At 62.3% G+C, this 112,837-nt stretch carries 103 protein-coding genes and 3 tRNA genes (2 of these 106 running past the window's edge); 64 read left to right on the top strand and 42 right to left on the bottom strand.

The annotated features are described in order from the left end of the window. The 3 genes from GOW72_RS05235 to GOW72_RS05245 all read left to right on the top strand — a co-directional run. Positions 1-904 carry the 3' portion of a DUF6492 family protein gene (locus GOW72_RS05235; protein ID WP_170365681.1) on the top strand. It extends 101 nt beyond the left edge of the window, so only the last 904 of its 1,005 coding nucleotides appear in the window; the start codon falls outside the window, past its left edge; the stop codon is at positions 902-904. Between the two features lie 81 nt (positions 905-985). Beyond that, a complete protein-coding gene (locus GOW72_RS05240) occupies positions 986-2,272 on the top strand; it encodes a lipoprotein-releasing ABC transporter permease subunit (RefSeq protein WP_170365683.1) in 1,287 nt (428 codons plus the stop codon). Beyond that, complete coding sequence (locus GOW72_RS05245) at positions 2,265-2,951, top strand: ABC transporter ATP-binding protein (protein WP_170365685.1); 687 nt, start codon at positions 2,265-2,267, stop codon at positions 2,949-2,951. The genes GOW72_RS05240 and GOW72_RS05245 overlap by 8 nt, the downstream gene beginning before the upstream one ends. Here the strand turns inward: GOW72_RS05245 and GOW72_RS05250 are convergent. Then, entirely contained in the window at positions 2,935-3,372 is a 438-nt protein-coding gene (locus GOW72_RS05250) for a DMT family transporter (protein ID WP_170340233.1), read from the bottom strand. The genes GOW72_RS05245 and GOW72_RS05250 overlap by 17 nt on opposite strands. Before the next feature lie 95 nt (positions 3,373-3,467). On the opposite strand from GOW72_RS05250, the gene GOW72_RS05255 reads away from it, so the two are divergent. Then, entirely contained in the window at positions 3,468-3,872 is a 405-nt protein-coding gene (locus GOW72_RS05255) for a c-type cytochrome (protein WP_170365687.1), read from the top strand. Positions 3,873-3,875: 3 nt separating this feature from the next. Here the strand turns inward: GOW72_RS05255 and GOW72_RS05260 are convergent, their stop codons facing one another. Together GOW72_RS05260 and GOW72_RS05265 are read right to left on the bottom strand one after the other, a co-directional pair. Then, positions 3,876-4,562 (bottom strand): hypothetical protein, encoded by a 687-nt coding sequence (locus GOW72_RS05260; protein ID WP_170365690.1) that lies wholly within the window; start codon positions 4,560-4,562, stop codon positions 3,876-3,878. Positions 4,563-4,602: 40 nt separating this feature from the next. Then, positions 4,603-5,265, bottom strand: a complete 663-nt coding sequence (locus GOW72_RS05265) for a DNA-3-methyladenine glycosylase I (RefSeq protein WP_170365692.1) — start codon at positions 5,263-5,265, stop codon at positions 4,603-4,605. 397 nt (positions 5,266-5,662) lie between these two features. Here GOW72_RS05265 and GOW72_RS05270 point away from each other — a divergent pair, with 397 nt between their 5' ends. From GOW72_RS05270 to GOW72_RS05300, 7 genes are all read left to right on the top strand, one after another. Then, positions 5,663-6,613: an ABC transporter substrate-binding protein gene (locus GOW72_RS05270; protein WP_170340840.1), complete on the top strand. Its 951-nt coding sequence runs from the start codon at positions 5,663-5,665 to the stop codon at positions 6,611-6,613. A 9-nt stretch (positions 6,614-6,622) separates the two neighbouring features. Then, entirely contained in the window at positions 6,623-7,675 is a 1,053-nt protein-coding gene (locus GOW72_RS05275) for a betaine/proline/choline family ABC transporter ATP-binding protein (protein WP_170365694.1), read from the top strand. After that, a complete protein-coding gene (locus GOW72_RS05280; RefSeq protein WP_170365697.1) occupies positions 7,672-9,738 on the top strand; it encodes an ABC transporter permease in 2,067 nt (688 codons plus the stop codon). Before GOW72_RS05275 ends, GOW72_RS05280 begins: the two co-directional genes overlap by 4 nt. Positions 9,739-9,843: 105 nt before the next feature. Beyond that, positions 9,844-10,509, top strand: a complete 666-nt coding sequence (locus GOW72_RS05285; RefSeq protein WP_170357258.1) for an NnrU family protein — start codon at positions 9,844-9,846, stop codon at positions 10,507-10,509. Between the two features lie 71 nt (positions 10,510-10,580). Then, complete coding sequence (locus tag GOW72_RS05290) at positions 10,581-11,102, top strand: DUF2478 domain-containing protein (RefSeq protein ID WP_170366032.1); 522 nt, start codon at positions 10,581-10,583, stop codon at positions 11,100-11,102. A gap of 90 nt (positions 11,103-11,192) precedes the next feature. Then, positions 11,193-12,440, top strand: a complete 1,248-nt coding sequence (locus GOW72_RS05295) for a D-arabinono-1,4-lactone oxidase (RefSeq protein WP_170365699.1) — start codon at positions 11,193-11,195, stop codon at positions 12,438-12,440. After that, positions 12,437-13,558, top strand: a complete 1,122-nt coding sequence (locus GOW72_RS05300; protein WP_170365701.1) for an alanine racemase — start codon at positions 12,437-12,439, stop codon at positions 13,556-13,558. The genes GOW72_RS05295 and GOW72_RS05300 overlap by 4 nt, the downstream gene beginning before the upstream one ends. 6 nt (positions 13,559-13,564) lie before the next feature. Here the strand turns inward: GOW72_RS05300 and GOW72_RS05305 are convergent, their stop codons facing one another. The 6 genes from GOW72_RS05305 to GOW72_RS05330 all read right to left on the bottom strand — a co-directional run bounded on the left by GOW72_RS05305 (position 13,565) and on the right by GOW72_RS05330 (position 19,303). Continuing rightward, positions 13,565-14,320, bottom strand: a complete 756-nt coding sequence (locus tag GOW72_RS05305; protein WP_093964811.1) for an ABC transporter ATP-binding protein — start codon at positions 14,318-14,320, stop codon at positions 13,565-13,567. A 9-nt stretch (positions 14,321-14,329) separates the two neighbouring features. Continuing rightward, on the bottom strand, positions 14,330-15,085 hold the full coding sequence (locus GOW72_RS05310) for an ABC transporter ATP-binding protein (RefSeq protein ID WP_093964812.1): 756 nt from the start codon (positions 15,083-15,085) through the stop codon (positions 14,330-14,332). A gap of 12 nt (positions 15,086-15,097) precedes the next feature. After that, positions 15,098-16,303 (bottom strand): branched-chain amino acid ABC transporter permease, encoded by a 1,206-nt coding sequence (locus GOW72_RS05315; protein ID WP_170365704.1) that lies wholly within the window; start codon positions 16,301-16,303, stop codon positions 15,098-15,100. A gap of 3 nt (positions 16,304-16,306) precedes the next feature. After that, on the bottom strand, positions 16,307-17,338 hold the full coding sequence (locus GOW72_RS05320) for a branched-chain amino acid ABC transporter permease (protein WP_170340251.1): 1,032 nt from the start codon (positions 17,336-17,338) through the stop codon (positions 16,307-16,309). Between the two features lie 104 nt (positions 17,339-17,442). Then, a complete protein-coding gene (locus tag GOW72_RS05325; RefSeq protein WP_093964815.1) occupies positions 17,443-18,789 on the bottom strand; it encodes a substrate-binding protein in 1,347 nt (448 codons plus the stop codon). A 430-nt stretch (positions 18,790-19,219) separates the two neighbouring features. Then, a tRNA-Tyr gene (locus GOW72_RS05330) sits at positions 19,220-19,303 on the bottom strand. A 116-nt stretch (positions 19,304-19,419) separates the two neighbouring features. Here GOW72_RS05330 and rlmB point away from each other — a divergent pair. The 3 genes from rlmB (at position 19,420) to GOW72_RS05350 (ending at position 21,710) form a co-directional block, all read left to right on the top strand. After that, entirely contained in the window at positions 19,420-20,193 is a 774-nt protein-coding gene (rlmB, locus tag GOW72_RS05335; protein WP_170365706.1) for a 23S rRNA (guanosine(2251)-2'-O)-methyltransferase RlmB, read from the top strand. A gap of 452 nt (positions 20,194-20,645) precedes the next feature. Continuing rightward, positions 20,646-21,038, top strand: coding sequence for a YHS domain-containing (seleno)protein (locus GOW72_RS05345; protein ID WP_244952320.1), 393 nt, complete (start codon positions 20,646-20,648; stop codon positions 21,036-21,038). A gap of 201 nt (positions 21,039-21,239) precedes the next feature. Continuing rightward, on the top strand, positions 21,240-21,710 hold the full coding sequence (locus GOW72_RS05350; protein ID WP_170365710.1) for a CoA-binding protein: 471 nt from the start codon (positions 21,240-21,242) through the stop codon (positions 21,708-21,710). Positions 21,711-21,714: 4 nt separating this feature from the next. Here the strand turns inward: GOW72_RS05350 and GOW72_RS05355 are convergent, their stop codons facing one another. The 3 genes from GOW72_RS05355 to hisF form a co-directional block, all read right to left on the bottom strand. Beyond that, positions 21,715-22,290 carry a hypothetical protein gene (locus GOW72_RS05355; RefSeq protein WP_244952321.1) on the bottom strand — a complete coding sequence of 192 codons (576 nt, stop codon included), beginning with the start codon at positions 22,288-22,290 and terminating at the stop codon, positions 21,715-21,717. Positions 22,291-22,375: 85 nt separating this feature from the next. After that, positions 22,376-22,693: a phosphoribosyl-ATP diphosphatase gene (locus GOW72_RS05360; protein WP_170357264.1), complete on the bottom strand. Its 318-nt coding sequence runs from the start codon at positions 22,691-22,693 to the stop codon at positions 22,376-22,378. Then, positions 22,690-23,451, bottom strand: coding sequence for an imidazole glycerol phosphate synthase subunit HisF (hisF, locus tag GOW72_RS05365; protein WP_170365712.1), 762 nt, complete (start codon positions 23,449-23,451; stop codon positions 22,690-22,692). Before hisF ends, GOW72_RS05360 begins: the two co-directional genes overlap by 4 nt. Positions 23,452-23,568: 117 nt before the next feature. Here hisF and GOW72_RS05370 point away from each other — a divergent pair, with 117 nt between their 5' ends. After that, the gene (locus GOW72_RS05370) at positions 23,569-24,015 is read left to right on the top strand and encodes a DUF302 domain-containing protein (protein ID WP_390895973.1); all 447 of its coding nucleotides are present in this window, start codon (positions 23,569-23,571) and stop codon (positions 24,013-24,015) included. A gap of 6 nt (positions 24,016-24,021) precedes the next feature. On the opposite strand, the gene GOW72_RS05375 is transcribed toward GOW72_RS05370, so the two are convergent. Together GOW72_RS05375 and hisA are read right to left on the bottom strand one after the other, a co-directional pair. After that, entirely contained in the window at positions 24,022-24,504 is a 483-nt protein-coding gene (locus tag GOW72_RS05375; RefSeq protein ID WP_170365714.1) for a DUF2867 domain-containing protein, read from the bottom strand. 4 nt (positions 24,505-24,508) lie between these two features. Beyond that, entirely contained in the window at positions 24,509-25,231 is a 723-nt protein-coding gene (hisA, locus tag GOW72_RS05380; protein WP_170365717.1) for a 1-(5-phosphoribosyl)-5-[(5-phosphoribosylamino)methylideneamino]imidazole-4-carboxamide isomerase, read from the bottom strand. A 135-nt stretch (positions 25,232-25,366) separates the two neighbouring features. Here hisA and GOW72_RS05385 point away from each other — a divergent pair, with 135 nt between their 5' ends. After that, positions 25,367-25,774, top strand: a complete 408-nt coding sequence (locus GOW72_RS05385) for a DUF2147 domain-containing protein (protein WP_170365720.1) — start codon at positions 25,367-25,369, stop codon at positions 25,772-25,774. A gap of 4 nt (positions 25,775-25,778) precedes the next feature. Here GOW72_RS05385 and hisH read toward each other — a convergent pair whose 3' ends face one another. Both hisH and hisB read right to left on the bottom strand, forming a co-directional pair. Continuing rightward, complete coding sequence (hisH, locus tag GOW72_RS05390; protein ID WP_170365724.1) at positions 25,779-26,417, bottom strand: imidazole glycerol phosphate synthase subunit HisH; 639 nt, start codon at positions 26,415-26,417, stop codon at positions 25,779-25,781. Beyond that, positions 26,418-27,005 (bottom strand): imidazoleglycerol-phosphate dehydratase HisB, encoded by a 588-nt coding sequence (hisB, locus tag GOW72_RS05395; protein WP_170357270.1) that lies wholly within the window; start codon positions 27,003-27,005, stop codon positions 26,418-26,420. Positions 27,006-27,158: 153 nt separating this feature from the next. Between hisB and GOW72_RS05400 the strand changes: the two genes are divergently transcribed. After that, positions 27,159-27,398, top strand: coding sequence for an Lrp/AsnC family transcriptional regulator (locus tag GOW72_RS05400; protein WP_050602861.1), 240 nt, complete (start codon positions 27,159-27,161; stop codon positions 27,396-27,398). A gap of 3 nt (positions 27,399-27,401) precedes the next feature. Here the strand turns inward: GOW72_RS05400 and GOW72_RS05405 are convergent, their stop codons facing one another. The 3 genes from GOW72_RS05405 to GOW72_RS05415 all read right to left on the bottom strand — a co-directional run bounded on the left by GOW72_RS05405 (position 27,402) and on the right by GOW72_RS05415 (position 28,537). Next, positions 27,402-28,265, bottom strand: a complete 864-nt coding sequence (locus GOW72_RS05405; protein WP_170365727.1) for a GNAT family N-acetyltransferase — start codon at positions 28,263-28,265, stop codon at positions 27,402-27,404. An 88-nt stretch (positions 28,266-28,353) separates the two neighbouring features. Continuing rightward, positions 28,354-28,428, bottom strand: a tRNA-Gly gene (locus GOW72_RS05410). Between the two features lie 34 nt (positions 28,429-28,462). Next, positions 28,463-28,537: transfer RNA gene (locus tag GOW72_RS05415), tRNA-Gly, on the bottom strand. Positions 28,538-28,685: 148 nt separating this feature from the next. Between GOW72_RS05415 and GOW72_RS05420 the strand changes: the two genes are divergently transcribed. Further along, positions 28,686-28,838 carry a hypothetical protein gene (locus GOW72_RS05420; RefSeq protein ID WP_170340270.1) on the top strand — a complete coding sequence of 51 codons (153 nt, stop codon included), beginning with the start codon at positions 28,686-28,688 and terminating at the stop codon, positions 28,836-28,838. 123 nt (positions 28,839-28,961) lie between these two features. Next, complete coding sequence (locus GOW72_RS05425; protein WP_170364238.1) at positions 28,962-29,930, top strand: hypothetical protein; 969 nt, start codon at positions 28,962-28,964, stop codon at positions 29,928-29,930. 62 nt (positions 29,931-29,992) lie between these two features. On the opposite strand, the gene GOW72_RS05430 is transcribed toward GOW72_RS05425, so the two are convergent. Both GOW72_RS05430 and GOW72_RS05435 read right to left on the bottom strand, forming a co-directional pair. After that, the gene (locus tag GOW72_RS05430) at positions 29,993-33,430 is read right to left on the bottom strand and encodes a pyruvate carboxylase (protein ID WP_170365731.1); all 3,438 of its coding nucleotides are present in this window, start codon (positions 33,428-33,430) and stop codon (positions 29,993-29,995) included. 120 nt (positions 33,431-33,550) lie between these two features. Further along, the gene (locus GOW72_RS05435; RefSeq protein ID WP_170365734.1) at positions 33,551-34,711 is read right to left on the bottom strand and encodes an alpha-hydroxy acid oxidase; all 1,161 of its coding nucleotides are present in this window, start codon (positions 34,709-34,711) and stop codon (positions 33,551-33,553) included. Between the two features lie 161 nt (positions 34,712-34,872). On the opposite strand from GOW72_RS05435, the gene GOW72_RS05440 reads away from it, so the two are divergent. Next, on the top strand, positions 34,873-37,275 hold the full coding sequence (locus GOW72_RS05440) for an ATP-dependent helicase (protein WP_170365738.1): 2,403 nt from the start codon (positions 34,873-34,875) through the stop codon (positions 37,273-37,275). A gap of 31 nt (positions 37,276-37,306) precedes the next feature. Here GOW72_RS05440 and GOW72_RS05445 read toward each other — a convergent pair whose 3' ends face one another. Beyond that, positions 37,307-37,900 (bottom strand): OmpA family protein, encoded by a 594-nt coding sequence (locus GOW72_RS05445; RefSeq protein ID WP_244952322.1) that lies wholly within the window; start codon positions 37,898-37,900, stop codon positions 37,307-37,309. A gap of 351 nt (positions 37,901-38,251) precedes the next feature. Here GOW72_RS05445 and GOW72_RS05450 point away from each other — a divergent pair, with 351 nt between their 5' ends. Continuing rightward, positions 38,252-39,460, top strand: a complete 1,209-nt coding sequence (locus GOW72_RS05450) for an FAD-binding domain-containing protein (RefSeq protein ID WP_170365745.1) — start codon at positions 38,252-38,254, stop codon at positions 39,458-39,460. A gap of 477 nt (positions 39,461-39,937) precedes the next feature. Here GOW72_RS05450 and GOW72_RS05455 read toward each other — a convergent pair whose 3' ends face one another. Further along, entirely contained in the window at positions 39,938-40,162 is a 225-nt protein-coding gene (locus GOW72_RS05455; protein WP_093964832.1) for a DUF1127 domain-containing protein, read from the bottom strand. Between the two features lie 953 nt (positions 40,163-41,115). Between GOW72_RS05455 and mraZ the strand changes: the two genes are divergently transcribed. From mraZ to GOW72_RS05500, 9 genes are all read left to right on the top strand, one after another. Next, positions 41,116-41,583: a division/cell wall cluster transcriptional repressor MraZ gene (mraZ, locus tag GOW72_RS05460; protein WP_254920219.1), complete on the top strand. Its 468-nt coding sequence runs from the start codon at positions 41,116-41,118 to the stop codon at positions 41,581-41,583. Between the two features lie 4 nt (positions 41,584-41,587). Next, a complete protein-coding gene (gene rsmH / locus GOW72_RS05465) occupies positions 41,588-42,583 on the top strand; it encodes a 16S rRNA (cytosine(1402)-N(4))-methyltransferase RsmH (RefSeq protein ID WP_170366037.1) in 996 nt (331 codons plus the stop codon). Then, on the top strand, positions 42,580-42,948 hold the full coding sequence (ftsL, locus tag GOW72_RS05470) for a cell division protein FtsL (RefSeq protein WP_093964833.1): 369 nt from the start codon (positions 42,580-42,582) through the stop codon (positions 42,946-42,948). The genes rsmH and ftsL overlap by 4 nt, the downstream gene beginning before the upstream one ends. Then, positions 42,945-44,732 carry a peptidoglycan D,D-transpeptidase FtsI family protein gene (locus GOW72_RS05475; RefSeq protein ID WP_170365749.1) on the top strand — a complete coding sequence of 596 codons (1,788 nt, stop codon included), beginning with the start codon at positions 42,945-42,947 and terminating at the stop codon, positions 44,730-44,732. Before ftsL ends, GOW72_RS05475 begins: the two co-directional genes overlap by 4 nt. 21 nt (positions 44,733-44,753) lie before the next feature. Then, on the top strand, positions 44,754-46,235 hold the full coding sequence (locus GOW72_RS05480; RefSeq protein WP_170365753.1) for a UDP-N-acetylmuramoyl-L-alanyl-D-glutamate--2,6-diaminopimelate ligase: 1,482 nt from the start codon (positions 44,754-44,756) through the stop codon (positions 46,233-46,235). Beyond that, positions 46,232-47,626, top strand: a complete 1,395-nt coding sequence (locus tag GOW72_RS05485; protein ID WP_170365756.1) for a UDP-N-acetylmuramoyl-tripeptide--D-alanyl-D-alanine ligase — start codon at positions 46,232-46,234, stop codon at positions 47,624-47,626. The genes GOW72_RS05480 and GOW72_RS05485 overlap by 4 nt, the downstream gene beginning before the upstream one ends. Before the next feature lie 34 nt (positions 47,627-47,660). Then, positions 47,661-48,743: a phospho-N-acetylmuramoyl-pentapeptide-transferase gene (gene mraY, locus GOW72_RS05490; protein WP_170357281.1), complete on the top strand. Its 1,083-nt coding sequence runs from the start codon at positions 47,661-47,663 to the stop codon at positions 48,741-48,743. A 150-nt stretch (positions 48,744-48,893) separates the two neighbouring features. Next, complete coding sequence (murD, locus tag GOW72_RS05495; RefSeq protein WP_170365759.1) at positions 48,894-50,288, top strand: UDP-N-acetylmuramoyl-L-alanine--D-glutamate ligase; 1,395 nt, start codon at positions 48,894-48,896, stop codon at positions 50,286-50,288. Positions 50,289-50,398: 110 nt separating this feature from the next. Further along, entirely contained in the window at positions 50,399-50,773 is a 375-nt protein-coding gene (locus tag GOW72_RS05500) for a glycine zipper family protein (RefSeq protein WP_093964839.1), read from the top strand. Here GOW72_RS05500 and GOW72_RS05505 read toward each other — a convergent pair. Next, the gene (locus GOW72_RS05505; RefSeq protein WP_170365762.1) at positions 50,770-51,951 is read right to left on the bottom strand and encodes a BaiN/RdsA family NAD(P)/FAD-dependent oxidoreductase; all 1,182 of its coding nucleotides are present in this window, start codon (positions 51,949-51,951) and stop codon (positions 50,770-50,772) included. The genes GOW72_RS05500 and GOW72_RS05505 overlap by 4 nt on opposite strands. A 129-nt stretch (positions 51,952-52,080) precedes the next feature. Here GOW72_RS05505 and ftsW point away from each other — a divergent pair, with 129 nt between their 5' ends. The 16 genes from ftsW to GOW72_RS05585 all read left to right on the top strand — a co-directional run bounded on the left by ftsW (position 52,081) and on the right by GOW72_RS05585 (position 69,418). Then, entirely contained in the window at positions 52,081-53,244 is a 1,164-nt protein-coding gene (gene ftsW, locus GOW72_RS05510) for a putative lipid II flippase FtsW (protein WP_170357284.1), read from the top strand. Further along, positions 53,244-54,341, top strand: coding sequence for a UDP-N-acetylglucosamine--N-acetylmuramyl-(pentapeptide) pyrophosphoryl-undecaprenol N-acetylglucosamine transferase (locus GOW72_RS05515; RefSeq protein ID WP_170365766.1), 1,098 nt, complete (start codon positions 53,244-53,246; stop codon positions 54,339-54,341). The genes ftsW and GOW72_RS05515 overlap by 1 nt, the downstream gene beginning before the upstream one ends. After that, entirely contained in the window at positions 54,338-55,747 is a 1,410-nt protein-coding gene (murC, locus tag GOW72_RS05520) for a UDP-N-acetylmuramate--L-alanine ligase (RefSeq protein ID WP_170357286.1), read from the top strand. The genes GOW72_RS05515 and murC overlap by 4 nt, the downstream gene beginning before the upstream one ends. A gap of 75 nt (positions 55,748-55,822) precedes the next feature. Next, entirely contained in the window at positions 55,823-56,071 is a 249-nt protein-coding gene (locus GOW72_RS05525; RefSeq protein ID WP_170357287.1) for a DUF2484 family protein, read from the top strand. Continuing rightward, positions 56,068-56,310 carry a DUF2484 family protein gene (locus GOW72_RS05530; protein WP_170357288.1) on the top strand — a complete coding sequence of 81 codons (243 nt, stop codon included), beginning with the start codon at positions 56,068-56,070 and terminating at the stop codon, positions 56,308-56,310. The genes GOW72_RS05525 and GOW72_RS05530 overlap by 4 nt, the downstream gene beginning before the upstream one ends. 55 nt (positions 56,311-56,365) lie before the next feature. After that, positions 56,366-57,292 (top strand): UDP-N-acetylmuramate dehydrogenase, encoded by a 927-nt coding sequence (gene murB / locus GOW72_RS05535; protein ID WP_170365769.1) that lies wholly within the window; start codon positions 56,366-56,368, stop codon positions 57,290-57,292. 104 nt (positions 57,293-57,396) lie between these two features. Beyond that, positions 57,397-58,317, top strand: a complete 921-nt coding sequence (locus tag GOW72_RS05540; protein WP_170365773.1) for a D-alanine--D-alanine ligase — start codon at positions 57,397-57,399, stop codon at positions 58,315-58,317. Beyond that, entirely contained in the window at positions 58,305-59,312 is a 1,008-nt protein-coding gene (locus GOW72_RS05545; RefSeq protein ID WP_170365776.1) for a cell division protein FtsQ/DivIB, read from the top strand. The genes GOW72_RS05540 and GOW72_RS05545 overlap by 13 nt, the downstream gene beginning before the upstream one ends. 7 nt (positions 59,313-59,319) lie before the next feature. Then, positions 59,320-60,654, top strand: coding sequence for a cell division protein FtsA (gene ftsA, locus GOW72_RS05550; RefSeq protein WP_093964849.1), 1,335 nt, complete (start codon positions 59,320-59,322; stop codon positions 60,652-60,654). Positions 60,655-60,673: 19 nt separating this feature from the next. After that, the gene (locus GOW72_RS05555; protein ID WP_342355349.1) at positions 60,674-61,057 is read left to right on the top strand and encodes a hypothetical protein; all 384 of its coding nucleotides are present in this window, start codon (positions 60,674-60,676) and stop codon (positions 61,055-61,057) included. Between the two features lie 344 nt (positions 61,058-61,401). Beyond that, on the top strand, positions 61,402-63,033 hold the full coding sequence (ftsZ, locus tag GOW72_RS05560) for a cell division protein FtsZ (RefSeq protein ID WP_170365783.1): 1,632 nt from the start codon (positions 61,402-61,404) through the stop codon (positions 63,031-63,033). 213 nt (positions 63,034-63,246) lie between these two features. Continuing rightward, a complete protein-coding gene (gene lpxC, locus GOW72_RS05565; protein WP_170365787.1) occupies positions 63,247-64,167 on the top strand; it encodes a UDP-3-O-acyl-N-acetylglucosamine deacetylase in 921 nt (306 codons plus the stop codon). A gap of 125 nt (positions 64,168-64,292) precedes the next feature. Then, the gene (locus tag GOW72_RS05570; protein ID WP_170340921.1) at positions 64,293-65,156 is read left to right on the top strand and encodes an outer membrane protein assembly factor BamD; all 864 of its coding nucleotides are present in this window, start codon (positions 64,293-64,295) and stop codon (positions 65,154-65,156) included. A 36-nt stretch (positions 65,157-65,192) separates the two neighbouring features. Then, the gene (gene recN / locus GOW72_RS05575) at positions 65,193-66,842 is read left to right on the top strand and encodes a DNA repair protein RecN (protein WP_170365789.1); all 1,650 of its coding nucleotides are present in this window, start codon (positions 65,193-65,195) and stop codon (positions 66,840-66,842) included. Between the two features lie 101 nt (positions 66,843-66,943). Continuing rightward, entirely contained in the window at positions 66,944-68,629 is a 1,686-nt protein-coding gene (locus GOW72_RS05580) for a chloride channel protein (protein WP_093964854.1), read from the top strand. Between the two features lie 123 nt (positions 68,630-68,752). Next, positions 68,753-69,418 carry an outer membrane protein gene (locus tag GOW72_RS05585; protein ID WP_170365791.1) on the top strand — a complete coding sequence of 222 codons (666 nt, stop codon included), beginning with the start codon at positions 68,753-68,755 and terminating at the stop codon, positions 69,416-69,418. Positions 69,419-69,451: 33 nt separating this feature from the next. Here the strand turns inward: GOW72_RS05585 and GOW72_RS05590 are convergent, their stop codons facing one another. From GOW72_RS05590 to cobS, 4 genes are all read right to left on the bottom strand, one after another. Next, positions 69,452-69,796 carry a DUF427 domain-containing protein gene (locus GOW72_RS05590; protein ID WP_170340927.1) on the bottom strand — a complete coding sequence of 115 codons (345 nt, stop codon included), beginning with the start codon at positions 69,794-69,796 and terminating at the stop codon, positions 69,452-69,454. A gap of 78 nt (positions 69,797-69,874) precedes the next feature. Continuing rightward, positions 69,875-71,665 (bottom strand): aminopeptidase P family protein, encoded by a 1,791-nt coding sequence (locus GOW72_RS05595; protein WP_170365793.1) that lies wholly within the window; start codon positions 71,663-71,665, stop codon positions 69,875-69,877. Positions 71,666-71,749: 84 nt separating this feature from the next. Then, positions 71,750-73,627, bottom strand: coding sequence for a cobaltochelatase subunit CobT (gene cobT, locus GOW72_RS05600; RefSeq protein ID WP_093964858.1), 1,878 nt, complete (start codon positions 73,625-73,627; stop codon positions 71,750-71,752). Positions 73,628-73,752: 125 nt separating this feature from the next. Further along, complete coding sequence (gene cobS / locus GOW72_RS05605; protein ID WP_093964859.1) at positions 73,753-74,739, bottom strand: cobaltochelatase subunit CobS; 987 nt, start codon at positions 74,737-74,739, stop codon at positions 73,753-73,755. Positions 74,740-75,407: 668 nt separating this feature from the next. Between cobS and GOW72_RS05610 the strand changes: the two genes are divergently transcribed. Further along, complete coding sequence (locus GOW72_RS05610; RefSeq protein WP_170365795.1) at positions 75,408-76,247, top strand: Hint domain-containing protein; 840 nt, start codon at positions 75,408-75,410, stop codon at positions 76,245-76,247. A 5-nt stretch (positions 76,248-76,252) separates the two neighbouring features. Here GOW72_RS05610 and GOW72_RS05615 read toward each other — a convergent pair whose 3' ends face one another. Beyond that, the gene (locus GOW72_RS05615) at positions 76,253-76,873 is read right to left on the bottom strand and encodes a J domain-containing protein (RefSeq protein WP_093964862.1); all 621 of its coding nucleotides are present in this window, start codon (positions 76,871-76,873) and stop codon (positions 76,253-76,255) included. A gap of 107 nt (positions 76,874-76,980) precedes the next feature. Here GOW72_RS05615 and GOW72_RS05620 point away from each other — a divergent pair, with 107 nt between their 5' ends. Further along, complete coding sequence (locus tag GOW72_RS05620; protein ID WP_093964863.1) at positions 76,981-77,235, top strand: BolA family protein; 255 nt, start codon at positions 76,981-76,983, stop codon at positions 77,233-77,235. Between the two features lie 82 nt (positions 77,236-77,317). Next, positions 77,318-77,707: a DUF805 domain-containing protein gene (locus GOW72_RS05625; protein WP_093964864.1), complete on the top strand. Its 390-nt coding sequence runs from the start codon at positions 77,318-77,320 to the stop codon at positions 77,705-77,707. 12 nt (positions 77,708-77,719) lie between these two features. Here GOW72_RS05625 and GOW72_RS05630 read toward each other — a convergent pair whose 3' ends face one another. From GOW72_RS05630 to pepN, 6 genes are all read right to left on the bottom strand, one after another. Next, entirely contained in the window at positions 77,720-78,187 is a 468-nt protein-coding gene (locus GOW72_RS05630) for a DUF4177 domain-containing protein (protein ID WP_170365797.1), read from the bottom strand. Between the two features lie 101 nt (positions 78,188-78,288). Beyond that, positions 78,289-79,527 carry a peptidase T gene (gene pepT, locus GOW72_RS05635; RefSeq protein WP_170365801.1) on the bottom strand — a complete coding sequence of 413 codons (1,239 nt, stop codon included), beginning with the start codon at positions 79,525-79,527 and terminating at the stop codon, positions 78,289-78,291. 149 nt (positions 79,528-79,676) lie between these two features. Further along, positions 79,677-81,188, bottom strand: a complete 1,512-nt coding sequence (gene gatB / locus GOW72_RS05640) for an Asp-tRNA(Asn)/Glu-tRNA(Gln) amidotransferase subunit GatB (RefSeq protein WP_170365804.1) — start codon at positions 81,186-81,188, stop codon at positions 79,677-79,679. Positions 81,189-81,278: 90 nt separating this feature from the next. Continuing rightward, entirely contained in the window at positions 81,279-82,472 is a 1,194-nt protein-coding gene (locus tag GOW72_RS05645) for a hypothetical protein (protein WP_342355350.1), read from the bottom strand. A 196-nt stretch (positions 82,473-82,668) separates the two neighbouring features. Further along, positions 82,669-83,112, bottom strand: coding sequence for a hypothetical protein (locus GOW72_RS05650; RefSeq protein ID WP_170340328.1), 444 nt, complete (start codon positions 83,110-83,112; stop codon positions 82,669-82,671). Next, positions 83,109-85,661 carry an aminopeptidase N gene (gene pepN / locus GOW72_RS05655; protein WP_170365812.1) on the bottom strand — a complete coding sequence of 851 codons (2,553 nt, stop codon included), beginning with the start codon at positions 85,659-85,661 and terminating at the stop codon, positions 83,109-83,111. The genes GOW72_RS05650 and pepN overlap by 4 nt, the downstream gene beginning before the upstream one ends. 215 nt (positions 85,662-85,876) lie before the next feature. Between pepN and GOW72_RS05660 the strand changes: the two genes are divergently transcribed. The 3 genes from GOW72_RS05660 to GOW72_RS05670 all read left to right on the top strand — a co-directional run bounded on the left by GOW72_RS05660 (position 85,877) and on the right by GOW72_RS05670 (position 89,442). After that, positions 85,877-88,012, top strand: a complete 2,136-nt coding sequence (locus GOW72_RS05660; RefSeq protein ID WP_170365816.1) for a malate synthase G — start codon at positions 85,877-85,879, stop codon at positions 88,010-88,012. A 36-nt stretch (positions 88,013-88,048) separates the two neighbouring features. Continuing rightward, the gene (locus tag GOW72_RS05665; RefSeq protein ID WP_093964871.1) at positions 88,049-88,474 is read left to right on the top strand and encodes a GlcG/HbpS family heme-binding protein; all 426 of its coding nucleotides are present in this window, start codon (positions 88,049-88,051) and stop codon (positions 88,472-88,474) included. Between the two features lie 188 nt (positions 88,475-88,662). After that, positions 88,663-89,442 carry a gamma-glutamyl-gamma-aminobutyrate hydrolase family protein gene (locus GOW72_RS05670; RefSeq protein ID WP_170340336.1) on the top strand — a complete coding sequence of 260 codons (780 nt, stop codon included), beginning with the start codon at positions 88,663-88,665 and terminating at the stop codon, positions 89,440-89,442. A gap of 64 nt (positions 89,443-89,506) precedes the next feature. On the opposite strand, the gene GOW72_RS05675 is transcribed toward GOW72_RS05670, so the two are convergent. Next, positions 89,507-91,747: a xanthine dehydrogenase family protein molybdopterin-binding subunit gene (locus GOW72_RS05675; RefSeq protein ID WP_170365820.1), complete on the bottom strand. Its 2,241-nt coding sequence runs from the start codon at positions 91,745-91,747 to the stop codon at positions 89,507-89,509. A gap of 3 nt (positions 91,748-91,750) precedes the next feature. Beyond that, complete coding sequence (locus tag GOW72_RS05680; RefSeq protein WP_170365822.1) at positions 91,751-92,215, bottom strand: (2Fe-2S)-binding protein; 465 nt, start codon at positions 92,213-92,215, stop codon at positions 91,751-91,753. Positions 92,216-92,314: 99 nt separating this feature from the next. Here GOW72_RS05680 and GOW72_RS05685 point away from each other — a divergent pair, with 99 nt between their 5' ends. After that, positions 92,315-92,893, top strand: a complete 579-nt coding sequence (locus GOW72_RS05685; RefSeq protein ID WP_170365824.1) for a TetR/AcrR family transcriptional regulator — start codon at positions 92,315-92,317, stop codon at positions 92,891-92,893. Here the strand turns inward: GOW72_RS05685 and kynU are convergent. After that, on the bottom strand, positions 92,886-94,079 hold the full coding sequence (kynU, locus tag GOW72_RS05690; protein ID WP_170365826.1) for a kynureninase: 1,194 nt from the start codon (positions 94,077-94,079) through the stop codon (positions 92,886-92,888). The two genes, GOW72_RS05685 and kynU, sit on opposite strands and share 8 nt — an antisense overlap. Before the next feature lie 198 nt (positions 94,080-94,277). Here kynU and GOW72_RS05695 point away from each other — a divergent pair, with 198 nt between their 5' ends. The 6 genes from GOW72_RS05695 to GOW72_RS05720 all read left to right on the top strand — a co-directional run bounded on the left by GOW72_RS05695 (position 94,278) and on the right by GOW72_RS05720 (position 100,942). Continuing rightward, positions 94,278-94,727, top strand: a complete 450-nt coding sequence (locus tag GOW72_RS05695; protein ID WP_093964875.1) for a methyltransferase family protein — start codon at positions 94,278-94,280, stop codon at positions 94,725-94,727. 130 nt (positions 94,728-94,857) lie between these two features. Next, positions 94,858-96,429 (top strand): Re/Si-specific NAD(P)(+) transhydrogenase subunit alpha, encoded by a 1,572-nt coding sequence (locus GOW72_RS05700; RefSeq protein WP_170365829.1) that lies wholly within the window; start codon positions 94,858-94,860, stop codon positions 96,427-96,429. 13 nt (positions 96,430-96,442) lie between these two features. Further along, positions 96,443-97,897 carry an NAD(P)(+) transhydrogenase (Re/Si-specific) subunit beta gene (locus GOW72_RS05705; RefSeq protein WP_170365831.1) on the top strand — a complete coding sequence of 485 codons (1,455 nt, stop codon included), beginning with the start codon at positions 96,443-96,445 and terminating at the stop codon, positions 97,895-97,897. A gap of 98 nt (positions 97,898-97,995) precedes the next feature. Continuing rightward, positions 97,996-98,352, top strand: coding sequence for a VOC family protein (locus GOW72_RS05710; RefSeq protein ID WP_149776878.1), 357 nt, complete (start codon positions 97,996-97,998; stop codon positions 98,350-98,352). A 106-nt stretch (positions 98,353-98,458) separates the two neighbouring features. Continuing rightward, complete coding sequence (locus GOW72_RS05715) at positions 98,459-99,736, top strand: DUF3422 family protein (protein ID WP_170365833.1); 1,278 nt, start codon at positions 98,459-98,461, stop codon at positions 99,734-99,736. Between the two features lie 69 nt (positions 99,737-99,805). Continuing rightward, positions 99,806-100,942 (top strand): MFS transporter, encoded by a 1,137-nt coding sequence (locus GOW72_RS05720; protein WP_170365835.1) that lies wholly within the window; start codon positions 99,806-99,808, stop codon positions 100,940-100,942. 7 nt (positions 100,943-100,949) lie between these two features. Here the strand turns inward: GOW72_RS05720 and GOW72_RS05725 are convergent, their stop codons facing one another. The 3 genes from GOW72_RS05725 to GOW72_RS05735 all read right to left on the bottom strand — a co-directional run bounded on the left by GOW72_RS05725 (position 100,950) and on the right by GOW72_RS05735 (position 104,731). Further along, on the bottom strand, positions 100,950-101,930 hold the full coding sequence (locus GOW72_RS05725) for an ABC transporter permease (RefSeq protein WP_093964881.1): 981 nt from the start codon (positions 101,928-101,930) through the stop codon (positions 100,950-100,952). Continuing rightward, complete coding sequence (locus tag GOW72_RS05730) at positions 101,923-102,930, bottom strand: ABC transporter permease (RefSeq protein ID WP_170340961.1); 1,008 nt, start codon at positions 102,928-102,930, stop codon at positions 101,923-101,925. Before GOW72_RS05730 ends, GOW72_RS05725 begins: the two co-directional genes overlap by 8 nt. Positions 102,931-103,024: 94 nt before the next feature. After that, positions 103,025-104,731, bottom strand: a complete 1,707-nt coding sequence (locus GOW72_RS05735) for a peptide ABC transporter substrate-binding protein (protein ID WP_170365837.1) — start codon at positions 104,729-104,731, stop codon at positions 103,025-103,027. A 282-nt stretch (positions 104,732-105,013) separates the two neighbouring features. Here GOW72_RS05735 and GOW72_RS05740 point away from each other — a divergent pair, with 282 nt between their 5' ends. From GOW72_RS05740 to GOW72_RS05760, 5 genes are read left to right on the top strand one after another with little or no spacing between them, the layout of a single operon-like run. After that, entirely contained in the window at positions 105,014-106,834 is a 1,821-nt protein-coding gene (locus tag GOW72_RS05740; RefSeq protein ID WP_170365839.1) for a dipeptide ABC transporter ATP-binding protein, read from the top strand. Between the two features lie 5 nt (positions 106,835-106,839). After that, positions 106,840-108,006 carry an acetylornithine deacetylase gene (gene argE, locus GOW72_RS05745; protein WP_170365841.1) on the top strand — a complete coding sequence of 389 codons (1,167 nt, stop codon included), beginning with the start codon at positions 106,840-106,842 and terminating at the stop codon, positions 108,004-108,006. A 55-nt stretch (positions 108,007-108,061) separates the two neighbouring features. Then, a complete protein-coding gene (locus tag GOW72_RS05750) occupies positions 108,062-109,228 on the top strand; it encodes a M20 aminoacylase family protein (RefSeq protein ID WP_170357322.1) in 1,167 nt (388 codons plus the stop codon). A 16-nt stretch (positions 109,229-109,244) separates the two neighbouring features. Then, on the top strand, positions 109,245-110,408 hold the full coding sequence (locus tag GOW72_RS05755) for a M20 aminoacylase family protein (protein ID WP_170365843.1): 1,164 nt from the start codon (positions 109,245-109,247) through the stop codon (positions 110,406-110,408). Positions 110,409-110,433: 25 nt separating this feature from the next. Next, on the top strand, positions 110,434-111,597 hold the full coding sequence (locus GOW72_RS05760; RefSeq protein ID WP_170365845.1) for a M20 aminoacylase family protein: 1,164 nt from the start codon (positions 110,434-110,436) through the stop codon (positions 111,595-111,597). A 39-nt stretch (positions 111,598-111,636) separates the two neighbouring features. Here the strand turns inward: GOW72_RS05760 and GOW72_RS05765 are convergent, their stop codons facing one another. Then, positions 111,637-112,837, bottom strand: the 3' portion of a protein-coding gene (locus GOW72_RS05765) for a 3-deoxy-D-manno-octulosonic acid transferase (protein WP_170365847.1). 110 nt of this gene lie beyond the right edge of the window; the window shows 1,201 of its 1,311 coding nt (coding positions 111-1,311); its start codon lies beyond the right edge, outside the window; its stop codon occupies positions 111,637-111,639.

Consider the following 112,837-nt stretch of genomic DNA (forward strand, 5'->3'; position numbering starts at 1 on the left):
TCCGGCCAAGGTTGCTTCTATCCATGTAGTTCTGAACGACGTCGACGAAACCGCATTGCGGGCGCGTATCGAGCCCATATTGGCGGCCTACGGTCCTTTGCAATCCAAGGTTCGGGTCGTCGGGGGCGATGACATTCTGCTTGGGGCAGGTCAATGCGCCCGACGTTCACTGGGCGACCGGCTTCTGATCGAAGGACGGCACCGTATCCCTTTCGTGCGAAAGGGAGGGTGGCGCGGCAACAACGGATACCGCACGCAGCAGGTGCTCAAGCTGGGTGCCGCACGGATCGCCGAGGCGGAGCAGATGGTTATCCTGGACACCAAAAACCTGTTTCTGCGGTCTTTCACTGAGGCAGAGTTCTTTGCTGATGGAGGAGCCGCCCGGCTTCCATTCATTTCGGTCAACAGCGACTTTCACCGCAACTGGCTGCAGCAGAGCCTGGACGCTTTGCAGGTCACTGTCTCGGACATTGAGGCGTTGAAGACCACGACGTTTTCGACGCCGTTCCCAGTGCGCAGGTCGTTGGTGCTGGAGGTGTTGGACGAGATCAACGAACGCTACGGTTCGGTGCAGTCGCTCTTCGGGTCGCGCCGGAGACCCTCGGAATTCATGCTGCTGAATGCGTATTGCCTCCGGTCGGATCTGACTTTGCGCCCGTGGTTCGAGGACGCACCCAGCACCGCGCTGGGGCTGTGGCCGACCTATTCGCAACAGAAGCTGGAAGGTCTGATTGCCAGGATCGACGAACCGGAACTGTTGAGCCTTGGTCTGCACAACCGGGCGGTTTCCATGCTGACGCCTGAAACCCAAGATCGCTTGTTCGATGCCTTGGCGCGTCGGGGGATCAGTGATCGTGAGACGACCCAGTCTGTGCTGAATGCAACTGCGTCGCTGGCCGGTTGAACGGGCGCGTACATTCAGAACCGGCTTGACCATCCAGCCAAATCCCGAAAATGTCCCCACCACAGATTTGCCGGAGCAGGAATGGCCAGAACACCCCCTCCCTTTGCCGCCTTCGAATGGAAGATCGCCTGGCGCTATCTGCGCGCCCGGCGTGCCGAAGGCGGTGTAAGCGTGATGACGTTGATCTCGTTGATCGGGATCACGCTGGCCGTGTTCGCGCTGATCGCCACGCTGGCGGTCCGGTCTGGGTTCCGGTCCGAATTCGTGGGCACCATTCTTGGGGCCAACGCTCATGTAACAGTCTACTCGGCCGGCGAACTGGACGCGCAAGGGCAGGTTGATCGCACCATAGTTGATTTCGACGCCATGGCCGAGCGCATCGCGCGGGTGCCGGGCGTTCAACGCGCTGCGCCGCTGGTCAAGGGGCAGGTCCTGATCACCAACCGCGATCGCAGCAGCGGGGTCGAGGTGTTCGGTATCCGCCCTGACGATCTCTACAGCCTGCCCGGTATTGCCGAAAGCGATCAGGCTTACGGCGACCTGTCCCGGTTCGAGGAGGGGATCGCCATCGGCTCGGGCGTGGCCCGCGCCATCGGTGCAACGGTGGGGGATCGGGTCAAGCTGACCTCGCCCAACGGGGTCAAGACCGCCTTCGGTACCTCGCCCCGCGTGAGTGCCTATGAAGTCGTCTACGTGTTTTCGGCCGGGCGCTATGACATCGACCGCACCCGCGTTTACATGCCGTTTTCCGAGGCGCAGAGCTTTTTCAACCGCGAGGGCGTCGCCGACGAGATCGAAGTGATGGTCGACCGCCCCGAGGACCTGAACCCCATCCTGATCCCTATCCTTGAGGCGGCGGGAGAACGCTCGCAGATCTGGACATGGCAGGATGCCTCAGGCGGTTTTCTGCGCGCGCTCGAGGTCGAGGACAACGTGATGTTCATCATCCTGTCGATCCTCGTGCTGATCGCCGCGATGAACATCGTCTCGGGGCTGATCATGCTGGTGAAAAACAAGGGCCGCGACATCGGCATCCTGCGCACTATCGGGTTGAGCGAGGGTTCGGTGCTGCGGGTGTTCTTCATCTGTGGCGCCTTCACCGGGATCATAGGCACCGCGATGGGCGTCATCCTGGGCTGCCTGTTCGCGCTCTATATCGATCCGATCTTCTCTTTCGTGAACTACGTGATGGGCGGCGGCGTCTGGGATCCGGCGATCCGCGGCATCTATGCCTTGCCGGCCGAGCTGCACCTGTCGGACGTGCTCAAGGCGGTGGGGCTGTCGCTGGGCCTGTCCTTCTTCGTCACCTATTTCCCGGCCCGCCGTGCGGCGCGGCTGAACCCGGTCGAGGCGCTGCGCTATGAATGATGTCACCTTGCGTCTGACCGGCCTGACCAAGACCTATTTGAAAGGCACGCCCGCCGAGGTGCAGGTGCTGCGCGGCGCCGATCTGGAGCTGCGGGCGGGCGAGGCGGTTGCGCTTGTGGCGCCCTCGGGGGCGGGCAAGTCGACCCTTCTGCATATCGCCGGTCTTCTGGATACGCCGGATTTCGGGACGGTCGAAATCGGCGGGCAGGATGCGACCGGCAAGGGCGACCGCACCCGCACCGCGATGCGTCGGCGGGATGTGGGTTTTGTCTATCAGTTTCATCACCTGCTGCCGGAATTCACCGCGCTGGAAAATGTCGTGCTTCCGCAATTGGCCAACGGGGTGTCCGACAGGGCGGCCAAGGCCCGCGCGATGGATCTGCTGGGACGTGTCGGCGTCGCCGACCGTGCCGACCACCGCCCGGCAGCTTTGTCGGGGGGCGAGCAGCAGCGGGTGGCTTTCTGCCGGGCCCTAGCCAATGAACCGCGTGTACTGCTGGCGGACGAGCCGACAGGGAATCTGGACCCAGGTACCTCGGATCAGGTCTTTGCCGCGCTGATGGGTCTGGTGCGCGAGTCCGGCCTGTCGGCGTTGATTGCCACGCACAACCTTGACCTGGCGGCGCGGATGGACCGGATGCTGCGGCTGGACGGGGGTGTGCTCAGGCCAGCTGAGTGATCGCGACGCCTACGGCCATCACCGCGATCCCGCCGGCGCGCATCAGGGTCAGCGGTGTGACCTGCGCGCCGAAAAGGCCGAAATGGTCAATGGCCGCGGTGCTGATCAACTGCCCCAACAGCACGAAGAACACCGCGTTGCCGACGCCGAAATGCGGTGCGACGTGGGTAATGGATAGCACGTAGAAGGCAATCAGAACCCCACCCAACAGCAGATGTTTCGGGGTCTGCGCAACCTTTGCCAAAGCTTGTGTTCCGGGGAACAGCAGCATCACCAGCGCCGAAGACCCAAACGCCACGGCAAACAGGATGACCGCAGCGGTGGTGGGCGAGCCGATCAGTTTTCCGAGCGCCGCATTCAGCGCGGCGAGAATCGGAACTCCGATCCCGGCGGCGAGCATGATGGCTGCATAATGTGTCATGGCCCGGACCCCTTAGCCGATTTCGTTGATCTGGATCATTGCGGGTCGTGACGGTTCGGGCAACCCTGCTTTTGGCGTTAGAACGGAGGAACGCAATGAAACTGTTGACGTTTACGGCCTTGGCCATGGCAGGTGCGATTGCCGCCACAGGTGCTGAAGCCCAGGATGCCGAAGCCGGGGAGCAGCTTTACCTGCACCATTGCGCCACCTGTCATGGACTGGATGCGACTGGACATGGGCCAATGGCCGGCGTGCTGTTGATCCAACCTACCAATCTGAAGACGCTTGGGAACGCGGGCGGTAAATTTCCGACCGCGCGTGTGGTGCAGCGGATAGACGGCCGTGATCCTCTGGTCAGCCATGGCAGTCCGATGCCGGTCTACGGGCCATATTTCGAAGGGCAGGACACCGCCATCAAGACAGATGCCGGCCAGCCGATCCTGACCAGCAAGCCGATTGCCGATCTGGTCGCGTATCTAAAGACCTTGCAAGGCAAGTGAACCTCATCTGCAGATGCCTTCCACCTTGGCACCGCTCCAAGGGATGACCACGTCGCTTTCTCGCCGGGCACCCGGCAGTTTTTCCGGGTCGAAATGCTTGGCCAGCATGTCATGCAAACGCTGGGTCCGCGGGGCGTCCGGATCCAATGCGCGGCAGCAGACATATTCCTCGACGATGGCGCCCTGCTGTTCAAACCCGTAGTCCAGAAAATCGGCCGAGTTATCCAGATCGAACAGGTAAGGATCCTTGCGGCCACCATGTTCGGCGGCTGCCCTCAACGGGTGATAGCCGGTGGTTTTCCGGTTCTGCCATTGCCAGACATGGGTTAGTTCATGGGCAAAGATCATGGCGGCCACAAGGTTCATCTGGTCGGGGTACCGCGCCATGTAGTCGTCAAGATACCAGTCCTTGGTGAAGTATACCCGGTTGAACAGCGCGATCGCCGCCGGTTTTCCGGTTACGATCTCTTCCTTGACCGGCGGCAGGATACGCTCGCGGCAAGCCAGCCTCGGTCTGGCTTTTCGTTCGTAGGTGATGGAGGCGACCGGCGCGCCTTCGACCAGCCGAACCCGGTCAAGATCCAGCGTTTCGCCTTGAACCTTGCTTGCAAAGGCGCGCTCGTTCTCGGTCAGAGGGCGACCGCAGGACAACAGAGCAAGAAAAAGCAGGATCGAAATCAACCGGACCATGACCAAACCCTAGCCCGCTGTGGTTCGGTCGCAAGCGATTCTAGAGGCTCATCGCAAGCACCCGGCTGATTTCGGTCAACGACCTGCCGGATTGACGCATCCAGGTGTTGAAGGCGTCCTGTACCGCAGCCATCGCTTTCTTGGAGGTGGCTGGCTTGTCGATGACGCCTTCGGCGATCAAACGGGCGGTTACGTCGCGTGACAGGATAAAGCTGTCTCTTCCGGCAAAGCGCATCGCATACTGGGCTGAAGCCCCGCCCAACCGAGAACCACGTTTTGCGAGCATGTCCAAAAGTCCGACATAGTCGGTAGATGGCCAGCCGCCCAACACTTTGCCAACGCCGCCTTCCGTGCGGAGTTCCATAAGAAACGCTGCGTTGTCGCGCACGGTGGCGATCTTGGTGCCGTTGCGCACGATGCGCGTGTCCTGCAACAGCGCGTCGAATTTCTCATCATCCATGAAGGCGCAGCGCCCAACGTCGAACCCGTCAAAGGCCGCCTCGAAACCGTCCCATTTCGCCTCGATGACCTTCCAATTGAAGCCAGCCTGGAAGATGCACTTGGTGATTGTCGAAAGCCACCGATCCTCTGACAGGGCGCCCAATTCCTTGGCGGATTTGGGCTTGGACAGTTTGTCTTCAAGCGCGTGCGGTCCGCCGTGCCGGTCGGCCGCCAGCCCATAGATCTCATCGAAATGGTGCATCGCAAAGCTCCCTTCGCGCCAAATGTTGCCAATTTGTTCCGGTAAATGCAAGGGCGGCCGCCCAGTAAGGTCTGCCATTTGGGCAAAACAGTCGGAAAATCAGGATTTTGCCCCATCGTTACAAGAAATACTCGACAAACGACCCCAATTGGGTTTGTGATTGACTCGTCAATCAATGTCCGGTCCGCGAAACCTCGGGCAAGCCGCCCCATGACACGAGGGCGCGAGAGGAATGAAATGCGGTACCGAGGCCGTTTATTGGGAATGACGCGAACTGTTCGCTTTCCTTTTCCGGCCAAATTTGTGCATGTTGCGACATGGTATTGTCGTTAGACAAGTCAGCCGGCGGGCACGTTTCCGCCAGGGTGGGCAAAACAAAGAAACAGGGAGAAAATCCATGAAAAAACTGAATGTAAGCCTTCTGGCGATCATGGTCGCTGGCGCCGCGCACGCGGCTGACATGGGCGCGGTGGACGAGCCGATCAAACTGGCGATCAACGAGTGGACGGGCCAGCACGTCACCACGCATGTCGCTGCAGAGATGCTCAAGGCCGCCGGTTATCAGGTTGAATTCGTCACCGCGGGCATGTTGAACCAGTTCCAGGCGCTGGCTGACGGGGACATCGATGCCACGCTCGAGATCTGGTCGTCGAACGTGTCGGACGAATACGCCAAGAAAATTGAAGAGGGCACCGTGGTCGAAATCGGCGACCTTGGCCTCGATGCGAAGGAAGGCATCGCATATCCGGCCCATGTCGCCGACCTTTGCCCGGGCCTGCCCGCGTGGGAAGCGCTGAAGGACTGCGCACAGAATTTTGCGACGGCTGAGACCCTGCCGATGGGACGTCTGGTCGACTATCCGGCTGACTGGGGGACGCCCGGGGCAGACCGCATGGTCGGGCTTGAACTGCCGTTCAAGGCTATTCCTGCCGGGTCCGAGGGCGCGCTGATTGCCGAACTACGCGCTTCGACCGAACGCAAATCGCCTCTGCTGATCACCTTCTGGCAACCGCATTGGGCCATGTCGGCCTACGATGTGAAATTCGTTGAGTTGCCGCCGGGTGAAGACGCTTGCTTCAACGATCCGGCTTGGGGGCCAAACCCCAATGCCGTCAATGACTGCGATTTCTCGCCCTCGCGCATCTTCAAAGCCGGGTGGAGCGGTCTGGCGGACAAGTGGCCTGCCGCGTATGAAATCCTGAACAACTATCAACTGGCGGTCGAAGACCAGCAGCCGATGATGGGTGCGATCGATGTCGACGGCGGCAAGGTCGAAGAGGTTGTCGCGGCCTGGATGGCGGACAACGAAGACAAGTGGCGTCCGGTCGTGGACGCGGCAACGAAGTGAGCCACCTAAGTGACTGACGCGAATACGCCAGCCATTGCCTGCCAGTCTCTCTGGCAGGTTTTTGGCCAAGGCGCAGAAAAAGCCCTGACCGACGCGTTGTCTCGGTCAGGGAACGACGCCGACAAGGCCGCCGCCGATTTGCGCGAACAGGGGTTCATCCCGGCTGTTCAGGATGCAAATTTCGAAGTCCGCGATGGTGAATTGTTCGTCATCATGGGTCTGTCGGGGTCCGGCAAGTCGACCCTGATCCGTTGCATCTCGCAACTGTTGCCCGGAACGGGTGGCGAGATTCGCATCGACGGCGACAATGTGATGGGTGCCCCCAAGAAGCAGCTGACCGAACTGCGCCGCAAGAAACTGGGTATGGTGTTCCAACATTTCGGACTGTTCCCGCACATGACGGTGGCCGAAAACGTCGCCTATCCGCTGCGCGTGCAGGGTGTGGGCCGCAAAGAACGTCTGGCCCGCGCGCAGGAAGTCATTTCGCTGGTGGGGCTCGAGGGCCGCGAGGACAGCTTTCCCCGGCAACTGTCGGGCGGTCAGCGTCAGCGCGTGGGCATCGCCCGGTCTTTGGCAGTGAACCCCGACATCTGGTTCTTGGACGAGCCGTTTTCGGCCTTGGACCCGTTGATCCGGCGGCAGCTGCAGGACGAATTCCTGCGCATTCAGGCGACGCTGAAGAAATCCATCGTCTTCATCACGCATGATATTCAAGAAGCGCTAAAGCTGGCGGACCGCATCGCAATCATGCGGGACGGCAAGATTGTGCAGATCGGCACGCCGACGGATATCGTTCTGCGCCCCGTCGACGACTATGTGCGCGAGTTCTCAAAGGACGTGGCCAAGGGCCAGCACGCCAAAGTCGCCTCGGTCATGCAAGCGGGCGAGGCCGAGCTCGGTCCCGATGACCCTGGCCTGACAACAAAGATGACATTGGACGCGGCGCTGGCGCGCTGTATGGCATTGTACGAGCCCGTGCCGGTGCATGACGAAACCGGCGCGATCGTCGGCACCGTGCACCCCTCAGATCTGGCCGCAGCCCTGCAGGTGGATGACGCATGACCGTCGTCGCCGATGTTCCCAAACCCACTCGGATTCACCTGACAGCCGGAGCGCAGGCGGCCCTGATCACGCTGATCGTGGGCGCGCTGTGTCTGGCGCTTGAGCCGCACGCGCCCTGGCTCGTCAAATGGCCTGCGTCATGGGAGGTGCCGGCCACACAATGGGTTGGCGCCTTCCTCGACTGGTTTCTGAACGCGATCAAACCGGCGGCCCGGCTGTTTTCCGACCTTATGGCCTACCCGATGAACTGGGCCAATTTCGTGCTGGGCAATACGCCCTGGCCAATTCTGATCGGGCTGGTGACGGCACTCGGCTGGTATTTGGGCGGGTTGCCCATGGCGGCGCTGGGCTTTCTGGGCCTCAGCTTCGTGCTGGCCTCGGGCTATTGGGCCGAGAGCATGAACACCTTGGCGCTGGTGACCGTATCGGTCCCGGTCGCGTTGATCGTCGGCAGTGCAATTGGCATTCTGGCCAACGAATTGCCGCGGGTGAAATCGGCCGTTCAGGCGGTGTTGGACATCATGCAGACGGTGCCGACCTTTGCCTATCTGACACCGTTGCTCCTGCTGTTCGGTTTTGGCCCTGTGGTAGGGCTGATCGCTTCGGCCATCTATGCGGCGCCGCCGATGGCGCGAAACGTGATGCTGGGGTTGGAGCGCGTGGAGCCCGAGATCAAGGAAGCCGCCATCATGTCGGGCGGCACCCGGTTCCAGCAGCTGTTCCAGGTGGAAATCCCGGCGGCGGCGACGCAGATCATGGTGGGTGTGAACCAGTGCCTGATGGCGGCCCTGTCGATGGTGATCATCGCTGCGGTCATCGGCGGGTTCAACGACATCGGCTGGGAGGTCCTGCTGACCATGCGCAAGGCGCAGTTCGGTGAATCTCTGCTGGCCGGCATGGTGATCGTTGTCTTTGCGGTGGTGATCGACCGCATGAGCGGCACGCTCGCAACCGAGCGCAATCGCCATGACAACCGCGTCGTCTGGGCGGTTCTTGGCTTTGCGGTCCTGTTCACGCTGCTGTTCTGGGCGCGGCTGCCCAACCCGTCCGAACTGACGCTGCTGGATCCGGTCGCGGAGGCGGTGGACAGCGGCCTGACAGCCTTTACCCAGAACAACGGGCCGTGGTTGGATTCGCTCAAGAACAACTCGATGTTCTATGTTCTGCTGCCGCTGCGGATCGGTCTGGATCAGGCGGTTCTGCCCTTTACCTGGGGGTTCCAGTGGACCCCGGCCATGAGCTTTGGACTGTTCGCCGCCGGTGCGGTGATCGCCTTGCTGATGGCATGGCGTGGGCACCTGACCGGAGGTCTGGTCACGCTGATCCTGATCGGCATGCTCGAGACCGGCATCGCCAACCTGCCATGGCCCTTCGTCCTGACCGGCGCGGCGGCGTTGGGCTGGGTGGCGGGCGGTTGGCGTCTGGCGGCGCTGTCGGTGGCGCTGCTGAGCACGATCCTGATCTCGGGCCTGTGGGAGAGGGCGCTGCTGTCGCTCTATCTCAGCGGTGCGGCGGTGTTCTTCTGTGCCGTTGTCGGCGGGCTGATCGGCCTCGCCAGCGCGGTCTGGTCGCCGGTCTGGAAGATCGTGCGCCCGATCTGCGACATGCTGCAGACGATTCCCCTGTTCGTGTTCCTGATCCCGGTGCTGATGGTGTTCCAGATCGGCGAGTTTTCGGCCTTTCTGGCGATCTGCGCCTATGCGATCGTGCCAATGATCCGCTACACCCGTCACGGGCTGGTCAACACCCCGGACGAGATGATGGAGGCCGCGATCGCCAGCGGCGCGACCGAGTGGCAGATCATGCGCGACGTGCGTGCGCCCTATGCTGCACCCACGATCCTGCTGGGGCTGAACCAGACGATCCTTTACGCCTTTGCGATGCTGGTGATCGCGGCGCTGATCGGCACGACCGGTCTGGGCCAGTCGATCTATCTGGCGCTGGGGCAGGCAGATGTGGGGCTGGGCATTTCGGCCGGGGCGGCGATGGCCATTCTGGCGCTGGTCGCCGACCGCATGGTTCAGGGATTTGCCGAGGAACGCCGCAAGGCGCTGGGCCTGTAGCCTTGGATCGGGGGTGGCGCAGCTGCCCCCGACCACACTTGATTTCGGACAAGGACCGGGGCCGTTTCCCCCGGTATCTCGGGCGCAAAACAGGCGGAGATGACCATGGCCGGTTGGGGCGCTTTTGTTGCTGCACTTCTGATCTTTCTGCTGAGCCACGCCATTCCGGCGCGTCCGGCAGTGCGTGGCCGGCTGATCGGGTTGATGGGGCGCGGGCCCTATTTCGCGGTCTATTCGGCACTGTCACTGGCAGTTCTGGCCTGGCTGATCGTGGCCGCGGCCGATGCGCCTTATGTCGAGGTGATCCCACCGCTGGCGATCCTGCGCTGGATGCCGCTGCTGGTTATGCCCGTCGTCTGCTGGCTGGCGGTGGCCGGGCTGGCGGCGACCAACCCCTTTTCCTTCGGCGGCCTGGGACGCCGCCCGTTCAACCCCGAGCAGCCCGGCATCCTGCGCACCTCCCGTCACCCGATCTTGCTGGCGATGATGCTGTGGGCGCTGGCGCATCTGCTGGCCAATGGCAGCCTGGCGCATGTGGTTCTGTTTGGCCTGTTCGCGGGTTTCGCCTGGATGGGCATGGCCCTGATCGACAGGCGCAAGGCGCGCGAGATGGGGGCCGATTGGACGCGCCTGTCGCGCAACACAGCACGCCTGTCGCTGCGGCTGCCAAGCCCCTGGCCGCGGCCTTGGGTCTGGTTGGTGGCGGGGCTGGCCTATGTCGCGCTGTTGCACCTGCACGCGCCGGTGATCGGAGTGTCTCCGCTGCCTTGATGCGGGTGCTGGCAGGGGCGCCTCATGCGTGCTAATTGAAACAACAAGATGAAACCCAGAAAGGTCTGCCGATGCACTTGGCCTACGTCACCACCACCGATCGCGGCGCAACCGACCGCCTGCTGAGCGCGGTAGCCGAACGTCTGCTGGCCAAGGGCGCCCGTCTGGCCGGTGTGGTTCAGACCAACACCGAATGCGCCGACAGCAGCAAATGCGACATGGACCTGCGGGTGCTGCCGAATGGCGAGACCATCCGCATCTCGCAATCGCTGGGCAGCCAGTCGCGCGGGTGCCGGTTGGACCCCGCCGCGTTGGAGCATGCGGTGGGCTATGTGACTGCTTCGCTGGCCGACGGTCCACAATTGCTGATCGTCAACAAGTTCGGCAAGCACGAGGCCGATGGCCGCGGGTTCCGCCCCGTCATCGCCGAGGCGCTGGCGCTGGATATCCCGGTGCTGGTCGGGGTCAACGGCCTGAACTGTGACAAGTTCGTGGATTTCACCGATGGTGCGGCGCAGGCGCTTGCGCCTGATCTGGAGGCCATCGAGGCCTGGTTCGACAGCGTCGACAACCTGCGGCCTGCGGCCGAATAACTGCTTTCCCGACGTAACGTCCTGAAAACCGGGCTTGTTCCCTGTCGCCCCGGCTGCAATCCTCTGCCCCGGATGGGAGGAGGATCAGCCATGTGGCAGAACTGGGCAGGCAACCAGACAAGCCAAATACGGCCCAAGCGGCCGACCACGACCGAAGACCTTCAACAGCTGATCGCCTCGGCCGAAACCCTGCGTCCGGTCGGGGCAGGGCATTCCTTCACACCGCTGGTTCCAGGGGCGCAACAGATCATTGACCTGACCGCCTTGGACCTGCCCGCCGTAACAAGGGTCGACGACGGGCGGGCCTGGGTCAACGCCAATGCCCGGCTGCGCGATCTGTCACCGGCATTGGCACGGCACGGCACGGCCTTCCGCAACTTGGGTGATATCAACATGCAGACTCTGGCCGGCGCGGCGGCCACGGCAACCCACGGCACCGGGCGCACCCTGCCGTGCCTGTCTGCCGAGATCACTGCAGCCCGGCTGATCGGCGCTGACGGACAGACCCTGACCACCGACGACATTCCGCGGAACATGGTGCAGGTCTCGCTGGGTCTGCTGGGCATCGTGACCGAGGCACAGATCAACGTCGTGCCGAAATACAACCTGCGCCGCCGGGTGCGTCTGTCAGACCTGCAGGACACACTGGAGCGCATGCACCAGCATTGGGACGAAAACAGGAATTTCGAGTTCTTCTACATCCCCTTCACCGGCAAGACCGTTGAAATCCGGCATGAAATCACCGATGCACCCGAGACCCGCGCGCCGCGCGATTTGGACATGATCGCCGTCAAGGTTCTGAAGCTGGCGCGCAGCGCGGGTGGGCTCAGTCCCGGCCTGCGGCGCGCCCTGCTGCGTCTGCTGACGATGGCCCAATCCGACGAGGATTACGTCGGCGAAAGCTGGCGCGTTCTGTGCAGCGATCGGCATATCCGGTTCAAAGAAATGGAATACCACCTTCCGCCCGAAAACGCCCGTGACGTGCTGTCAGAGCTGATCCGACGGTTGGAGCGTGACCACGCCGACATCTATTTCCCCATCGAGGTGCGCCAGACCGCGGGCGACGACGCCTGCCTGTCACCATTCCAAGGTGGCCCACGGGTATCGGTTGCCATCCACACCGATGCGAAGGAAGGCCATCTGCGCTATTTCGAGGCGATGGAGCCGCTGTTCCTGCAGGCCGGCGGCCGCCCCCATTGGGGCAAGTTGCACAGCCTGACCTATTCCGATCTTTCGCGCCTCTATCCCGATTTCGATGCATTCTGCACATTGCGTGAACGGCTGGACCCAAAGGGCAAGTTCCTGACACCCGCGCTGGCCCGGATGTTTCGCCCATGACTGCAGAGTATCTTGAACATCTCGCTCAAGCGCTGCGCGATCATGGTGTCGATCGGCCGGTTGCCGTCGTCGATCTGGACCGGGTCGATGGGAATTGCGACGCCGCCCGCGCAGGGTTGGGCCACGGCTTGCAGGCCCGGCTGGTGGCCAAATCGCTGCCGTGCCTGCCTCTGCTGGACCATATCCGCGTCCGAATTCCGACAACGGGCCTGATGAGCTTTTCCGAACCCATGCTGTCGGCCTTGCTGGCCGCCGAGCCGGACACCGATCACCTGCTGGGCAAACCGCTGCCGGTGACGGCCGCCCGGCGGATTCTTGAGACGCATCCCGACACCGCCCAAAGGGTGCAGTGGCTGATCGACACGCCACAGCGGCTGGACGCATATCTGTCGCTTGCCGCTGACACGGGCCAAACCCTGCGCCTGTCGCTCGAGATCGACGTGGGCCTGCATCGCGGCGGGTTGACCCCCGATCAGGTCGCAGGCGTCGCGGCACGGATCGCGGATCGCGCCCATGTCACACTGTCGGGCGTGATGGGGTACGAGGTGCATCTGGCCAAACTGCCTGCGCTGCTCCGACGCCGCGCGCGGCGAGCCAGTGCGAAAGCATATGAACGGGCGGTCGCTGCGCTGGGGCTGGGGGCGCAGGGGTTGTGCCTGAACACCGGTGGCAGCCTTACCTTTCAGGACCCGGCCACGCGAACCCCGGCGACCGAGGTTGCCTTTGGGTCGGTTCTGGTGAAACCCTCGGATTTCGACCATGCATCGACCAAGGCGTTTTTGCCCGCGCTGTTCTTGGCCGCACCGATCCTCAAGGTCATGCCGCACAACCCGGTGCCAGGGATCGACCTGCCCGGACTGCGCCGGACCAACCTTGCCATTTCCGGTGGGCATTACTTGGCCAGCCCCGTCTGGCCCGACGGGTTCGGCTATTCCGGCGTATTCGGGCGTTCAAGCAATCAAGAGGTATGGGTGGGTCCCAAAACAACCAAGGCACAGCCCGGCGATATCGCCTTGCTGCGCCCCAGTCAGAGTGAAGCGGTTCTGAACCAGTTCGGCACGGTTCTGGCCCTGCGGCAGGGGCAGGTCGTGGCCGAATGGGCCTGCCTGCCCAACTGACACGGGTCAGATCGCCAGGTATTCCTCGCGCAGCTGGGTGTTTTCCAGCACCTCGTCGGCGGTGCCGTCAAACACGATGCAGCCGGTGTCCAGAATGATTGCCCGGTCGGCCAGTTGCAGCGCTCGCACCGCGTTCTGTTCGACGATGATGGTGGTCATGCCCTGTTGCTTGATGTGGATCAGCGTCTTTTCGATCTCGTCCACGATCACCGGGGCCAGCCCTTCGTAGGGTTCGTCCAGCAGCAGCACCTTGATGTCCCGGGCCAACGCACGGGCGATGGACAGCATCTGCTGTTCGCCGCCCGAAAGGGTCACACCTTCTTGCTTGCGCCGTTCGCCCAGACGCGGGAACAGCTCGTAGATCCGTTCCAGCGACCAGCCGATCGGCGGGGCGATCTGGGCCAGCTGCAGGTTCTCCTCGACCGTCAGGCCGGGGATGATCCGCCGATCCTCGGGCACAAGGCCCAACCCGGCCGCGGCGGCCTCGTAACTGGTCATGTTGTGCAGTGGCTTGTGGTCCAGCCAGATTTCGCCGTGGCGCACCTCGGGCTCGCCCACGCGCGCGATCGAGCGCAGGGTCGAAGTCTTCCCGGCCCCGTTCCGCCCCAGCAGGGCCAGGATCTCGCCCTCGTGGACGTTGAAGCTGACACCTTGGACGATGTAGCTTTCGCCATAGTACGAATGCATGTCCCACACCGACAGGAACGCGGGCGCGGTGCTGGCCATATTGGCGTTTTTCGAAAAGTCAGGTTTCTCGTTCATAGCTTTTCCTCACGCCGCCTCGCCCAGATAGGCCTCTCGGACCTTGGGGTTTCCGCGGATGTTTTCGGGGGTGTCCTCGACCAGCGGCGTGCCCTGCGCCAGAACGGTGATCCGCTCGGCCAGGCTGAACACCACATGCATGTCGTGTTCGATGATTGCGATGGTGATGTCGCGCTCATCCTTGATCTGCTTTAGCAGGTCGATGGTGTTGTTGGTGTCGGCCCGTGCCATACCGGCCGTGGGCTCGTCCAGCAGCAGCAGGCGCGGCTTCTGGCTGAGGCACATGCCGATCTCGAGCCGCCGCTTGTCGCCGCGCGACAGCGAGGCTGAATGCATGTGCCGCTTGTCGGCCATGTTCATCTCTTCCAGCATGGCCTCGGCCTGTTCCACCACCTCTTTTTCGTTGGCGATGGTCTCGTAGGCGTGCATGCGGAATGCCCCGTCGCGCATCGCGAAGATCGGGATCAGCATGTTTTCCATCACGGTCAGCTCGCCAAAGATCTCGGGTGTCTGGAACACCCGGCTGATGCCCATCTGGTTGATCTGGTACGGCTCGCGCCCCAGCACCGACTGGTTGTCGAACAAGACCGAACCGGTATCCGGGATCAGCTTGCCCACCAGGCAGTTCAGCAGGGTGGACTTGCCCGCCCCGTTGGGGCCGATGATCGCATGGACCGAGTTTTCCTCGACGCTCAGGTTCACGTCCGTCAGGGCCTTGAGGCCGCCGAAGCGCTTGCTGACATCTTTTACTTTCAGAATTGCCATTGACGCGTTCCCTTATTCTGCCGGCTCGGTTTTGCCTTCGCGGCTGTCATCCCCGCCAACGCTTTTGCGGCGGATCCAGTTCAGCAACCGCTGACCGCCCTCGACCAGTCCGCCGGGCAGGTAGATCACCACCAGCATGAACAGGATGCCCAGGGTCAGGTGCCAGCCCTTGCCGATGAACGGGTGGATGATGAACACCACCGCGTCCTCAAGCCCGTCGGGCAGGAAGGCGAACCAGCTGTGCAGCACGTTGTCGTTGATCTTCGAGAAGATGTTCTCGAAATATTTGATGAAGCCCGCGCCCAGAACCGGTCCGATCAGGGTGCCGGTGCCGCCCAGGATGGTCATCAGAACGACCTCGCCCGAGGCGGTCCACTGCATCCGTTCTGCGCCGGCCAGCGGGTCCATTGCGGCCATCAGGCCACCGGCCAAACCGGCATACATGCCCGAGATCACGAAAGCGGCCAGAGTGTAGGGCTTGGAGTTCAGACCGGTATAGTTCATCCGCTGCTGGTTCGACTTCACCGCGCGCAGCATCATGCCGAAGGGCGAACGGAAGATGCGGATCGCCAGGTAGAACACCACCATCATGATCACCGCGCACAGATAGTAGCCCGCGTTGAAGTCAAAGCTCCACGCGCCCACATCCATCGTGTAGGTCGCGCGCATCGGCAGGCCGAACAGATGCGGCAGATCGGGAGAATTGGCCCCCTGCAGGATCTGCGGATCGTCGGCATAGACCTGCAGGCCGGTTTCCCCGTTGGTCAGGTTGAACTTGGGGTTCGACAGCACCGAATAGGCCAGCGCAAAGCTCATCTGCGCGAAGGCCAGCGTCAGGATCGAGAAGTAGATCCCCGACCGGCGCAGGCTGACATAGCCGATCAGCACCGAGAACAGCCCGGCGACCACGACGCTCAGCGCGATGGCCGGGATGACGTTGTAGCTGAGCAGTTTGAACATCCAGACGGCCGAGTAGGAACCCACCCCAAGAAAGGCCGCGTGGCCGAAGGACAGGTATCCGGTCAGGCCGAACAGAATGTTGAACCCGATGGCAAAGATGCCGAAGATCACGAACCGCTGCATCAGGTCCGGATAGCCCGCGTTGAACTGCGCCATGGCGCTGTCAGTGGGGAAGGGGTTCAGGATGAAGGGGGCCAGCAGCGTCAGGATTGCGACGACGATCAGCAGGCTTGTGTCTTTTTTGTTCAGTCCCAGCATGGGTTATTCCTCCATCACGCCTTTGCGGCCCATCAGACCCCGCGGACGGGTCAGAAGAACGATGATGGCGACAAGGTAGATGATGATCTGGTTGATGCCCGGGATCGTGGTGGTCGCCCAGGTGGTCGAGGCAAAGCTTTCAAGGATGCCCAGAAGGAACCCGGCCAGAACCGCGCCGGGCAGCGAGCCCATGCCGCCGACTACGACGACCACGAAGCTGAGCACAAGGAAATCCATGCCCATGTGATAGTTGGGCGGGTTCAGCGGCCCGTACATCACGCCCGCAAGCCCAGCCACCGCGGCTGCGATGCCGAACATGATGGTGAACCGTCGGTCGATGTTGATGCCCAGAAGGCCCACGGTCTCCCGGTCGGCCATTCCGGCGCGCACGACCATGCCGAAGGTGGTGAACTGCAGGAACGAGAACACGCCTCCGATGATCACGACCGCGAACAGGAAATAGACCAGACGCCAGATCGGATAGATGATCGCGTTGGGATCGAACCCCAGCGCCACGCCCAGATCGACGGACCCGCTCAGTGCCGCAGGCGGCGGGGTCTGGATCGGGTTGGCGCCGAAGAAATACTTGATGATCTCTTGCAGAACGATGGCCAGGCCGAAGGTCACAAGGATCTGATCTGCATGGGGACGCTTGTAGAAATGCTTGATCAGGCCGCGTTCCATCACGTAGCCGACCATCAACATGATCGGGATGGCAAACAGGATGGCCAGTGGCACGGACCAGTCGATGATGGTCGCGCCCAGTTCGGGGCCGAACCAGCTTTCGACATAGGGGGTCTTCACCTTCAGCGGGTTGCCCAGAAAGTCGGTCTGGGTCTCGTCGACCACCTCGTAGCTGAGGTTGAAGATCTTCTGAAGCGTGACGGCACAGAAGGCGCCGATCATGAACAGGGCCCCGTGGGCAAAGTTCACCACGCCGAGCGTGCCGAAGATCAGCGTCAGCCCCAGCGCGATCAGCGCATAGGCCGAGCCCTTGTCCAGCCCGTTCAGAATTTGCAGTAGGATTGCGTCCATTGTCCTTACCTTTGACTGGTCCCGGCAGCTCTCCCCGGTCGTCTGACCGGAGAGAGCCGTTTTGAGGACTCAGGGGTTTTCTTGCGAAAAACCGAGTGTCGGGGTTACGCGCCCGGGTTGCACTTGCCCAGTTCGCCGCCGGCGAACATCGGGTGATCCGGATCGTACTCGACCTGCGCCCGCGGAGTGATCTCGACGATCTCGAGCGTGTCATAGGCGTTGGTCGGGTTTTCGTTGCCGCGCACGACCAGCACATCCTTGAAGCACTGGTGGTCGGCACCGCGATACCAGGTCGGGCCGTTGCCCAGACCGTCGAACTCGAAGTCCTCGAGAGCTTCGACCACGCCGCACGGGTTGAAGGTGCCTGCGCGCTCGCAGGCATCCGCGTACAGCAGTACCTGGGCATAGCAAGTCTGAGCCGAGTTCGACGGCGGCTTGCCGTACTTCTCGCCGAAGGACTTCACGAAGGCCTTGGTGCCCTCATCCTGCAGCTGCCAGTTCCAGTTCATCGAACCCAGAACGCCTTTGATGTTCTCGCCAGCGCCGGCGGCCATCAGTTCCGAGTACAGCGGAACGACGATCTTGAAGTCCTTGCCGTTTACGACCTTGTCGAGCAGGCCGAACTGGATCGCGTTTGTCAGCGAGTTGACCATGTTGCCGCCGTAGTGGTTCAGAACCAGCACGTCCGCGCCCGAGTTCAGAACCGGCGCGATGTAGGACGAGAAGTCGGTCGAGGCCAGCGGGGTCTTGACGGTGTTGACCGTCTCCCAGCCCATCGCCTCGGTCGACGCCACGATCGACTCTTCCTGGGTCCAGCCCCAGTTGTAGTCGGCGGTCAGGTGATAGGCGCGGCGTTCCGTGCCCATTTCCTTGGCCAGCACCGGCGCCAGAGCGGCACCCGACATGTAGGCGTTGAAGAAGTGACGGAAGCCGTTCGCCTTCTTGTCCTTGCCGGTGGTGTCGTTGGCGTGGGTCAGGCCGGCCATGAAGATCACGCCCGCCTCCTGGCAGAGGCCCTGAACCGCAACGGCCACGCCCGAGGACGAGCCGCCGTTGATCATGATCGCGCCGTCTTTTTCGATCATCGACTTGGCCGATGCACGGGCAGCGTCGGACTTGGTCTGCGTGTCGCCGGTGACGAACTCGACCTTCTTGCCAAGGATGCCGTTCCCCTTCAGCGCCTTCGACGTGAAGGTGTTCAGGCAGCCGCCGTCGCCTTCACCATTCAGATGCTCGACCGCCAGCTGCTGCGCCAGCAGTTCGTCATTGCCTTCTTCGGCATAGGGGCCGGTCTGCGGCACGTTGAAGCCCAGCGTGACTGATCCGCCAGTGGGTTCGTTGGTATAAGCCGCGGCCGACGAGGCTGTGAAGATCGTCGGCAATGCCAGACCGGCGCTTGTGACGGCACCAGACTTCAGCACGCCGCGACGCGTGACAGATTTGTTTGACATGAATTCCTCCCAATTAGCAGGCTACGCCCTCGGGCTCCTCTTCCGTCGGGTAAAACGCAACCTGCGCAGGGCAAGTATGAGGGGCAGAATGAAAATTCCCCAACAAGTCCCTAGAAATGAAATATTATTTTGTAAATTCTTGAACTCTTTGATTTATGAATTTGTAAATTTTTGGAACTGGAAGATGATAAGCTGCTCATTGGAAAGGATGAGTCAGAAAATCCCGTTTCGATACAAGCATCGGGTGTCTCGATGCAACCGCCAGTCCCACGCCGTCCGATGTCCGGCCGTTGATGCTCGGGGCATCGCATGATCTCCGGGCACTCAACCTTTGCCTGAATTTCCTCGCAGAATCGAGGGCAAACGCAAGGGACCACCTGGACAAATCCGGTGTGCAAAATCCATCTGTGTTCTGATTTGCGGAAGAAAATGGTGGGCGACCCTGGAATCGAACCAGGCGTGCGTCTCCGCGAGGGAGTTACAGTCCCCTGCCACACCTTGCGGCCTGTCGCCCACTGTCAGGCGTTGCACCTGACGTGGAGGCGTGATTACTAGCGCTCAAAAGGAGCGTCAACAGGAAAATTCCGCTTTGGCGCAGGAAACATTGTTCCCGGCCCGGAGGCCAGTAAAATGAAGAAACCGAAGTGGGTGATCGAGAAAGAGCAGGCGCGCAAAGCGGCGGCTTCCGAAACCGTTTGGTTGTTCGGATTGCACGCCGTGCGTGATGCGTTGATGAACCCCAAACGGCAGAAACTGCGCCTGATCGTGACCCGCAACGCGCAGGACAAGCTGGCGGATGCGATCGCGGAATCGGGCATGCAGGCTGAGCTCGTCGATCCGCGAAAATTCAACGCGCCAATCGACTCGGGCTCGGTGCACCAAGGCGCGGCGCTTGAAGTCAAGCCGCTGGAATGGGGCGGTCTGGCCGAGAATTGCATCGGGCGCGAAAACCCTCGGGTGCTGCTGTTGGACCGCGTGACCGATCCGCACAATGTGGGCGCGATTCTGCGCTCGGCCGAGGTTCTTGGCGCCAGCGCGGTCATCGGCACGCGCCACCACTCGGCGCCGGAAACCGGTGCGCTGGCCAAGACCGCCAGCGGTGCGTTGGAACGCCAGCCCTATCTGCGGGTGCGTAACCTGGCTGATGCGATCGTCGAGTTGCAGAATATGGGGTTCCTGGTTCTGGGCTTGGATGGTGAGGCCGAACAGACCATCGAGGCCGCTTTGGAGGGCAAGCGCGATCGGCCGGTTGCGCTGGTTCTGGGCGCCGAGGGGCCGGGGTTGCGGCAAAAGACCAAGGAAACGGTGGATATGCTTGTCAAAATTGACGCAGCGGGCGGTTTCGGATCGCTGAACGTCTCAAATGCCGCGGCGATTGCCCTATATGCTTCTCAGCCGCATTGAGAGGATAGACCCATTCCCGCCCCATCCAAGATTGCTACGTGCTGCTACTGCGGAACCCGCGCGGCGCTGGTCCTCAAGGGGCGCCAGCGGCACGAACTCAGCTGTTCCAGTTGCGGTGCCCCACTGCATAACCTGAAGATGATCCCTGTAAAAAAGGCTTCGGATCCACAGCCGCGACACAGCATTCCAATGCAAAAGCCCAAAAAGAAGAGCTACAAGAAAAGGAAAAAAGGCCTTTTCTCGCGCGTTCTGGACGAAGCTTGGGATGTGATCGAGGACGTGTTCGATTGAGCCCTTTCCGACACGACCCTTCACAACTGCGTCAAATGGGTTTCGCGGCGCGTCAAAAGTTGCATCTTATAGCGTCTGTAAAACACAACCCGTGAAATCTGATGCTATCCCGACGATCCGTACTTGCCGGTCTTACCTTTTCAATCGCTTGTCCGCTGACATTGCGGGCGCAGACCGCCCCGGTATTCTATTCCGCAAAAGGTGCGGCCATTACCGGTTATGACGCGGTCAGCTATTTTCGAGATGGCGGCCCGGTTCAAGGGCGACCCGACATTGCGGTGATGTGGAAGGGCGCTACCTGGCGGTTTGCCTCGCAGGAGAACCGAGAGGCGTTCGAACTTAATCCGCGTGCCTACGCGCCGAGGTTCGGCGGATATTGCGCCTATGCCATGGCCTATGGCGAGCTGACCAGCACGGACCCGATGGCGTGGAAGATCGTAGGCGGCAGGCTGTATCTGACGCATTCCCTCGAGATCGAAAAGATGTGGCTGACGGACACGACCGGTTTCATCCAGAAGGCCGAGAAAAACTGGCCGGCGATCCTGTACGGTTGACAGGCAAATTCCCGCTTATCTGCTCGTGTCATCACAAAAATGCGCACGACCTCTTTTTTTTCCTCAACTCATGCCTAAATGTCACAGTGACCGCGGAACGGAACTGCCGCGGGTCATTTCACTGTCCCTCGTTCCAACAACTAGCGCCCAAGGTATCCTTGGGCGCTTTTTTCTTTTCCAAGTCGCGGCTAGGCTGCAGCCATGACTGAGTATTCCGATGACTTCCTCAGATCCGTCCTGAAACGCACCAAGGCAGTTGCGGTCGTTGGCGTGTCGATGAACCCGGTGCGGCCCAGCTATTACGTTGCGCGCTACCTGTCGCTCAAGGGATACAGGGTGATTCCGGTCAATCCCGGCCATGCCGGAGCCGAACTTTTTGGTGAAACCGTTCGGGCTTCGTTGTCCGAAATCAGTGAACCCGTTGACATGGTAGATATTTTTCGCAGGTCCGAAGCCGTTCCTCCGATCGTGGATGAAGCGCTGGCTGCATTTTCCGACCTGCGCACGATCTGGATGCAGATCGGCGTCGAAAACGCAGAGGCCGCCGCGGTGGCGCAGGCGCGCGGTGTCGATGTCGTCATGAATCGCTGCCCCAAGATCGAATATCAGCGCCTGTTCGGCGAGCTGCGCATGAGCGGGTTCGCCACCGGCATCATCTCATCAAAACTCTGACCGCTCAGTTCACCGCAACGGCGTTGATTTCCGCAAGCTGCTCTTGCCGCCGTTTCTCCAGCACGATGTCGCGCGGGACCCAGTCATAGCGTGTGTCCTCGCGCAATGGACTCCAAAACAGGACCCCTCCATAACGCCATGGGTCCAGAACGACACCGTCGTACATCGAATCACCGCGTCGGCTGATTATTGCCGTGCTGTGATCGATTCGGAACGGGTTGTCGGCGTTGGCGATCGCGCGGTGCAGGGTCAGCGTGCGAAAGTTCTCCTGCTTCAAGCGCCGTTCGATGTCTTCGGCCCAGTGCCAGCACAGCCCGCGCGGGCGCAGCCCTTTGTTGACCTTGGCGTTATGGATCAGAGGGGGGTCTGTGATCTGGTATTCCTGCGCCAGCTGCGCGGTATAGGCATAGGTGACGCGGGCCGCGCGCTGGGCCTCTTCCGGGTCGACCTCGGGCCCCAGCGCCTGGATCTGGGCTGCAAGCCGCGCGACGTCGTCGCTGCGAGCGGGCGGCGCGGATGAGCATGCGCCAAGCCCCAGAATGGCCAGCGTCGTCAGTGCCCAGATCATGGGTTTGAACATGCCTGTGTCCCTCGTCGCCCCTGCGCCCGGCAGGCGCTTCGGTCAATCAGTATAGGGCGCGGACGCTATTGGTGAAAGCCGGGTCTCAGCCCCGGTCGCGTGCGGCCTTTTCGGCGATGCCGCTGGTGCCCTGCCGCCTGGCAAGCTCGGCCAGAACGTCTTCCAGCGCCACGTCGCGCGCGGCCAGCATGACCAGCAGGTGATACAGCACATCGGCGGCCTCGGATGTCAGCCGGTCGCGGTCACCCTTCACGGCTTCGATGATCGCCTCCACGGCCTCTTCGCCAAACTTCTCGGCGCATTTCTCGGGGCCTTTGGACAGCAGCTTGGCGGTCCAGCTTGATTCGGGGTCCGCGCCCTTGCGGGATGCGATCGTGGCGGCCAGCTCGTTCAGTATGCTCATGTCAGCCTCATGGGGATACCCGCGGATGCCATGTGCTCTTTGGCCTCGCGGATCGTGTATTCGCCGAAGTGAAAGATCGAGGCCGCAAGCACCGCGCTGGCTCCGCCTTCGGTCACGCCTTCGACCAAATGATCCAGATTGCCCACGCCGCCCGAGGCGATCACCGGCACGTCGACCGCATCCGAGATGGCGCGCGTCAGCGGAATGTTGAACCCCGCCTTGGTGCCGTCGCGGTCCATCGAAGTCAGCAGAATCTCACCCGCCCCCTTGGCGACGACGGTCTTGGCGAACTCTACCGCGTCGATGCCGGTGGGTTTGCGTCCGCCGTGGGTGAAGATCTCCCATTTGCCGGGGCTGACGGTTTTGGCGTCGATGGCGCAGACGATGCACTGGCTGCCGAACTGGTCGGCAGCCTCGTCGATCACGTCGGGGTTGGCCACGGCGGCCGAGTTGAAGCTGACCTTGTCGGCCCCGGCCAGCAGCAGCGCGCGCACGTCTTCCTTGGTGCGCACGCCGCCACCCACCGTCAGCGGTACGAAGCACTGCTCGGCCGTGCGCTGAACCACGTCGAACATGGTGCCGCGGTTTTCGTGGGTGGCGTGGATGTCGAGAAAGCAGATCTCGTCAGCGCCGGCGGCGTCATAGGCCTTGGCCGATTCCACCGGATCGCCCGCGTCGCGCAGGCCCACGAAATTCACGCCCTTGACCACGCGGCCATCGGCGACATCCAGACAGGGAATGATGCGGGTTTTCAGCATGGTTTGTCCTTTGTTGCCGCACCTCTACCGGCAAAGCCCCGCCGATGCCAGAGTTGTGATTGTCCTGCGCCCGGAACCTCGTGAAACTGAAGCGGATTTCAGCAGGAGGTGAAAACCATGCGCAACTTGTTTCTTACAACCGCTTTCATTCTGTCCGGTGCGACGTGGGCGATGGCCGACGACATCATCAAGGTTCCCACCGACAAATCCGTGACCGAGGCCATCGACGCGCTGCAGGCCGCCGTCGAAAATGCAGGCGCGACCGTATTTGCCCGCGTTGACCACGCGGCCGGTGCGCACAAGGTCGACATGACGATACCGCCCAATCAGGTCTTGATCTTCGGAAACCCGGCTCTGGGAACGCCCGCCATGCAGATCGACCCGCGTGCGGGATTGTTCCTTCCGCTCAAGGTGCAGGCCTATGAGGATGCCGACGGCCAGGTCTGGTTGGCCTACGAGGATCCCAAGGAAACCATGGACGAGCTTGATGCGGTGGAAAAATCCCCGGTGATCGACAAGATGCGCGGTGCGTTGAGCAAGCTGACGGATGCCGCAGCCAACTGATCGGCGTCATCCCTGAGAAGCGCGTGCGATCCGTTTCATGCAATTGCGCACGATCAGAATGTGAAGGGGCATGATCACCGTCAGATAGATCCGTCCCAAACGATTGTGAGTCCGCACCCAGGTTGCCATGACTACGCGGTCTTTGTCGCGATGCACGGCGATGCGGAAATCCAGATGGCGGTCATCGATTCCCACGATGACCTCTGTCTCATCCCTGTAGGTCACGGGAAAAATCGCGCCGGTGCCTGCGTCGGGCGAACCATTGTCGGTGTTCAAGTGCTTGCCGCCCTTCAAGCCGAATGGGGCAACGATTGCGTTCCGGATTCCCATCAGGATCTTCACCCACCCCGGCATGGTCAGACCGATTTTCATTGCGTCAAACGGTGCAAGGTCGCTTTGGACCGAGTACCCATCAACAAAATCACCCGGAGTGTACAGCGACCACAATTCAGACTGCTCGGGCAGAACCTTTTTGCGGACCGCTTGCAATATCCTATCCCTTCAACGCCGCCAACGCGTCGCGCAGATCCAGCGCGCCGTCATAGAGCGCGCGGCCTGAAATCGCGCCGTTCAAGTTTGCGCCGCAGTCGCGCAGGGCGATCAGATCGTCCAGCGAGCTGACCCCGCCGCTGGCGATCACCGGGATCGAGACTGCCCGGGCCAGATCGGCCGTGGCTTCGACATTGGGGCCTTGCATCGCGCCGTCGCGGTTGATGTCGGTGTAGATGATCGCCGCAACGCCCGCATCTTCGAAACTGCGCGCCAGGTCGGTCACCATCACGTCGGTTTCCTCGGCCCAGCCCTTGGTGGCGACGCGACCGTTGCGCGCGTCGATCCCGACGGCGACCTGGCCGGGAAAGGCCTTGGCCGCCTGACGGACCAGATCGGGGTTTTCCACCGCAACCGTGCCCAGAATCACCCGGGCCAGGCCTTTGTCCAGCCAGGTCTCGATAGTGGCCATGTCGCGGATGCCGCCGCCCAACTGGGCCGGTACGTCGCAGGACTTCAGGATCGCCTCGACCGGGGCGGCGTTCACGGGTTCCCCGGCGAAAGCGCCGTTCAGGTCCACCAGATGCAGCCATTCGCAGCCGGCCTCGACAAAGGCGCGGGCCTGGGCGGCGGGGTCTTCGTTGAAGACCGTGGCCTTGTCCATCTCGCCGCGCAGAAGGCGCACGGCCTGGCCGTCTTTCAGGTCGATTGCGGGATAGAGGATCATGTCGGGCGGCCTTTTCGTGACTGGTACTGGCGCGGGATATGGCACAGGCGGGGCAGGGGATGCAACGCGACGCAAAGTCAATCTTGCCCGAACGGGTGCCGGCGGTCAGACTGCCTGCAAAACAGGGAGGATACCATGAACAAACTTGCTCTGGCCGCTGCGGCAGCACTTGTCACCTTGGCCACTGGCGCGCGCGCGGATGACCCGGTCGACGGGCTTTGGAAAACCCAGCCGGGGGATACCGGCGGATATCTGCACGTCTCGATCGGGCCTTGCGGCAGCGCCGTTTGCGGCACCATCGACAGCGCCTTCGACAAGGACGGAAACCAGCAGCTGGATTACGAGAACCTGGGCAAGAACATCATCTGGGACATGGTCGCGGATGGCGGCGGCAGCTATAGCGGCGGCAAGATCTGGGCGCCGGACCGGGACAAGACCTACAATTCCAAGATGTCGCTGGACGGTCAGAACAAGCTGACGGTCAAGGGTTGCGTCGCGGGCGGCCTGATCTGTCGCGGTCAGACCTGGACCCGCGTACAGTAACCGGTCAGGGGGCCCAGGTCAGGAAGTTCCCGATCATCCGCAGGCCCACATCCTGGCTTTTTTCAGGGTGAAACTGCATCCCGATCATCGTGTCTCGGCCGACCACGGCCGTGACCGGCCCTCCATAGTCCACATGGGCCAGGCGTTGCGCCGGATTGGCGACGCGGAAATGGTAGGAGTGGACGAAATAGACGTGGTCGCCTGAGGCGACGCCGTTGAACACCGGGTGCTCGCTCTCGATCACCAGATCGTTCCACCCCATATGCGGAACCTTCAGCGCCCGGTCTTCGGGCTCGATCCGCACCACGTCCCCGGTCACCCAATTCAGGCCCGGCGTGTCGGTATATTCGCGGCCCGTGGTCGCCATCAGCTGCATGCCGACGCAGATGCCCAGAAACGGGCGGCCCTTCTGCTCGACCGCTTCGACCATCGCATCATGGATGCCCTTGTGCCCGCGCAGCTCGGCCGCGCAGGCGGGAAAGGCGCCGTCGCCGGGCAGCACCAGCCGGTCGGCGCGCGCGACGACATCGGCATCCGAGGTCACGACGACCTCACCCGCGTCCAGCTCGCGCGCCATGCGTTGAAACGCCTTTTCCGCCGAGTGCAGGTTGCCGCTTTCGTAGTCGATGATCGCGGTCAGCATCTATAGCGCGCCCTTGGTGGACGGAATCGCATCCCCCTTGCGCGGGTCGGTCTCGACCGCATGACGCAGGGCGCGGGCGACGGCCTTGAACGCCGCTTCGGCGATGTGGTGGCTGTTGAAGCCGTGCAACTGGTCGATATGCAGGGTGATGCCGCCATGGGTGGCCAGCGCCTGAAAGAACTCGCGCACCAACTCGGTGTCGAAACTGCCGATCTTGGGCGTCGGCAGGTCCACGTTCCACACCAGAAACGGTCGGCCCGACAGGTCCAGCGCGCAGCGCACCTGCGCATCGTCCATCGGCAGATGGCACTCGCCATACCGCCGGATGCCTTTCTTGTCCCCCAGCGCCTGCGTCAGCGCCTGACCCAACGCGATGCCGGTGTCCTCGACCGTGTGGTGGTCGTCGATGTGATAATCGCCTTTGGCCCGGATCGTCATGTCGATCAGCGAATGCCGCGCCAGCTGGTCCAGCATGTGATCGAAGAACCCCACACCGGTCTGGTTGTCATAGGTGCCGGTGCCGTCTAGGTTGACCTCGACCGTAATCGCGGTCTCGGCGGTTTTGCGGCTGATCGAAGCTGTGCGCATTGGCGAAATCCTCTTGCTACAGGGGCGCTTATAGACGGGGACGGGCGGCCTTATCCAGCCCGATCATTGCAATCGCAGCAAACTGTTGCAGGGGATTGCGCCCGGGCGCGGAGCGTGCCAGCCTGCGCCAAACGGAAGCAACAAGGCCACGAAATGTCCACCTGCGTTTTCATCCAGATCCGCTGCAAGCCCGGCACCACCTACAAGGTGGCCGAAGAGATCGCTCTGCGCGAAATCCACTCGGAACTCTACTCCACCAGTGGTGAATATGACCTGCTGCTCAAGCTTTACATCCCCGAAACCGAGGATGTTGGCCATTTCATAAATGAACACCTTCTGGTCATTCCGAACATCGAACGGTCGTTGACAACAATGACCTTCAAGGCGTTCTAAGGCTCAGCCAAGTTCGAACGTCGTCACGCCGAACACGCGGTTCAGGTCGATATCCGGCTCGTGGTCGGAATACATGCGCGCGGTTTCAAAGACTTTTTCCAGGCCCAAAGCGTCAGCCAGTGCAAAGGCCGCTGCGTTGGGCTGTGGCATGTCGACATAGACCTCAGAACTGTGGTGATCAGCGGGAACTTCGGCCAGGACCGCAGCCAGAAGCGCCTGCGCGATGTCCGGATCGTCGGCGAACAGCGGCCCCACCTTGTAGCCATTCAGGCAGGAGCGCAGAGTTGAATACCCGGCGATGCGACCTTTCTGGATACAAACACGCGAGATGTGGCCCGGTGCGCTCAGCCACTCCGTCAGAAAGGCATCCCGATGCGCGGGGAACAGGGCACGGTCATAGATGCGAAGGTCTTCGGACAGGCCACCGAGGGGCGCAACCTCGATACTGGTCTTGGGTAGGCTGGAGAGGATGCCTGACACTGTGCCGGAGAACCGATAATTGTTGTAGGCGAAGACAAAGCCCGACTTGCGGTAGTTGTCCTGTTGTTCGACCACCCCGTCCAAACCCATGTTTCGCCCCGTACAATGCGCCAGGGCGTGCTGGGCGATTTCCAGACCATGACCGGATCCGCGAAACTCGGGCCGCACGATATAGAAACCCAGAAACGAAAACGCGTCGTCGTAGTTCACGGCTGAAACCGAGGCGATCATCTCGCCATCCAGAAACCCGCCCAGAAATCCGTCGGGGTCGGTCGAGCGGAAACAGACAGCGTCCTCATGACCCGGGTTCCAGCCCTCGCGCCCGGCCCAATCCACTGCGTGGCGCAGTTCTTCGGCGGTCAGCGTGCGAATTTGGTAGTCTGACATCGGGGCATCCATCTGACTGCTGCATGTCAGAACAGAATGGCGCAGGACCGACCGATCCGCCAGTGCTTGTTGTGGGAAGGTGGATATCTGGAGCGGGCGATGAGATTCGAACTCACGACCCTAACCTTGGCAAGGTTATGCTCTACCCCTGAGCTACGCCCGCAATCAGATATCTTGTGCGACCTTTCGGTCCTCGTTGGAGCGGGCGATGAGATTCGAACTCACGACCCTAACCTTGGCAAGGTTATGCTCTACCCCTGAGCTACGCCCGCGCCGTCGAGTGAGGCGTGAACTATAAATTCTGGCGGAAAGCTGCAAGAGGAAAAACGCACTTGGCCGGAAAAAAATTTGCGACGGAAAAGGTGTGCTGAGCCGTTGAAACCTACAGCCACGGATATTGACAACGGTGGGGACGGAGGGATGAACAAGGTTGAGAACATAAAACTGACTGCGTTGGTCGGAGCCATGCTTCTGAGCCTCTTTGCAGGTCAGTTGAGAAACGAGCAAGCCTATGAAGTTAATGATATTTTCAAACTTCCGCCCGAGGTCAATTCTCTCGAACTGAGTGGGTAACAGCGGTTTCGTTCGAAGGCCAAATTTTGCCGTATTCGATAACTAGTATATGCATAATGCGAGATTTCTGCTCAAACTTGTGCCGGTTGGCGCAAGTATTTGGGTACCTAAAAGGGGATTGGCATGCATTGGTTTATTTCTATGTCACGGGTTGTGGCGACATCTTTGTTGCTGGCCGGGGCAGTTAGCTTCGTTGCGGTGTTGGCTACGCCAGATATCGCCATAGCCAAGAACGGGAATGGCAATGGAGGCGGAAATGGTAACGGTGGTGGAAACGGAAATAGTAACGGTGGCGGCAACGGAAATGGCAAAAGCGCCGAAAAATCCAGTGCCAGCCTCGGAGGATCTGCGCGCAGCACGAAGGGTGGGTCCGGCCAGGGCAAGGGTTTTCTCGCCGGTCTCGGTCTCGCTAAACCAAAGGCACAACGAAAGAACACCAAAACTACATCACGGACCAAAGGGCAGAACGGTTTTGCAGCCAAACTCGACGAATTCTTCACTGGAAAAAAGAAAGTCGAGAAGCCGATCCGTAAAGCGCGGGTAGCGGCGGCAGTTGTCGAGGAGCCGTATGTCAAACCAATCAAGCACGGCAAAATCGCGTCCGAGCTCAAGGGCTTGAATGCCGCGCACGCCAGCCAGACTGCCCTGATGAATGCGGCCCCGAACAGCATGCCGGGCAAGCTGTACAGCTATCAGCAGAGTATACTTGGTTTCTCTGGCGCGACAGAGGAGCTTGAAATGCGCGAACAGGAATTGTCCGAACTGGAAGGTCTGACCGAAGCGGAGATCGAGGACCAATTTGCGCCAACTGAAGAAGAAGCAGCCGAGGGCATCACCGCACAGGACAAATACGAGGATGCCGTGGCCGAAGCGGAGCAGGCTGTGACCGAAGCCGAAGAAGCCTTGGCAGGGGCGGATGATCCGCAGGAAGCACTTGATACCTTGACCGGTGGCCGTGACTTGTCCGATCCGGCTCTTCATGAACTGCACGATTTGTTGGGCTTGCCAGCGCCAATCGAGGAAGAGGTTTCGATTGACAGCACGCCGGAACAGTTGCCGCAACAGCCTGTCGCGGAGTCCAGCGACGGTTGAACTAGCCCGCTCGGATGAAAAAAGGCGCGCCTGAAGGCGCGCCTTTCTGTGTTTTAACGGTTTTATTCCAACTCGACCAAAAGATCCTTGGCGTCGATCTGGCCGCCGGGCTGGACATGCACCGCCTTCACGGTTGCGTCGCGTTCGGCATGGATGCCGGTTTCCATTTTCATGGCTTCGATCGTCAGCAGAAGGTCGCCTTCTTTGACCTCCAGCCCGGCGGTGACGGCGACAGTCGAAACCACGCCCGGCATTGGCGCGCCGACATGGTTGGCGTTTCCGACCTCGGCCTTAGGACGCTGGGCGGTCGAAGCTTGCACAAGGCGGTTGGGAACGCGGATGACGCGCGGTTGGCCATTGAGTTCAAAGAACACTTTGACCTCGCCATTCTCGTCCGTCTCCCCAATAGCCTGGCAGCGGATTTCCAGCGTTTTGCCCGGGTCGATCTCGGCCGAGATCTCCTCTCCCGGCTCCATTCCGTAAAAGAAGGTGCGGGTGGGCAGGGTGCGTACCGGGCCATAGATGCGGTGACGGCCCATGTAGTCCAGGAACACCTTGGGATACATCAGGTATCCGTTCAGGTCCTCGTCATCGACCTCCATGCCTTCCAGCTGTTTCGAGAGCTCCGCGCGGGTGGCCTCCAAATCAACCGGAGGCACGTCTTTGCCCGGCCGTTCGGTGTTCGGCTTTTCGCCTTTCAGCACCTTGGTCACGATCGTTTCGGGGAAACCGCCCGGAGGCTGGCCCAGATTGCCGCGCATCATGTCGATGACTGAATCGGGGAAGGCCACGTCGGTCGAGGGATCCTCGACCTGCTCGCGGGTCAGGCCCTGACTGACCATCATCAGCGCCATGTCACCCACAACTTTCGAGGACGGCGTCACCTTGACGATGTCACCGAACATCTGGTTCACGTCCGCATACATCTGCGCGACTTCGTGCCAGCGTTCCTCCAGCCCCATCGAGCGCGCCTGCGCCTTGAGGTTGGTGAACTGGCCGCCCGGCATTTCGTGCAGATAGACCTCGGAGGCGGGGGCCTGCAGCCCGGATTCGAAGGCCGCGTATTGGCCGCGCACCGCCTCGAAGTAGTCGCTGATTTCGCGGATCGCCTTCACGTCCAACCCGGTGTCGCGGTCGGTGTGGCGCAGGGCCTCGACCACGGTGCCCAGCGTCGCCTGGCTGGTGTTGCCCGAGAAGCTGTCCATCGCGCAATCCACCACGTCCACGCCCGCCTCGCTGGCGGCCAGGATGGTGGCGCTGGCGATGCCGGCGGTGTCGTGGGTGTGGAAATGGATCGGCAGGCCGACCTCTTCCTTCAGTGCGCGGATCAGCACCCGCGCGGCGGCGGGTTTCAGCAGGCCGGCCATGTCCTTGAGGCCCAGAACATGGGCGCCGGCGTCGCGCAGTTCCTTGGCCATGCCGACATAGTATTTCAGGTCATACTTGGCGCGGTTCGGGTCGAGGATATCGCCGGTATAGCAGACGGTGCCTTCGCAGATCTTGCCGTTCTCGATCACCGCATCCATCGCCACGCGCATGTTCTCGACCCAGTTCAGCGAGTCGAAGACGCGGAACACGTCGATGTTCTGCGCGGCCTGGCGCACGAATTCCTGCACCACGTTGTCGGGATAGTTGGTATAGCCCACCCCATTCGCACCGCGCAGCAGCATCTGGGTCATCAGGTTGGGCATGGCCTCGCGCAGGTCGCGCAGGCGCTGCCAGGGGCATTCCTGCAGGAAACGATAGGCCACGTCGAAAGTCGCCCCGCCCCAGCATTCGACGCTGAACAGCTGCGGCAGGTTCGCGGCATAGCTGGGTGCGACGCGGATCATGTCGATCGAGCGCATCCGGGTGGCCAGCAGCGACTGGTGCCCGTCGCGCATGGTGGTGTCTGTGATCAGCAACTGGCGCTGGGCCTTCATCCAGTCGGCCACGGCCTGCGGGCCCTTCTGTTCCAGCAGGTTGCGCGTGCCCATCAGCGGTTCCGCCTTGGGCGCGGGGGGCTTGGGTTCCTTGAGGTCGGCACGCGGCCGCGGGCGATCCTTGGTCTCGGGGTGCCCGTTCACCGTTATGTCGGCGATATAGGTCAGAACCTTGGTGCCCCGGTCGCGGCGCTTCTTGAACTGAAACAGCTCGGGCGTCTCGTCGATGAACTTGGTGGTGTATTCGTTCGACAGGAAGGTCGGGTGCTTCAGCAGGTTTTCGACAAAGGCGATGTTGGTGGAAACACCGCGCACGCGGAACTCTCGTAGGGCGCGGTCCATCCGGGCAATCGCCTTTTCCGGCGTCGGTGCCCAGGCGGTGACCTTGGTCAGCAACGAGTCGTAATACCGCGTGATCACCCCGCCGGCATAGGCCGTGCCGCCATCCAGCCGGATGCCCATGCCCGTGGCCGAACGATAGGCCGTGATGCGCCCATAGTCGGGGATGAAGTTGTTGAGCGGGTCTTCGGTGGTCACGCGCGTCTGCAGCGCGTGGCCGTTCAGGCGGATTTCGTCCTGGCTGGCCTTGCCGGTGGCCTCGGCCAGGGTCTTGCCCTCGGCAATCAGGATCTGCGCCTGCACGATGTCGATGCCGGTGACCTCTTCGGTCACTGTGTGTTCGACCTGGACGCGGGGGTTTACCTCGATGAAGTAGAACTTGCCGGTCTCCATATCCATCAGGAATTCGACCGTGCCGGCGCATTCATAGTTCACATGCGCGCAGATGCGGCGGCCCAGGTCGCAGATCTCGGCGCGTTGCTCTTCGGTCAGATAGGGGGCAGGGGCGCGCTCCACGACCTTCTGGTTGCGGCGCTGGACCGAGCAGTCACGTTCGTACAGGTGATAGATCTGCCCGTGTTTGTCGCCCAGGATCTGCACCTCGACATGGCGGGCGCGGGTGATCATCTTTTCCAGATAGCCCTCGCCATTGCCGAACGCGGCCTCGGCCTCGCGACGGCCTTCCAGAACCTTCTCTTCCAACTCGTCTTCGGAATAGATCGGGCGCATCCCACGGCCGCCACCGCCCCACGACGCCTTGAGCATCAGCGGATAGCCGATCTCGGCCGCTTCCTTGCGGATCGCGTCCATGTCGTCACCCAGCACCTCGGTCGCCGGGATCACCGGCACACCGGCGGCAATCGCCACCTTGCGGGCGCTGGCCTTGTCGCCCAGGGCGCGCATAGTTTCGGCCTTGGGGCCAATGAAGGTAATGCCGTTCTGAACGCAGGCATCCACGAAATCGGGGTTTTCCGACAGCAGGCCATAGCCCGGGTGGATGGCGTCTGCGCCGCTTTCCTTGGCGACGCGGATGATCTCGTCGATCGACAGATAGGCCGCGACCGGGCCCAGACCCTCGCCGATGCGATACGCCTCGTCCGCCTTGAACCGGTGCAGGCCCAGCTTGTCCTCCTCGGCATAGACGGCAACGGTGCGTTTGCCCATCTCGTTCGCGGCGCGCATCACGCGAATGGCAATCTCACCCCTGTTGGCGATCAGGATTTTCTTGAAGTCAGTCATGGCAAGTCCCGGTCTTTTTCATTTGGCCGTGTTAATAGACCGAGATTACGCGCAGATATATCTGTAGTTCTGGGTAGAACCGGCATGTTATCGCTCGCAAACGCCGCCTATTGCGGCGTTTTATGGCACATGCTGCATCGCGGCATCAATGTTTGCGTTAACATTCGGCAGATCTTTTAGCGTTGCGGCGCCCAGTTGTCCCATATTTGCAAGCATATCCTGCCGCAGAATGTCGATGACATGGGCCGGGCCGCGCTTGCCCAATGCTGCAACGCCATAGAGGAAAGCCCGCCCGAGCATGACCAGATCGGCGCCCAAGGCCCGCGCCCGCAGGATGTCCAGCCCGCCCGAGATCCCGCTGTCGAAGATCAGCGGCAGGTCGGTGGTGGCGCGGATGGCGGGCAGCATGTCGATGCTGGCCGGCGCGCCATCGAACTGGCGACCACCGTGATTCGACACCCACAGAGCGTCGATCCCGGCCTGTTTCAACCGCTCGGCATCCTCGGGGCGCAGCACGCCCTTGATAATGAACGACCCCTGCCAGTGGTCGCGCAGCCATTTGACGTAATCCATGCCCGGAGAGGTCCTGAGCAGGTATCCGATATGCGCCGTGGGCGGCAGGTTGGCGGTGCCGTCGATATATCTGTCCAGCGTGCGCATCCGGGGCTTGCCGTGACGCGCCATGCCCCAGGCCCAGGCCGGGCGGGCGGCGATCTGCGCCAGCAGGCGTGGCGTCAGGCGCGGCGGATGGGTCAGGCCCGAGCGGGTCTGCCGTTCCCGGCGCGAGGCCACGGGCACATCGACGGTCAGCACCAGCGTCCCGAACCCGGCGGACCGGGCGCGGTTCAGCAGGTCGGCGCGAATCTCGGGGTCTTTGGGCGGGTACAACTGGAACCAGGCGTCGGGGCCGATATGCGGGGCCATGTCCTCGGGGCTTTGGCTGGCGACGGTGGACAGAACATAGGGTATGCCCGCCTGCGCAGCGGCGCGCGCCATCAGCGCCTCGGCCCCCGGCCAGACCAGTCCGCACATCCCGATCGGGGCCATGCCGAAGGGCAGCGGATGGTCGCGCCCCAGAAAGCGGGTGCTGGTGTCGAATTCCAACGGGCCCTTCAGGATGGCGGGCAGAAACCCGATCCGGTCCAGCGCTGCCCGGTTGCGTTTCAGCGCGGTCTCGGCCCCGGTGCCGCTGTCGACATAGTCCCAGACAAAGCGCGGCAGCCGACGGCGTGCGCGGCGCTTCAGATCCTCGATGCTTGGATAGGTGCTGTGCAGGTCCATGCAGATTGATCCGACCTGCCGCGCGATTCGGCAAGGGTTTCAGTCGGATGCAGCCCGCACCTGACGGCTCAACCATCGCTACGAAAGAAATTCGCAAAACCGTGCGAACAAGCCGTGAACAAACCCTTTCCCTCGGCGCACTTCCGGCTTAGTTTGGGCGGATGAGCAGTTTCGATGAAAATGACGCCTTCGAGGGCGCCTCGCTGTCGGCCCGCGCCATGGCCGCGCTTCGGCCCGAGGCGGACTACTTGAATGAATTGAACCCGGCGCAGCGGGAAGCGGTCGAGCTGTTGGATGGCCCGATCCTGATGCTGGCCGGGGCGGGCACCGGCAAGACCAAAGCCCTGACCACCCGCATTGCGCATCTGCTGAACACCGGGCGGGCCCGCCCGAACGAGATTCTGGCGGTGACCTTTACCAACAAGGCTGCGCGCGAGATGAAGGAACGGGTCGGCCGCCTGCTGGGCCAGCCCGCCGAGGGGATGCCGTGGCTGGGCACGTTCCACTCGATCTGCGTCAAGCTGCTGCGCCGCCATGCGGAACTGGCGGGGCTGAAGTCGAACTTCACCATTCTGGATACCGACGACCAGTTGCGATTGCTCAAGCAGTTGGTGCAGGCCGCCAATATCGACGACAAGCGCTGGCCCGCGCGGATGCTGGCGGGCATCATCGACGACTGGAAGAACCGCGCCCTGACGCCCGACAAAGTGCCCGCCGCCGATGCCGGGGCCTACAACAACAAGGGCGTCGAGCTTTACGCTCAATACCAGACCCGCCTGCGAGAGTTGAACGCGGTGGATTTCGGCGACCTGCTGTTGCACATGGTCACCATCTTCCAGACCCACGCGGACGTGCTGGAACAATACCAGCGCTGGTTCCGCTACATCCTTGTGGACGAGTATCAGGACACCAATATCGCCCAGTACCTGTGGCTGCGGCTGTTGGCGGGCGGGCACAAGAATATCTGCTGCGTCGGCGACGACGACCAGTCGATCTATGGCTGGCGCGGGGCCGAGGTGGGCAACATCCTGCGGTTCGAGAAGGACTTTCCCGGCGCCCATGTGGTGCGTCTGGAGCAGAACTACCGCTCGACCCCGCATATTCTGGCCGCCGCCTCGAACGTGATCCGTGGCAATGAAAGCCGTCTGGGAAAGGAGTTGTGGACCGACAAGCCCGGGGGCGAAAAGGTCCGCCTGATCGGCCACTGGGATGGTGAGGAGGAGGCCCGTTGGATCGGCGAAGAGATCGACGCCATGCAGGGCGGCACCCGTGGCGTGCGACCGATGAACCTGGACGAAATCGCCATCCTTGTGCGCGCCAGCCATCAGATGCGCGCCTTCGAGGACCGGTTCCTGACCATCGGCCTGCCCTACAAGGTGATCGGCGGCCCTCGATTCTATGAACGGATGGAGATCCGAGATGCCATGGCCTATTTCCGGCTGGTGGTCAGCCCCGAGGACGATCTGGCTTTCGAGCGGATCGTGAACACGCCCAAGCGCGGCTTGGGCGACAAGGCGCAGCAGACGATCCAGCGCACCGCGCGCGAACATGGTGTGTCGCTGGTTCAGGGCGCGCGGATCGCTGTGGAGCAAGGGCTGATCAAGGGCAAGGGCGGCGCGGCTCTGCGTGAACTGGTAGAAGGGCTGGCGCGCTGGAACGCGATGACCCGCGGCCCCCGGATCGAGATCGAGGATGATGCGGTCATCGACGACGGAACCGCGCCCGTGCGCTATGGCCCGCCCGAGGTGTCGCATATCGAACTGGCGCAGATCGTGCTGGACGAATCCGGCTATACCGCCCACTGGCAGAACGACAAGACGCCGGAGGCTCCGGGGCGGTTGGAAAACCTGAAGGAACTGGTGAACCAGCTGGACAATTTCGAGAACCTGCAAGGGTTCCTGGAGCATGTCAGCCTGGTGATGGACAACGAACAGGACAGCGGCGGGCCCAAGGTCTCGATCATGACCCTGCACGCGGCCAAGGGGCTGGAGTTTCCGGCCGTGTTCCTGCCGGGGTGGGAGGACGGTCTGTTCCCCTCGCAACGGTCGATGGACGAGTCCGGCCTCAAGGGGCTCGAGGAGGAACGGCGGCTGGCTTATGTGGGCATCACCCGCGCCGAGGAGGTCTGCACCATTTCCTTCGCCGCCAACCGGCGGGTGTTCGGGCAGTGGCAGAACGCGATGCCTTCGCGTTTCATCGATGAATTGCCCGAGGATCATGTCGAGGTTCTGACACCTCCGGGCCTCTATGGCGGCGGCCAGATGTCGGCGGGCATCGAGACCCGCGCGGCGCAGGCCAATGTCTACAACTCGCCGGGCTGGAAACGGATGCAGGCGCGGCAGGGGCAATACGGCATGTCGCAGCCGCGTGAATCCCGCAACACCGTGATCGACGCGACCGCCGTGGCCAGCTTCACCTTGGGCGAGCGTGTGTTCCACCAGAAGTTCGGCTATGGCGGCGTGGTCGGGATCGAGGGCGACAAGGTCGAGGTCGAGTTCGACAAGGCCGGAACCAAGAAGGTCGTCGCGCAGTATCTGTCCGCAAAAGACGACGTGCCATTCTAGGCTAGGGCAGCGCGACCAGCCGGTTGTCGGGCTACTTCAGCGCTGCTTCCAACCGTGCATAGCTGCAGAAACAGCGCTTTGCATATTCGACTTTTCTGATGGAGTCGGTGGCGAGACCTGCAGCTTTGCCACAGTCCTCGCGCGCGGCCCCAGCCATCTGAAAGGCCGGGCTGTTGCGCCCCGAACCTTCCAATTGGGTCCGGCGTGCAGAGGCCTCGCCAAGCCTTTGCATCAGGTCGTTCTGCAATTCGTCGCCTACTGCTGCTTCGGTCAGCTGGACATCTCGATAGCTTCGGCAGGCTGCTAGTATTTCGGCCAAACCGACCGTGACGCGCCGGTTTCGACGATCGGCGGTCGCGACTGCGATCAGCAGATCCGATTTGCCGCGGCTCGAGATGCTGCCGATCTCATCCACCGGTACACCGGCTTCGATAAACGCGCGGGCAACCGTATTGGCGCGTCGCTGGCCGAGGCCTTGATTGTAACCCGTCGATCCGACCGCGTCGGTGTATCCCACAACCACCGTTGGCTTGTAGCTGTTGATGGCTTTCAATCGCTTAGCGATTTCAGCGACTTGTTGCCGGCCTTCGGCATCAAGCTGGTCCGTGTCAAAGTTGAAGTTCAACCGAATCAAACCCGTTGCAAAGCCTTTGGGATCGCAGGCTGAAGTAGGGTCTGGAAACCAAACCTGCCTCCGCTACTTCCCACTCAAAGAATTGGGCTGGGACGAAATAAATGAAGGGTGTTCTCGAATATTTTTATCCGGTTGCGGCAGATGGGCGACCTCCGTCGCAATCGTGCTCGCGGGCGCGCCCAAGCACTACCTTATGTACAACAGGGTGCAGATTCTGATGCGCGTGAAGACCCAGCCGACTGCAGAAACACGTGCGACCAGCCGCTGGACATCTTCTGTGCCCCTGAGGGCTGTAAGAGTTCGGAGTAACACCCGACGCAGTTCCGTCTGGTGCATAATGTCATGAACTCTCGATCCTTGCCTGCAAACGACCCCGATATTCAAACGGTTGACTGGACGCCGACACGGTCCGCGGGGCTGAAACGGCTTGAACAGTTTGTTGGTCGGTCCGGGCAGGCATATGCCGATACGCGAAACTTCGATCTCGGTCCGGCAGATCGCAGCAACACAACGGCATTGTCGCCATGGATCCGGCACCGTCTGATAACCGAGGTCGACGTCCTGAGCGCGGTGCTGGCGCGCCACAACCCGGCTGAATGCGAGAAATTCGTGCAGGAAGTTTTTTGGCGCGGCTATTTCAAGGGCTGGCTTGAGCAGCGTCCCAGCGTTTGGGCGTCCTATCTGCAGGATCTCGACAGCGCGCTGCAAAACCCAGGATCAGACTACGAGTGTGCCATTTCCGGTCGAACCGGACTCGATTGTTTTGATGCCTGGGCCGCCGAATTGGTTGAAACCGGATATCTGCACAATCACGCCCGGATGTGGTTTGCTTCGATCTGGATATTCACGCTGCGCTTGCCATGGCAACTGGGCGCGGATTTCTTCCTGCAGCACCTTATGGACGCCGATCCGGCTTCGAACACGCTAAGCTGGCGCTGGGTGGGTGGCCTTCACACCAAAGGCAAAACCTATCTTGCCCGCGCGGAGAACATCGCCCGCTACACCAATGGTCGTTTCCATCCTAAGGGGCTGGCGGCTACAGCGATCCCACTGACTGAGAGCGTCGCCCATCCGCTTTGCCCGATACCGGCTTCAGTCGCACCACCGCACGGGCCCTTCCTGCTTTTGCTGACCTTGGAGGATGTCGGCGGGGCAGCTTTGATGCCACATGAACCCGAGGCAGTTGTCGGATTGCACGGTCCGGTCGATTCACGGTCAGGTCGGCCACAGACCGATTTCGCAGTTGGCGCGCTCGGTCACGCTTTAGCCAAGTGGCGACAGGATCCAGTTGCTGTGCGTGACTGGGCGGAACCCCTGCTGAACAAGGTCGAGGCGACGGGTGTTCGGCGGATCGTGACGCCCTATGCCCCCATTGGGCCGGTCCGCTCGGCATTGGACGCCGCCGAGCCGTTGCTGATCCGACAAGGGATCGAGGTAATCCGCGTCCGACGTGGCTATGACAGTCTGGTTTGGCCGCATGCGACCCGTGGGTTCTTTGGTCTGAAAAAACAGATCCCGCAATTTCTGAAAGACCTTCACCTTACAGAATAACCCGCTCGTGGGTTTTCGGTTGTTCTCGAACAGTCCGCCCTTGGTGAAACAAAAAACGGCGGTTCCCAGGGAGGAGGAGGGAACCGCCGTTCTTGTCAACATCAGAGCAGGGAGGAGGAGAGCCCCGATGTATCCGAACCCGGGTTTTCCCCGGTATCTGAAGCGCGCGGTGACACCAGGGAGGAGGAAGGGAGCCACCGCGCTCTTTTCACATCGGGAAGGGAGGAGGAGAACCCGATGTATGCGTTTCCGGGTCTGGCCCGGTATTCGAAGGGCGCGGTGGCATCAGGGAGGAGGAAGATGCCACCGCGCGCTTTCAACATCAGAGCAGGGAGGAGGAGAGCCCCGATGTATCAGCATCCGGCAGGTTGAGGCCGGTATAGGGTGCGGCAGCATCAGGGAGGAGGAGAGACGCTGCCGCTGAAATACAGGTCCTATGGGAGGAGGAGTGGACCTGATCTCGGTGTTTCGTGGCGCTTAGCGCGCAAATTGTTCTTCGGCGGCCTGCATGGCCAGGCGACGGATCATCGAACGGTGCAGGCCCAGATCGGCCAGCTCGCGGTCCGACAGTTCTGACAGTTCGTTCACCGTCTGGCGGTACACGCGATAGCGTGCGATACGGGTCTTCATGGTTTCGATCAGAGAGGCGAAACCAAATGTCGATGCGCTTTTGTGTGCGCTGTTGGTGCTTGCGACTGCCATGTTCGTTACCCAATCATCTGTCGTTGCCGCCGCTATGTTCCGGCGCTTGCTTGAGACTGAAGATAGGCAAATGCTGCGATTGCACAATACCGGACAGGATCAATGCTGCTATGCAGCAAGTGCATAGATTGACTGTCGGAATCCCGACACCCGTAAATATGCCTTTAAAATATGGAAATTTTCGTTAGCGCGAACTGCGGGGCATTGTTCCGGCCTGGCTGCCGCCCATCATTTGATGAAAATTTGCGCGCGTAAACGCGGAATTTGTGCGGTTCAGGACTGCGCGATTTTTGTGCGTCTGGCCCAACTCCCGATTTGGGCGGGGCTATGGGACTTTGTGGGACTGGCGGGAATTGGTGGGAAATTCGGGGCGGTCTCTCTTGGGTTCGGCCTGGATCGCAGGGTGATTCGGCGCCATTTGGTCGAATAAGCGAGGGGTGTTGGGTGGAATCGGGGTTGTTGAGCATAAGATGTGGGAAATCGTGGGAAAATTTTTCCCGCGCAAAATATGTCTATATATTGTGCTTGGATATTACTAGTTGTCTACCTGTGGTCATTTTTCGTATTTGCGTATGAATTTCCACTGCTGTAGTTTTCCGAATCTAACCTTCTTGGAAAAAAATCTCATTGATTTCCATGAATTCCCATGGCATCCCTTATTCATCCGATGAGGACGAGGCACATGGGGCGCCAAACGACCCCGAACCAAAAATAAACAGGTTTCATACAGGCATCTCGCTTTCATCACTCAAGAGATCCGGCGCGCGGGCGAGCAGACATCCCCCCAGGTGGCGCGCGCAGCTGGACATCCCGCACAGCGGGTCAATGCGGCGGGTTGATCAGTGGCAGCAGATCAACCCGCCGTTTTTCATCCGGGGGAAGACGTAGGTGGGGCGCAAGCGAAAGGGACAGTCGTCTTGGCGCGCAGGTTTAGAGGTGAAAGCCACCACAAGGTGGACGCGAAGGGCAGGGTGTCGATCCCGGCCTCGTTTCGCCGTGTGCTCGAGGCCTCGGACCCCAACTGGCAGCCCGGTGACAATCCTGAACTGGTGATTGTTTACGGTGACCACCGCCGCAAATACCTTGAATGCTATACTATGGAGGCGATCGACGAGGTCGACGCCAAGATCGACGCGCTGCCACGCGGCTCGATGCAGCGCAAGATGTTGCAGCGCCTGTTCCATGGGCAGTCTTTCCCGACCAATGTCGATGAAACGGGTCGCCTGGTGTTGCCGGCCAAGCTGCGCAACAAGATCGGGCTGGAGGGCGAGGCGTTCTTTATCGCCGCGGGCGACACGTTCCAGATCTGGAAGCCCGAGACATACGAGGCCGAGGAACTGGCCGCCACCGAAGACTGGTTGGACGAACTGCCCGAGGATTTCGATCCGATGCAGTTCCTTGACGGCATCGAAGGTGCGTGACGGCATGGCCGGCGCGGATCACACTTCATCTGACAAACCCCATATTCCCGTTCTGCTGCGCCCGTTGCTGGACGCGGTTCGTCCGGTATCCGGCACCTGGCTGGATGGTACCTTTGGTGCGGGCGGCTATACCCGGGGTTTGCTTGAGGCTGGCGCCGACAAGGTAATCGGCGTCGATCGCGATCCATTGGCCTTTGAAATGGCGGCGGATTGGGCAGCCGAATATGGCGACCGGCTGGTGATGCAACCGGGTGTTTTCTCGCGCATGGATGAATATGCCAACGACCTTGATGGCGTGGTGCTGGACCTTGGTGTCTCGTCCATGCAGCTGGACCAGGCCGAGCGCGGCTTTTCCTTCATGAAAGACGGCCCGCTGGACATGCGCATGAGCCAGGAGGGCGAAAGCGCAGCTGATCTGGTCAACACCGCGACCGAGGAGCAATTGGCCGACATCCTGTTCCACTACGGTGAGGAACGGGCAAGCCGCCGCATCGCGCGCGCCATCGTCAAGGCCCGCACCGAGTCGCCCATCACCACCACCCTGCGTCTGGCCGAGATCGTCGAATCCTGCCTGCCCCGCGCCAAGCCCGGCCAGTCCCATCCGGCCACGCGGTCGTTCCAGGCGCTGCGCATTGCGGTGAATGCCGAATACGAGGAATTGTTCATGGGCCTGATGGCCGCCGAGCGCGCGTTGAAGCCGGGTGGACAGCTGGCGGTGGTCACTTTCCACTCGGTCGAGGACCGGATGGTCAAACGCTTTTTCCAGTCGCGCGCTGGCAAGACCGGCCGTGCCAACCGCTATGCGCCCGAAATCCAGCAGGATCAGCCGCAATTCACATTGAAGACCCGCAAAGCCATCGGCCCCGACCCGCAGGAGTTGCAGGACAACCCGCGCGCGCGCTCTGCCAAGTTGCGGGTTGCTGTTCGTACCGATGCTCCGGCGGGGGAAATTGATGCCCGCGCCATCGGCATGCCCATGATCGGGGGAAAGGCAAGATGAAGAGTATTCTGTTTGTATTGACCGCCTTGGGTGTTTTCGGGCTGGCCTTGTGGGCCTATCAGGAAAACTACCGCACCCAACAGGTGCTGAAGGAAACCCAGTCTCTGCAGCACCAGATCGGCGCGGCGCAGGCCCGGCTGGCTGTATTGCAGGCCGAATGGGCCTATCTGAACCGTCCGGACCGACTGCGTGAATTGGCCGACCTGAATTTCGAGCGTCTGGGCCTTCTGCCGCTCCGCGCCGAGCAGTTCGGGCGCGCGGACCAGATCGCCTATGCCGAGGATCCCGACCTGCCCATCGCCGACCCGATCGAACTGCAGGCGATCACCGACACCCAGGCCCTGGGCGAGGTTCAGATCCCATGACGCGAACACCGCTCCGCCCGCTTGCCCGCATCCTTGAGGCCCGCGCCCGCGGGGAAAACCCCAAGGTGATCGAGCGCGAGAACATCCGCCGCCGCCACGAAGAGATGAAGGACCGCGCCCGCGCCCGCGCCGAAGGGCGGTTGCTGGTGCTCAGCGCGTTTTTCTTTGCGGCATTTGCCGTTGTCGGGTTCCGGATGGGCGCTTTGGCTACTTCGGAGGCGCAAGAACCGCTGGCGAGCGCCCCGGGCGCATCGATTGCCATGCAGCGGGCGAATATCGTGGACCGCGAAGGCCGAATCCTTGCGACCAACCTTGATACATATTCCGTTTATGCCCAGCCCCCGCTGATGATCGACCCGATCGCGGCCGCGGAAAAGCTGGTGGCGATCTTCCCGGATCTGGACAAAGAGCGGTTGGTCAAGGACTTCACCGGCAAGCGCAAATTCCTGTGGATCAAGAAACGCATCTCGCCCGAGCAGAAACAGGCGGTGCACGACATCGGCGATCCGGGCATCCTGTTCGGCCCGCGCGAAATGCGGCTTTATCCCAATGGCCGGCTGGCCGCGCATATCCTTGGCGGGTCAGGCTTTGGGCGCGAAGGCGTCTCGGCTGCCGAGGTGATCGGTGTGGCCGGGGTGGAAAAACAGTTCGATGACTATCTGCGCGACCCGGCCAACGGAACCAAGCCGCTGCAGCTGTCGCTTGACCTGACCGTTCAGGCGGCGGTGGAACAGGTGTTGGACGGCGGCATGAAGATCATGAACGCAAAGGGCGCCTCGGCGGTTCTAATGAACGCCCATACCGGCGAAGTGATTGCTGCCGCCTCGTTGCCCTCGTTCGACCCGAACGACCGTCCGCGCCCGCCGACCTCGGGCTTTGACCCCTCGGACAGCCCTCTGTTCAACCGCTATGTGCAGGGCGTGTACGAATTGGGGTCGGTCTTCAAGATCTTCACTGCCGCGCAAGCGGTCGATCTGGGGCTGGTCAATGCCGACACGATCATCGACACCTCGGGTCCGATGAAGATCGGGCGTTTCCCGATCGGCGAATTTAACGGCAAGAATTACGGCAAGATCAGCGTGGCCGATGTGATTGTGCACAGCTCGAACCGCGGCACGGGGCGGTTGGCGCTGCAGATCGGCGCCGAGCGCCAGCAACAGTTCCTGGACGTGCTGGGCATGTTCGACCCCACCCCGTTCGAGATCGTCGAGGCCAAGGGCGGGGTGCCGCTCAAGCCCAAGAAGTGGGGTGAATTGAGCACCGTCACCATTTCCTACGGCCACGGCCTGTCGACCAGCCCGATGCATCTGGCGGCGGGCTATGCGGCCATCGCCAATGGCGGGCATTATGTCAGCCCCACGATCCTGCGCCGCAACGGTCCGCAATACGGGCCGCGCGTGATGTCGGAAAGCGCGGCCAAACAATCGCTGATGATGCTGCGCAAGGTGGTGACGGATGGAACCGCCAGCTTTGGTGACGTGCCGGGTTATGCCGTGGCCGGCAAGACCGGCACCGCCGACAAGCCCAAACCGCGCGGCGGGTACTATGATGACAAGGTGATCGCCACCTTCGCTTCGGTCTTTCCGGCCTACGATCCGAAATATGTTCTGATCGTTGCGCTGGACGAACCGTCGATCCTGGCCTACGGCGAAAAGCGCCGCACGGCAGGCTGGACGGCGGTACCCGTGGCGGCCGAGTTGATCGGCCGCATCGCGCCGCTGCTGGGCTTGCGCCCGCGGCTTGAGCCTGAGGATCGCGCTGCTATAACGCTGACCTCGAATTAGGCAGTCCGACAGAGGTGGGTCATGGGCGCAAGGTCAAAGAAACTCAGCCAGCTGGCCCTGACCGCGCGGGGCGGTGCTGACCCGGAGATTACCGGGCTGGCCGTGGACAGCCGTCAGGTCAAAGACGGCTTTCTGTTCGCGGCGCTGCCGGGGACGCGCGTGCACGGGGGCGAATTCATCCAATATGCCCTGCGAATGGGGGCTGCGGCCATCCTGACCGATGCCGAAGGAGCGCGGATCGCCGCCGATGAACTGGCCGCCTCGGACGCCGCCCTCGTGGTGGTGCAGGACCCGCGCCAGTCGCTGGCGTACACCGCCGCATTGTGGTTCGGGGCGCAGCCGCGCACCATGGTGGCGGTCACCGGTACCAACGGCAAGACCTCGATTTCAACCTTCGTGCGCCAGATCTGGACCGAGCTGGGCCATATGGCCGTCAATCTCGGCACCACAGGGGTCGAGGGCGCGTGGACGGCACCGCTGGCCCACACGACACCCGAACCCATCACCCTGCATCGCTGTCTGGCCGAGGCCGCCGAGGCCGGCGTGACCCACGCCGCGATGGAGGCCTCGTCACATGGTCTGGAACAGCGCCGGCTGGACGGCGTGCATCTGACGGCGGCGGGGTTTTCGAATTTCACCCAGGATCACCTGGACTATCACGCGACGTTCGAGGCGTATTTCGCCGCCAAGGCCGGCCTGTTCGACCGGGTTCTGCCGCAGGACGGAACGGCCGTGATCAACATGGATGATCCGAAAGGTGTCGCGATCCGTGATATCGCGCAAGCACGCGGTCAGACAGTTCTGACCGTGGGCAGCGGGGATGTCGATCTTTGCCTGTTGAATCAACGGTTCGACGCCACCGGGCAGGATCTGCGCTTTGCCTGGCGCGGCAAGACCTTCCAGACCCGGCTGAACCTGATCGGCGGGTTCCAGGCGGAAAACGTCCTGCTGGCCTGCGGGCTGGTCATTGCCAGCGGAGACGAGCCCGACCATGTCTTCGACACGTTGCCGCATCTGACTACGGTGCGGGGGCGGATGCAGTTGGCCGCGACCCGCGGCAACGGGGCTGCGGTATTCGTCGACTACGCGCACACGCCCGATGCTGTGGCCACCGCGTTGCAGGCACTGCGTCCGCATGTGATGGGCCGGTTGATCGCCATCGTCGGCGCGGGCGGCGACCGCGACGCGACCAAGCGCCCGCTGATGGGCCGCGCCGCGGTCGAGAACGCCGATATCGTCTTTGTCACCGACGACAACCCACGCTCGGAAGACCCCGCAGCCATCCGCGCCGCGGTGATGGCCGGGGCCCCCGACGCAACCGAGGTTGCCGACCGGGCAGAGGCCATCCTGCGCGGCATCGATGCATTGCAGCCGGGCGATGCGCTGCTGATCGCGGGCAAGGGGCACGAGACCGGGCAAATCGTGGGTGACCAGGTTCTGCCCTTCGATGATGTGGAGCAGGCCAGCATCGCCGTGGCCGCACTGGACGGGAGGGTCGCATGACGCTCTGGACCGCATCCGAGGCCGCCGCCGCGACGGGCGGACGGGCCACGACCGACTGGCAGGCGGGCGGCGTGTCCATCGATACGCGCACGCTGCAACCGGGCGACCTGTTCGTGGCGTTGAAGGCGGCGCGCGACGGGCATGATTTCGTGGCGCAGGCGCTGGAAAAAGGGGCCGCCGCCGCGCTGGTCTCGCGGGTGCCCGACGGTGTGGCCCCCGATGCGCCGCTGCTGATCGTCGATGACGTACAGACCGCGCTCGAGGCGTTGGGCCGCGCCGCCCGTGACCGGTGCAAGGCCCGCGTGGTTGGGGTGACGGGAAGTGTCGGCAAGACCTCGACCAAGGAGATGCTGGCGACCATCCTGTCGGATCAGGGCCGCACCCATGCCAGCGTCGCCAGCTACAACAACCATTGGGGCGTGCCGCTGACTCTGGCCCGGATGCCGCGCGACACCGAATATGCGGTGATCGAGATCGGCATGAACCACCCCGGCGAAATTGCACCCCTGGCGCGACAGGCCCGCCCGCATGTGGCGCTGGTCACCACCGTCGCCGCGGTTCACCTTGAGGCGTTCGAGTCGGTTGCCGGCATCGCTCACGAAAAGGCCGCCATCTTTGATGGGCTGGAGGCCGGCGGCACCGCCATCGTGAACGCCGACCTGGATCATACCGTCATCCTGCGCACCTGCGCTGCCCGGCATGGCGCGGTGATCGTGGATTTCGGCCGCACCGCATCGGATTATCGGCTGACCGGCGTGACCCAGTCGCCCACGGACATCCACGTGACCGCCGAGGCCATGGGCCAGCCATTCGCTTTCGACGTGCAATCTGCGGGGACGCATTTTGCCATGAACGGTCTAGGCGCGCTGGCTGCCTGCGTCGCGCTGGGTGTCGATCTGGACGCGGCCATCACCGGCCTCGCCAAATGGGCGCCGGTCACGGGGCGGGGCGTGCGCGAGATGCTGGCCCTGCCGGATGGCGGGCAGATCGAACTGCTGGATGATAGTTACAACGCCAATCCGACCTCGATGGCGGCGGCGCTGGATGTGCTGGCGGCAGCGCAGAGCGAAAGGCGCATCGCCTTTCTGGGCGACATGAAGGAGCTGGGTCCAAAAGAGCGCGCCATGCACGCAGGGCTGGCCGATGTGCCGGCCATGGCACGGATCGACAAGGTGCATTGCATCGGTCCGTTGATGCGGGCGCTGCACGAGGCGTTGCCCGAGGACAAGCGCGGGCTGTGGTTCGAGACCAGCGCCGAAATGGTTCAAGAGCTTCCGCAGCTGGTTCGGGCGGGCGATGCCATGTTGGCCAAAGGCTCGCTCAGCATGGCGCTGGCACGGATTGTTGACGGTTTGCGGAAAATGGGGCAAGTGGGCGCGCTTGATGCATGACCACCCATGACCGCGGTGTGAGAAAGGTTTTGTAATGCTCTATTGGTTGACCAGCCTGTCGGACGGAGGGGATTTCTTCAACCTCTTCCGCTACATCACGTTCCGCGCAGGCGGCGCCTTTCTGACGGCCCTGATCTTTGGCTTCCTGTTCGGCAAGCCGTTGATCAATGTGCTGCGCCGGAAACAAGGCAAGGGTCAGCCAATTCGGGATGACGGCCCCGAGGGTCACTTTAACAAGGCCGGCACGCCCACGATGGGCGGGCTGCTGATTGTCGGTGCTCTGGTGACGTCCACGCTGATTTGGGCGCGGTGGGACAATCCCTATGTCTGGATGGTTCTGTTCGTCACGCTGGCCTACGCAGCCATCGGATTTGCGGACGACTATGCCAAGGTATCGAAGCAGAATACCAAGGGCGTTTCAGGCAAAATGCGCCTGGCTTTGGGCATCATTATTGCCGCGCTGGCCGCGCTGTGGGCGACGCTGCACCACCCGGAGATGCTGCAGAACCAGCTGGCCGTGCCGATCTTCAAGGACACGCTGATCAATCTGGGTATCTTCTACATTCCGTTCTCGATCGTGGTGATCGTGGGGGCGGCAAATGCCGTTAACCTGACCGACGGGCTGGACGGGCTGGCCATCATGCCCGCGATGATCGCGGCCTCGACTTTGGGCGTGATCGCCTATGCGGTGGGTCGCGTCGACTTTACCGAATACCTGGACGTGCACTATGTCCCCGGCACGGGTGAGATCCTTATATTCACCGCCGCATTGTTTGGCGGCGGGCTTGGGTTCCTGTGGTACAACGCCCCGCCAGCGGCGGTGTTCATGGGGGATACCGGCTCGCTGGCCCTCGGCGGCGCACTGGGCGCCATCGCCGTTGCCACCAAGCACGAGCTGGTTCTGGCCATCGTCGGCGGCCTGTTCGTGGTGGAGGCGCTAAGCGTGATCATCCAGGTGCTGTATTTCAAACGCACAGGGCGGCGGGTGTTCCTGATGGCGCCGATCCATCACCACTATGAGAAGAAGGGCTGGGCCGAGCCAACCATCGTGATCCGGTTCTGGATCATCTCGCTGATCCTGGCGATGATTGGCCTTGCGACACTGAAAGTACGGTAAGGCTCCCGCCGGGCGAGGTGGGCCTGCGGCCCGCCTGTACCCGTTGGGCCCGGCTCGCGCCGAGGGCGCGAGCCTGACGCCGCCCTTGCCAAGGGTCAATTCTTCGGTACAGGGTGGCGGCGCATTGGCAGATGGAAGAAGGTGCGCGGCATGATCCCGGTCAAAGGGTTTTCAGGACATAAGGTTGCGGTTCTGGGGCTGGGGCGGTCGGGCCTGGCCACGGCGCGCGCATTGCGGGCCGGCGGAGCCGAGCCGGTGTGCTGGGATGACAACCCCGCCGCGCGCGAAAAGGCCGAGGCCGAGGGGTTCATGTGTCAGGACCTGCGGCGGGAAGGCGCCTTTGACGCGATCGCCACCTTGATCGTATCGCCCGGCATTCCCCATCTTTATCCCGAACCCAACCCGGTTGTTGCCGCCGCGCTGCAGGCCGGCGTTCCGGTCGACAATGACATTGGTCTGTTCTTCCGCTCGCTGGGCGGTGCCGAATGGGACAAGTTCGATGTGCCGCCGCGTGTGGTCGCCGTCACCGGCTCGAACGGGAAGTCGACCACGGCGGCGCTGATCCACCATATCCTGACCCAATCGGGGCGCGAGGCGCAGCTGGCGGGCAATATCGGGCGCGGCGTGCTGGATATCGAGCCCGGCGGCGACGGATCAGTGGTGGTGCTGGAGCTTTCCAGCTATCAGACCGAGCTGGCGCGTGCGCTGACGCCCGATGTGGCGGTGTTCACCAATCTCTCGCCCGACCATCTGGACCGGCATGGGGGCATGGGCGGCTATTTCGCCGCCAAACGCCGCCTGTTCTCAGAAGGCGGTCCCGACCGTGCCGTGATCGGCGTGGACGAGATCGAAGGCGCGTTTCTAGCCGGTCAACTGGCCGAAGGGCCGGGCGACGACCGGGTGATCCGCGTCTCGGTGGCGCGCAAATTGGCCGGCCCGGGCTGGCAGGTCTTTGCCCGCAAGGGGTTCCTCTCGGAATACCGCAAGGGGCGCCAGGCCGCTTCGATCGACCTGCGCGGCATCAAGGGCCTGCCCGGAACCCACAACCACCAAAACGCGTGCTCGGCCTATGCCGCCTGCCGCGCGCTGGGCCTGGCGCCCAAGTTGATCGAGGACGCGCTGCACAGCTATCCAGGCTTGCCGCACCGCAGCCAGATCATCGCTGAGGCAAACGGTGTGACATTCGTGAATGACTCCAAGGCCACCAATGTCGACAGCGCGGCCAAGGCGCTGGGCGCGTTCAAAAAAATCCGCTGGATCTGCGGCGGGCTTGAGAAAGAGGGGGGTATCGCCGCGCTGAACGACGCGACCGACGAGGTTCTGTGCGCCTATGTGATCGGGCGCGAGGCGGCCGGCTTCGCCATGCAGTTGTCGGTTGAGGCCCGCGTTTGCACCACAATGGCCGAGGCAGTCGAACAGGCCATGCGCGACGCCGCGCCGGGTGAAACCGTGCTGCTGGCGCCCGCGGCGGCCAGTTTCGACCAGTACGACAATTTCGAACAGCGCGGCGACGATTTCGTGGCGCAGGTTCAAAAGCGGCTTTGAACTGTACATTTGCAATGAACCGCCGGTTGGGCCAAATTGAAGTGCTATCAGCTTGACGCACCAGAATTAATGATTTTGTTACCCTAGGAATTCAACACGAGGTTAAGACCATGCTGAACCGCAAGCTTTCAATGATCCTGCCGGCCATCCTGGTGGCAGGGGCCTGCACGAACACAGGCGCGAACTACCAACCCATTGTGGATGGACCCGTCAGCCCGAACTACAACGCAGACCTGGCGCAGTGTCAGGCCGTAGCGCGGCAGCAGGGCACGATCGACAGCAATACCGCTGGGGCGGCGGCCATTGGCGCGGCGGGTGCTGCGGGCACCAAAGCCATCATCGACGACAGCGCAAGCGATCTGGGCCGTGCGGCCGTAGCTGGCGCACTGGTGGGGGCAGGCGCCAGCGCTCTGCAAAACACCCAGAAGCAGGAAGTCATCGTCCGCAACTGCATGCGCGGCCGCGGCTACAACGTCGTAGGCTAAAGGCGACCGGCGATCGCAATTCCGGCGGCGTGGCCCGAGGACCACGCCCACTGGAAATTGTATCCGCCCAGCCATCCGGTGACATCCACCGCTTCACCAATTGCATAGAGGCCGGGGACATCCCTTGCCTCCATCGTTTTGGAAGACAGGCTGTCCGTGTCGATGCCGCCCAGGGTGACCTCGGCGGTGCGGTACCCTTCGGTGCCCGAGGGGGTCAGTGCCCAGTCGCTCAGCGCATCGGTCAGTGCCTGCAGCGCCGCATCCGACTGATCGGCCAGGTTGCCACGCATCGGGATCTGGGCGCTCAGAAACTCGACCAGGCGGGCGGGCAGGTGGCGCGCGAGTTCGGTGGTCAGGGCCTTGCGGCCTGCGCTTTGCCGCCGTTCGCGCAGAAGGTCGAAAAGGGGCAGCTCGGGGATCAGGTTGATCCGGATCGCCTCGCCCTCGCGCCAGTATGAGGACAGTTGCAGCACAGCCGGCCCGCTCAGGCCGCGATGGGTGAACAGCAGCGCCTCGTCGAAACTCGTGCGATCGTTCGACAGTCGCGCGGGGACGGAAACACCGGACAGGTCCTTGAACCGCCCATCGGGGAAGGTGAACGGCACCAAAGCGGCGCGGGTCTCGGTGACGTGCAATCCGAACTGCGCGGCGATGTCATAGGCTAGCCCGGTCGCACCCATCTTGGGGATGGATTTTCCGCCGGTGGCCAATACCACGTTGGCACAGCTCAGGTCATATCGCGCACCCTCGCGCTCGACCACCAGTTCAAAGCCGGCTTCGGTCTTGCGCAGATCGCGTAACGACGTGTGCAACCACAGCTCTGCGCCCGCGCGGTCCATCTCGGCCAGCAGCATGGCGATGATCTGCTTCGATGAGCCGTCGCAGAACAGCTGCCCCAGCGTCTTTTCATGCCATGCGATGCCGTGACGGCCCACAAGGTCGATGAAATCCCATTGCGTGTACCGCGCCAGCGCCGATTTGCAGAAATGCGGGTTCTGCGACAGGAAGTTCTGCGGCCCGGCGTAGAGGTTTGTGAAGTTGCACCGCCCTCCGCCCGAGATGCGGATCTTTTCCCCCGGCGCCTTGGCGTGATCGATCACCAGCACACGCCCGCCGCAATGGGCGGCGCACATCATGCCGGCGGCTCCGGCGCCCAGTATGATCGTGTCAAATCGCATACCTCGCCCTTGGCGCGGATTGACGCCAATGACAAGAGGAAGAGGCTGGCCTGAGGGGCATTTTCCCTGTAGACTCTCGAACAGATCCCGAAAACGGGACGGTAACGAGGCAGATAGTGGCGGTATCTCATGACTGAGATGGTGTATGGCGCGGTCCAGGACCAGCGCGGTGAACCGATCCTTCCGAAATGGTGGCGGACGATTGACCGCTGGACGATGTCCTGCGTGCTGATCCTTTTTGCGATCGGGCTTCTGTTGGGGCTGGCCTCGTCGCCGCCTTTGGCGCAGCGCAACGGGTTCGATCCGTTTCATTATGTCGAGCGTCAGGCCCTTTTCGGTGTGTTGGCGCTGATCGCGATGATGCTGACCTCGATGATGTCACCCACCTTGGTGCGTCGGTTGGCGGTGCTGGGCTTTCTGGCCTCATTTGTTGCGCTGGCCTTTCTGCCGGTCTTCGGAACCGATTTCGGCAAGGGTGCGGTGCGCTGGTATTCGCTGGGCTTCGCCTCGCTGCAACCGTCCGAGTTTCTGAAGCCGGGCTTCATTGTCGTGGCCGCTTGGCTGCTGGCCGCCGCGCAGGAGATCAATGGCCCGCCGGGGCGGTTGTGGTCGTTTGCGCTGTGTATGTCGATCGTTGGCATGTTGGTGATGCAGCCTGATTTCGGTCAGGCCTGTCTGATCCTGTTCGGCTGGGGCGTGATGTATTTCGTGGCGGGTGCACCGATGTTCCTGCTGCTGGGAATGGCCGGAGCGGTCGTCCTGGGTGGCATGTTCGCCTACGCCAATTCTGAACACTTCGCCCGGCGCATCGATGGTTTCCTGAATCAAGAGGTCGATCCGACGACCCAGTTGGGCTATGCCACCAACGCAATCCGCGAGGGCGGGTTGTTTGGCGTTGGGGTTGGTGAGGGCCAGGTGAAATGGTCGCTGCCCGATGCACATACCGATTTCATCATCGCCGTCGCGGCCGAAGAATACGGCCTGATCCTGGTGCTGATCATCATCGCGCTTTATTCAATCATCGTGGTACGGTCCCTGCTGCGCCTGATGCGCGAGCGTGACATGTTCACCCGGTTGGCAGGCACGGGACTGGCTTGCATGTTCGGTGTGCAGGCGATGATCAACATGGGCGTCGCTGTGCGCCTGCTGCCGGCCAAGGGCATGACGCTGCCTTTCGTCAGCTACGGCGGCTCGTCGTTGATTGCAGGCGGCATCGCGTTGGGGATGCTGCTGGCGTTCACGCGGTCGCGGCCCCAAGGCGAGCTGGGTGACATTCTGCGCGGACGAGGCTGATGACGAACCCCTATTTGCTGATTGCGGCTGGTGGAACCGGGGGCCACATGTTCCCCGCCCAGGCGCTGGCTGAGGCCATGCTGAACAAGGGTTGGCGCGTGCGCCTGTCCACCGACCCGCGCGGGGCGCGTTATACCGGTGGTTTTCCGCATTCCACCGAGATCGTCGAGGTCTCCTCGGCCACCTTCGCGCGCGGCGGGATGGCGGCCAAGGCGCTGGCTGGTCCCCGGATCGCAGCCGGAGTTGCCGGGATGACGGCCCAGTTGCTGCGCGACAAGCCGGATGTGGTGGTGGGGTTCGGTGGCTATCCGTCGATCCCGGCGCTGAGCGCGGCGGTGATGTTGCGTCTGCCCCGCATGATTCACGAACAGAACGGCGTTCTGGGGCGCGTGAACCAGCTGTTCGCCACCCGGGTCGCGCATGTGGCCTGCGGCGTCTGGCCCACCGACCTGCCCGAGGGCGCCCACGGCATCCACACCGGTAACCCGGTCCGTGCTGCCGTGCTGGAACGCGCGGCCGCGCCCTATATCCCGCCCGGAGATTATCCGATGTCGGTGCTGGTGATGGGCGGCAGCCAAGGCGCCCGCATCCTCAGCGATGTGGTGCCCGGCGCCATCGCTGCTCTGCCCGAGAGCCTGCGCCAGTATATCCGTGTTTCGCATCAGGCGCGCGAAGAGGATGCCGAGCGGGTCACCGCCTTCTACGCCGACCACGGGATTCTGGCCGAGGTCCAGCCCTTTTTCCACGACGTCCCCCGCCGCATGTCCGAGGCGCAATTGGTGATCAGCCGCTCGGGCGCGTCCAGCGTGGCCGACATCTCGGTGATCGGGCGGCCCTCGATCCTGATCCCCTTTGCCGCCGCAGCGGGCGATCACCAAACCGCCAATGCGCGCGGGTTGGTGCAGGCGGGCGGGGCGATCATGATTCCCGAAAATGCGCTTGACGTTCCCGCCCTGACCGAGCAAATCGCACTGGTTCTGACCAACCCCGAAGCCGCACAGAAAATGGCCCATGCTGCCCTGTCGGTCGGGGCGCCCGACGCGACCGAGCGTCTGGTGGCCCTTGTCGAACAGCTGGCGCAGAAGGAGACCCCATGAATCCAGCAACCAAACTGCCGCAGGATGTCGGACCGATCCATTTCGTGGGCATCGGCGGCATCGGGATGTCGGGCATCGCCGAAGTGCTGCTGAACCTTGGGTACCAGGTGCAGGGATCCGATCTGAAGGCCTCGAAGATTACCGACCGTCTGGCGTCGCTAGGGGCCGAGATCTTTGTGGGTCAGCGGGCTGAAAACCTCGACAATGCGGCCGTCGTGGTCGTGTCGACCGCGATCAAGCCGGGCAACCCTGAACTGGACGGCGCCCGCGCATTGGGCCTGCCGGTGGTGCGCCGTGCCGACATGCTGGCCGAGTTGATGCGGCTGAAATCCAACATTGCCATCGCCGGTACCCACGGCAAGACCACCACCACCACCATGATGGCCGAGCTGATGGTGGCGGGCGATTTCGACCCGACCGTCATCAACGGCGGCGTGATCCATGCCTACGGCTCGAACGCGCGGATGGGGCAGGGCGAGTGGATGGTGGTCGAGGCCGACGAGTCCGACGGCTCGTTCAACCGGCTGCCCGCGACCATCGCCATCGTCACCAATATCGACCCCGAGCACATGGAGCATTGGGGTGATTTCGACCGGCTGCGCGCGGGCTTTCATGATTTCGTCTCGAACATCCCGTTCTACGGTCTGGCGGTGTGCTGCACCGACCATGCCGAGGTTCAGGCGTTGGTGGGCCGCATCACCGACCGCCGTGTGCGCACCTATGGGTTCAACGCCCAGGCCGACGTGCGCGCGGTCAACCTGACCTACAAGGGCGGCATTGCGCATTTCGACATTCATCTGCAATACGAGGATACCGTGATCGAGGGTTGCACCCTGCCGATGCCGGGCGATCACAACGTCTCGAACGCGCTGTCGGCCGTGGCCGTGGCGCGTCACCTGGGCATGAAAACCGCTGAAATCCGCGACGCGCTGGCCAATTTCGGCGGCGTCAACCGCCGCTTTACCAAGGTTGGCGAGGTGAACGGCGTCACCATCATCGACGACTACGGCCACCACCCGGTGGAAATCGCGGCGGTGCTCAAGGCCGCGCGCCAGGCGACCGAAGGCCGCGTGATCGCCGTTCACCAGCCGCACCGCTATTCGCGCCTGTCCAACCTGTTCGACGATTTCTGCGCCTGTTTCAACGATGCCGATGTCGTGGCCATTGCCGAGGTCTTCTCTGCCGGAGAGGACCCGATCGAAGGCGCCAGCCGCGATGATCTGGTGCAGGGCCTGATCCGTCACGGCCACCGCCACGCACGCGCGCTGCTGGACGAAGGCGACCTGGAGCGTCTGGTCCGCGAACAGGCCCGGCTCGGCGACATGGTCGTCTGCTTGGGCGCTGGCACCATCAGTGCCTGGGCCAATGCGCTGCCTGACCGGCTGAAGGTAAAACAAGCCGTTTGACGTTAGCAGGCATTTGGGTGCACAACTTGCGGATGTGTCGCTGCCCTGGTGCGTGACTCATTTGCGGAGAGAACCATGGATTATTCCGTCATCTTTGCCGCCCTTTGGGTGATCTGCGCCACTGTCGTGGCGCTGTTGCCGATGCGCCTGCAATTCCCGCCGGGCATCGTGCTGCTGATCTGCGCGCCGGTTCTGATCGTCTGGCTGGGTGTGGTACATGGCTGGCTGATCGGAGCGCTGGCCTTTGCCGGGTTCGTATCGATGTTCCGCAACCCCATCCGGTTTTACTGGCGCAAATGGTCGGGCCGCGAGGTGGGGCAATGAGCTGGTCTATCGCCCTTGCCGCCCTTTGGGGCGTCGCCGCCAATGTGCTGGCCATGATCCCCAGCAAGGACAACCACTGGACCCGCGCCTATGCGCTGATCGCGGTGGGCATTCCGATCTTGGGTTATGTCACCTACGAAAACGGCCCGTGGGTTGGCCTGTTCGTTCTGGCCGCCGGCATGTCAGTGCTGCGATGGCCGGTGATCTACCTTGGGCGGTGGCTGCGGCGGCGGATTTGACCCTGCGGCTTGGAACGGGCTTGCCACGCCCCGCCGAATCCGCGATCTAGCCTCAATGACCACTTTGCCAACGCCTCAAGGCCGCCTGACGGCGAACCGACGACTGAACGACCTCACATGGCTGAGAGTCGGCGGCCCGGCGGATTATCTGTTTCAGCCGGCTGACCTTGAGGATTTGCAGGCTTTCCTGCATCATCTTCCGGCCGAGGTGCCGGTGTTTCCCATGGGCGTCGGCTCGAACCTGATCGTGCGCGACGGGGGCTTGCGGGCCGTTGTGATCCGGCTGGGGCGCGGCTTCAACGGCATCGCGGTCGACGGCACCACCGTCACCGCGGGGGCAGCCGCGCTGGATGCGCATGTGGCGCGCAAGGCGGCGGATGCGGGGGTGGACCTCACCTTTCTGCGGACGATTCCGGGTTCCATCGGTGGGGCCGTGCGGATGAACGCCGGCTGCTATGGCAGCTACACGGCGGATGTTCTGAAATCGGCTACGATCGTCACCCGGCAGGGCGAGTTGGTCGAGCTGACGCCGGCCGACCTGAACTTCCGCTATCGCCAGTCCGACCTGCCCGAGGGTGCGGTGCTGGTGTCGGCCACGTTCCAGGGCCCGGCGGGTGACCCGGCCGACCTGCACGCCCGGATGGAGGCGCAGCTGAAAAAGCGAGACGAGACCCAGCCCACCAAGGACCGCAGCGCCGGGTCGACCTTCCGCAATCCGGCCGGGTTTTCCTCGACCGGGCGGGCCGATGATGTGCACGACCTGAAGGCCTGGAAGGTGATCGACGACGCCGGAATGCGCGGCGCCCGGCGCGGGGGCGCACAGATGAGCCCCAAGCATTCGAATTTCCTGATCAACACCGGAAACGCCACCGCCGCCGACCTCGAAGGGCTGGGCGAAGAGGTGCGAAAAAAGGTTTACGAAACAAGCGGGATCACGCTAGAGTGGGAAATCATGCGGGTCGGTGATCCGCTGACAGATTAAAGCCCCGACCGTCAGACCAAAACAGGCAAATTCAGGCGACGGATCAAAGGCATAACGAAATACGGACCACCAGATAAGGTCCGGGGACATTGAGGCGCACGAACGTGGGTAGGTCGAGCAGGACAAACCCCAAAGTGGCGGTATTGATGGGTGGCCCCTCGGCGGAACGCGAGGTGTCTCTCAGCAGCGGGCGCGAATGCGCAGCCGCCCTTGTGGGAGAAGGGATCGAGGTCGTCGAACTGGACGCCGGTCCCGACCTTTGTGCGCGTTTGCAGGACATCAAGCCCGACGTGGTCTTCAACGCCTTGCATGGCCGCTGGGGCGAGGACGGTTGCGTGCAGGGTCTGCTGGAGTGGCTGCGGATGCCATACACGCATTCCGGCGTGTTGGCCTCGGCGCTGGCCATGGACAAACAGCGCAGCAAAGAGGTTTTCCGCGCGGCCGGCCTGCCGGTGGCCGACAGCGTGATCGTTCCGAAATCGGATGTGATGGCGGGGCACGTCATGCCCGCGCCATATGTGGTCAAGCCCAATAACGAAGGCTCGAGCGTCGGGATCTACCTTGTGTTCGAAGGGTCGAATGGCCCGCCGCAGCTGTCGGATGACATGCCCGAACAGGTCATGGTCGAACACTACGTGGCCGGGCGCGAGTTGACGGTGACCGTGATGGGCGACCGCGCTCTGACCGTGACCGAGATCCTGACCGACGGTTGGTACGACTACGACGCCAAATACAAGCCCGGCGGATCGCGCCACGTGCTGCCCGCCGATATCCCGCCGCGTATCTTCGAGTTGTGCATGGTTTATGCCCTGCGCGCCCATCAGGTTCTGGGATGCCGGGGCGTCAGCCGCACTGACTACCGCTGGGACGACGCCAAGGGCGAAGAGGGACTGTTCCTGCTGGAGACCAACACCCAGCCGGGTATGACCCCCACCTCGCTGGTGCCTGAACAAGCCGCGCATCTGGGCATGACCTTCGGTCAGCTCTGCGCCTGGATGGTCGAGGATGCCTCATGCGACCGCTGACCGCCACTCGTGCGCCGGTGATCCACCGCACCAAGCCTCTGTCCGGCCCTGATGCCGAGTTTCAGTCTGCGGACGCCGACGCCGTCCGTGCTGAGCCCAAATTGCGGTTGCGCGGTGGTCGGTTCTTCCGCCGTGGCAAGGGCCGTGCGGACCCGGCACCGTCGCGGTTTAGTTATCGGTTCCAGCGATGGATGCTGACGCCGGGAATCCGGCTGGGGGTCAAGATCGGAGTGCCGCTCTGCGCGGTCGTGGCCACGGTTGGGCTCTACTTCGCGGCCGAAGAGCGGCGAGAAGCGGTTCGGGCGCAGGTGGACAACTTGATCACGTCGTTCCAGGAGCGTCCTGAATTCATGGTCAAGCTCATGGCGATCGACGGGGCGGGGGCCGGCCTTGCTGACGACATCCGCGAAGTCGTGCCTTTGGACTTCCCGCTCAGCTCCTGGGATCTGGATGTCGAGCAGATCCGGGACACGATCACCGGCTTGGACCCGGTCAAATCGGCAACCGTGCGGATCCGTCCGGGCGGCATTCTGCAGGTCGATGTTGTCGAACGTCAGCCCGTGATCGTATGGCGCACCCGTGAAGGCATCCAGCTGTTGGACGAAACGGGCACCCACGTGGCCGAGATCGCGGCTCGGACCGAGCGCTCCGATCTTCCGCTGATTGCCGGTCAGGGTGCAGATCAGCATGTGGCCGAGGCACTGGAGCTTCTGGCCACTGCGCGCAGCCTGGGCAGCCGGGTGCGCGGTCTGGTCCGCGTCGGCGAGCGGCGCTGGGACCTGGTTCTGGACCGAGGCCAACGGGTCATGCTGCCGACGGAACGTCCGGTGCGCGCGCTCGAGCGTGTTCTGGCGGTGAACGAGGTGCAGGACCTTCTGGAACGGGATGTTGCCGTGGTCGATATGCGCATAGGGGCGCGGCCGACCATTCGGATGACAGAAGCCGCCAGCGCAGACTGGTGGAATACAAAAGTGACTATGGGTAACGGGCAGTAATACGATGATGACGGATCTCTATCAGTCTCAACGCGCAATGCGCCAGATGCGCAGACAGGCCATGCAACGCGGTGTCGTTGCGATCCTGGATGTCGGAAGTTCCAAGATCGCCTGTCTTGTGCTGCGTTTTGATGGGTCGGCGCGGCTCAGTGAGGACAACTCGATCGGGTCCATGGCCGGGCAGACCGGGTTCCGGGTGATCGGTGCGGCGACGACCCGATCGCGCGGGGTGCGCTTTGGTGAGATCACGGCCATGCAGGAAACCGAGCGCGCCATCCGCACCGCGCTGCAGGCTGCTCAGAAGATGGCCGATATCAGGGTAGACCATGTAATCGCCTGTTTCTCGGGGGCAAACCCTCGGTCTTATGGGCTGGATGCGCAGGTGGATCTGGACGGTCAACTGGTGACCGAGGCCGAGATCGGTCGTGTCCTGAACGCCTGCGATGTCCCGGATTATGGGGCAGGGCGCGAGGTTCTGCATGCACAACCTGTGAACTTCGCTCTGGACAACCGATCTGGCTTGATCGACCCGCGGGGGCAGATGGGTCAGACGCTTGCGGTCGACATGCACATGTTGACGGTCGATGCGGTGGCGATTCAGAACATCGTTCGTTGCGTCAAGCGGTGCGACCTGGAATTGGCCGGCATCGCGAACTCGGCCTATGTGTCGGGGATTTCTGCGCTGGTAGAGGACGAACAGGAACTTGGGGCGGCCTGTATCGACATGGGCGGTGGGTCCACCGGCGTTTCGATCTTCATCAAAAAGCACATGATCTATGCCGACAGTGTCCGCATGGGCGGGGATCACGTCACCAGTGACATTTCGATGGGGCTTGGTGTGTCCGCCTCGGTTGCCGAGCGGATCAAGACCTTCAATGGCGGGGTTCACGCCACCGGAGCCGATGACCGCGACATGATCGACATTGGCGGCGACACCGGGGATTGGGAACACGACCGGCGTACCGTCAGCCGTGCCGAGTTGATCGGCATCATGCGTCCGCGCGTCGAGGAAATCCTCGAGGAAGTCCGCGTTCGACTGGACGCTGCAGGGTTCGAACATATGCCGAGCCAACAGATCGTTCTGACCGGTGGAGCCAGTCAGATCCCAGGTCTGGATGGGCTGGCCAGCCGCATACTGGGCCAACGAGTGCGTCTGGGCCGACCGCTGCGCGTGCATGGGTTGCCGCAATCTGCGACAGGCCCGGGGTTCTCCTCGGCGGTCGGTCTTGCGCTGTTCGCGGCGCATCCGCAGGACGAATGGTGGGACTTTGAAATCCCGGTCGATACCTACGCAGCACGGCCGTTCAAGCGTGCCGTGCGCTGGTTCCGTGACAACTGGTAGGTTCCTGCTCCGGGCGGCGGTGTTTTGCGCAGCCTGGGTTCCGGCTGCGGCTGTCGCGCAGACCCGTATCTCGCCCGAAGCATTCCTGGACGCGGTGGTCGGAAAGACCGTCACGTTCCACGAATTGACCAGCGGTATGCTTGTCGGCACCGAGGAGTTCCTCAGCCCAACCCGCTCGGTCTGGCGGCGAGAGGGCGAGGGCTGTGTCTATGGCCAGATCACGACGCCTGACGGCAAGCTGTGTTTCCTCTATGACACCGAGCCCGGCCCGGTATGCTGGTGGCCATTCGAGCATGATGGGCGGTTGCTGGTCAGGATCGCGCGGCTGGGGGATGGCGAAATCCAGGAAGTCAGCGGATTTTCGGACGACGGCCTGGATTGTCCTTCCGTTCCCGTCAGCTGAAAATTCCGGTTGCGGTGCAGGGATTTATCCCTCAGAATATCAACAAGGCCCGTCAGAGGCTCGTCGGCAGGACCCGAGCAGTCAGCCGCAGTTTGAACAGGATGTCCAGCATCGCACCCGCCAAATCAGGCTGGGGGTTTTCGCGTGTGTGGTGGCCTGTCCGCCCTGAACCGCTAGATTTGCGCAGTCGGGCGAAATGCCGCGAAAAACCGCCTTATTTCTTCCATATTTTGTGGATTCACGCGATTTTTGGCGTGACGTTTGACGTTTGGAAAGGTAGAATCACAAGCGGATAGGCAAGAAAAACACCGCTTTGCGGGATCATAAATACAGGCGGACAGAGCATGACATTGAATCTTTCGATGCCCGGGCACGACGAACTCAAGCCTCGGATTACGGTATTTGGCGTAGGCGGTGCAGGTGGAAACGCCGTCAACAACATGATTGAAAAACAACTCGACGGCGTTGACTTCGTGGTGGCCAACACGGACGCGCAGGCACTGCAGCAAAGCCGCTCGTCGGCGCGGGTGCAGCTGGGTATCAAGGTGACCGAGGGTCTGGGCGCAGGCGCCCGCGCATCGGTCGGCGCCGCCGCCGCCGAAGAAAGCATCGAACAGATCGTCGATCACTTGGCCGGCGCGCATATGTGCTTCATCACCGCCGGCATGGGCGGGGGCACCGGCACCGGCGCCGCTCCGATCATCGCGCAGGCTGCGCGTGAACTGGGTGTATTGACCGTGGGCGTGGTGACCAAACCGTTCCAGTTCGAAGGCGCCAAGCGCATGCGCCAGGCCGAGGACGGCGTCGAGGCGCTGCAGAAGGTTGTCGATACACTGATCATCATCCCGAACCAGAACCTGTTCCGTCTGGCCAACGAAAAGACCACGTTCACCGAGGCCTTCTCGATGGCCGATGACGTGCTGTACCAGGGCGTCAAGGGCGTGACCGACCTGATGGTGCGTCCGGGCCTGATCAACCTCGACTTCGCCGACGTCCGCGCGGTGATGGACGAGATGGGCAAGGCCATGATGGGTACGGGCGAGGCCGAGGGCGAAGATCGCGCCATCCAGGCTGCGGAAAAGGCCATCGCCAACCCGCTGCTGGACGAAATCAGCCTCAAGGGCGCCAAGGGCGTGTTGATCAACATCACCGGCAGCCATGACCTGACCCTGTTCGAACTGGACGAGGCCGCCAACCGCATCCGCGAGGAAGTGGACCCCGAGGCCAACATCATCGTCGGCTCCACTTTGGACCCCGAGATGGAAGGCAAGATGCGCGTATCGGTCGTGGCAACCGGCATCGACGCCAGCGAAAGCGGCTCCGAGGCGCCGGCTCCGCGCCGGTCCATGTCCGCACCTCTGACCCGCACCGTATCGGCGGAAGAAGAGGCAGCACAGCCGGCTCCGGTTGCGGCGGAAGTTGCTGAACCGGCTCCGCAGCCCGAAGCTCCGCGCGAACCGTCACTGTTTGAAGCGGCCGAAGAGCCTCCGCACACGACTTTGCAATTCGGTCAAGGCGCGGATGAGGCTGTCGAGGACGATGACGACGGGCTGCCTCCTCCGGCCTATCAGCCACGCAGCGCCGAGTTCGATCCGCAGCCCGAGCCGGTCGAACGCCCGGCGGAAAGTTATCAGCCGCAACAGGTGCCGCATACTCCTGGAACGCCTTCGCCTGCCGCGCTGGAACGGCTGCAGGCGGCTGTTCAGAACGTACCGACTTCGGCCCAGCGTCTGACCGCGTCGCGCCCGCAGGAACCGGCGCCGCAGCGCCAGCCCGCCGCCGAGGAACGACCGCGGTTCGGGTTCAACCGTTTGATCGACCGGATGACTGGGCACGCCCCGGATACCCCCGCTCAACCGGCCCGGCAACAGCCTGCGATGCGCCAGACTGACGCTACGGCACCCTCGCATGAAGAGGTCGATCCCGAGCAGGAGCGTATCGAAATTCCGGCTTTCCTGCGCCGTCAGGCCAACTGATCGCGGTAACAATATCCACTCACGGGGTCGCCGAAAGGCGGCCCTTTTTCCTTTTGATGCAAACGTTTAAGTGCCAGTAAGCAGGGTTTTGCCGATCTGTTGCGGAACTGTTTCATTCAGTTACAAAGAGTGAGTTGAGCCTTGACCCGCGCTTCCTTAACTGAGGGTGCAACACAGCCGAAAAAGGCTGGACACCGCTCACCGAGGTTCAATTTGCAACAGACGCTCAAATCTTCGATCACGTTCAAAGGCGTGGGCCTGCACAGTGGCAAGCCCGCGACGATGGTTCTGAAACCGGCAGCTGCCGGTCACGGAATCTGGTTCAAGCGGACAGATATCGAACTGGGCAATGCGTTGATCCCGGCCATCTACGATGTGGTCGAAAGAACCCAACTATGCACGCGCCTGGTCAATGACGCCGGCGTTTCGGTGTCGACTGTCGAGCATATCATGGCTGCGCTGGCAGGGTGCGGGATCCACAACGCCCTGATCGAGATTGATGGACCCGAAGTTCCGATCATGGATGGTTCGTCGATCGACTTCGTGCGCGGTATCATCGCCAAGGGTGTCCGCCGTCAGGCCAGCCCGGTTCTGGCGTATGAGGTCCTCAAGCCGGTCGTGGCAGAGCGGGAAGGTGCCCGTGCCTCGATCCGGCCGGCTGACGGTTTGATCATCGAGTTCCACATCAATTTCGAAGACACTGCGATCGGCAGCCAGTCGAAGATCCTGGATATGCGCAACGGGTCGTTTGCTCGGGAACTGTCCAACTGCCGGACCTTCTGCCGCCGAACCGATGTCGAGGCGATGCGCGAAAACGGTCTGGCACTGGGCGGCACTCTGGAGAATGCGGTTGTTGTTCAAGGGGCCGAAGTGCTGACACCGGGTGGCTTCCGTCACCAGGATGAAGCCGTGCGCCACAAAATGCTGGACGCGTTGGGAGATCTGTATCTGGCCGGCGGCCCGATCTTCGGTCACTTCGTCGGCGAGAAATCCGGCCATGCCATGACCAACACATTGCTGCGCAAGCTGTTCGAGACGCCTGGCGCCGTGCGTCCGGTGCTGTGCACGCCTGAGCAAGCCGCACAACTGCCCGGGCAGGGATTGGTCTGGGACGAAATCCCCGAAGTTGCCTGATCCGGCCCGGCCCGGCGACAAATCGGTCGTGGGGCCGATAAGGCGTTTTGCACCGGAATTTTATGTGCTAGACCAAAGCTCAATCCGGGGTTACCCAAAGAGACAAGACGACTAGGATGGGCGGTATGGTTGGCACCAAAGCGGCAGTCAGGCTTGCGGGCGCGATTCTTCTGGCAGCTACTTTGACGGCCTGCGGCAACGCGGGCGGCCTGTTTGGTAACAAGGGCGCTGACAAGTCCCAGAACCTTGAAGGCTTTACGCCCGAGCAGATCTACACCCGTGGCGAATACGAGCTTGCGCAGAATCGTCCCGCAGATGCGGCCTGGTACTTTTCCGAAGTCGAACGGCTTTATCCCTATTCCGACTGGGCCAAGCGGTCACTGATCATGCAGGCTTTCGCGTTCCACTCGGACAAGGAGTATGAAGAAAGCCGCGCCGCCGCGCAGCGGTATATCGACTTCTACCCAACCGACGAAGACGCAGCTTATGCGCAGTACCTTCTGGCGCTCAGCTACTATGACCAGATCGACGAGGTCGGCCGCGACCAGGGTCTGACCTTCCAGGCGTTGCAGGCGCTGCGCACCGTGATCGAGGTCTATCCCGACAGCGAATACGCCACCTCGGCGGTGCTGAAATTCGATCTGGCCTTCGACCATTTGGCGGGCAAGGAAATGGAGATTGGGCGCTATTACCTGCGTCAGGATCACTATACCGCGGCCATCAACCGTTTCCGTGTCGTGGTCGAGGATTTCCAGACCACCAGCCACACAGCCGAGGCGCTGTACCGCTTGGTCGAGGCTTATCTGGCCTTGGGTCTGGTCGACGAGGCTCAATCGGCCGGCGCGATTCTGGGCTACAACTACCAGTCGTCTGAATGGTACGACGCGGCTTACAAGCTGCTGACCTCGCGTGGGCTCGAACTAAAGAGCCGCGGCAACAACTGGCTCAGCACGATCTACCGCCAGACGATCAAGGGCCAGTGGTTGTAATCGCCATGGTCACAGGCTTGGGACGCTGACGACCCGATGCTGCGCGCCCTTGATATCCGCGATATGCTGATCATCGACCGGCTGGAATTGACCTTTCAGCCGGGCTTGAACGCGCTGACCGGCGAGACGGGGGCGGGCAAGTCGATCCTGCTCGACTCGCTGGGCTTTGTGCTGGGCTGGCGCGGTCGGGCCGAACTGGTCCGGCAGGGGGCCGCGCAGGGCGAGGTCGTGGCCGAGTTCGAACTGCCCGAGGGTCATCCCGCCCATGCGATCCTGACCGAGGCCGGTTTGCCCGGCGGCTCGGAACTGATCCTGCGCCGCGTCAACACTGCCGAGGGGCGCAAAACCGCCTGGGTCAATGACCGCCGCTGCTCGGGCGAGGTGCTGCGGGCGCTGTCGGAAACCTTGGTCGAACTGCACGGACAGCATGATGACCGGGGCCTGCTGAACCCGCGCGGCCATCGCGGCATGCTGGACGCCTATGCCGGGGCCGAGCCGCAATTGGCCGCCGTGCGCGCCGCCTGGACCGAGATGGCGCGGGCCCGCAAGGCCCTGGCCGAGACCGAGGCCGCCGTGGCCGCCGTGCGCAGCGAAGAGGAATTTCTGCGGCATTCCGTGGCCGAACTCGACAAACTTGATCCGCAGCCGGGCGAGGACGCCGAACTCGACGCGCGCCGCCGGATGATGCAGGGGGCCGAGCGCATCCGTGACGACGTGGCCCGCGCCTTTGCCCTGCTGGGCGGTGACGGGGCCGAAGGGGCGATGGCGGATGCCGTGCGCTGGCTGGAAGGCGTCGCCGACCGGGCCGAGGGCCAACTGGACGAGCCGATCGCCGCCCTGGGGCGCGCCCTGATCGAACTGGGCGAGGCGCAGGACGGCGTGACCGCCTGCCTCGAGGCGCTGGACTTCAACCCGGCCGAGTTGGAGCAGACCGAGGAACGTCTGTTCGCCATCCGCGCGCTGGCCCGCAAGCATGACGTGGCCCCCGATGACCTGAGCGGTTTCGCCGACACGCTGCGCGCCCGACTGGGCCAGCTTGAGGCCGGAGACGCTGACCTGGCCGACCGCCGTGCTGCAGTTCAGGTCGCGCAGGTCACCTATGATGCTGCCGCCGAGGCGCTTAGCGCCCTGCGGCGAGAGGCTGCCGACCAGCTGGACGGGGCGGTAATGGCCGAGCTTGCGCCGCTGAAGATGGAGCGTGCGGTGTTCCAAACCCAGATCACGCCCGCCGACCCCGGACCCGAAGGGCAGGACGCCGTGGCCTTTACCGTGGCCACCAACCCGGGCGCGCCGTCGGGTCCGCTGAACAAGATCGCCTCGGGTGGAGAGCTCAGCCGCTTTCTGCTGGCGCTCAAGGTGTGCCTGTCGGGCGATGACAGCACCCGGACCATGATCTTTGACGAAATCGACCGCGGTGTCGGCGGCGCCACGGCCGATGCCGTGGGCCGCAGGCTTGCGGCGCTGGCGCAGGGTGGGCAGGTGCTGGTGGTAACCCATTCACCGCAGGTCGCGGCCCGCGCGGCGCATCACTGGCGGGTTCAGAAACACGTGACCGACGGGCAGACCCTGTCCACCGTCCTGCCGCTGTCCGAACCGGACCGGATCGACGAGATCGCGCGCATGGTCTCGGGTGACGTCATCACGGATGAAGCCCGCGCGGCTGCCCGTTCGTTGTTGCAGGCCTGATGCAGCCAGGCGGCGACACTTGCCTTCAATATCTTGTCAGCCGACTTTTCTACGCGCTCGGCGTGGCTTAGTAAGGGATACCTGTTTATCCACAAGGCCCTATGACACAGTCAACCCGAACCGTCCTGCGCACTCAGCTCAACCAGGCCCTGGCCGCGCTCAAGGACGCGTGGCGGGTGCTGCGGCACCGCGGGCCAAGCCAGATCCAGTTCTGGTTCATTGCGCTGGTGATCGGGATCACGGCGGGTTTCATGGCCTTGGGATTTCGCAAGGGGATCGCGGCTCTGCAAGCGCTGGTCTATCAGACCGATGACATCCTGTTTCTGCACAGCTTTGCGGAGAAACTGCACTGGACCTGGATTTTGGCGATCCCCACGGTTGGAGGGCTGGTCGTCGGGATCATCCTGCACCGCTTTACCGATGACGGGAGAGTTCGGTCTGTCGCCGATGTGATCGAAGGATCCGCGATCAGTGATGGCCGGGTCGAAACCAAAGCAGGGGTCGCGTCGTTTTTTGCCTCGCTGATCACGCTCAGCACGGGCGGGTCGACGGGCCGGGAAGGACCTGTCGTGCACATGGCCGGCGTGATTTCAACCTGGGTGTGCCAGCGTATCAACGCGGATGGAATAACCGGCCGCGACCTCCTGGGCTGCGCCGTGGCCGCCGCTGTATCGGCCAGCTTCAACGCCCCGATCGCCGGAGCGCTGTTCGCGCTGGAAGTCGTGCTTCGCCATTTTGCAGTCCACGCATTTGCACCGATCGTGATCGCGTCGGTGGCCGGCACTGTCATCAACCGGCTGGCATATGGCGATGTGACAGAGTTTGTCTTGGATACGCCCGGATCCCTGCAATTCTACGTCGAACTTCCGGCCTTTTTGATCCTTGGGCTGATCTGCGGGCTGGTCTCGCTTCTGCTGATGCGGTCGATCTTTTTTGCCGAAGATTTCGGCAATCACGTGCAGGCGCGCCTGTCGCTGCCGCGCTGGCTGCGACCCGCCGTGTCCGGCGCGATGCTGGGCGTGCTGGCGGTGTGGTTTCCGCATATCATCGGCGTCGGATACGAGACGACCATCCGTGCCCTGACCGGAGATCTGGTGCTGACTACGGCCATACTGTTTGCAGTGATGAAAACCGTGGCAGTGGCCATAACCATGGGTGGTCGTATGGGCGGAGGGGTATTTTCTCCGTCGTTGATGATCGGCGCGTTGACTGGCCTTGCTTTTGGCCTGATCGCCACAGGCCTTCTGCCAAGCGTGTCGGGTACGCATACGCTTTATGCCTTTGCCGGCATGGGCGCTGTCGCGGCGGCGGTTCTGGGCGCTCCGATCTCGACCACGTTGATTGTTTTCGAACTGACCGGAGACTGGCAGATCGGGCTTGCCGTGATGGTCTCGGTGTCCATGTCCACGGCGTTGGCCTCGCGCCTTGTGGACCGGTCCTTCTTTCTGACCCAGCTCGAGCGCCGCGGGGTACATCTGGCCGCCGGGCCACAGGCTTACTTGCTGGCGATGCTGCGGGCCGGGGCCGTGATGCGCCCGCTGGGAGATCCGAATACGGCAAGCAGGGAGGAGGTTCAGGAGATGATCGAGCAGGGCCTGTGCGTCCGGGCCAGCGCAACCCTCGAGGCGGCAATGCCGTATTTTGATCGAGACGGAATCACCTGGCTCCCGGTGGTTGTTCGGGATGATGACGGGGTCGAAAACCCGGTCGGAGCCTTGTACCACGTGGACGCATTGAAGGCGTACAATCGTGCACTGGCCGCAACAGCGGCCGAGGAACACTCGTGATGCAGCAGTGGCAGGCGGGCCACTGAGAGTTTCTCTTTGATTTTGACGCCTTGTCAAAAAATGAGAGCATTCTAGCCTGATGGAAGAATTATCCCTGATAGTCACTTTGATTGAGGTGTGAACATGGCTTTCGAACGGTCTTCTTTGCTGACTGTGGTGGCTGCGGTTTCGATGATTGGTGCTGTCCCCGCGCGGGCGCAGGAGGCTCCGTACGTGACCGGCTTTCTCGGTATCACCGATATGGGCGACTATGATTTTGATTTTTTCCAGACAGTTCCTTCGGTCGTGGTTGGCCAAGGCACCATCACAACCGACAATGGTGTAACCTACGGTCTGGCCGTCGGACTGCGTGTCGCGCCAAATCTGCGGGCCGAGTTCGAACTTTCATATGCTTCGAATGATACCAAGGAAATCGGCCGCCCGTTTACTCAGTATGACGGAAGCTTTGATGCGACCTTCGGGATGGCAAACCTTTGGTATGACGTCCCGGTACAGGGCAGGTTCAAGCCCTATGTTGGTGGCGGGCTCGGGTTTGCACGCGTGTCCCACGACGGTCAGTCCGGTGCTGGCGTGACACTGGTCGATGACAGTGACACCGCCATTGCGGGGCAATTGGGGTTTGGCGGACGTTTTCAGGTAGGGGAACGCGGGAACATTGACATCGGGTACCGCTACAAGACGACCGGCGATCTTGATTTCGCCACGACCCAAGTGTTCATCCCGACAGATCTCGCGAATGGCCGCTACTCTTCGCACTCGCTCATTGTCGGATACAGCTACAGTTTCTGACAGACGTAGTTGAGGGCCAGGTTTGTCCAGCCCTCAAATCTGTTCGACCTTCACCGACTCCAGCGGGTAGAAAGCAAGGTAGCCTTTGATTTCGGCAACGGCGGGAATTGGATCTTCATAGCTCCAGACCGCATTCTGCGTCACGCTCGACTTGTTGACGATCGAGTAGTGCGTAGCATCGCCTTTGTGCGGGCAATGGGTCAACTTGTCGGTCTTGTCCAGAAAGGCCATCGCGATGTCTGCGCGTGGAAAGTAGATGACGGGAGCCAGATCGCCTTCCAACAGTTCCAGGGCGTTGGTCGTTTCGCCCAGAATCGCGCCACCGGACCTGACGCACCACTTGCCAGGTGCTTTGCGGATCTTGATGTAGTCTGTCATGTCTGCTCCTTCCCTCGTCGTCGCGGCCTCGTTGTGGTCAGGCCTTCGCCTATGCCCATAATATGTGACAAACGGGTGTCACAAGGGCGCGGTTGCGGCATCCAACCACAGTTGCGCGGCATGTGACAGTCTTGGCCGGACTTTTTCCGCCACGTCCCGGTGATACGCGTTCAACCAATCACGCTCGGCAGTGGTCAGCATGTCGACGACGATCAGGCGTCGATCGATGGGGACATATGTCAGTGTCCGCCAGCACAGCATCGCGCGCTCGGGGTCTGCGCCGGGTAGGGCGGGGGCCTCCTCAACAACCAGCAGGTTCTCAATCCGAATGCCGAAGGCACCTTCGCGGTAGTAACCCGGTTCGTTCGACAGGATCATCCCGGGCTCGAGCGGAACGTGGCTGACCCGCGCCAGGCGCTGTGGCCCTTCGTGAACGCTCAGGTATGCGCCGACACCGTGGCCGACGCCGTGATTGAAATCCTGGCCCGCGGCCCACAAAGGTGCCCGGGCGATGCACTCGATGTCTCGACCGGCCAGACCAACGGGCCAGCGCAGTTGCGACATCGCGATCATTCCCTTCAGAACCCGGGTAAAGCAGGTTTTTTCCTCGTCTCCCACCGTGCCGATGGGGATCGTCCGGGTGATGTCCGTGGTACCATCCAGATACTGCCCGCCGCTGTCCAGAACCAGAATATGACCGTCCTGAAGCCGGCTGTCGGTTTCTTCGGTCACTCTGTAGTGCATGATGGCGCCGTTTGGCCCGGTGCCCGCAATGGTGTCGAACGAGATATCCTGCAACGCATTGTCGCGCCGCCGGTTCTCCTCCAGCCGTGTGACCACCTGCGTTTCGGTCACGCTGCCGGTGGGTTGGGCATCCAGCCAGCACAGAGTCTCGATGACTGCGGCGGCGTCACGAAGATGCGCGGCGGCGCTGCCGGCAATTTCGGCTTCGTTCTTGCAGGCCTTGGGCCGGGCGCAGGGATCGCCACCGTCCACAGCCCGGTCGCCAAGCACATCGGCAACGGCTTGCGGCAGAGTTCCCACGTCCACTTGCACCGCGCCCTCAAGCGCCGCAACAGCGTTCAGGAACGCGTCGGGTTCGTGGATCGAAACGCGCGGCCCCAGATGCTCGTCCATCCCCTTCAGCTTTTTTGCGGCCATGAACAGGTCCACGTGCCCGTCGGCCTGCAAAATCGCAAACCCATGCGCAACCGGGTTATATGGGATGTCTGACCCGCGGATGTTCAGCAGCCACATGATCGAATCCGGCAACGTGATGACCGCAGCCGACCTCCCGTTCTGAGCCAGAACCGAAGCCAGCCGCGAAACCTTGCTTTCGGCGCTTTCGCCTGCAAATTCCAGCGGGTGCACCTTGACCGGGTTCATTGGCGGTGGTGGCTGGTCGGACCAGATGCGGTCCACAAGATTGTCTGACGGAACCAACTGGATCCCGCTATTCTGCAGTTCGGCCCGGGTTGCCGTGATCTTTCCGGCGGAATGCAGCCACGGATCGAACGCCACCCGCCCTCCATCGGGCAACTGCTGTTTCAACCACGCCGAAAGGCTTACGTCGGGCCACGGTACCGGCGTGAAATCGGGCGCCACCTGCGCCTTGACCTGAGTGCGATACCGACCATCCACAAATACGCCGGCCACGTTTCGCAGCGCTGCGCAGAACCCGGCAGAACCAGTGAATCCGGTCAGCCATGCCAGCCGCCCGTCGCGGGCGGCCACATATTCGCCCTGATGCGCGTCGGCACGTGGGACGATGAAGCCATCCAGTCCTTCGCGCTCCAACTCTGTGCGCAAAGCCGCCAATCTTGGCGGCCCCTGTTCGGGTCGCGCCGTGACTTCGAAAGACTGGAACATCTGCATCTCCTTCGGCTCACTACAGGTCTTGATCGCCTGCCTTCACCTTTCTTTTAAATGCTCTCGCTGGAGGCAAGACCGGCCTCATCCGGCCTTTTTCATGCCCATCACGCGGGCCCGCGCGCGCGGGTCGCTGTCGAACAGCGCGGCTAATTGCTCGGTCATCGCTCCTGCCAGCTGTTCGACATCGGTGATCGTGACCGCGCGATCATAATAGCGGGTGACGTCGTGGCCGATGCCGATGGCCAGTAACTCGACCATCTTGCGCTTTTCGACCATGGCGATGACATCGCGCAGATGCTTCTCAAGGTAGTTGGCGGGGTTCACGCTGAGTGTTGAATCATCGACCGGAGCGCCATCCGAGATCACCATCAGGATCTTGCGCTGTTCACGACGCGCCAGCATCCGGCGGTGGGCCCATTCCAACGCCTCGCCGTCAATGTTTTCCTTCAGCAGGCCTTCTTTCATCATCAGGCCAAGATTGGGCCGTGCGCGGCGCCAAGGCGCGTCGGCGCCCTTGTAGACGATGTGGCGCAGGTCGTTCAGGCGGCCGGGCTGCTGCGGCCTGCCGTCGTTCAGCCACGCCTCACGCGCTTGTCCGCCTTTCCAGGCCCGCGTCGTGAAGCCCAGGATCTCGACCTTCACGTTGCACCGTTCCAGCGTGCGGGCCAGAACATCGGCACAGATTGCTGCGATGGAAATCGGCCGTCCACGCATCGAGCCCGAATTGTCCAGCAACAGTGTCACCACGGTGTCGCGGAACTCGGTATCCTTCTCGACCTTGAAGCTGAGCGGCGTCGTGGGGTTGGCCACCACCCGCGCCAGCCGGCCGGCATCCAGAATGCCCTCTTCGCGGTCAAACTCCCAGCTGCGGTTCTGCTGCGCCTGAAGGCGGCGCTGCAGCTTGTTGGCCAAACGGCTGACGGCGCCCTTCAGCGGCTCGAGCTGCTGATCAAGATAGGCGCGCAGCCGTTCCAGTTCGGCGGGCTCGGCAAGGTCCTCGGCCGCAATCTCCTCGTCATGCGTGTTCAGGTAGACCATGTAGTCTGGATCGGCCTCGGATGCGGGCGGAGGGGCAGGCGGCTCCAAAGGCGCTTCGCCTTCGGGCATCTCGGCTTCTTCACCCATCTCGTCCTCGGCCATCTCGTCCATCGAGACCTGTGCCTGAGACTGATCCTGTTGCTCTTCCTGAGTTTGCTCGGGCGTCGCGTCGGCGTCCTGTTCGTCTTGGTCGTCCTGGCCGGTGCTGTCCGGATCGGGCTGTTCTTCGGCGTCTTCCTCGGCCTGATCTTCCTGATCTTCGTCCAGTTCGTCCGGGTCGTCACCCAACTGGTCGCCATAGCCCAGATCCTTGATCATCTGGCGCGCGAATCTGGCGAATTCGGCCTGATCCGAGAGCACCTCGTCGAGATTCTCCAACACACCGCCGGCCTGTTCCTCGATGAACCCGCGCCACAGGTTCATGACGTTCTCGGCTGCAGCGGGCAGATCACGCCCGGTCGCCAGATGACGGATCAGATAACCCGCCGCCACCGCAAGCGGTGCCTCGGAGGGTTGCTTGCATTGGTCATAGCCGCGCCGCAACGCCTCGTGACCGATCTTGACGTCAATGTTCGAAGCCGTGCCGGGCATGTCCCGGGCGCCCATCGCCTCGCACCGGGCGGTTTCCATCGCTTCATAGAGGTCGCGCGCCATATCTCCCGGAGGCGCATAGCGCGCATGCGTCGCATCGTCATGGTAGCGCCGGTTCAGCGCGAGGGCATCTGCTGTGCCCCGCGCCAAAAGAACCTCTTCGCGTGTCATTCGACGTGACACCTGCGGCAGGCGCATCGAGTCCCCGGACAGGCCCGACGGGTCGACGGAATAGCTTACCGACAACTCGGGATCATCGGCCATGACCTTGGTCGCCTCGGCCAGAGCCTTCTTGAACGGATCAGCAGGGTTGTCGTTCTTCTGCGCCATATCTATCAGCCCTCACTCACGCCCTTAGGCCCGACGCCCGGTCGAAGTTACCGGACCCCGCCTTCATCTGGCCCCCGATGTCCCCGCCGGGGGCGTTGCGCCCGAACCGGGCGCAGCCGATGCCATCAACCCAGGCTCACGCTGGCCGCGCTTTCCGGCAGTTCTTCATCAAAACAACGCTGATAGAACTCGGCAACGGTCTGCCGTTCCAGCTCGTCGCATTTGTTCAGGAAAGACAGGCGGAAGGCGTAGCCCACGTCGCGGAAGATTTCGGCGTTCTGCGCCCAGTTGATAACCGTACGCGGGCTCATCACGGTCGACAGATCGCCGTTCATGAACGCCGTCCGGGTCAGGTCGGCAACGGTGACCATCTGGCTGACGGTCTTGCGGCCTTTTTCGGTATTGTAATGCGGCGCTTTGGACAGAACGATCATCACCTCGGCGTCGTGGCTGAGATAGTTCAGCGTCGCCACCAGCGACCAGCGGTCCATCTGGGCCTGGTTGATCTGCTGAACGCCATGATACAGGCCGGTGGTGTCACCCAGGCCGACGGTGTTGGCAGTGGCGAACAGGCGGAAATAGGGGTTGGGCGTAATGATCTCGTTCTGGTCCAGCAAGGTGAGCTTGCCGTCATGCTCCAGAACCCGCTGGATCACGAACATCACGTCGGCGCGGCCTGCATCGTATTCGTCGAACACGATGGCCACAGGGTTGCGCAGCGCCCAGGGCAGGATGCCCTCGTGGAATTCAGTCACCTGTTTGCCATCACGCAGCTTGATCGCATCCTTGCCGATGAGGTCGATCCGGCTGATGTGGCTGTCCAGATTGACGCGCACAGCAGGCCAGTTCAGTCGCGCAGCAACCTGCTCGATATGGGTCGATTTGCCGGTGCCGTGATAGCCCTGGATCATCACCCGGCGGTTGTGGGTGAACCCGGCCAGAATTGCCAGCGTGGTTTCGGGGTCAAACTTGTAGGTAGGGTCGATTGCCGGAACGCGGTCGCTGCTTTCGGCGAACCCTTTGACGGACATATTGCTGTCGATCCCGAACACGTCACGGACCGAGATCTCTTCGGTGGGTTTTGCGTTGATATCGGTCGATCCGTCAGCCATTCGCCTTGTCCTTATCCTTTGGCCCGTTTTGCCGGGTTTGAACCCGTGTGTGGTGCAACATATTGCAGATAAGGGCAAGGGAAAGCGGCCCCCTTGGAAAGGTGAGCAGGTTTTTCTTTCAAACTGGCCCTATTGACGCGCGGGCGATCCTTGGTCGCGACGCGTACCAGGTGCAGGTCAAGCCGCGTTTGTCAACAAAGGCACTGCGGCCTGTTCGGACGCACATGCCGATCCATGTGTCGGAAATGCTGTATGCAGGTAAGTATTCAATAATCCACATGTTGAAAATGACCTTATCAGACATATGAAAAATGGTCTCATGGGGCTTTTTGCAAGTTGCTCAAGTACACAGCAGATTTCTTTGCTAGTCGCGAGCCAGAACTGTCAGGTGGCAATACCAGACGTCGAGATGGCAGTTTCTGGATTCAGCGTCATCCTAAGGACGTGTAGAAACTAGGCAGGGCAACACTTTCGGCGAACGGGAAAGTGACCTCGGGCAAATGCCACAAGAAATCGTCACAACTTGCGGCTCGTCACGTGCAGATATTGAAATGTGTTGTGGGGGTGGTACACTATTTCGGACTTAGTGTAAGTAAAAGGTTGCCATGGCTTTAGTAATTTCCGGTCCAACGAGGATTTTCTTTCCTCCGAACACGGACACATTTTCTGTGGACTACAACTCCAGCAAGCCAGCGTCTTGGTTTGTATCTGTAACAGATGACGGACTTCTTTCCCCTTCAGATTACTCGGTTACGATTTCCAGTGCTGGTTTACTAACAGTGGACCTGCAGCCGGGGGTTATTGTTCCCCCAAATACAACTCTGAGTTTGATCGTCAGAGCCTCCAGCGGGCCTGGAAATGGCAACAATGCCTCGATTGGGGTAACCGTTAGGTTGCCCGCTGGAACGGTGCCGTGTTTCGTGAAAGGGACATTGATTGAAACTGAAAGTGGCTGTCGCGCTGTTGAGGAACTCGCTGTTGGTGACAAAGTGCGTGCTTCCAGTGGTGAACTGCTACGCATCGAGTGGATCGGAGAGAAGACCCTGCAGGCGGAAGCTTTGAAGCGAAACCCCCAGTTACGTCCGGTTTGCATTCAGAAAGGTGCACTCGGAAAAGGACTGCCTGACCGAGATTTGTACGTTTCTCCACAACATAGGATTGTCGTGGAGGGTTGGCGCGCAGAGTTGCTGTTCGGAGAGCCAAAAGTTTTCGCCGCGGCAGTTCATCTCGTTAACGATCATACAATTCGCCAAGTAAATACGTATGATCCCGTTACATACTACCATATTGCTTGCTGTCGCCACGCGATACTGTTGTCGAATGGTTTGCCAACTGAAAGTCTGTTTTTAGGTGAAATGGCGGTGATGTCCTTCGATCGGGAGGATGCCGAGGAACTCCGTGTGCTATTTCCCGAACTGCGAAACGCGGCATCCGCTTTTGAGCAAACGCGCGTACGTTGCCTAAAACGCCCCGAAGCTGCTGCGTTACGCGATACCTTCGCGCACTAAAACCGCTATTTGAAGTTTCTGCTGTCCTTGATTTGATCCCAGGCCCAGACGACTTCCTGCAGCTGTTCTTCCTGGCTGCGGTCGCCGCCGTTCATGTCCGGGTGCAGCACCTTGATCAGCTTTTTGTAGGCTTTGCGAACCTCGGCCTTGGTCCAGGTGTCCTTGGCTTCGAGGATTTCGATCGCACGACGCTCAGTAGGCGGCAGACGACGGCCTGTTGCGGCCCGACCGGGGTTCTTGGTCGCGTTTTCGCCCAGAACCTGATGCGGATCTTCGATGCCAAGCCGGGCCCAGGCCCGCGCCTCGGGGTCGCCCATGGGCTTGGTTTCGCGTTCCCACACTTTGTCTTTCGACCGTTGGGCGTTCAGCTCGGCCTCGGTGGTGCCGTCGAAGAAATTCCACTTCTGGTTATACTCGCGCACGTGCTGCTGGCAGAACCAGAAAAAGTCGTCCAGCACATCCGGTGCCTTGGGCGCGCGGAACTTGCCGGCTTCCTGGCATCCTTCGTGGTCACAGACCCGGGTCGAGGTCTCGGACGCGCCCGACATGCCCCGACGCCCGCGCGGGTTTTTCTTCTTGGCGCTGGACACCGACATGTCGAATCCGAAGGGATCTGATTTCACCATATGCTCATCCTCATGAACGCGTCTTTTCGACTCGGAGGCAGCAGTTTAATCTAAGTGATCGAAAGTAGAAGAGGGGCGCGGCAAAATAATTGCCGCTGAGCGCAAAAATGACCGTGACCGACGAAATCCGCCAGCGACTGCAGGCCGAGTTCAACCCGCGTGAACTGGAGGTCGTGGATGACAGTGAACGCCACCGTGGCCACGCAGGGTTTCAGGAAGGCGGCGAAAGCCACTTCAACGTCCGAATCCGCGCGGCCGCCTTTCAGGGGCAGTCCCGCGTTGCGCGTCACCGGGCCGTTCACAAGGCCCTGGGCGACATCGTTCCGCGCATCCACGCCCTGGCTTTGGACATCGGTGACTGAAGCCTTCCCTCCGACTTTTTCGATTATTGTCGGTTTTTGCCAATAATCTGCTATGTTTCCCGTGATTTGCGCGGAGGAAACTATGGAACAGATGAGCCACGCCGTTCGTACGGTGCTGTCAAAATACGCAACCTTTCAAGGGCGCGCGTCGCGCTCCGAGTTCTGGTGGTGGGTGTTGGCGATCTTTTTGGTGCTGGTTGTCACACAATTGATCGACGGTGCGGTGGTGGCGCCTTTGCTGGGGTTCGATGCTTTCGCTTCGGAAGCCGGTCAACCGCTGTCGTGGCTAGTCTCGTTGGGCGTGATCCTGCCGAACATCGCGGTGGGCGTGCGACGTCTGCATGACACCGGGCGGTCCGGTTGGTGGATCCTGATCGGTTTGATTCCGCTGATCGGCACGCTGATCCTTCTGTATTTCTACATTCAACCCAGCGAGCAGGCCGAAAACGCCTATGGTGCCGCGCCGGCCTGACGCGGCCTTCGCCTAGCTGTCGGGCTTTTCTTTTTCGTCCTCGGCATCCGCTTTGGGGGCATCTTCTGACTTGGCCGGCTTCAGCGTCAACGGCGGGTCGTCATGATCCTGCGCGATGCGGGCCGGAGCCTCGACTTGACCGGCCGCAGCCGCATCGTCCGGGCCAGGCACCGGTCGTGCCAGAGGAGTGTCATCCGCTTCTGGCGGGGTCAGGAGTGCGGCGACGTCGTCGTTGGCAACTTCGGTTTCGACCGCACGGCGAAACACCAGAACGTTGCGCCAGTTTTCCGCGGTTCCGGTCAGGCCGACCCGCTCCTCGCTGGGCAGCAGCTCGGCGCGCTGGTACTCCCAGCCTTTCGCACCCAACTCGTTCAGCAATTGCTCGATGGTGACGGCAAACCGGCCCTCGGGTGTTTTGACCCCTTTGGCTTTGGTGCCTTTCTTGGGGGCCGGGACGACCTTGTATTCGTAACGCTGCATCAATGGTTCCTGAACTGGTGTTGGCGGGCAATGTATCGTTCCGTCCGGGACGGGGAACAGAAAACTTCGCGCCCCGGCGAATTTCAGCCTCGACTGTTGCTTTACCCCTGCGTCGCCTTTGAGGCGATCTTCAGGCACAGCTCGGTCGCCACCGCCATGTCCTGGACCGAGATCCACTCCAGCGGCCCGTGGATGCATTGCATCCCGGTAAAGATGTTGGGGCAGGGGGTGCCGAATTCGGTCAGGCGCGACCCGTCGGTGCCGCCGCGGATCGGAACCGAGACCGGATCGATCCCCATGTCCCGGCAGGCCTCGCGCGCCAGATCCACCGGTGTCATGTCCTTTTCCAGCCAATAGCGCATGTTGCGGTACTGGTGGCTGATCTCGACGCTGATCTTGGCGCGCGGTTCGCTGGCCTGAACCGCGTCGCAGACCTTGCGCACCAGCGCGCCCTTGGCTTCCAGCCCCTCCATCTCGAAATCGCGCAGGATCAGCTTGATTTCCATCTCGGACGAGCCGCCGTTCAGATCGGTCACGTGGATGAACCCTTCGCGCCCGTCGGTGACTTCGGGGGTCATGGTGGCTTGCGGCAGCGTCTGCACGATCTTGGCCGCCAGATGGGTCGCGTTCACCATCTTGTCCTTGGCCAGGCCCGGGTGAATGGAAACGCCCTCGATCCGGATCACCGCCCGGTCGGCCGAGAAGCTCTCGTATTCGATCTCGCCCAGTTGCTGCCCATCCAGCGTATAGGCGAAGTCGGCGCCCAGATCCTTGGGAAGCGCCTCGGTCACGCCCCGGCCGATTTCCTCGTCGGGGGTAAAGGCGATGCGGATCGGTCCATGCGCGATCGTCCTATCGGCCAGCAGGTGCCGGGCCATGGTCATGATGATCGACACGCCCGCCTTGTCGTCGCCGCCCAGCAGCGTGGTGCCCGAGGCGGTGATCAGGTCGTCGCCGACCTTGCTGGCCAGATAGGGATGCTCGGCTGGGGACAGCACCAGCGACGGATCGTCGGGAAAGGTGATGTCGCCGCCATTGTAGCCCTTGATGACCCGCGGCTTGACCCCGGTCGCGTTGAACTGCGGTGCGGTGTCCACATGGGCCAGAAAGCCGATGGTCGGCCCCGGCGCGGTGCCCGGAATGGTGGCCAGAACGACGCCATAGTCCGTAATGGTCACATCCTGCGCGCCCATTTCGGTCAGCTCCTGCCGCAGCAGGTTCAGCATGCCGTATTGGATTTCCGTGCTGGGGGTGGTGGGCGAGTTTTCGTCGCTCTGGCTGTCGATGGCCGCATAGCGAACCAGCCGGTCCACCAGCTCCTGGTCAAATCTGTTCTGCATGGCACCTTACCTCTCTGGCCAAGACAAAGGCCGCAACCGGCCGCCCGAGTCAAGCGCCGCCTCGGGCCTGGAAAGCGTCAAGAACTCCGGGTAAAGCTTTGTACAGGCCGGACAAACCCTGTTGCCCTGCCTGTACAAACCGAAAGACCTTATTGGCCCAGCTTCTGCGCAACCAACTGGTTGACCGCCTTGGGGTTGGCCTTGCCGCCGGTGGCCTTCATCACCTGCCCGACGAACCAGCCGGCCAGCTTCGGGTTCACCTTGGCCTTCTCGACCTGGGCCGGGTTGGCAGCGATGATCTCGTCCAGCGCAGCTTCGATGGCGCCGGTGTCGGTCACCTGCTTCATACCGCGCTCTTCGACGATCTGCGCCGGGTCGCCGCCTTCGGTATAGACGATCTCGAACAGGTCCTTGGCGATCTTGCCCGAGATGGCGTCCGAGGCGATCAGGTCGATGATCTCACCCAGCTGCGCGGGCGAAACCGGCGAGTCGGTGATGTCGCGGTCGTCTTTCTTCAGGCGGCCGAACAGCTCGTTGATGACCCAGTTCGCGGCCAGCTTGCCGTTGCGACCCTTGGCGACCTCTTCGAAGTACACGGCCGATTCAACCTCGGCGGTCAGCACCGAGGCGTCATAGTCAGTCAGGCCAAAATCGTTGATGAAACGGGCCTTTTTCTCGTCCGGCAGCTCGGGCAGCTTGGCGGCGATGTCATCGACCCAAGCCTGCTCGATCTCAAGCGGCAGCAGGTCGGGGTCCGGGAAATAGCGATAGTCGTGCGCCTCTTCCTTGGACCGCATCGAGCGCGTCTCGCCCTTGTCGGGGTCATACAGGCGGGTCTCCTGCTCGACCTTGCCGCCGGCCTCGACGATGGCGATCTGGCGACGCGCCTCGACCTCGATGGCCTGCTGGATGAAACGCATCGAGTTCATGTTCTTGATCTCGCAACGCGTGCCCAAGTGCGAAAAGTCCTGCGTTTCCATGTATTTCTCATAGTCGCCCGGACGGCAGATCGACACGTTCACGTCGGCCCGCAGATTGCCGTTCTGCATGTTGCCGTCGCAGGTGCCAAGGTAACGCATGATCTGGCGCAGCTTGGCGATGTAGGCGGCGGCCTCTTCCGGGCCGCGGATGTCGGGGCGGCTGACGATCTCCATCAGGCAAACGCCGGTGCGGTTCAGGTCGACGAAGGACATGTTCGGATCCATGTCGTGGATCGATTTGCCTGCGTCCTGTTCCATGTGGATACGCTCGATGCGCACCATGCGCGCGGTGCCGTCGCCCAGTTCCACCAGAACTTCGCCTTCGCCCACGATCGGGTGATAGAGCTGGGAAATCTGGTAGCCCTGTGGCAGGTCGGGATAGAAATAGTTCTTGCGGTCAAAGGCCGATTTCAGGTTGATCTGCGCTTTCAGGCCAAGACCCGTGCGCACTGCCTGTTCCACGCAGAATTCGTTGATCACCGGCAGCATGCCCGGCATGGCCGCATCCACGAAAGACACGTTCGAGTTCGGCTCGGCCCCGAATTTGGTCGATGCCCCCGAGAACAGCTTGGCATTGGACGAGACCTGCGCGTGCACCTCCATCCCGATCACCAGTTCCCAGTCGTGCTTGGCACCGGCAATGGTCTTGGGTTTGGGCAGTTCATAGGTCAAGTCGAGCATGGCGCGCCTCATTTCCGCAGAAGTTCAGGCATGGGTATTATGCCCGGCAAGGCCAAGGGGCAAGGGGCAAAGGGCGCCGAGACGCAATTCTCAGTGGCTGGTCAGTTGCAGACCTGAAGGCGTGAAGGTCACGTCGGTCCCGTTGCGCAATTCCTCGCGGAACAGATCACCGATGGCGCGCAAGGCGTCACGTTGTCCGCGTGCCGCGAACCGCTCGGGTGAGTTGACGCGGACCGAGTTGTTGAACCCGTTGGCCGCGTGGGCCCAGATGAGCGGGTGCAGTTCGGTCAAATGATCGCGGATCAGCCATTGAGCGGCCTCCCGGATCTGGGACCGAACCAGATCGGCCTTGTCGTCCAGACCGAACCCATTCTGCACCGTGATCGCGCAATACGAGGCCAGCAGGTTGATCGTTTGCTGGTCCGGCATCCGTTGCACAATGTCGCGCAGACCTTCCAGAAAATACTCGACGTCCAGCCGCGCGCAGGCTTGTTCATCCAAGGCAATTGCGTCGAACTGAACCCACGTGTATCCGCCGGCACCCCACGTGTCGCGCGTGTTCGCGGCATTGCGCAGGGCCTGCACCTCAAGCTCTTCATAGCTGCCGAACCATCGCGGCAGCAGGTGGCTGCCCATCGCGCGCATGTGTCGATGGTTTCGCGGATCCAGCGAAATAAGGCGTTCGTACTGATCCGCCACCCGGGCCCGCTGGGTGCGCTGACCAGCCAGCAGGGCACAGTCGGCGGCGGCGACCACAGGGCTGTCCGGCAGCGCCTTGCGGCACTCGGGCAGGATGGCTGCAGCCCGGTCAAAATGTGCAGCACAGCGTGAACGATGCAGCGGCGGTAGCGCCGCGTCCAGAGCCGTGCCACGCCACGCCCATGCCAGATCGATGTGGGCCAGAGCGACGATGAGAGCAATCATCGGATCATCGGGATGATCCTGTTTCACACCCTCAAGCTCGGAAATACCGCCAAGCAGGTCGTACTCGGCGATCGCACCGCCGTCGGACAGCGCGTGTTCGGCGGCCAGGACAACATCCGATCGCGCGCCAAACGCCAGAAGATCGGCGATGGGCAGCCCGTCCGGGGCTGTTGTCCGCGCTTGGTCCGCGGCCCGGATCTCGGTTGACAGTTCGGCCCAACGATCCTGCCGAGCAAGATGGCGCCCGCGTTCGATCATGTCCCGCCCGATCAGGTCAGCCGCACCCAGTTCCGCAACGGGAATATTGAGACGCCCGACATCTTCCAGACAGCGGGAACCCGCGTCCGAAACCGGAGCCACGTGAGTTGATATGGGATTGATACGGGCAAGACCTGCCCAGAACGACCGGAACATCGAAAACACTCGAAACTGTACAAACTTGTTAACTAGCGATGAATTCTGAACCGGAATTGTGACCAGTTCAAGGATTCTAACATTAAACTTTCTGCTTCAATGGATCAGACAGGATCAATCTACGCGGATTCCGTGAATCGTTTCAGAAAACCGTGAAATGGTGCCGATCAACCCGGAAGCCGGCTTGTTGCAGCGCCTGTTCCAGCTGTTTGTGCGGCGGTAGGGACTCGTCCGGCAGGCGCAACCGCTTGCCGCTGGTCAACACAATCGACACGCGCACGGAAAAATCCCAGCGCGTGTCGAAGCGGAAGAAGTCGATCTCGGTCAGGTCGATCTCGCCCTGCCGCGCGCCCGAATGCCAGCTCAGTTTGGCCGGGTCCAGGTTCAGCCCGGCATCGGTGTCGCGCAGCACGTCCCACAACGCGGGCAGGGTGCCCAGCGCCAGTAACCCGATCAGCCACCAGGCCGCGCCGAAAACCAGCACAAGTGCCAGCAGCCCCGCATAGACAGCGGCCAGGATGGCGATGCTGCGGGGCGACCGGTTGTGTCGGGTAAAGCGAAACCCGGAGCCCTCGGGCGCCGTCATGCCCCGAGGATGCGCGAGATCATCTCGGTCGTGTCGCGCGACAGGTTCGGGGTTTCGGCGATGCGGGTCAGTTGGGCGCGGATCAGATCCTGGCGGTCGGCGTCATAGCGTTTCCAGGTTTGGAAGGCGGTGCACATGCGCGCAGTGGTCTGCGGGTTGACCGGGTCCAACCGGATCAGCCAGTCGGCCAGCAGGGCGTAGGCCTCGCCGCTGGCGTGGTGGAACCCGGCATGGTTCATTGCCAGCCCACCCATCAGCGCACGGAACCGGTTGGGGTTCTTCCAGTTGAAATCCGGATGCTCGGACAGGGCGCGGGCGATCCGCGGCGCATCGTCCGGGGCGGCCAGCGAGGCCTGTAGCCCGAACCATTTGTCCAGAACCAGCCGGTCATGGCGCCATTGGTCGTAGAATGCCGCCAGTTCCGCTTGACCTTTGCCGGCACGCAGCAGGCAGGACAAAGCGCTAAGCTGCAGGGTCATGTTGTCGGCCTTGGCATAGACCTCGGCCGCCATCGCCCCGCCGTCCAGCCGGGTTGTCAGGGCCAGCGCGGCGCTGCCCAGGGCGCGCTTGCCCGCCTGTTCGGCATCGGGCGAATAGGGGCCGTCGACCAGCGCCTCGGAGTGCAGGCGGGGCAGCAGGTCCTGCATGTGCTGGGCGGTGGCCTGGCGCAGAGTCTCGACCGCGCGCCAGATCGCCATCGGGTCGGGCGTTTCGCCCTGTTCGTGCAGCGCGGCGGCCAGTTCCGATTGGGTCGGCAGGCCCAGCATCAGCGCGCGATAGGCCGGGTCCAGATCGGCGTCGCGCAGAACGGCCAGCAGACCATCCAGGTATTCGGCATCGGGGGCCGCGTCCTGGGTGATCATGCGCAGCAGGGTATCCTGCGCCAGCGTCCGTCCGGCCTCCCAGCGGTTGAACGGATCAGTGTCATGGGCCAACAAAAACGCGCGTTCGGCGTTTGGGCGGTCGTGTTCAAGGATCACCGGCGCCGAGAACCCCCGCAGGATCGAGGCGACGGGCCGCGCGGCCAGCCCCTCGAAGGTGAAGCTCTGGCGCGCTTCGGTCAGTTCCAGGACCTCGGTGCCGCGCACCTCGTCGCCATTCGGGCCCAGCAGGCCCACGGCCACGGGGATCACCTGCGGCAGCTTTTTGGGCAGGCCGGGCGTGGGCGGTGTGGTCTGGGACAGGGTCAGGGTATATGTGCCGTCGGCCCAATCCTCCTCGACCTTCACCCGGGGCGTGCCAGACTGGCTGTACCAGCGCTTGAACTGGGTCAGGTCGCGGCCGGTCGTGTCCTCGAACACTTTCAGCCAGTCCTCGATCGTGCAGGCCTGCCCGTCATGGCGTTCGAAATACAGATCCAGCGCTTTGGAATAGGCCTCGTCCCCCACCAGCGTATTCAGCATGCCGATCACCTCGGCGCCTTTTTCATAGACGGTCGCGGTGTAGAAGTTGTTGATCTCTTGAAAGCTTTCGGGGCGCACGGGGTGCGACAGCGGCCCGTTGTCCTCGGGGAACTGGCGCGCGCGCAGGTCGATCACGTCATGGATGCGCTTGACCGCGGCCGAGCGCATGTCCGAGGTGAACTGTGCGTCGCGGAACACGGTCAGCCCCTCTTTCAGGCACAGCTGGAACCAGTCGCGGCAGGTGATGCGGTTGCCGGTCCAGTTGTGGAAATACTCATGCGCGATGATCGCCTCGATCCGTTCGAAATTGGCATCGGTCGAGGTTTCAGGGCTGGCCAGTACCGCCGACGAGTTGAAGATGTTCAGCCCCTTGTTCTCCATCGCGCCCATGTTGAAATCATCCACGGCGACGATGTTGAACACGTCCAGATCGTATTCGCGGCCATAGACATCCTCGTCCCATTTCATCGACCGCTTCAGGGCCTCCATGCCAAAGGCGCATTTGCCCTCGTCCCCGGGGCGGACCCACAGATTTAGCTCCACATGCCGCCCCGATTTGGTGGTGAAACTGTCGGAATGGGCAAGCAGGTCACCGGCGACCAGAGCGAACAGATAGGCGGGCTTGGGCCAGGGGTCGGTCCATTCGGCCCAGCCTTCGCCCTTGCCCGTCGGGTTGCCGTTGGACAGCAGCACCGGCAGGTCGCCGTTGATGCGCACGGTGAAGGTGGACATCACGTCGGGACGGTCGGGATAGAAGGTGATCTTGCGGAACCCCTCGGCCTCGCACTGGGTGCAATACATGCCGTTCGACATGTAAAGCCCTTCGAGCGCGGTGTTGTTGCCGGGGTCGATCTCGACCTCGGCCTCCCAGACGAAGGGGGCATTGGGGACGCTGGCGGTCAGGCCTTTGTCGGTGACGTCAGGAGTGATCGGGGTGCCGTCGATGCTGGCGCGGATCAGCTTCAGCTCTTCACCGTGCAAAAAGAACGTGCGGTCGGTGGCCTGCGGATTGGACCGGAACGCGATGCGCGATGTCACGCGCGTCGCGTGCGGGGCCAGATCGAAGGTCAGGTGAACGCTGTCGACCAGAAAACCGAAGGGCGAATAGTCGGACAGGTAGATCGTGGTGGGGGCGGCGTCGCGCATCTGGGGCCTCGTGTCGGTGTGTTCCCGCGCGACGTTAGGAGGATCGCCGTGGCGCTGCAAGCAGGCGGGTCAGGGCGGCATTCCCTTGTACGGTTTGAAGCTGTTTCAGCCGGAATGGAAAGACGGATTGATGCAGCGGCAAGTTGCCTATCGGAAACAATGCCCCTAATTGAAGACTGCATACAACGGCACACGATGGGCAGGAGATTCGAGTCATGAACGGCAGAGCTATCCGGAGCGGATTGGACGTAGATCAGGTTCTGATCGATTTCATCGAGGAACGCGCGCTTCCCGGAACGGGCGTTGAGCCCGATGCATTCTGGGCCGGTCTTTCGCGGATGGTGTCCGAGTTTGGCCCAAAAAACCGCGCCTTGCTGCAAAAGCGTTCGGATATCCAGGGCAGTGTCGACGCGTGGCACCTTGCGCGCAAGGGGCAGCCCATCGACATGACCGAGTATCAGGCGTTCCTGCGCGAAATCGGTTATCTGCTGGATGAAGGCCCCGATTTCCAGATCGACACGGCGAATGTCGACCCCGAGATCGCCGCGACGCCCGGCCCGCAACTGGTGGTGCCGATCACCAATGCGCGTTTTGCTCTGAACGCGGCCAATGCCCGTTGGGGCAGCCTGTATGACGCGCTGTATGGCACCGACGCGATGGGCGACCTGCCGCAGGGGGGCGGCTATGACGCGGCCCGAGGTGCGCGGGTCATCGCCTGGGCCATGGCGTTTCTGGACGAGGCCGCACCGCTGGCCCAAGGCAGCTGGGCCGATGTGTCCGGTCTGAAGGTCGAAGGCGGCGCATTGGTCCCGGCGCTGGCCGAACTCGGGAAATTCGTGGGCTTCGGCGGTGCGGCCGAGGCCCCGGACTTCGTGCTGCTGAAGAACAACGGCCTGCACATCCAGATCATGATCGATCCGTCCAGCACCATCGGCGCCTCGGACCCGGTGGGCATCTCCGACGTGCGCCTGGAATCGGCCCTGTCCACCATCATGGACTGCGAAGATTCGGTGGCCTGTGTCGATGCCGAGGACAAGGTCGTGGCCTACGGCAACTGGCTGGGCCTGATGAAGGGCGATCTGACCGAAGAGGTCACGAAGGGCGGCCGGACCTTTACCCGCAAACTGTCCGAGGACATCGCCTTTACCCGGCCCGACGGATCGGCCGGCAGCCTGAAGGGCCGGTCGCTGATGCTGGTGCGCAATGTGGGCCACCTGATGACCAACCCCGCCGTGCTGGACGCCGAGGGCAACGAGATCGGTGAGGGGCTGATGGACGCGCTGTGCACCACGCTGATCGCGATGCACGACCTGCAGCGCGATGGCGGCAACTCGGTCCACGGTTCGGTCTACGTGGTCAAGCCCAAGATGCACGGACCCGAAGAGGTGGCGTTCTCGGTCAAAATCTTCGACATGGTCGAGTATATTCTGGGCCTGCCGCGCAACACCGTGAAACTGGGCATCATGGATGAGGAACGCCGGACTTCGGTGAACCTCAAGGAGTGCATCCGCGCCGCGAAATCGCGCGTGGCCTTCATCAATACCGGGTTCCTCGACCGGACGGGGGACGAGATCCATACCTCGATGGAGGCCGGGCCGATGCTGCCCAAGGGCGACATGAAGAACACGCCGTGGATCCAGTCCTACGAGGATCGCAATGTCGATATCGGATTGGCCTGCGGACTGAAAGGCCGGGCGCAGATCGGCAAGGGCATGTGGGCCATGCCCGACCGGATGGGCGAGATGCTCGAGGCCAAGATCGGCCACCCCATGGCCGGTGCGACCTGCGCCTGGGTGCCGTCGCCCACCGCAGCGACCCTGCACGCGACCCACTACCACACGGTAGACGTTCTGGCCCGTCAGGACGAGATCGCCGCCGGAGGCCCGCGCGGCACGCTCGACGATCTGCTGACCATCCCGCTGCTGGGCGGCCGCAACCTCAGCGACGATGAAATCACCCGCGAGATCGAGAACAACGCGCAGGGCATCTTGGGCTATGTCGTGCGCTGGGTCGATCAGGGTGTCGGCTGCTCGAAGGTGCCCGATATCAACGACGTGGGTCTGATGGAGGATCGCGCCACCTGCCGGATTTCTAGCCAGGCGCTGGCCAACTGGCTGCATCACGACGTGATCGGCGCTGATCAGGTTATGGCCGCAATGAAGAAGATGGCCGCCGTTGTCGACCGCCAGAACGCGGACGACCCGGCCTATCGGCCCATGGCGCCGGGGTTCGACGGCATCGCCTTCCAGGCCGCCTGCGATCTGGTGTTCAAGGGGCGGGTGCAGCCCTCGGGCTATACCGAGCCGGTCCTGCATGCGCGACGGCTGGAACTGAAGGCTCGTCAGGGCTAGAACCGGGGCAGACCACCGCAGACAGAGGACAAGATCATGTCGGTTTCACTTAGAAAGGCCCGCACCATCATTCGCAAAACCCTTGAGAAAGGGCGCGAGATGGACCTGAAACCCCTGTCGGTGGTGGTTCTGGACGCCGGCGGCCATGTCATCGCCTTCGAGCGCGAGGACGGCGCGGCCCCGGGCCGGTTCGCGATTGCCCATGGCAAGGCCTATGGATCGGTCATGCTGGGCATGGCAGGCACCGCCCAGATGCAGCGGGCCGAGGCGCAGGCCTATTTCATGGCCGCGGTGAACGGGGTCTATGGCGGGCAGGTCGTTCCGGTTCCGGGCGGCGTACTGCTGCGCGACCGCAAGGGCGCGGTGATCGGGGCCGTCGGGGTAACCGGCGACACCTCGGACAACGATGCCGCTGCCGCCATGGCCGGGATCGAGGCCGCCGGGCTGACTGGCGAGACCTGATCTGCACAAGCGCCGTTCCGCCGAGGCCGCCTCGTTCGGTAAATCGTTCCAGCGCTCTGCGGAAATCGGGAACAATATGTGCGTTTCTGAACACGTCCTTGCGCCATGGTGCAGGGCGTGTTTTCTTGCACGTTATTGAAGGGGCGGATAATTTCCGACCAGTTCAAGTAAAACAGCAAGGTAGCACAATGTCCCGACCCGTCGTTGGCATCATCGGCAATTCGTATCTGATGAACGACCAGTACCCCACCCATGCCGGGGGGACGATGAATTCGGACGCGGTCGCGAATGTCTCGAACTGTCTGCCGCTGCTGATCCCGGCCGATCCGCGCTATGTCGACGTGACCGAGTTGCTTGAGGTGTGCGACGGGTTCTTGCTGACCGGTGGCCGCCCCAACGTTCACCCCGAGGAATACGGCGAGTCGGCAACTGACGCACATGGCGAATTCGACCGGGCGCGCGATGCGATCACCCTGCCGCTGGTACGGGCCTGCGTGGAACGCGGCCAGCCCTTTCTGGGCATCTGCCGGGGCTTCCAGGAGGTCAACGTGGCCATGGGCGGCACTCTGTACCCGGAAATCCGCGATCTGCCCGGCCGGATGAACCACCGCATGCCGCCCGATGGCACGCTGGAAGAGAAATTCGCCCTGCGCCATGTGGTCAAGCTGACCGAGGGCGGGGTGTTCCACCGCCTGTTCGGTGCCAGTGAGGTGATGACCAATACGCTGCACGGGCAGGGCATCAAGACGGTGGGCAAGGGCGTGGTGATCGACGGCCACGCGCCGGATGGTACGCCTGAGGCGATCTATATCCAGGATGCGCCCGGGTTCACCCTGTCGGTGCAATGGCACCCGGAATGGGATGCCGCGAATGACCCGGTGTCGCGGCCTCTGTTTCAGGCTTTCGGCGACGCGGTGCGGGCTTGGTCGGCAAGTGCAATGCCGACGCCGGTGCGGCAATCGGCCTGACAATCGGCTCTCGGATTTCTTCAAAAGACCGGCGCGGCAATCACCGCGCCGGTCTTTTTTCGTTTCACACCAGCAGGTTGAACTGTTTGTTGAGCGGCAGAGTCCGGGCGCGCTGGCCGGTCAGATCGAACAGCGCGTTGCCCAGCGCCGGCATCGAGGGCGGCGTGCCGGGTTCACCCGCGCCCCCCATGAAGCGGTTGGTTTCCAGCACCTGAACCTCGACCTGCGGCGCGGTGTGCATGCGCAGCGCATCATAGTCGGGGAAGTTGTACTGTTCGACCTCGCCATCGGCAAAGGTGATCTCGCCGTAACAAGCCGCCGACAGGCCATACATCATGCCGCCGAACATCTGCGCCTTGACGTTTTCAGGGTCCAGCGCCAGCCCCATGTCGCAGGCAATCCAAGCCTTGCTGATGCGGATGGTGCCGTCTTCGTCGACCACCTCGATCACCTGCGCGACAGGGGTGCCGAAGCTGTAAGTCAGGGCCACGCCGCGGCCCACACCATCGGGGGTCTTGCCCGTCCAGCCGGACATGTCGCGCACCGCCTCGAGGGACCCGGCCGACGGCGCGTGTTCATCGCGCATCAGCTCCAGCCGGAACTCCAGCGGGTCGCGTCCGGCGGCATGGGCCATCTCGTCGATGAAGGTCTCGTGGAAGAAACCGTTGTGGCTGTTGCCGACCGAGCGCCAGAAACCCACCGGGATCTTCAGGTCGGCGATATGGCCGCTCATGCGATAGTTGGGCACCGCGTAGGGCTGGTTGAAGAACCCTTCGACCAGAACCTTGTCCGGGCCAGCGCCGGGCATTCCGGTATAGCGCTCAACGGCTTGCTGCGTGCAGGACTGCGCGGCGACCGCACCATCGATGAGCACTGCTTTGCCATCCTGAACCGCTCCGCGCATCCGCGCCATCGCACCGGGGCGGTAGTAGTCGTGACGCATATCTTCTTCGCGGCTCCAGGTGGTCTGGACCGGAGTGCCGGGCATCGCCATGGCCACTTTGGTGGCTATGTCGCCGAAATCCAGCTCTCCGCGGCGACCAAACCCGCCGCCCAGATAGGTGGTGTGGATTTGGACGGCTTCGGTGTCCAAACCGGCCGTGTTGGCAACGCGGAACTGGATCAGCGTGGGGGCCTGGTTGCCGCACCACAGTTCCAAGGCGTCGCCGGTGAACAGCGCGGTGGCGTTCATCGGTTCCATCGTGGCGTGGGCCAGGTAGGGGACAGTGTATTCAGCGTCGATCACGGTCGCGCCTTCGGGAACGATGCTGATATCGCCGTCATCGCGCATGGTCGAGTTCGGATCCGCGTCGAAGGCCTTGGCGATCTCGGCAAAGATGGCGTCGGTTTCGGGCGGATAGGGGGCCTCGCCCCAATCGACGTCGATGGCCTCGACCGCCTGGTTGGCAAGCCAGGTGTTGGTGGCGATCACCGCAACACCGTTGCCCAGATCGACAACCTTTTCGACACCCGGCATTGCCTTGGCGGCGCTGTCGTCAAAGCCGTTCATCTGGCCGCCCAGCCTGGGGTTCATCCGGACGCTGGCGAATTTCATGCCGGGCAAGCGCACGTCAACGCCGAACTGGGCGGTGCCGGTGGCCTTTTCCACCATGTCCAAACGCGGCAGGGTCCGGCCCAGATAGCGCCACTCGGACGGGTCGCGCAGCGGAGCTTCGACGGGTTCCATCTGCGACACATCGGCGGCCAGCTCGGTATAGGCGATTTTGCTTCCATCAGGCGCGATGACGTGACCCGAAGCGGTCTTCAACTGAGCCCGATCCACCCCCAGTCGGTCGGCGGCGGCCTGTTTCAGCGTCTCGCGGGCGGAGGCACCAGCCGCGCGCATTCGCTCGAACCCGTCCTTCATCGAGGTCGAGCCGCCGGTGACCTGCAGGCTGAGCGCCTTGCCGATCACGCCCAGGGCCTCGCCCAGATTGTGCTGGAAGTTCGAGACGTCATAGCCCTTGTTGGGCAGGCTCTCGCCGATCAGGGCCGAGTTGTAATAGGCCGCCGCCGCTGGTCCGTGCAGAACGGTGACCTGATCCAGATCCACGTCCAGTTCCTCGGCAATCAGGGCGGCCCAGGTGGTTTTCACGCCCTGGCCCATCTCGGCGCGGGGCGCAAACAGGGTCACGCCGTTCTGGTCGATCAGGATGAAGGGGTTCAGGGCCGCTTCGCCGTCGCCCGGTTTCAGCGGGTTCTTGGCGGGGCGGTTGACGTAATAGACGCCGAAAGCCACGCCACCGACGATGGCGGCTGATCCGATCAGGAAGGTGCGGCGCAGGATTTTTCCGATGCTGGCCATGGATCAGGCCTCCTTCAGCTTGGCGGCGGCGTCGTGGATCGCGGCGCGGATGCGGGGGTAGGTGCCGCAGCGGCACAGGTTGCCCTGCATCGCCTCGTCGATTTCTTCGTCAGAGGGGGCAGGGTTTTCGGCCAGCAGCGCGGCGGCCTGCATGATCTGCCCCGACTGGCAATAGCCGCATTGCGCGACCTGATGGTCGACCCAGGCCTGCTGGATCGTGGCCAAGTTGTCGGGCGTCCCCAACCCTTCGATCGTGGTGACCTCGCCCCAGACATCGGACAGGGCAACCTGGCACGAGCGGACGGCCTCGCCGTCGACCTGCACCGTGCAGGCTCCGCAGGCGGCCACACCGCAGCCGAACTTGGTTCCGGTCAGGCCCACCTCGTCGCGCAGCACCCACAGAAGGGGGACATCGTCGGGCAGATCGACCTGATGTGGCTTTCCGTTGATCGTCAGCGTGGTCGCCATGGCGTACCTCTTTTGGCTGTGGCTGGTTTCTGACATAATTGATGAAAAATGTCAGTGCGTCAATTGACAATTTCGCGCGAAACTGTCAGAGGTCAATTCATGGCGGAAAAACTGGATGATACACGGGCAAAGGCGATCCTGACTTCGGCGTTTCAGGCCTTTTCCGCCTATGGGTTCCGCAAGACCTCGATGGATGACATAGCGCGTGGCGCGGGCATGTCCCGTCCAGCGGTCTATCTGCATTACAAGAACAAAGAGGCCATCGTTCGCAGCCTGACACAGGCGCATTACGCCGAAAAGATCGCAGCGGTGGCGCAGGCGCTGCAGGGCGACGGAACGGTGTCCGAGATCCTGGCGCGGGCGATTGACGCGCAAATCGCCGGGATGGCGGCCATTCTGGCCTCGCCACATGGGCTTGAGATGCTGGATACCAGCAAGTCCACAGCCGCCGACATCGTGGCCGAGGGCGAGGCGGCGCTGGCGGACCTCTACGCCGAATGGCTAAAGCGCGAACTGGCGGCCGGTCGCGTGCGCTTGCCGGACGGTCCGGCCGAGACCGCGCGGACAATCACTGCCGCGCTGAAGGGGATCAAGATGACCGCCTCGAACGCCGAGGAGTTCGAGCAGCGCATCGCCCAGCTGACCGCGCTGATCGGCGCGGGGCTTGAGGTCAGGTAACCCGCTGCCGGATCTTGAATTCTGGTTTGTTCCACAAACGGTTCTGCATGATGTCGGTCAGTATCTCGACGGCGCGCGTCACGTCGCCTTCGTCGATATATAGCGGCGTGAAGCCGAACCGCATAATGTCGGGCGCGCGGAAATCCCCGATCACGCCGCGGGCGATCAGGGCCTGCATCGCCGCGTACCCGTCGGCAAACCGGAACGAAACCTGGCTGCCGCGCAATACAGGGTCGCGGGGGCTGGCCAGTTCCAGATCGGGGCAGGTCGCCTCGACCTGCTGGATGAACTGTTCGGTCAGGGCGATGGACTTGGCGCGCACATCATCCATGTCGGCCATGTCCCAGATATCCATCGCTGCGGCCAGCGCGGTCATCTGGATCACCGGTGGCGTGCCGACGCGCATGCGCTCGATGCCTGCGCCGGGGCGATAGTCCAGGTCGAAGGCAAAGGGGGCCTCGTGCCCTAGCCATCCCGACAGGGCCGGGCGCGCGGTGTCGGACCATTTCGGCGCGACATAGATGAAGGCCGGGGCGCCCGGGCCGCCGTTGAGGTATTTGTAGGTGCACCCCACCGCGAAATCGGCGTTGCACCCGGCAAGGTCCACCGGGATGGCCCCGGCAGAGTGGGCCAGATCCCACACCGTGATGACGCCGCGCGCATGGGCCAAATCGGTCAGCGCCTTCATGTCATGTCTGCGGCCGGTGCGATAGTCGACCTCGGTCAGCATCAGCACGGCGACCTCGTCGGTGATGTGCTCAGCCACGGCCTCGGGGTCCACGACCCGAAGCTCGTACTCCTCGCCCAGCGAGCGCAGCAGCCCGTCAGCCATGTAGAGATCGGAAGGGAAGTTGCCATTGTCCGACAGGACCACCTTGCGCCCCGGGTTCAGCTCCAACGCCGAGGCAACCGCCTGAAAGACCTTGATCGACAGCGTGTCGCCGACCACGACCGTACCGGGCGCGGCGCCGATCAGGCGGCCGATCCGATCGCCCAGGTCGGTCGGCATGCCCATCCACCCGGCCTTGTTCCACCCGGTGATCAGCATCTGGCCCCATTCCTCAGTCAGCATCTTCTGGACCTTTGCGGCCGCCGCCTTGGGCAAAGGGCCCAGCGAGTTGCCGTCCAGATACAGAACTCCTTCCGGCAGGTGGAACATGGCTTTGGTGGCGGCGAAGTCGGTCATGATAAATCCCGGTGTTTTCTTGTGTCCGACCCGGGGTATCGGATCGGTGCCGGGCTGTCCACGCCCGCCTGTTTGTGGCCCGGGTGCACAATATTCGACCGCAAGGCCAAGATGCTTTGCCATCGGGGTCTGAAAGCGGTAGGACTTGGCCCGGAAGCGACATGTGTCGGTGCATGTCGTCGTTCAAAAGGGATGCTCATGCGCCGTATCGACGTACCGCCACTGTGGCTTTTGGGCTTCGCGGTGTTGGCCTGGTTGCAGGGCCGTTATCTGTCGCTCGGCCTGTCGCTGGAAGGCGGGTTGACCGACCTGCTAAGCGGGTTGCTGATTGGTGGGGGTATCCTGCTGGCGGTTCTGGCCATCGTAGAATTCCGCCGTCACCGTACGACGGTCATTCCGCATGAAACACCCACCGCAATGGTGCAGTCGGGCATCTACAAACGCAGCCGCAATCCGATCTATCTGGGCGATGTCCTGATCCTTGCCGGGTTGATCCTGCGCTTCGATGCCGTGTTGTCGCTGGTGTTGGTTCCTGTGTTCGTCTGGGTATTGGAACGGCGGTTCATCCTGCCCGAAGAGGACCGCCTGCGCCGCACCTTCCGTGCGGATTTCGCGCGTTACGAACGCAAAACCCGTCGGTGGATCTGAAATGCGCCGACCCGTGACACAACGTAATGAATGCTGCGCTTGCGAAATAATGTTGCGCAGGATAGATCTTTGCTTAACAAACAATACCGACCACCCGCTCGGTCAGAGTGAAAATTAGGGGGACTTGCCGGTGAAAATAGGCACGCCAAAGGAAATACTGAAAGGCGAGAACCGGGTCGCGATGACTCCGGAGTCAGCCGTGCAGCTGCAGAAATTGGGCTACGAATGCGCCATCGAGAAGGGGGCTGGTGCTGCCGCCGGCTTCTCGGACGAGGCTTACGAGGCCGTCGGCGTTGAAATCGTCAAGACAGCAGCCTCTTTGTGGAAATCGTCGGACATCATCGCCAAGGTGCGCGTGCCCACCGAGACCGAAATGAAACGTCTGACCAAGGGCAAGACGCTGATCTCGTTCTTCAACCCGGCCGGGAACGAAGAAGGGATGGAATTGGCGAAAGCCAAGGGCGCCAATGTCATCGCGATGGAAATGGTGCCCCGCATCAGCCGCGCGCAGAAGATGGACGCTTTGTCATCGATGGCCAACATCGCCGGGTACCGTGCGGTGATTGAGGCGGGCAACAACTTTGGCCGCTTCTTCACCGGCCAGGTGACGGCCGCGGGCAAGGTGCCGCCGGCCAAGGTTCTGATCGTTGGTGCCGGCGTGGCCGGTCTGGCCGCCATCGGGACGTCGACGTCGCTTGGCGCGATCACCTATGCGTTCGATGTGCGCCCCGAGGTCGCTGAACAGGTCGAGTCGATGGGCGCCGAATTCGTCTATCTGGACTTTGAAGAAGAACAGCAGGATGGCTCGGCCACCGGTGGGTATGCTTCGGTTCAGTCCGAGGAGTTCCGAAATGCTCAGCTGGCCAAGTTCCGCGAACTTGCGCCCGAGATGGATATCGTCATCACTACGGCCCTGATCCCCAACCGCCCGGCCCCCAAGCTGTGGCTTGAGGATATGGTCAAGGCGATGAAGCCCGGCTCGGTCATTGTGGACCTTGCTGCCGAGCGTGGAGGCAATGTCGAAGGCACCGTGCCGGATGAAAAGGTCGTGACCGACAATGGCGTGACCATCATCGGCTATACCGACTTCCCCAGCCGGATGGCGGCTCAGTCCTCGTCGCTTTACGCGACCAACATCCGTCACATGATGACTGACCTGACCCCCGACAAGGACGGTCAGATCAATCACAACATGGAAGATGACGTGATCCGTGGCGCGACCGTCACCTACGAAGGTGAGATCACCTTCCCACCGCCACCGCCCAAGGTGCAGGCCATCGCGGCCAAACCCAAAGGCGAGGTCAAGGAACTGACGCCCGAAGAAAAGCGCGCGCAAGAGATCGCTGCCTTCAAGGCGCAGACCAAGCAACAGGTCACCCTGCTGGGCGTGGGCGGTGCGCTGATGCTGCTGGTCGGGCTGGTGGCTCCTGCCAGCTTCATGCAGCATTTCATCGTCTTCGTGCTGGCCGTTTTCGTGGGCTTCCAGGTGATCTGGAACGTCAGCCACAGTCTGCACACACCGTTGATGGCGATCACCAACGCGATTTCCTCGATCATCATCGTGGGCGCGTTGATGCAAATCGGGTCGGGGTCTTTCCTCGTCATTCTGCTGGCGGCGCTGTCGATCTTCATGGCCGGGATCAACATCTTCGGCGGTTTCCTCGTAACCCGGCGCATGCTCGCCATGTTCCAGAAATCTTAAGGAGGCCGGGCACATGGAATTTGGCTTCACCACTGCCGCCTATGTCGTTGCGGCTGTTCTGTTCATCCTTTCGCTCGGCGGCCTGTCGAACCAGGAAAGCGCCAAGCGCGCGGTCTGGTACGGCATCGTTGGAATGGCGCTGGCGGTTTTTGCCACGCTGGTCGGCCCCGGATCGGGCCTGTGGCTGCTGTCGCTGCTGCTGATCATCGGCGGCGGTCTGATCGGTCAATACGTGGCGCAGCGCGTCCAGATGACCGAGATGCCGCAGCTTGTGGCAGCCATGCATTCGCTGGTGGGTCTGGCGGCGGTTTTCGTCGGGTACAACGCCCATTTCGAGATCAAGAATGTCGCCGAAGCCTTTGCGATCGTTGACGCGGCCAAGGATGCCGACCTGTCGGATCTGGGCGCCTTCGCGAAACTGATCGCCAAGAAAACCCCGGCCGAGCTGGCCATTCTGCATGTCGAGCTGTTCCTGGGGATCTTCATCGGTGCGATCACCTTTACCGGTTCGGTCGTGGCCTATGGAAAACTGGCCGGCAAGGTCACCTCGGCGGCCACCAAGCTGCCGGGCGGGCATGCGCTGAACGCGGCGGCGGCTGGCCTCTCGCTGATCTGTCTGATCTGGTACACCGCTTCGGGTGGCTTCTTCCCGCTGTTCCTGATGACCCTCGCGGCGCTGTTCATCGGTTATCACTTGATCATGGGCATCGGCGGTGCCGACATGCCGGTCGTTGTGTCTATGCTGAACAGCTACTCGGGCTGGGCCGCGGCCGCGATTGGTTTCTCGCTGGGCAACGACCTGCTGATCGTCGTCGGTGCGCTGGTCGGCTCGTCGGGTGCGATCCTGTCCTACATCATGTGCAAGGCGATGAACCGTCACTTTGTCAGCGTGATCCTGGGCGGCTTTGGCGGCACTTCGGGGCCCCAGATGGAGGTCGAAGGCGAACAGGTGGCGATCGACGCCGACGGTGTTGCAGCAGCGTTGAACGATGCCGACAGCGTCATCATCATCCCCGGCTACGGAATGGCAGTGGCGCAGGCGCAGCAATCGGTCAGCGAACTGGTCCGCAAGCTGCGCGCCAAGGGCAAGAATGTGCGCTTTGCCATCCACCCCGTCGCGGGCCGTCTTCCGGGCCACATGAACGTGCTGCTGGCGGAGGCCAAGGTGCCCTACGACATCGTGCTGGAAATGGACGAGATCAACGACGACTTCCCGGAAACGGATGTCGCGATCGTCATTGGCTCGAACGACATCGTGAACCCTGCGGCGCAGGAAGACCCGAACAGCCCCATTGCCGGGATGCCGGTTCTGGAATGCTGGAAGGCCAAGCAGGTGATCGTCTCGAAACGCGGGCAGGGCACCGGGTATTCGGGCATCGAAAACCCGCTGTTCTACAAGGAAAACACACGTATGTTCTATGGCGACGCCAAGCAGTCGCTGGACAAGCTGCTGCCAATGATCGACTGATCTGTGGCTCATATCCTTGGGAAGGGCGCCCATCGCGGGCGCCTTTTTTCGTTTCAGGGTATGATGCCGTACCAACCCCAATCGGCAGGAGGTGTTCCATGCAGAAGGTAAACGGCATCGGCGGCGTGTTCTTCCGCGCCCGAGATCCAAAGGCTCTTTCGCAATGGTACGAGACCCATCTGGGCGTCAATCACTATGACCCGGTCCCGTGGAAGCAGCGCGAAGGCTACACCGTGTTTGCCCCTTTCGCTGCGGATACGGACTATTTCGGTGATGCCGCGCAACAATGGATGATCAACTTTCGCGTCGACGATCTGGCGGCCATGGTCGACCAGCTTCGTGCGGCTGGAATCGAGGTGGAGACCCGTGACGAATGGAACAGCGAGATCGGAAAATTCGCCCGCTTGCACGACCCCGAGGGCAATCCCATCGAGCTCTGGCAGCCAAATCAATGAGATAGCCGGCTTGTATACCGCGGTATCCATGTAAGTATATGAAATAAAAAGATAATTGATGAAATCCTCCGGTGTCGTATAGTGCCCGCAACACAAGGAGCCGTTCATGACGCCAATCGAGGATCATCCGCTGCGCTATGCGTTGGCCAATGAATTGCACGCGCGGCCGTTCCCCGTGGCGCAGGCGCCGTGCACGGTTGTCTTCCTTGCGATCAAAAACCCGGTCGCCGCGGTGGCCCGCGACCGAGCCGAAGATATGGCCCACCTGATCAACCTGTTGGACCGCCACGGGGCACAGCATCCGCAGCCCGATGCCACCCACTATGCCGGCCAGATCGGGCGGCATTGGTTGAAGTGGGAGCACCACACGGAATTCGTGACCTATACGGCCATCACTCAGAATGTCAGCGAGCGAGCCTTCAACCCCGCCGATTTCGAGGTTTTCCCCCCCGACTGGCTGATGACCAGTCCGGGCCAGCGCGTGACCTCGATCATGCTGCGTGTGGTGTCGCGCCCGGATGACGGGGCCACGCAAGCCGCGCTGGCGGATTGGTTCGAGCCGGAAAGCCTGGCGGTGTCGCGGGTGCTGGACGACTCGGCGATCTGCGCCAGCGATTTTCGCATCGACCCGGCAGGCCACATGCGGTTTGCCCTGTTCGTGTCCGAGGGCACCGGGCGCAGGCGCACCGGCCGGATCATCCAGCGCTTGTGCGAGATCGAGACCTACAAGGCGATGTCCATGTTGGGCTTTGCCCGGGTCAAGGCCCTGATGCCCCAGATCGGCGAGTTGGACCGGCAACTGACCCAGTTGATGGGCGAGATGACCAAGGACACGACCCATCCCGACGATCTGCTGCCGCAATTGCTGGCCACCTCGACCGAGCTCGAGACGCTGTCGGCGCGTTCGGCCTTTCGCTTTGCCGCGACGGGGGCCTATGAGGCCATCGTGCACCAGCGGATCGAGGCGCTGCGCGAGGATCGCTTCCACGGGCGTCAGACATTCGCCGATTTCATGATGCGCCGCTATGACCCGGCCATGCGCACGGTCAAGGCAACCGAACGGCGGCTGCAGGCGCTTTCGGACCGGGCCATCCGGGCCGGCGACCTGCTGCGGACGCGCGTCGATGTCGAGCGCAGCGCGCAGAACCAAGCCTTGTTGGAGAGCATGGACCGCCGGGCGGATCTGGCGCTGCGATTGCAGCACACGGTCGAAGGTCTGTCGGTGGTCGCTATCAGCTACTATGCCGTGTCGCTGGTCAGTTACCTGCTGTACCCGTTGACCAATGCGGGGATCAGCAAGGGGATGCTGACCGCGGGCGTGACGCTGCCTGTAGTGGCGCTTGTCTGGCTGGCCGTGCGCCGCATTCGCCGCAAGCTGGAATAGCGCGGCTTGCCAACCAGCGCGCGGCCTGTATTGCTGCGAGGCAGATATTTCGCGGGCGGGGCAGGTTTCATGATCGGATTGGTTTCAGCCTGGCGGGCCGTGGCCGCCATGTTCATCCTGAATGGCGCCCTGTTCGGGATCTGGGCCTCGCGCATTCCGGCCGTCCGTGACCGTCTGGGGCTGAGCCACGAGGAGCTGGGCTATGGCCTGCTGTTCATGGCGGCCGGGGCAGTGTGTTCCTTTCCAGTCACCGGACGCCTGACCGACAAGTTCGGCGCGGTGACCGTGACGCGGGTGATCGCTGTCCTGTACACGGCCTCACTGATCCTTCTTGCGGCCGCCGACAGCTTCGCCATGCTGGCCGCGTTCCTGTTCATCTTCGGGGCCTTCCACGGCTCGATGGATGTGGCCATGAACGCCTGGGCCGCCGAGGTCGAACAGGCCTATGCCAAACCGGTGATGTCCTCGTTCCATGCAATGTGGAGCCTCGGCGCCGGGTTGGGGGCGCTCAGTGGCTATGGCGCGGTTCAGATGCAACTTGCCGTGCTGCCACATTTCCTGCTGGCCGGCGGGGCAACCGTCGCGCTGGCGCTTGCCCTGTCCTGGGTCCGATGGACGTCGCGGCGGGTGCAGTCCGACGGCAACGCGATCTTTGCCTTGCCCAGCGGCGTTCTGGTTCTGGTCGGGCTGACCGCGATGTGCGGCGCGTTGGGTGAGGGCGCGGTGGCCGATTGGAGCGCCATCTTTCTGCGGGATGTCACCGGTGTGGCTGAAAGCGTTGCGGCCTTGGGCTATGCCGTTTTTTCGGTGTCCATGGTTGCCGTGCGGCTGCTAGGCGGCCTCGTGATCGCTTGGTTCGGCCCGGTGCCGGTGGCCCGGGTCAGCGGAGCCTGCGCGGCCGTGGGCGTATTCCTGGTGGTATCGGCCGGCGGCGCGGTCGGGGCGCTGGCTGGATTCGCGATGATGGGCGTGGGCTATGCGGTGATCATGCCGCTGGCCTTCAGCCGGGCCGCGAGCGATCGGCATGTCCCGCCGGGGCAGGCCATCGCCAGTGTGGCCACTTTGGGATACGGAGGTTTGCTGATCGGTCCGCCGCTGATCGGGCTTCTGGCAGGTATTCTTTCACTGCGGCTGGCTTTTGCCGTCCTGCTGCCGCTGGCGGTGGTGATCGTGGTGTTGGCCGGCGCGCTCAGGCGCGCCGACTAACTTTGGTTCAGCGTCCGCGGATCCGCGGATCGAGCGCGTCGCGCAGGCCGTCGCCCAGATAGTTCACGCTGAGAACGGTCAGCGAGATCGCCAGTCCGGGCCAGAACACACGCTCGGGGTACTGCTGCAGATAGTCGACGCCATCGAACAGCAGCCGGCCCCAGGTGGGGAAGTCAGGCGGGAATCCCAGCCCCAGGAAGGACAGCGCGCTTTCGGTGATGATCGCCGTGGCGATGCCCAGCGTCGCCGACACCATGATCGGCGACAGCACGTTGGGCAGGATGTGCCGGGTGATGATCTGCGTGTTGCTGGTGCCGATCGAGCGGGCGGCCAGAACGAACTCGCGTTCCTTGATCGCCAGCACGTCGCCGCGCACGATCCGCGCCGTAGGCATCCACGAGGTGATGCCGATGGCGCAGACGATCAGGATGAAGATCCCACGCTCGAGCCCGAACGCAGCGGATAGAGGTTCGCGGAACAGCAGCATCATCACCAGCAGCAGCGGCAGCAGCGGCAGGGCCAGGAACAGGTCGGTCAGGCGCATCAGCGGCCCGTCCAGCCGTTTGAAGAACCCGGCAACCACGCCGATGAACGACCCCAGGAACAGCGCCAGCAGCATCGCGGTGATGCCGACCGATACCGAGGTCTGCCCCCCAGACATCATTCGCGCCATGATGTCCCGGCCCAGCTGATCGGTGCCGAACGGATGGGCCCAGCTGGGCCCCTGGTTGCGGGCACGGATGTCGATCTGGGTCGGGTCGATGGTCCACAGGAACGGGCCAAGGTAGACGGCCGCGACAATGAAGATGAACAGCATCGCGCCGATCATGGCGCCCTTGTGGGTCTTGAACTGGTCCCACACGTCGCGCCACTGGCTGCGGGGCGGGGTGGTCAGTTCTTCCATTACATCGGCAGTCGGCAAGGCCGTCGAGGCCGGCGCAAGGCCCTCATCAGGGACCAGCGTGTCTGATTGATTGTGATCAGTCATAGCGGATCCTCGGGTCCAGAATGCCGTAAAGAACGTCCGCGATCAGGTTGAACAGGACGATCAGCACGGCAAAGATGAAGGTCAGCGTCTGCACCATCGGCAAGTCATTGGCCTGAATGGCGCCGATCAGCAGCTGGCCGATGCCGTTCACCTTGAACACCTGCTCGGTGATGATCGCGCCACCAAAGATCGCCGGAATACCCAGAGCGATCACGGTAACCACCGGGATCATCGAGTTGCGCAGGACATGTACCATGACGACGGTGTATTCGCTCAGGCCCTTGGCGCGGGCGGTACGGACGTAATCCTGGTTGAGGTTGTCCAGCATCGAGGCGCGCATGAACCGGCTGAGCTGCGCGGTGATCTGCAGCGCCAGCACCATCACGGGCATGATCATCTGTTTCAGCTGAATGACGAAGCTGTCCCAGTCATTGACCACATGCGTCGTGTCATAGATCGACGGGAACCAGCCCAACTGGACCGAGAAGATTACGATCACCAGCACCCCCGAGAAGAACGGCGGAACCGAGAAGCCGACCATCGACACGAAGGTGCCCATCTGGTCGAACCAGGAATACTGGCGATAGGCCGAATAGATGCCAATGGGCAGGGCGATCAGGATGGCGACCACATAGGCGGTGCCTACAACCCACAGGGTCTGCGGGATACGCTGAACGACGATGTCCATGACGGGCGAGCGGGTCTGCCACGAAATCACACGCAGGTCACCTTCGGAAAAGGTGGTGCCAAAGATGTGGTCGACCAAAACCTGCGGTTCGATCCAGAAGAACTGCACGATCCATTTCCAGAACCGGACATGCATAGGCTGGCCGAGGCCAAGCGCCTCGCGCATCTTCTCTTTGACTTCAGGCGGAACGGTAAGCGGAACCTGTGCCATCGGGTCGCCGGGGGCGAGCTCGAGCAACAGGAAGATGACGAGACTGATGAACAACAGCGTCGGAACGGCCAGGATCAGTCGTCGAATGGTGAAGTTGAGCATTAAGAGGCGCCTTTATATGCGTCTTCTTGTTGGTGGAACTTGCGAAAGACCGCGCCCCGATACAGATCGGGACGCGGCTGTGCAAGGCTAGCGCTTAGGAACCGGTCTTGCGGTACCAGTCAGCGATGTTCCACAGTTCGCTGTCCCACACGTTCAGGACGACACCGCCCAGAGTGTTTGCGTGGGCCGACAGACGACCACGGTGGACCAGCGGGATCATGCCGCCGTTCTGAACCATGATGTCGTTCAGCTGCTTCGCGATTTCGGCGCGCTGCTCCAGACCTGCGGTCTGCGCCAGTTGGGCGTGCAGCTTGTCGAACTCTTCGTTGCAGAAGCGGCTGATGTTCTCACCCTGCCACTGGGTCTCGGGACGCGGTGCCTTGTCGCACAGGCCGTTGCCCAGATAGCTTTGCGGGTCGGTGCCGTTGAAGGTGTTGGCGTACATTTCAACGTCAGCATAGAACTTCTGGAACGTGTCGGGCGAGCCCGGGTCACCACCGAAGAAGACCGAAGCGTTGATGTTGCGCAGTTCGGTTTCAATGCCGATCTGGCTCCACCATTCCTTGATCAGCGCCTGGAAGTCCTGACGGACGGCGTTGGTCGAGGTCTGATAGACGATCTTCAGCGGAACGCCATCCTTCTCGCGGACGCCGTCGCCGTCGGTGTCGACGATGCCGGCATCATCCAGCAGTTTCTTGGCGCCTTCGATATCCTGCGTGTCGCAGGTCATCGAGGTCGAGTTGAACGCAGCCGGAGCCGGGACCCAGTTGCAGGTCACTTTACCCGCCTGGCCATAGCCGATCTCAACCAGCAGCGGGCGGTCGATTGCCATCGACATAGCCTTGTAGACCGCCGGATCCTTCAGGAACGGGTGCGGGTGCTTGGCCGTCGAACGCTCGCCTTCCGGCAGTTCGGGCGACGGGTTGGTCTGGTTCAGCATGATGCGCTCGACCAGCGGGCCAAAGCCTGCCACCGGAGTGCCTTTGCCGCCTTCCTGCATCTGCGCGATCACTTCGGGCGCCAACTGCAGGTTCCAGGCATAGTCGAACTCGCCGGTTTCCATCACGGCGCGACCGGCCGCGGTCGCATCGCCGCCGCCCTTGAAGGTCACGGTTGCGAAGGCCGGTTTCGCCGCGTCACGATAGTTGTCGTTGGCCTTGAATGTGATCACGTCGTTCGGCTTGAACTCGGTGACGACAAACGGGCCGGTGCCGATCGGGTTGAAGTTCTGCTCGGTGCATTCCGGAGCTTTCGCGCCCATGCAGTCCGCGAACTGAGCGGCCTGAATGATCGGGCTTTCGCCGCCGACGAACGGACCGTAGGGGAACGGGGTCGGCTTGTCGAAAGTGACTTTGACGGTCAGATCATCCACAGCTTCGACACTGGTGACCCCTTCAAACTTGGTCACCTGCGCACAGCCACCTTCGGGGTCCATGCAGTAGTCGGCGGTGAATTTCACGTCGGCCGAGGTGAACGGCGTGCCATCCGACCAGGTGATCCCCGGAGCGATCTTCCACGTGATCGAGGTGAGGTCCTCGCTCACGCCGCCGTTTTCGACGGTCGGGATTTCGGCTGCCAGATACGGCACCATGTTGCCGTCCTGGTCGTAGCGGGCCAGGGGTTCGATCACCAGCGAGGCCGCTTCGACGTCTTTGGTGCCGCCCGACAGGAACGGGTTCAGGATCGAGGGTGCTTGCCAATAGATGATGCTGACGTTGCCGTCCGATCCGCGCTCGGCCATGGCCATCGGGGCCATCGCCGTGCTTGCAATCGCACCAAGCAAAAGGGTTTTGATTTTCATCATACACTCCTTGTTGGACACATTCGTGTCTCGATTTTCTCCGCAAGGCCTGCGGATTTGGCGTTGCCGTGCCGGGCTCAAGCCACTGAAACAAAAGACAATTGCGCAAATGTCTGCGCACTACGCCCAATTTCTCGGCACGGTTACGCGGGGTATCGAAACAGAGTTTGCAGAAATTGCAAGCCTTGCCGCAGCGAAACTGGCAATGCGTTTGACTTTTCCTGTCAGCCCGCCTTAGCGTTCGGCAAAGAAAACACTCATGCAGCCAAGGGGAGCGCTCGCGTGCTGGATCAGCCTATCGCCCAGATCAGGGAACTTCGGGTCGAATTCCAAACCAAGGATGGGCCCGTCGTCGGCGTCGAGGACGTCTCGTTCGAGGTCCGTCCGGGCGAAACCGTCTGCATCGTGGGCGAATCGGGATCGGGCAAGTCCGTATCTTCGTTGTCATTGATGCGCCTTGTTGAATTCGGCGGGGGTGAAATCGCCGGCGGACAGTTGATTTTCGACCGTAACGACGGGACCGAGCTGGATCTGGCCAAGGCCGATCAGGACCTCATGAAGCAGATTCGTGGCAATGAAATCGGGATGATCTTTCAGGAGCCGATGACGGCGCTGAACCCCGTTTTCACGGTCGGGCGACAGCTGACTGAAGGGTTGCGGATTCACAAGGATATGTCCAAGTCCCAGGCCGAAGCGCGCGCCTTGGAACTGCTGAAACAGGTCCGCATCCCCGAGCCCGAGCGGCGACTCAAGCAGTATCCGCACGAGTTGTCGGGCGGGATGCGCCAGCGGGTTGTGATCGCCATGGCTATGGCCTGCGAGCCGCGCCTGCTGATCGCCGATGAACCCACCACGGCTCTGGACGTGACGATCCAGGCCGAGATCCTGGCCCTGATGGACCGGCTGAAGCGTGAAACCGGCACGGCGGTCATGTTCATCACCCATGACATGGCCGTGGTCGCCCAGATGGCCGACAGGGTCGTCGTCATGTACCGCGGCAACAAGGTCGAAGAGGGCACCGTCACCGAGATTTTCGAGAATCCCCAGCATGACTACACCAAGGCTCTGCTGGCTGCGGTGCCCAAGCTGGGTGAGATGCGCGGAAAATCCGCCCCCGAGCCGATGAAGTTGCTGGGTGTCGAAGGACAGAAAATCGCCCCGATTCCCGGAACCGAGGATGTATTGCTGTCAGTCCGGAACCTGACCACGCGGTTCCCGGTAAAAGGCGGGATCCTGCGCCGCACCATTTCGAATGTGCACGCGGTCGAAGACGTCTCGTTCACCCTGAACAAAGGGCAGACGCTGAGCCTCGTCGGGGAGTCGGGTTGTGGAAAATCCTCGGCCGGCCGCTCGATCCTGCGGTTGATAGAGCCGATGGCCGGCGAAATCAGTCTTGATGGTGTGGACATCATGAAGCTGGACCAGAAGGGCCTGCGCAAGGCCCGTCTGGACATGCAGATGATATTTCAGGACCCATTCGCATCGCTGAACCCGCAGATGCAGTTGGTTGATCAGGTGGCCGAGCCGATGCGCAACTATGGCGTGGCATCGGGGTCGGAACTGCAGGACCGGGTCGCACAGCTGTTCGACAAGGTGCACCTGCCACGAAGCTTCATGCGCCGGTTCCCGCACGAAATGTCGGGTGGGCAGCGGCAGAGAATTGCGATTGCCCGGGCGCTGGCCCTGAACCCGAAATTGATCATTGCGGACGAAGCGGTTTCCGCGCTGGACGTTTCCGTTCAGGCGCAGGTTCTGAACCTGATGATGGAATTGCAGTCCGAACTTGGCCTGAGCTATCTGTTCATCAGCCACGACATGGCCGTGGTTGAGCGGGTCAGCCACCACGTGGGTGTGATGTATCTGGGCCGGATCGTCGAACTGGGCCCACGGGCGCGTGTTTTTGAGAACCCGCAGCACCCCTATACGCAGGCATTGATGAAGGCGGTTCCGATCGCCGATCCCAATCAGCGCAAGTCGGAAAAAGATCTGAATTTCAAACCGATCCCGTCTCCAATTCACCCAATCGGCTATGAGCCTGCGCCTTCGGAATACCGCGAGGTCGAGCCGGGTCACTTCATTCTGACGACCGACAGCGGTTACTGACCCATATGCCACAGCGCCTGACTCCGCTTGAGATCATGACCGAGCTGATCTCGTTTCCCACCGTCAGCCGCGACAGCAACCTGCCGCTGGTCGACTGGGTCGAAGACTACCTGAACGGCCACGGAATCCGCGCCCACAGATGGCCGGATCCGGACCAGCCGCACAAGGCGGCCCTGTTTGCCCATGTCGGCCCCTGGGAGGAAGGCGCGGTCGTGCTTTCCGGTCACACGGATGTGGTGCCGGTGGACGGACAACCCTGGGACAGCGACCCGTTTGTCGTGACCGAACGAGACGGCAAGTATTTCGGACGTGGCACCTGTGACATGAAGGGCTTTGACGCCCTCGCCATATGGGCGCTGGTCGAGGCGCAGTACGCCGACGTCAAGCGCCCGCTGCAATTGGCGCTGAGCTTTGACGAGGAGGTCGGCTGCACCGGTGCGCCGCCCATGATCGTCGCCATGCAAGAGGTTCTGCCCAAGGGCTCGGCCGTGGTGGTGGGCGAGCCGTCGATGATGCAGGCCGTCACCGGCCACAAGGGCGGTTTCGGCTATGATACTCATGTGGTTGGATACGAGGTGCACAGTTCGATCATGCATACCGGTGTCAATGCGATCATGTATGCCGCGCCGCTGATCGACTGGGCGAATGCCCAGAACGACATCAACATGGCGGCGGACCCCAGCGACATCGCGGCAGTCTTTGATCCTCCTTGGACAACCTGCCACGTGGGCATGATCAAGGGCGGCACTGCGCACAACATCACGGCCAAGGATTGCCGTTTCATGATGGATTTCCGGGTCGTCCCCGGCGAGCAGGCATCAGCTTGGAAAGAAGCCTATCTGGAACAGGTAAGAGTGGCGGAAAGGAAGATGCAGCAAGTGCATCCGGACGCCCATATCGAGGTGAAGGCCAGCTTTGCCGTTCCGGCGTTGGTCCCGGAAACCGATGGCGAAGCCGAGACGCTGGTGCGCGCCCTTACAGGCGACAACGCAACCCATGTCGTCAGCTATGGCACCGAAGCCGGTCAGTTTCAGGAAGCCGGTTACTCGGCCGTGATCTGTGGGCCCGGAGATATCGCTCAGGCGCACCAGCCGAACGAATACATCACGATCGCTCAGTTCAACGCCGGCCATGACTTCATGCAGCGTCTGGTCTACAAACTGGCGGCGTGACCCAAAAGAGGCACTGGAAACTCAGGATTTCAGTCAGAAGCTCGGAGAGTTGAACATGCCGGTCAAAAACAGACTTGCTGAAATGCACGCCGAGATCACCAAGTGGCGGCGGCACCTGCATGCGCATCCCGAGTTGATGTACGACGTTCATGAAACCGCCGGCTTCGTTGTCGACCGACTCAAGGCGTTCGGTGTCGATGAAATCACGCCGGGTATAGGTAAAACCGGTGTCGTGGCCGTGATCCGAGGGCGGACGGACACGCAGGGGCGGGTGATCGGGTTGCGGGCCGACATGGATGCCTTGCCGATCAACGAGGCGACCGGACTGGACTATGCCTCGACCGTGCCGGGCAAGATGCATGCCTGCGGGCATGACGGGCACACGTCGATCTTGCTCGGCGCTGCGCAATATCTTGCCGAGACGCGCAATTTCGACGGAACGGTGGTTCTGATCTTTCAACCAGCCGAAGAAGGCGGAGCCGGCGGTCTGGCCATGTGCCGCGATGGGCTTATGGATCGATGGGGCATTCAGGAAGTCTACGGCTTGCACAACATGCCCGGCCTGCCTGTCGGAGAGTTCGCAATCCGGCCCGGCGCGCTGCTGGCGTCGTCGGACGAGTTCGAGATTGTCGTGACCGGCAAAGGTGGCCACGCCGCCGCACCGCATGAAGCCATCGACACAACCTTGGTGGCATCGCATATCGTGGTTGCGCTGCAATCGGTTGTATCCCGCACCGTTGATCCAATCCGACGGGTGGTGCTGACGGTGGGGACGTTTGAAACTGACAGCGTCGCCTCGAACGTGATTGCGCACACGGTCCGGCTGCAGGGCACGGTTCGCACACTGGACCCGGAATACCGTGGCATCGCCGAGGAGCGCGTGCGCCGGATCGCCGAAGACACAGCCTCGGCTTTTGGCGCCAAAGCCCGCGTGACCTGGACGCCCGGCTACCCGGTGACGGTGAACTCCGAGGCGGAAACGGCCTTCGCCGCCGAAGCCGCCGAGGCGGTGGCCGGCAAGGTCAATGACGCAACGGATCCGATCATGCCGTCGGAAGACTTCGCCTACATGCTTGAAGAACGGCCCGGAGCCTACATCTTCTTGGGGAACGGCGACACGGCCATGTGCCACCATCCCGAATACAATTTCGACGACCAGGCCATTCCGGCCGGATGCAGCTGGTTCGCCGAGCTCGTCGAACGACGAATGCCCATCGCCTGAAACAGGAAAGACAGTCATGCCGATCAAGAACCGTTTTGCCGAAATGCACCCCGAAATCACCGGTTGGCGGCGCGACATACATCAACACCCCGAAATTCTCTACGATACCCATCGGACCAGCGCATTGGTTGCGGAAAAACTGAAAGAGTTCGGTTGCGACGATGTCGTGACCGGAATTGGCCGGACCGGGGTGGTCGGCGTGATCAAGGGCAGGACCGACACCCAAGGCCGCGTGATCGGTCTGCGGGCCGATATGGATGCGCTGCCAATGCAAGAGCAGACGGGAGCGGAATATGCCTCCAAGACTGCGGGCGCCATGCATGCCTGCGGCCATGACGGTCACACTGCGATGGTTCTGGGCGCCGCCAAATATCTGGCCGAGACCCGAAACTTCGATGGGACCGCGATCGTGATCTTTCAGCCGGCCGAAGAAGGCGGCAACGGTGCGGAAGCCATGTGCCAGGACGGTTTGATGGACCGCTTCGGCATCCAGGAAGTCTATGCGATGCACAACGTTCCGGGCCTGCCGACCGGGCAGTTTGCCATTCGCTCCGGGCCTCTGCTGGCGGCGGCGGACGAGTTCGACATCCATATTGAAGGCCGCGGCGGTCATGCCGCCAAGCCGCAGGAAACCGTGGACACGACGGTCATGCTGTCGCAACTGATCGTGGCCCTGCAGACCATCGTTTCGCGCAACGCCGACCCAATCTTGCAGGCCGTTCTGTCGGTCACTGCGGTCGAGACCTCGTCGAATGCATTTAACGTGATCCCGCAATCGGCCCGCCTGCGTGGCACCGTCCGCACCCATTCGAACGAGATGCGCGACCTGATCGAACAGCGGCTGAATGAAGTTGTGCAAGGTGTCGCGGCGACCATAGGTGGCACCGCCACGGTGACCTACTCGCGCGGCGTTCCCGTCACGATCAACGCGGAAGAGCAGACTGGATATGCAGAATCCGCGGCAATTGCCGTGGGTGGCAGCTGTGCCGAGGCACCGATTGTGATGGGGGGTGAAGACTTCTCGTTCATGTTGCAGGAACGTCCCGGGGCCTTCATAGTCCTGGGAAATGGCGACAGCGCCGGGCTTCACCACCCCGAATACGATTTCAATGACGAGATCATTCCGATCGGTTGCTCGTGGTTTGCAGAAATGGTCGAACGCCGGATGCCGGTGGCCTGAGATTTTTTAAGGAGAGAAGACGAAGATGCCAGTGAAGAACCGCTTTGCCGAATTGCAGGATGAAATCACCGCCTGGCGGCGTGATATTCACGAGAATCCTGAAATTCTGTTCGATACGCATCGCACCAGCGCGCTGGTTGCGGAAAAGCTGAAAGAATTCGGCTGCGACGAGGTGGTCACGGGGATTGGCCGCACCGGAGTTGTCGGGGTGATCAAAGGCAAGGTCGACACCAAGGGGAAGGTGATCGGATTGCGGGCGGATATGGACGCTTTGCCGATCCACGAAGCGACGGGGTTGGACTATGCTTCGAAAACGCCGGGTGCGATGCATGCCTGCGGCCATGACGGCCACACCGCCATGCTGCTGGGGGCGGCAAAATACCTGTCGGAAACGCGCAATTTCGACGGAACCGTCGTTGTGATCTTCCAACCCGCCGAGGAGGGCGGCGGCGGCGGCCGCGAGATGTGCGAAGACAACCTGATGGAGCGTTGGGGCATTCAGGAAGTCTACGGAATGCACAATTGGCCCGGTAAGCCTGTGGGCAGCTTCTCGATCCGGCCGGGGGCGTTCTTCGCGGCGACTGATCAGTTCGATATCACGTTCGAAGGTCGTGGCGGCCATGCCGCCAAACCGCATGAAACCGTGGACACCACTGTCATGACTGCGCAGGCCGTTCTGGCGTTGCAGACCATCGCGTCGCGCAATGCCGATCCGATCGATCAGGTCGTTGTTTCGGTCACCTCGTTCGAGACTTCGTCGAAGGCGTTCAACGTGATCCCGCAGAAAGTGCAGATCAAGGGCACCGTGCGCACGATGAGCAAAGAGATGCGCGACCTTGCTGAGCAGCGCATCAACGAAATCTGCTCGGGCGTCGCTGCGACATTCGGCGGCACTGCCGATGTCACTTATATCCGGGGCTATCCGGTCATGATCAACAGCGATGAGCAGACCGAGTTCGCCGCCGAGGTCGCCCGCTCGATCTCGGGGGCCTGCGAGGAGGCACCTTTGGTCATGGGCGGCGAAGACTTCGCCTACATGCTGGAAGAACGTCCCGGTGCCTATATCCTGGTCGGCAATGGCGACACGGCGATGGTTCACCACCCGGAATACAACTTCAACGACGAGGCGATTCCTGCCGGGTGCAGCTGGTGGGCCGAGATCGTCGAACAGCGGATGCCCGCAGCCTGATACCGTGGCGGGGGCGCAGGTTCCCGCTGCCGCTTGCGGTCAGCAGCCTGCGTTCTCCAGACCCAGCTTGTCGCATAGCGTATCCACAACCGAATCCAGCGCCGATTTCTGGGTGTTCACGCAGGATTGCGCCGCCGCTTGCGCCGCTGCCAGCGCCGATCTGTCCGACAGCCAGAGCTCGACCGCTTTGGCCAACTCGGGTGCCGAAGCGACTTCGACCGCGCCGCCGCTGTCCACCAGCGGGGCAAATGTCTCGGCGAAATTGTAGTAACCCGGCCCAGTGATCACTGCGGCCCCGGCTTGTGCGGGCTCGAACGGGTTGTGGCCGCCGATTTCCTTCAGCGACCCGCCCAGAAACACGATCGGGCACAACGCGTACCACGTTCCGGTTTCGCCCAGCGTGTCGGCCACATAGACCTGCGTCTCGTCGGTGATCGGCTGCCCGGCGCTGCGCAGGGCATGGCTTTGACCTGCGGCATCAATCAGGGCGCAGACCTCGTCCCGCCGTTCCGGGTGGCGGGGGATGAGCAGCAGCAGCAGATCGGGCCAGCGGTTCAGCAATTCGGCATGGCCGGCCAGAACGGTCTCCTCCTCGCCCGCATGGGTCGAGCTGGCGATCCAGACCGGCCGCGCGCCGATCTGGGTGCGGATCTGCGTCAGCGTGTCTTGATCCACCGGCAGCGGATCGGACATGGCCTTGAGGTTGGTTCCGGGCTGCACCAGATCGGCGGGCGCGCCCATGGCGATCAGGTTTGCGGCCGTGCGGTCGTTTTGCGTCAGGAACAGGCGGAACTGGCTCAGGACATAGCGGGCGGTGTCGGGGCGCTTCTTCCACCCGGTCACCGACTTCTCGGACAGGCGCGCGTTCAGCAGGGCCAGAGGCGTTCCACGCCGGGCGGTCTCGACGATCAGGCGTGGCCAGATCTCGCTTTCGACGAAGACGCCGGCATCGGGCCGCCAGTGATCCAGAAACCGCGCCACCGGGCCGGCGCTGTCCAGAGGGGGGTATTGGTGGCGGGTGCGCGGCGGCAGACGTTTTTCCACCAGCGCCGCCGAGGTCGGGGTGCCAGAGGTGATCAGGAACTGCGCGTCCTCGATCCGTTCGCTCATACGCTTGATCAGGCTCAGAACCGACAGGCTCTCGCCCACGCTGGCCGCATGGAACCAGATCAGCCGACCGTCGGGCCGGGGCTGGCTCGCATGGCCCAGCCGCTCGCGCTGGCGGACCTCGGAAACACCC

The organism is Ruegeria arenilitoris (genome assembly GCF_013032855.1).
GTDB classification, from domain to species: domain Bacteria; phylum Pseudomonadota; class Alphaproteobacteria; order Rhodobacterales; family Rhodobacteraceae; genus Ruegeria; species Ruegeria arenilitoris.

Bases quoted from the DNA above. Each gene is read 5' to 3' on its own strand.
- GOW72_RS05625 (WP_093964864.1), top strand. From the start codon at position 77,318: ATGGAACAGATGAGCCACGCCGTTCGTACGGTGCTGTCAAAATACGCA.
- GOW72_RS05300 (WP_170365701.1), top strand. From the start codon at position 12,437: ATGACTGCAGAGTATCTTGAACATCTCGCTCAAGCGCTGCGCGATCAT.
- GOW72_RS05500 (WP_093964839.1), top strand. From the start codon at position 50,399: ATGCTGAACCGCAAGCTTTCAATGATCCTGCCGGCCATCCTGGTGGCA.
- GOW72_RS05620 (WP_093964863.1), top strand. From the start codon at position 76,981: ATGACCGTGACCGACGAAATCCGCCAGCGACTGCAGGCCGAGTTCAAC.
- GOW72_RS05290 (WP_170366032.1), top strand. From the start codon at position 10,581: ATGCACTTGGCCTACGTCACCACCACCGATCGCGGCGCAACCGACCGC.
- murB (WP_170365769.1), top strand. From the start codon at position 56,366: ATGACCACTTTGCCAACGCCTCAAGGCCGCCTGACGGCGAACCGACGA.
- GOW72_RS05305 (WP_093964811.1), bottom strand. From the start codon at position 14,320: ATGAACGAGAAACCTGACTTTTCGAAAAACGCCAATATGGCCAGCACC.
- GOW72_RS05260 (WP_170365690.1), bottom strand. From the start codon at position 4,562: ATGGTCCGGTTGATTTCGATCCTGCTTTTTCTTGCTCTGTTGTCCTGC.
- ftsW (WP_170357284.1), top strand. From the start codon at position 52,081: ATGACTGAGATGGTGTATGGCGCGGTCCAGGACCAGCGCGGTGAACCG.
- GOW72_RS05530 (WP_170357288.1), top strand. From the start codon at position 56,068: ATGAGCTGGTCTATCGCCCTTGCCGCCCTTTGGGGCGTCGCCGCCAAT.
- GOW72_RS05685 (WP_170365824.1), top strand. From the start codon at position 92,315: ATGGCGGAAAAACTGGATGATACACGGGCAAAGGCGATCCTGACTTCG.
- GOW72_RS05310 (WP_093964812.1), bottom strand. From the start codon at position 15,085: ATGGCAATTCTGAAAGTAAAAGATGTCAGCAAGCGCTTCGGCGGCCTC.
- GOW72_RS05400 (WP_050602861.1), top strand. From the start codon at position 27,159: ATGTCCACCTGCGTTTTCATCCAGATCCGCTGCAAGCCCGGCACCACC.
- GOW72_RS05545 (WP_170365776.1), top strand. From the start codon at position 58,305: ATGCGACCGCTGACCGCCACTCGTGCGCCGGTGATCCACCGCACCAAG.
- GOW72_RS05420 (WP_170340270.1), top strand. From the start codon at position 28,686: ATGAACAAGGTTGAGAACATAAAACTGACTGCGTTGGTCGGAGCCATG.
- GOW72_RS05630 (WP_170365797.1), bottom strand. From the start codon at position 78,187: ATGCAGCGTTACGAATACAAGGTCGTCCCGGCCCCCAAGAAAGGCACC.
- GOW72_RS05715 (WP_170365833.1), top strand. From the start codon at position 98,459: ATGACGCCAATCGAGGATCATCCGCTGCGCTATGCGTTGGCCAATGAA.
- GOW72_RS05705 (WP_170365831.1), top strand. From the start codon at position 96,443: ATGGAATTTGGCTTCACCACTGCCGCCTATGTCGTTGCGGCTGTTCTG.
- hisA (WP_170365717.1), bottom strand. From the start codon at position 25,231: ATGATCCTCTATCCCGCAATCGACCTGAAAGACGGCCAGGCCGTGCGC.
- murD (WP_170365759.1), top strand. From the start codon at position 48,894: ATGATCCCGGTCAAAGGGTTTTCAGGACATAAGGTTGCGGTTCTGGGG.
- gatB (WP_170365804.1), bottom strand. From the start codon at position 81,188: ATGCTCGACTTGACCTATGAACTGCCCAAACCCAAGACCATTGCCGGT.
- GOW72_RS05255 (WP_170365687.1), top strand. From the start codon at position 3,468: ATGAAACTGTTGACGTTTACGGCCTTGGCCATGGCAGGTGCGATTGCC.
- GOW72_RS05320 (WP_170340251.1), bottom strand. From the start codon at position 17,338: ATGGACGCAATCCTACTGCAAATTCTGAACGGGCTGGACAAGGGCTCG.
- GOW72_RS05245 (WP_170365685.1), top strand. From the start codon at position 2,265: ATGAATGATGTCACCTTGCGTCTGACCGGCCTGACCAAGACCTATTTG.
- GOW72_RS05370 (WP_390895973.1), top strand. From the start codon at position 23,569: ATGCGCAACTTGTTTCTTACAACCGCTTTCATTCTGTCCGGTGCGACG.
- GOW72_RS05590 (WP_170340927.1), bottom strand. From the start codon at position 69,796: ATGACAGACTACATCAAGATCCGCAAAGCACCTGGCAAGTGGTGCGTC.
- GOW72_RS05570 (WP_170340921.1), top strand. From the start codon at position 64,293: ATGGTTGGCACCAAAGCGGCAGTCAGGCTTGCGGGCGCGATTCTTCTG.
- GOW72_RS05435 (WP_170365734.1), bottom strand. From the start codon at position 34,711: ATGGACCTGCACAGCACCTATCCAAGCATCGAGGATCTGAAGCGCCGC.
- GOW72_RS05405 (WP_170365727.1), bottom strand. From the start codon at position 28,265: ATGTCAGACTACCAAATTCGCACGCTGACCGCCGAAGAACTGCGCCAC.
- GOW72_RS05710 (WP_149776878.1), top strand. From the start codon at position 97,996: ATGCAGAAGGTAAACGGCATCGGCGGCGTGTTCTTCCGCGCCCGAGAT.
- GOW72_RS05650 (WP_170340328.1), bottom strand. From the start codon at position 83,112: ATGACGGCGCCCGAGGGCTCCGGGTTTCGCTTTACCCGACACAACCGG.
- GOW72_RS05675 (WP_170365820.1), bottom strand. From the start codon at position 91,747: ATGGCCAGCATCGGAAAAATCCTGCGCCGCACCTTCCTGATCGGATCA.
- GOW72_RS05680 (WP_170365822.1), bottom strand. From the start codon at position 92,215: ATGGCGACCACGCTGACGATCAACGGAAAGCCACATCAGGTCGATCTG.
- GOW72_RS05385 (WP_170365720.1), top strand. From the start codon at position 25,367: ATGAACAAACTTGCTCTGGCCGCTGCGGCAGCACTTGTCACCTTGGCC.
- GOW72_RS05425 (WP_170364238.1), top strand. From the start codon at position 28,962: ATGCATTGGTTTATTTCTATGTCACGGGTTGTGGCGACATCTTTGTTG.
- hisH (WP_170365724.1), bottom strand. From the start codon at position 26,417: ATGCTGACCGCGATCATCGACTACGAAAGCGGCAACCTGCACTCGGCG.
- GOW72_RS05240 (WP_170365683.1), top strand. From the start codon at position 986: ATGGCCAGAACACCCCCTCCCTTTGCCGCCTTCGAATGGAAGATCGCC.
- GOW72_RS05595 (WP_170365793.1), bottom strand. From the start codon at position 71,665: ATGTTCCAGTCTTTCGAAGTCACGGCGCGACCCGAACAGGGGCCGCCA.
- recN (WP_170365789.1), top strand. From the start codon at position 65,193: ATGCTGCGCGCCCTTGATATCCGCGATATGCTGATCATCGACCGGCTG.
- rlmB (WP_170365706.1), top strand. From the start codon at position 19,420: ATGAAGAAACCGAAGTGGGTGATCGAGAAAGAGCAGGCGCGCAAAGCG.
- GOW72_RS05695 (WP_093964875.1), top strand. From the start codon at position 94,278: ATGCGCCGTATCGACGTACCGCCACTGTGGCTTTTGGGCTTCGCGGTG.
- GOW72_RS05475 (WP_170365749.1), top strand. From the start codon at position 42,945: ATGACGCGAACACCGCTCCGCCCGCTTGCCCGCATCCTTGAGGCCCGC.
- GOW72_RS05250 (WP_170340233.1), bottom strand. From the start codon at position 3,372: ATGACACATTATGCAGCCATCATGCTCGCCGCCGGGATCGGAGTTCCG.
- GOW72_RS05360 (WP_170357264.1), bottom strand. From the start codon at position 22,693: ATGAGCATACTGAACGAGCTGGCCGCCACGATCGCATCCCGCAAGGGC.
- GOW72_RS05580 (WP_093964854.1), top strand. From the start codon at position 66,944: ATGACACAGTCAACCCGAACCGTCCTGCGCACTCAGCTCAACCAGGCC.
- GOW72_RS05755 (WP_170365843.1), top strand. From the start codon at position 109,245: ATGCCGATCAAGAACCGTTTTGCCGAAATGCACCCCGAAATCACCGGT.
- ftsL (WP_093964833.1), top strand. From the start codon at position 42,580: ATGAAGAGTATTCTGTTTGTATTGACCGCCTTGGGTGTTTTCGGGCTG.
- GOW72_RS05265 (WP_170365692.1), bottom strand. From the start codon at position 5,265: ATGCACCATTTCGATGAGATCTATGGGCTGGCGGCCGACCGGCACGGC.
- ftsZ (WP_170365783.1), top strand. From the start codon at position 61,402: ATGACATTGAATCTTTCGATGCCCGGGCACGACGAACTCAAGCCTCGG.
- GOW72_RS05725 (WP_093964881.1), bottom strand. From the start codon at position 101,930: ATGACTGATCACAATCAATCAGACACGCTGGTCCCTGATGAGGGCCTT.
- GOW72_RS05585 (WP_170365791.1), top strand. From the start codon at position 68,753: ATGGCTTTCGAACGGTCTTCTTTGCTGACTGTGGTGGCTGCGGTTTCG.
- GOW72_RS05665 (WP_093964871.1), top strand. From the start codon at position 88,049: ATGTCGGTTTCACTTAGAAAGGCCCGCACCATCATTCGCAAAACCCTT.
- GOW72_RS05670 (WP_170340336.1), top strand. From the start codon at position 88,663: ATGTCCCGACCCGTCGTTGGCATCATCGGCAATTCGTATCTGATGAAC.
- GOW72_RS05440 (WP_170365738.1), top strand. From the start codon at position 34,873: ATGAGCAGTTTCGATGAAAATGACGCCTTCGAGGGCGCCTCGCTGTCG.
- GOW72_RS05515 (WP_170365766.1), top strand. From the start codon at position 53,244: ATGACGAACCCCTATTTGCTGATTGCGGCTGGTGGAACCGGGGGCCAC.
- GOW72_RS05455 (WP_093964832.1), bottom strand. From the start codon at position 40,162: ATGGCAGTCGCAAGCACCAACAGCGCACACAAAAGCGCATCGACATTT.
- GOW72_RS05280 (WP_170365697.1), top strand. From the start codon at position 7,672: ATGACCGTCGTCGCCGATGTTCCCAAACCCACTCGGATTCACCTGACA.
- mraY (WP_170357281.1), top strand. From the start codon at position 47,661: ATGCTCTATTGGTTGACCAGCCTGTCGGACGGAGGGGATTTCTTCAAC.
- GOW72_RS05285 (WP_170357258.1), top strand. From the start codon at position 9,844: ATGGCCGGTTGGGGCGCTTTTGTTGCTGCACTTCTGATCTTTCTGCTG.
- GOW72_RS05525 (WP_170357287.1), top strand. From the start codon at position 55,823: ATGGATTATTCCGTCATCTTTGCCGCCCTTTGGGTGATCTGCGCCACT.
- GOW72_RS05270 (WP_170340840.1), top strand. From the start codon at position 5,663: ATGAAAAAACTGAATGTAAGCCTTCTGGCGATCATGGTCGCTGGCGCC.
- rsmH (WP_170366037.1), top strand. From the start codon at position 41,588: ATGGCCGGCGCGGATCACACTTCATCTGACAAACCCCATATTCCCGTT.
- GOW72_RS05315 (WP_170365704.1), bottom strand. From the start codon at position 16,303: ATGCTGGGACTGAACAAAAAAGACACAAGCCTGCTGATCGTCGTCGCA.
- GOW72_RS05485 (WP_170365756.1), top strand. From the start codon at position 46,232: ATGACGCTCTGGACCGCATCCGAGGCCGCCGCCGCGACGGGCGGACGG.
- GOW72_RS05450 (WP_170365745.1), top strand. From the start codon at position 38,252: ATGAACTCTCGATCCTTGCCTGCAAACGACCCCGATATTCAAACGGTT.
- pepT (WP_170365801.1), bottom strand. From the start codon at position 79,527: ATGCAGAACAGATTTGACCAGGAGCTGGTGGACCGGCTGGTTCGCTAT.
- GOW72_RS05730 (WP_170340961.1), bottom strand. From the start codon at position 102,930: ATGCTCAACTTCACCATTCGACGACTGATCCTGGCCGTTCCGACGCTG.
- GOW72_RS05615 (WP_093964862.1), bottom strand. From the start codon at position 76,873: ATGGTGAAATCAGATCCCTTCGGATTCGACATGTCGGTGTCCAGCGCC.
- GOW72_RS05480 (WP_170365753.1), top strand. From the start codon at position 44,754: ATGGGCGCAAGGTCAAAGAAACTCAGCCAGCTGGCCCTGACCGCGCGG.
- GOW72_RS05295 (WP_170365699.1), top strand. From the start codon at position 11,193: ATGTGGCAGAACTGGGCAGGCAACCAGACAAGCCAAATACGGCCCAAG.
- GOW72_RS05660 (WP_170365816.1), top strand. From the start codon at position 85,877: ATGAACGGCAGAGCTATCCGGAGCGGATTGGACGTAGATCAGGTTCTG.
- GOW72_RS05430 (WP_170365731.1), bottom strand. From the start codon at position 33,430: ATGACTGACTTCAAGAAAATCCTGATCGCCAACAGGGGTGAGATTGCC.
- hisF (WP_170365712.1), bottom strand. From the start codon at position 23,451: ATGCTGAAAACCCGCATCATTCCCTGTCTGGATGTCGCCGATGGCCGC.
- GOW72_RS05735 (WP_170365837.1), bottom strand. From the start codon at position 104,731: ATGAAAATCAAAACCCTTTTGCTTGGTGCGATTGCAAGCACGGCGATG.
- cobT (WP_093964858.1), bottom strand. From the start codon at position 73,627: ATGGCGCAGAAGAACGACAACCCTGCTGATCCGTTCAAGAAGGCTCTG.
- kynU (WP_170365826.1), bottom strand. From the start codon at position 94,079: ATGACCGACTTCGCCGCCACCAAAGCCATGTTCCACCTGCCGGAAGGA.
- pepN (WP_170365812.1), bottom strand. From the start codon at position 85,661: ATGCGCGACGCCGCCCCCACCACGATCTACCTGTCCGACTATTCGCCC.
- hisB (WP_170357270.1), bottom strand. From the start codon at position 27,005: ATGCGCACAGCTTCGATCAGCCGCAAAACCGCCGAGACCGCGATTACG.
- GOW72_RS05750 (WP_170357322.1), top strand. From the start codon at position 108,062: ATGCCGGTCAAAAACAGACTTGCTGAAATGCACGCCGAGATCACCAAG.
- GOW72_RS05505 (WP_170365762.1), bottom strand. From the start codon at position 51,951: ATGCGATTTGACACGATCATACTGGGCGCCGGAGCCGCCGGCATGATG.
- GOW72_RS05355 (WP_244952321.1), bottom strand. From the start codon at position 22,290: ATGTTCAAACCCATGATCTGGGCACTGACGACGCTGGCCATTCTGGGG.
- argE (WP_170365841.1), top strand. From the start codon at position 106,840: ATGCCACAGCGCCTGACTCCGCTTGAGATCATGACCGAGCTGATCTCG.
- ftsA (WP_093964849.1), top strand. From the start codon at position 59,320: ATGACGGATCTCTATCAGTCTCAACGCGCAATGCGCCAGATGCGCAGA.
- GOW72_RS05720 (WP_170365835.1), top strand. From the start codon at position 99,806: ATGATCGGATTGGTTTCAGCCTGGCGGGCCGTGGCCGCCATGTTCATC.
- GOW72_RS05350 (WP_170365710.1), top strand. From the start codon at position 21,240: ATGACTGAGTATTCCGATGACTTCCTCAGATCCGTCCTGAAACGCACC.
- murC (WP_170357286.1), top strand. From the start codon at position 54,338: ATGAATCCAGCAACCAAACTGCCGCAGGATGTCGGACCGATCCATTTC.
- GOW72_RS05760 (WP_170365845.1), top strand. From the start codon at position 110,434: ATGCCAGTGAAGAACCGCTTTGCCGAATTGCAGGATGAAATCACCGCC.
- GOW72_RS05325 (WP_093964815.1), bottom strand. From the start codon at position 18,789: ATGTCAAACAAATCTGTCACGCGTCGCGGCGTGCTGAAGTCTGGTGCC.
- cobS (WP_093964859.1), bottom strand. From the start codon at position 74,739: ATGGCTGACGGATCGACCGATATCAACGCAAAACCCACCGAAGAGATC.